The 113,905-nt window shown below is 69.9% G+C and carries 109 protein-coding genes, 2 tRNA genes and 3 pseudogenes (2 of these 114 running past the window's edge); 57 read left to right on the top strand and 57 right to left on the bottom strand.

Annotated features, from left to right (window positions below; genetic code table 11):
- Both SALPAC6_RS0103415 and SALPAC6_RS0103420 read right to left on the bottom strand, forming a co-directional pair.
- On the bottom strand, positions 1-609 hold the 5' portion of the coding sequence (locus SALPAC6_RS0103415) for a DUF1015 family protein (RefSeq protein ID WP_018252041.1). Its footprint begins 606 nt before the window's first position; 609 of the gene's 1,215 nt are visible here — the first part of the coding sequence; the start codon lies at positions 607-609; its stop codon lies off the left edge, out of view.
- Between the two features lie 134 nt (positions 610-743).
- Positions 744-1,367 (bottom strand): mycothiol-dependent nitroreductase Rv2466c family protein, encoded by a 624-nt coding sequence (locus SALPAC6_RS0103420; RefSeq protein ID WP_018252042.1) that lies wholly within the window; start codon positions 1,365-1,367, stop codon positions 744-746.
- A gap of 217 nt (positions 1,368-1,584) precedes the next feature.
- Between SALPAC6_RS0103420 and pepN the strand changes: the two genes are divergently transcribed.
- Complete coding sequence (pepN, locus tag SALPAC6_RS0103425) at positions 1,585-4,131, top strand: aminopeptidase N (RefSeq protein WP_018252043.1); 2,547 nt, start codon at positions 1,585-1,587, stop codon at positions 4,129-4,131.
- Positions 4,132-4,201: 70 nt separating this feature from the next.
- Here the strand turns inward: pepN and SALPAC6_RS0103430 are convergent, their stop codons facing one another.
- The 8 genes and pseudogenes from SALPAC6_RS0103430 to SALPAC6_RS0103460 form a co-directional block, all read right to left on the bottom strand.
- A complete protein-coding gene (locus SALPAC6_RS0103430) occupies positions 4,202-4,615 on the bottom strand; it encodes a DUF5130 family protein (protein WP_018252044.1) in 414 nt (137 codons plus the stop codon).
- Positions 4,602-4,889, bottom strand: a complete 288-nt coding sequence (ctaJ, locus tag SALPAC6_RS0103435) for an aa3-type cytochrome oxidase subunit CtaJ (protein WP_018252045.1) — start codon at positions 4,887-4,889, stop codon at positions 4,602-4,604. Before ctaJ (SALPAC6_RS0103435) ends, SALPAC6_RS0103430 begins: the two co-directional genes overlap by 14 nt.
- A 70-nt stretch (positions 4,890-4,959) precedes the next feature.
- A pseudogene (locus tag SALPAC6_RS27155) lies at positions 4,960-5,337 on the bottom strand (amidase family protein); the annotation flags it as partial.
- 184 nt (positions 5,338-5,521) lie between these two features.
- A complete protein-coding gene (locus SALPAC6_RS0103440) occupies positions 5,522-6,412 on the bottom strand; it encodes an alpha/beta fold hydrolase (RefSeq protein ID WP_018252046.1) in 891 nt (296 codons plus the stop codon).
- A 9-nt stretch (positions 6,413-6,421) separates the two neighbouring features.
- A complete protein-coding gene (locus tag SALPAC6_RS0103445) occupies positions 6,422-7,636 on the bottom strand; it encodes a cytochrome P450 (RefSeq protein ID WP_018252047.1) in 1,215 nt (404 codons plus the stop codon).
- Positions 7,637-7,775: 139 nt separating this feature from the next.
- Positions 7,776-8,459, bottom strand: a complete 684-nt coding sequence (locus SALPAC6_RS0103450) for a TetR/AcrR family transcriptional regulator (protein WP_018252048.1) — start codon at positions 8,457-8,459, stop codon at positions 7,776-7,778.
- A gap of 14 nt (positions 8,460-8,473) precedes the next feature.
- A complete protein-coding gene (locus SALPAC6_RS0103455; RefSeq protein WP_223874261.1) occupies positions 8,474-9,931 on the bottom strand; it encodes a DHA2 family efflux MFS transporter permease subunit in 1,458 nt (485 codons plus the stop codon).
- A 255-nt stretch (positions 9,932-10,186) separates the two neighbouring features.
- Positions 10,187-10,915: a TetR-like C-terminal domain-containing protein gene (locus tag SALPAC6_RS0103460; RefSeq protein ID WP_018252050.1), complete on the bottom strand. Its 729-nt coding sequence runs from the start codon at positions 10,913-10,915 to the stop codon at positions 10,187-10,189.
- A 644-nt stretch (positions 10,916-11,559) separates the two neighbouring features.
- Between SALPAC6_RS0103460 and SALPAC6_RS0103465 the strand changes: the two genes are divergently transcribed.
- Positions 11,560-12,357 (top strand): AfsR/SARP family transcriptional regulator, encoded by a 798-nt coding sequence (locus tag SALPAC6_RS0103465; protein ID WP_018252051.1) that lies wholly within the window; start codon positions 11,560-11,562, stop codon positions 12,355-12,357.
- A 97-nt stretch (positions 12,358-12,454) separates the two neighbouring features.
- On the opposite strand, the gene SALPAC6_RS29620 is transcribed toward SALPAC6_RS0103465, so the two are convergent.
- Positions 12,455-12,628: a hypothetical protein gene (locus SALPAC6_RS29620; RefSeq protein WP_018252052.1), complete on the bottom strand. Its 174-nt coding sequence runs from the start codon at positions 12,626-12,628 to the stop codon at positions 12,455-12,457.
- A gap of 85 nt (positions 12,629-12,713) precedes the next feature.
- Positions 12,714-13,712: a bifunctional lysylphosphatidylglycerol flippase/synthetase MprF gene (locus SALPAC6_RS0103475; protein ID WP_018252053.1), complete on the bottom strand. Its 999-nt coding sequence runs from the start codon at positions 13,710-13,712 to the stop codon at positions 12,714-12,716.
- Between the two features lie 215 nt (positions 13,713-13,927).
- Between SALPAC6_RS0103475 and SALPAC6_RS0103480 the strand changes: the two genes are divergently transcribed.
- From SALPAC6_RS0103480 to SALPAC6_RS0103580, 21 genes are all read left to right on the top strand, one after another.
- Positions 13,928-14,018, top strand: a tRNA-Phe gene (locus SALPAC6_RS0103480).
- 37 nt (positions 14,019-14,055) lie between these two features.
- A complete protein-coding gene (locus SALPAC6_RS0103485) occupies positions 14,056-15,033 on the top strand; it encodes a diacylglycerol/lipid kinase family protein (protein ID WP_026189284.1) in 978 nt (325 codons plus the stop codon).
- Positions 15,030-16,586 carry an MmgE/PrpD family protein gene (locus tag SALPAC6_RS0103490; protein ID WP_018252055.1) on the top strand — a complete coding sequence of 519 codons (1,557 nt, stop codon included), beginning with the start codon at positions 15,030-15,032 and terminating at the stop codon, positions 16,584-16,586. The genes SALPAC6_RS0103485 and SALPAC6_RS0103490 overlap by 4 nt, the downstream gene beginning before the upstream one ends.
- A 205-nt stretch (positions 16,587-16,791) precedes the next feature.
- On the top strand, positions 16,792-18,456 hold the full coding sequence (locus SALPAC6_RS0103495; RefSeq protein WP_223874260.1) for an aldehyde dehydrogenase family protein: 1,665 nt from the start codon (positions 16,792-16,794) through the stop codon (positions 18,454-18,456).
- A gap of 88 nt (positions 18,457-18,544) precedes the next feature.
- Positions 18,545-19,687, top strand: a complete 1,143-nt coding sequence (locus SALPAC6_RS0103500; protein WP_018252057.1) for an acyl-CoA dehydrogenase family protein — start codon at positions 18,545-18,547, stop codon at positions 19,685-19,687.
- A gap of 27 nt (positions 19,688-19,714) precedes the next feature.
- Complete coding sequence (locus tag SALPAC6_RS0103505; RefSeq protein WP_018252058.1) at positions 19,715-21,022, top strand: aspartate aminotransferase family protein; 1,308 nt, start codon at positions 19,715-19,717, stop codon at positions 21,020-21,022.
- Position 21,023: 1 nt separating this feature from the next.
- Complete coding sequence (locus tag SALPAC6_RS0103510) at positions 21,024-21,524, top strand: type II toxin-antitoxin system RatA family toxin (protein ID WP_018252059.1); 501 nt, start codon at positions 21,024-21,026, stop codon at positions 21,522-21,524.
- An 11-nt stretch (positions 21,525-21,535) separates the two neighbouring features.
- Entirely contained in the window at positions 21,536-22,042 is a 507-nt protein-coding gene (locus SALPAC6_RS0103515; RefSeq protein WP_018252060.1) for a hypothetical protein, read from the top strand.
- Complete coding sequence (locus SALPAC6_RS0103520) at positions 22,039-22,569, top strand: flavin reductase family protein (RefSeq protein WP_018252061.1); 531 nt, start codon at positions 22,039-22,041, stop codon at positions 22,567-22,569. The genes SALPAC6_RS0103515 and SALPAC6_RS0103520 overlap by 4 nt, the downstream gene beginning before the upstream one ends.
- A 92-nt stretch (positions 22,570-22,661) precedes the next feature.
- On the top strand, positions 22,662-23,642 hold the full coding sequence (locus tag SALPAC6_RS0103525; protein WP_026189285.1) for a ferritin family protein: 981 nt from the start codon (positions 22,662-22,664) through the stop codon (positions 23,640-23,642).
- On the top strand, positions 23,639-24,688 hold the full coding sequence (locus SALPAC6_RS25305; protein ID WP_018252063.1) for a beta-ketoacyl-ACP synthase III: 1,050 nt from the start codon (positions 23,639-23,641) through the stop codon (positions 24,686-24,688). Before SALPAC6_RS0103525 ends, SALPAC6_RS25305 begins: the two co-directional genes overlap by 4 nt.
- A gap of 33 nt (positions 24,689-24,721) precedes the next feature.
- Positions 24,722-24,970 (top strand): acyl carrier protein, encoded by a 249-nt coding sequence (locus SALPAC6_RS0103535; RefSeq protein ID WP_223874418.1) that lies wholly within the window; start codon positions 24,722-24,724, stop codon positions 24,968-24,970.
- Positions 24,970-26,190 (top strand): beta-ketoacyl-[acyl-carrier-protein] synthase family protein, encoded by a 1,221-nt coding sequence (locus SALPAC6_RS0103540; protein WP_018252065.1) that lies wholly within the window; start codon positions 24,970-24,972, stop codon positions 26,188-26,190. Before SALPAC6_RS0103535 ends, SALPAC6_RS0103540 begins: the two co-directional genes overlap by 1 nt.
- Positions 26,190-27,755, top strand: coding sequence for an acyl-CoA carboxylase subunit beta (locus SALPAC6_RS0103545; protein ID WP_018252066.1), 1,566 nt, complete (start codon positions 26,190-26,192; stop codon positions 27,753-27,755). The genes SALPAC6_RS0103540 and SALPAC6_RS0103545 overlap by 1 nt, the downstream gene beginning before the upstream one ends.
- A 126-nt stretch (positions 27,756-27,881) precedes the next feature.
- Positions 27,882-28,988 carry a fatty acid desaturase family protein gene (locus SALPAC6_RS0103550; RefSeq protein ID WP_018252067.1) on the top strand — a complete coding sequence of 369 codons (1,107 nt, stop codon included), beginning with the start codon at positions 27,882-27,884 and terminating at the stop codon, positions 28,986-28,988.
- Between the two features lie 112 nt (positions 28,989-29,100).
- A complete protein-coding gene (locus tag SALPAC6_RS0103555; protein WP_018252068.1) occupies positions 29,101-29,421 on the top strand; it encodes an acyl carrier protein in 321 nt (106 codons plus the stop codon).
- On the top strand, positions 29,418-35,189 hold the full coding sequence (locus tag SALPAC6_RS30680) for a type I polyketide synthase (protein ID WP_018252069.1): 5,772 nt from the start codon (positions 29,418-29,420) through the stop codon (positions 35,187-35,189). The genes SALPAC6_RS0103555 and SALPAC6_RS30680 overlap by 4 nt, the downstream gene beginning before the upstream one ends.
- 31 nt (positions 35,190-35,220) lie before the next feature.
- Positions 35,221-36,849, top strand: a complete 1,629-nt coding sequence (locus tag SALPAC6_RS0103565) for a long-chain-fatty-acid--CoA ligase (RefSeq protein WP_018252070.1) — start codon at positions 35,221-35,223, stop codon at positions 36,847-36,849.
- Positions 36,846-37,844: an LLM class flavin-dependent oxidoreductase gene (locus SALPAC6_RS0103570; RefSeq protein ID WP_018252071.1), complete on the top strand. Its 999-nt coding sequence runs from the start codon at positions 36,846-36,848 to the stop codon at positions 37,842-37,844. Before SALPAC6_RS0103565 ends, SALPAC6_RS0103570 begins: the two co-directional genes overlap by 4 nt.
- 65 nt (positions 37,845-37,909) lie before the next feature.
- On the top strand, positions 37,910-38,698 hold the full coding sequence (locus tag SALPAC6_RS0103575; protein ID WP_018252072.1) for a thioesterase II family protein: 789 nt from the start codon (positions 37,910-37,912) through the stop codon (positions 38,696-38,698).
- On the top strand, positions 38,695-39,144 hold the full coding sequence (locus SALPAC6_RS0103580; RefSeq protein WP_223874258.1) for a PaaI family thioesterase: 450 nt from the start codon (positions 38,695-38,697) through the stop codon (positions 39,142-39,144). Before SALPAC6_RS0103575 ends, SALPAC6_RS0103580 begins: the two co-directional genes overlap by 4 nt.
- 215 nt (positions 39,145-39,359) lie before the next feature.
- Here SALPAC6_RS0103580 and SALPAC6_RS0103585 read toward each other — a convergent pair whose 3' ends face one another.
- Both SALPAC6_RS0103585 and SALPAC6_RS0103590 read right to left on the bottom strand, forming a co-directional pair.
- The gene (locus SALPAC6_RS0103585; RefSeq protein WP_018252074.1) at positions 39,360-40,775 is read right to left on the bottom strand and encodes an MFS transporter; all 1,416 of its coding nucleotides are present in this window, start codon (positions 40,773-40,775) and stop codon (positions 39,360-39,362) included.
- A gap of 181 nt (positions 40,776-40,956) precedes the next feature.
- On the bottom strand, positions 40,957-41,325 hold the full coding sequence (locus tag SALPAC6_RS0103590; protein ID WP_018252075.1) for a nuclear transport factor 2 family protein: 369 nt from the start codon (positions 41,323-41,325) through the stop codon (positions 40,957-40,959).
- A gap of 213 nt (positions 41,326-41,538) precedes the next feature.
- Between SALPAC6_RS0103590 and fabI the strand changes: the two genes are divergently transcribed.
- The 4 genes from fabI to SALPAC6_RS0103610 all read left to right on the top strand — a co-directional run bounded on the left by fabI (position 41,539) and on the right by SALPAC6_RS0103610 (position 44,359).
- Positions 41,539-42,414 (top strand): enoyl-ACP reductase FabI, encoded by an 876-nt coding sequence (fabI, locus tag SALPAC6_RS25310; RefSeq protein ID WP_018252076.1) that lies wholly within the window; start codon positions 41,539-41,541, stop codon positions 42,412-42,414.
- Positions 42,411-42,893 (top strand): MaoC family dehydratase, encoded by a 483-nt coding sequence (locus tag SALPAC6_RS0103600; RefSeq protein ID WP_018252077.1) that lies wholly within the window; start codon positions 42,411-42,413, stop codon positions 42,891-42,893. Before fabI ends, SALPAC6_RS0103600 begins: the two co-directional genes overlap by 4 nt.
- 112 nt (positions 42,894-43,005) lie before the next feature.
- A complete protein-coding gene (locus SALPAC6_RS25315; protein WP_050563425.1) occupies positions 43,006-43,836 on the top strand; it encodes a helix-turn-helix transcriptional regulator in 831 nt (276 codons plus the stop codon).
- 97 nt (positions 43,837-43,933) lie between these two features.
- Positions 43,934-44,359, top strand: coding sequence for a hypothetical protein (locus tag SALPAC6_RS0103610; protein ID WP_018252079.1), 426 nt, complete (start codon positions 43,934-43,936; stop codon positions 44,357-44,359).
- A 319-nt stretch (positions 44,360-44,678) separates the two neighbouring features.
- Here the strand turns inward: SALPAC6_RS0103610 and SALPAC6_RS0103615 are convergent, their stop codons facing one another.
- The 14 genes from SALPAC6_RS0103615 to SALPAC6_RS0103680 form a co-directional block, all read right to left on the bottom strand.
- Positions 44,679-45,092, bottom strand: a complete 414-nt coding sequence (locus tag SALPAC6_RS0103615; protein ID WP_018252044.1) for a DUF5130 family protein — start codon at positions 45,090-45,092, stop codon at positions 44,679-44,681.
- Positions 45,079-45,366 (bottom strand): aa3-type cytochrome oxidase subunit CtaJ, encoded by a 288-nt coding sequence (ctaJ, locus tag SALPAC6_RS27165; protein ID WP_026189287.1) that lies wholly within the window; start codon positions 45,364-45,366, stop codon positions 45,079-45,081. Before ctaJ (SALPAC6_RS27165) ends, SALPAC6_RS0103615 begins: the two co-directional genes overlap by 14 nt.
- Before the next feature lie 70 nt (positions 45,367-45,436).
- Positions 45,437-46,903, bottom strand: a complete 1,467-nt coding sequence (locus SALPAC6_RS0103625; protein WP_018252080.1) for an amidase — start codon at positions 46,901-46,903, stop codon at positions 45,437-45,439.
- On the bottom strand, positions 46,900-47,985 hold the full coding sequence (locus tag SALPAC6_RS0103630) for an amidohydrolase family protein (protein WP_026189288.1): 1,086 nt from the start codon (positions 47,983-47,985) through the stop codon (positions 46,900-46,902). The genes SALPAC6_RS0103625 and SALPAC6_RS0103630 overlap by 4 nt, the downstream gene beginning before the upstream one ends.
- Positions 47,985-48,509 (bottom strand): 3-hydroxyanthranilate 3,4-dioxygenase, encoded by a 525-nt coding sequence (locus SALPAC6_RS0103635; RefSeq protein ID WP_018252082.1) that lies wholly within the window; start codon positions 48,507-48,509, stop codon positions 47,985-47,987. The genes SALPAC6_RS0103630 and SALPAC6_RS0103635 overlap by 1 nt, the downstream gene beginning before the upstream one ends.
- Positions 48,506-48,964 carry a RidA family protein gene (locus SALPAC6_RS0103640; RefSeq protein WP_018252083.1) on the bottom strand — a complete coding sequence of 153 codons (459 nt, stop codon included), beginning with the start codon at positions 48,962-48,964 and terminating at the stop codon, positions 48,506-48,508. The genes SALPAC6_RS0103635 and SALPAC6_RS0103640 overlap by 4 nt, the downstream gene beginning before the upstream one ends.
- The gene (locus SALPAC6_RS0103645) at positions 48,961-49,734 is read right to left on the bottom strand and encodes a 2-keto-4-pentenoate hydratase (RefSeq protein WP_018252084.1); all 774 of its coding nucleotides are present in this window, start codon (positions 49,732-49,734) and stop codon (positions 48,961-48,963) included. Before SALPAC6_RS0103645 ends, SALPAC6_RS0103640 begins: the two co-directional genes overlap by 4 nt.
- Positions 49,731-50,786 (bottom strand): 4-hydroxy-2-oxovalerate aldolase, encoded by a 1,056-nt coding sequence (gene dmpG, locus SALPAC6_RS0103650; RefSeq protein WP_018252085.1) that lies wholly within the window; start codon positions 50,784-50,786, stop codon positions 49,731-49,733. Before dmpG ends, SALPAC6_RS0103645 begins: the two co-directional genes overlap by 4 nt.
- Positions 50,783-51,709, bottom strand: a complete 927-nt coding sequence (locus SALPAC6_RS0103655; RefSeq protein WP_018252086.1) for an acetaldehyde dehydrogenase (acetylating) — start codon at positions 51,707-51,709, stop codon at positions 50,783-50,785. The genes dmpG and SALPAC6_RS0103655 overlap by 4 nt, the downstream gene beginning before the upstream one ends.
- The gene (locus tag SALPAC6_RS0103660) at positions 51,706-52,503 is read right to left on the bottom strand and encodes a 2-keto-4-pentenoate hydratase (protein ID WP_018252087.1); all 798 of its coding nucleotides are present in this window, start codon (positions 52,501-52,503) and stop codon (positions 51,706-51,708) included. Before SALPAC6_RS0103660 ends, SALPAC6_RS0103655 begins: the two co-directional genes overlap by 4 nt.
- The gene (locus SALPAC6_RS0103665) at positions 52,500-53,981 is read right to left on the bottom strand and encodes a 2-hydroxymuconic semialdehyde dehydrogenase (protein ID WP_026189289.1); all 1,482 of its coding nucleotides are present in this window, start codon (positions 53,979-53,981) and stop codon (positions 52,500-52,502) included. Before SALPAC6_RS0103665 ends, SALPAC6_RS0103660 begins: the two co-directional genes overlap by 4 nt.
- A 20-nt stretch (positions 53,982-54,001) precedes the next feature.
- Positions 54,002-55,339 (bottom strand): FAD-dependent oxidoreductase, encoded by a 1,338-nt coding sequence (locus tag SALPAC6_RS0103670; protein WP_018252089.1) that lies wholly within the window; start codon positions 55,337-55,339, stop codon positions 54,002-54,004.
- The gene (gene kynU, locus SALPAC6_RS0103675) at positions 55,339-56,628 is read right to left on the bottom strand and encodes a kynureninase (RefSeq protein ID WP_026189290.1); all 1,290 of its coding nucleotides are present in this window, start codon (positions 56,626-56,628) and stop codon (positions 55,339-55,341) included. The genes SALPAC6_RS0103670 and kynU overlap by 1 nt, the downstream gene beginning before the upstream one ends.
- Before the next feature lie 20 nt (positions 56,629-56,648).
- Positions 56,649-57,545, bottom strand: a complete 897-nt coding sequence (locus SALPAC6_RS0103680; protein WP_018252091.1) for a tryptophan 2,3-dioxygenase — start codon at positions 57,543-57,545, stop codon at positions 56,649-56,651.
- 169 nt (positions 57,546-57,714) lie between these two features.
- On the opposite strand from SALPAC6_RS0103680, the gene SALPAC6_RS0103685 reads away from it, so the two are divergent.
- The 3 genes from SALPAC6_RS0103685 to SALPAC6_RS0103695 all read left to right on the top strand — a co-directional run bounded on the left by SALPAC6_RS0103685 (position 57,715) and on the right by SALPAC6_RS0103695 (position 59,693).
- Complete coding sequence (locus tag SALPAC6_RS0103685) at positions 57,715-58,191, top strand: Lrp/AsnC family transcriptional regulator (protein ID WP_026189291.1); 477 nt, start codon at positions 57,715-57,717, stop codon at positions 58,189-58,191.
- Between the two features lie 178 nt (positions 58,192-58,369).
- Positions 58,370-58,840: a hypothetical protein gene (locus tag SALPAC6_RS0103690; protein ID WP_018252093.1), complete on the top strand. Its 471-nt coding sequence runs from the start codon at positions 58,370-58,372 to the stop codon at positions 58,838-58,840.
- Positions 58,841-58,853: 13 nt separating this feature from the next.
- On the top strand, positions 58,854-59,693 hold the full coding sequence (locus tag SALPAC6_RS0103695; protein ID WP_026189292.1) for a class F sortase: 840 nt from the start codon (positions 58,854-58,856) through the stop codon (positions 59,691-59,693).
- A 19-nt stretch (positions 59,694-59,712) separates the two neighbouring features.
- On the opposite strand, the gene SALPAC6_RS0103700 is transcribed toward SALPAC6_RS0103695, so the two are convergent.
- The gene (locus SALPAC6_RS0103700; protein ID WP_026189293.1) at positions 59,713-60,246 is read right to left on the bottom strand and encodes an HNH endonuclease; all 534 of its coding nucleotides are present in this window, start codon (positions 60,244-60,246) and stop codon (positions 59,713-59,715) included.
- A 262-nt stretch (positions 60,247-60,508) separates the two neighbouring features.
- Between SALPAC6_RS0103700 and SALPAC6_RS0103705 the strand changes: the two genes are divergently transcribed.
- The 3 genes and pseudogenes from SALPAC6_RS0103705 (at position 60,509) to SALPAC6_RS0103715 (ending at position 63,681) form a co-directional block, all read left to right on the top strand.
- Positions 60,509-61,552, top strand: a complete 1,044-nt coding sequence (locus SALPAC6_RS0103705; RefSeq protein ID WP_018252096.1) for a mechanosensitive ion channel family protein — start codon at positions 60,509-60,511, stop codon at positions 61,550-61,552.
- 220 nt (positions 61,553-61,772) lie between these two features.
- A pseudogene (locus SALPAC6_RS25320) lies at positions 61,773-63,168 on the top strand (MFS transporter).
- A gap of 24 nt (positions 63,169-63,192) precedes the next feature.
- Positions 63,193-63,681: a globin gene (locus SALPAC6_RS0103715; protein ID WP_018252098.1), complete on the top strand. Its 489-nt coding sequence runs from the start codon at positions 63,193-63,195 to the stop codon at positions 63,679-63,681.
- Between the two features lie 19 nt (positions 63,682-63,700).
- Here the strand turns inward: SALPAC6_RS0103715 and SALPAC6_RS0103720 are convergent, their stop codons facing one another.
- The 4 genes from SALPAC6_RS0103720 to ettA all read right to left on the bottom strand — a co-directional run bounded on the left by SALPAC6_RS0103720 (position 63,701) and on the right by ettA (position 67,265).
- A complete protein-coding gene (locus SALPAC6_RS0103720) occupies positions 63,701-64,285 on the bottom strand; it encodes a type III secretion system chaperone family protein (protein ID WP_026189294.1) in 585 nt (194 codons plus the stop codon).
- Positions 64,286-64,416: 131 nt separating this feature from the next.
- Entirely contained in the window at positions 64,417-65,142 is a 726-nt protein-coding gene (locus SALPAC6_RS0103725; protein ID WP_018252100.1) for a hypothetical protein, read from the bottom strand.
- Positions 65,139-65,585 carry an acyl-CoA thioesterase gene (locus tag SALPAC6_RS0103730; RefSeq protein WP_018252101.1) on the bottom strand — a complete coding sequence of 149 codons (447 nt, stop codon included), beginning with the start codon at positions 65,583-65,585 and terminating at the stop codon, positions 65,139-65,141. Before SALPAC6_RS0103730 ends, SALPAC6_RS0103725 begins: the two co-directional genes overlap by 4 nt.
- Positions 65,586-65,588: 3 nt before the next feature.
- Positions 65,589-67,265, bottom strand: coding sequence for an energy-dependent translational throttle protein EttA (ettA, locus tag SALPAC6_RS0103735; RefSeq protein WP_018252102.1), 1,677 nt, complete (start codon positions 67,263-67,265; stop codon positions 65,589-65,591).
- Positions 67,266-67,590: 325 nt separating this feature from the next.
- Between ettA and SALPAC6_RS0103740 the strand changes: the two genes are divergently transcribed.
- Complete coding sequence (locus SALPAC6_RS0103740) at positions 67,591-68,991, top strand: alpha,alpha-trehalose-phosphate synthase (UDP-forming) (RefSeq protein ID WP_026189295.1); 1,401 nt, start codon at positions 67,591-67,593, stop codon at positions 68,989-68,991.
- Positions 68,988-71,591 (top strand): trehalose-phosphatase, encoded by a 2,604-nt coding sequence (gene otsB / locus SALPAC6_RS0103745; RefSeq protein WP_018252104.1) that lies wholly within the window; start codon positions 68,988-68,990, stop codon positions 71,589-71,591. Before SALPAC6_RS0103740 ends, otsB begins: the two co-directional genes overlap by 4 nt.
- 110 nt (positions 71,592-71,701) lie before the next feature.
- Here otsB and cobA read toward each other — a convergent pair whose 3' ends face one another.
- The 3 genes from cobA to cobC are packed head-to-tail and all read right to left on the bottom strand — an operon-like array spanning position 71,702 to position 75,193.
- Entirely contained in the window at positions 71,702-72,955 is a 1,254-nt protein-coding gene (cobA, locus tag SALPAC6_RS0103750) for a uroporphyrinogen-III C-methyltransferase (protein WP_018252105.1), read from the bottom strand.
- Positions 72,956-72,989: 34 nt separating this feature from the next.
- Positions 72,990-74,081, bottom strand: coding sequence for a nicotinate-nucleotide--dimethylbenzimidazole phosphoribosyltransferase (cobT, locus tag SALPAC6_RS0103755; protein WP_018252106.1), 1,092 nt, complete (start codon positions 74,079-74,081; stop codon positions 72,990-72,992).
- On the bottom strand, positions 74,081-75,193 hold the full coding sequence (gene cobC / locus SALPAC6_RS0103760; RefSeq protein ID WP_018252107.1) for an Rv2231c family pyridoxal phosphate-dependent protein CobC: 1,113 nt from the start codon (positions 75,191-75,193) through the stop codon (positions 74,081-74,083). The genes cobT and cobC overlap by 1 nt, the downstream gene beginning before the upstream one ends.
- A 121-nt stretch (positions 75,194-75,314) precedes the next feature.
- Here cobC and SALPAC6_RS0103765 point away from each other — a divergent pair, with 121 nt between their 5' ends.
- Complete coding sequence (locus SALPAC6_RS0103765; RefSeq protein ID WP_018252108.1) at positions 75,315-77,447, top strand: transglycosylase domain-containing protein; 2,133 nt, start codon at positions 75,315-75,317, stop codon at positions 77,445-77,447.
- A gap of 78 nt (positions 77,448-77,525) precedes the next feature.
- The gene (locus tag SALPAC6_RS0103770; protein WP_018252109.1) at positions 77,526-78,344 is read left to right on the top strand and encodes an SURF1 family cytochrome oxidase biogenesis protein; all 819 of its coding nucleotides are present in this window, start codon (positions 77,526-77,528) and stop codon (positions 78,342-78,344) included.
- A 61-nt stretch (positions 78,345-78,405) separates the two neighbouring features.
- Here SALPAC6_RS0103770 and SALPAC6_RS0103775 read toward each other — a convergent pair whose 3' ends face one another.
- The 3 genes from SALPAC6_RS0103775 to SALPAC6_RS0103785 form a co-directional block, all read right to left on the bottom strand.
- Complete coding sequence (locus SALPAC6_RS0103775) at positions 78,406-78,612, bottom strand: hypothetical protein (RefSeq protein WP_018252110.1); 207 nt, start codon at positions 78,610-78,612, stop codon at positions 78,406-78,408.
- Positions 78,613-78,853: 241 nt separating this feature from the next.
- Positions 78,854-80,200 carry a dipeptidase gene (locus SALPAC6_RS0103780; protein ID WP_018252111.1) on the bottom strand — a complete coding sequence of 449 codons (1,347 nt, stop codon included), beginning with the start codon at positions 80,198-80,200 and terminating at the stop codon, positions 78,854-78,856.
- A complete protein-coding gene (locus SALPAC6_RS0103785) occupies positions 80,187-80,867 on the bottom strand; it encodes a uridine kinase family protein (RefSeq protein ID WP_026189298.1) in 681 nt (226 codons plus the stop codon). Before SALPAC6_RS0103785 ends, SALPAC6_RS0103780 begins: the two co-directional genes overlap by 14 nt.
- 136 nt (positions 80,868-81,003) lie before the next feature.
- On the opposite strand from SALPAC6_RS0103785, the gene SALPAC6_RS0103790 reads away from it, so the two are divergent.
- The gene (locus SALPAC6_RS0103790; RefSeq protein ID WP_018252113.1) at positions 81,004-81,405 is read left to right on the top strand and encodes a rhodanese-like domain-containing protein; all 402 of its coding nucleotides are present in this window, start codon (positions 81,004-81,006) and stop codon (positions 81,403-81,405) included.
- Positions 81,406-81,481: 76 nt separating this feature from the next.
- Here SALPAC6_RS0103790 and SALPAC6_RS0103795 read toward each other — a convergent pair whose 3' ends face one another.
- The 3 genes from SALPAC6_RS0103795 to SALPAC6_RS0103805 all read right to left on the bottom strand — a co-directional run bounded on the left by SALPAC6_RS0103795 (position 81,482) and on the right by SALPAC6_RS0103805 (position 85,049).
- Complete coding sequence (locus tag SALPAC6_RS0103795; protein WP_018252114.1) at positions 81,482-83,056, bottom strand: cobyric acid synthase; 1,575 nt, start codon at positions 83,054-83,056, stop codon at positions 81,482-81,484.
- On the bottom strand, positions 83,053-84,054 hold the full coding sequence (locus SALPAC6_RS0103800; protein WP_018252115.1) for a cobalamin biosynthesis protein: 1,002 nt from the start codon (positions 84,052-84,054) through the stop codon (positions 83,053-83,055). Before SALPAC6_RS0103800 ends, SALPAC6_RS0103795 begins: the two co-directional genes overlap by 4 nt.
- A gap of 269 nt (positions 84,055-84,323) precedes the next feature.
- Positions 84,324-85,049: a single-stranded DNA-binding protein gene (locus SALPAC6_RS0103805; RefSeq protein ID WP_018252116.1), complete on the bottom strand. Its 726-nt coding sequence runs from the start codon at positions 85,047-85,049 to the stop codon at positions 84,324-84,326.
- A gap of 300 nt (positions 85,050-85,349) precedes the next feature.
- On the opposite strand from SALPAC6_RS0103805, the gene SALPAC6_RS0103810 reads away from it, so the two are divergent.
- The 3 genes from SALPAC6_RS0103810 to SALPAC6_RS0103820 all read left to right on the top strand — a co-directional run bounded on the left by SALPAC6_RS0103810 (position 85,350) and on the right by SALPAC6_RS0103820 (position 87,025).
- A complete protein-coding gene (locus SALPAC6_RS0103810) occupies positions 85,350-85,739 on the top strand; it encodes an HPF/RaiA family ribosome-associated protein (RefSeq protein ID WP_018252117.1) in 390 nt (129 codons plus the stop codon).
- A gap of 90 nt (positions 85,740-85,829) precedes the next feature.
- Positions 85,830-86,867, top strand: a complete 1,038-nt coding sequence (locus tag SALPAC6_RS0103815; protein ID WP_020493534.1) for an alpha/beta hydrolase — start codon at positions 85,830-85,832, stop codon at positions 86,865-86,867.
- Between the two features lie 85 nt (positions 86,868-86,952).
- Positions 86,953-87,025 (top strand) — tRNA-Arg (locus tag SALPAC6_RS0103820).
- A gap of 1,052 nt (positions 87,026-88,077) precedes the next feature.
- On the opposite strand, the gene SALPAC6_RS0103825 is transcribed toward SALPAC6_RS0103820, so the two are convergent.
- On the bottom strand, positions 88,078-89,745 hold the full coding sequence (locus SALPAC6_RS0103825; RefSeq protein WP_018252119.1) for a hypothetical protein: 1,668 nt from the start codon (positions 89,743-89,745) through the stop codon (positions 88,078-88,080).
- Positions 89,746-89,980: 235 nt separating this feature from the next.
- Here SALPAC6_RS0103825 and SALPAC6_RS27175 point away from each other — a divergent pair.
- Both SALPAC6_RS27175 and SALPAC6_RS0103835 read left to right on the top strand, forming a co-directional pair.
- A pseudogene (locus SALPAC6_RS27175) lies at positions 89,981-90,121 on the top strand (SRPBCC domain-containing protein); the annotation flags it as partial.
- A gap of 111 nt (positions 90,122-90,232) precedes the next feature.
- Complete coding sequence (locus SALPAC6_RS0103835) at positions 90,233-91,204, top strand: YHYH protein (protein WP_018252121.1); 972 nt, start codon at positions 90,233-90,235, stop codon at positions 91,202-91,204.
- 66 nt (positions 91,205-91,270) lie between these two features.
- Here SALPAC6_RS0103835 and SALPAC6_RS0103840 read toward each other — a convergent pair whose 3' ends face one another.
- From SALPAC6_RS0103840 to SALPAC6_RS0103880, 9 genes are all read right to left on the bottom strand, one after another.
- The gene (locus tag SALPAC6_RS0103840; RefSeq protein WP_018252122.1) at positions 91,271-91,999 is read right to left on the bottom strand and encodes a lysophospholipid acyltransferase family protein; all 729 of its coding nucleotides are present in this window, start codon (positions 91,997-91,999) and stop codon (positions 91,271-91,273) included.
- Between the two features lie 140 nt (positions 92,000-92,139).
- Complete coding sequence (locus SALPAC6_RS0103845) at positions 92,140-94,197, bottom strand: amylo-alpha-1,6-glucosidase (protein WP_018252123.1); 2,058 nt, start codon at positions 94,195-94,197, stop codon at positions 92,140-92,142.
- Complete coding sequence (locus tag SALPAC6_RS0103850) at positions 94,197-94,568, bottom strand: SCP2 sterol-binding domain-containing protein (RefSeq protein WP_018252124.1); 372 nt, start codon at positions 94,566-94,568, stop codon at positions 94,197-94,199. The genes SALPAC6_RS0103845 and SALPAC6_RS0103850 overlap by 1 nt, the downstream gene beginning before the upstream one ends.
- A 147-nt stretch (positions 94,569-94,715) precedes the next feature.
- Positions 94,716-95,132, bottom strand: coding sequence for a CBS domain-containing protein (locus SALPAC6_RS0103855; RefSeq protein WP_026189300.1), 417 nt, complete (start codon positions 95,130-95,132; stop codon positions 94,716-94,718).
- A gap of 82 nt (positions 95,133-95,214) precedes the next feature.
- Positions 95,215-95,652 carry a PPOX class F420-dependent oxidoreductase gene (locus SALPAC6_RS0103860; RefSeq protein ID WP_018252126.1) on the bottom strand — a complete coding sequence of 146 codons (438 nt, stop codon included), beginning with the start codon at positions 95,650-95,652 and terminating at the stop codon, positions 95,215-95,217.
- 82 nt (positions 95,653-95,734) lie between these two features.
- Positions 95,735-96,760 carry an aspartate-semialdehyde dehydrogenase gene (locus tag SALPAC6_RS0103865; RefSeq protein ID WP_026189301.1) on the bottom strand — a complete coding sequence of 342 codons (1,026 nt, stop codon included), beginning with the start codon at positions 96,758-96,760 and terminating at the stop codon, positions 95,735-95,737.
- 81 nt (positions 96,761-96,841) lie between these two features.
- Positions 96,842-98,188, bottom strand: coding sequence for a M16 family metallopeptidase (locus SALPAC6_RS0103870; RefSeq protein WP_018252128.1), 1,347 nt, complete (start codon positions 98,186-98,188; stop codon positions 96,842-96,844).
- Positions 98,185-99,477 (bottom strand): M16 family metallopeptidase, encoded by a 1,293-nt coding sequence (locus SALPAC6_RS0103875; protein WP_018252129.1) that lies wholly within the window; start codon positions 99,475-99,477, stop codon positions 98,185-98,187. The genes SALPAC6_RS0103870 and SALPAC6_RS0103875 overlap by 4 nt, the downstream gene beginning before the upstream one ends.
- Before the next feature lie 93 nt (positions 99,478-99,570).
- On the bottom strand, positions 99,571-100,722 hold the full coding sequence (locus tag SALPAC6_RS0103880) for an alkaline phosphatase PhoX (RefSeq protein ID WP_018252130.1): 1,152 nt from the start codon (positions 100,720-100,722) through the stop codon (positions 99,571-99,573).
- 308 nt (positions 100,723-101,030) lie between these two features.
- On the opposite strand from SALPAC6_RS0103880, the gene SALPAC6_RS0103885 reads away from it, so the two are divergent.
- The 3 genes from SALPAC6_RS0103885 to SALPAC6_RS0103895 all read left to right on the top strand — a co-directional run bounded on the left by SALPAC6_RS0103885 (position 101,031) and on the right by SALPAC6_RS0103895 (position 102,714).
- Complete coding sequence (locus SALPAC6_RS0103885; protein ID WP_018252131.1) at positions 101,031-102,128, top strand: 3-deoxy-7-phosphoheptulonate synthase; 1,098 nt, start codon at positions 101,031-101,033, stop codon at positions 102,126-102,128.
- Between the two features lie 40 nt (positions 102,129-102,168).
- The gene (locus SALPAC6_RS0103890; protein WP_188115243.1) at positions 102,169-102,414 is read left to right on the top strand and encodes a hypothetical protein; all 246 of its coding nucleotides are present in this window, start codon (positions 102,169-102,171) and stop codon (positions 102,412-102,414) included.
- A gap of 93 nt (positions 102,415-102,507) precedes the next feature.
- A complete protein-coding gene (locus SALPAC6_RS0103895; protein WP_018252133.1) occupies positions 102,508-102,714 on the top strand; it encodes a hypothetical protein in 207 nt (68 codons plus the stop codon).
- Positions 102,715-102,812: 98 nt separating this feature from the next.
- Here the strand turns inward: SALPAC6_RS0103895 and SALPAC6_RS0103900 are convergent, their stop codons facing one another.
- Genes SALPAC6_RS0103900 through SALPAC6_RS0103910 form a run of 3 tightly spaced genes read right to left on the bottom strand, consistent with a single transcriptional unit; the run spans position 102,813 to position 104,034 of the window.
- Positions 102,813-103,340 (bottom strand): DUF1360 domain-containing protein, encoded by a 528-nt coding sequence (locus SALPAC6_RS0103900; protein ID WP_018252134.1) that lies wholly within the window; start codon positions 103,338-103,340, stop codon positions 102,813-102,815.
- 53 nt (positions 103,341-103,393) lie between these two features.
- The gene (locus tag SALPAC6_RS0103905) at positions 103,394-103,711 is read right to left on the bottom strand and encodes a hypothetical protein (RefSeq protein ID WP_018252135.1); all 318 of its coding nucleotides are present in this window, start codon (positions 103,709-103,711) and stop codon (positions 103,394-103,396) included.
- Entirely contained in the window at positions 103,711-104,034 is a 324-nt protein-coding gene (locus tag SALPAC6_RS0103910) for a DUF6158 family protein (protein WP_018252136.1), read from the bottom strand. Before SALPAC6_RS0103910 ends, SALPAC6_RS0103905 begins: the two co-directional genes overlap by 1 nt.
- Before the next feature lie 121 nt (positions 104,035-104,155).
- On the opposite strand from SALPAC6_RS0103910, the gene SALPAC6_RS0103915 reads away from it, so the two are divergent.
- The 3 genes from SALPAC6_RS0103915 to SALPAC6_RS0103925 all read left to right on the top strand — a co-directional run bounded on the left by SALPAC6_RS0103915 (position 104,156) and on the right by SALPAC6_RS0103925 (position 106,082).
- Entirely contained in the window at positions 104,156-104,569 is a 414-nt protein-coding gene (locus SALPAC6_RS0103915; protein ID WP_026189302.1) for a hypothetical protein, read from the top strand.
- Between the two features lie 24 nt (positions 104,570-104,593).
- Positions 104,594-104,929, top strand: coding sequence for a DUF3817 domain-containing protein (locus SALPAC6_RS0103920; protein ID WP_018252138.1), 336 nt, complete (start codon positions 104,594-104,596; stop codon positions 104,927-104,929).
- A gap of 181 nt (positions 104,930-105,110) precedes the next feature.
- Complete coding sequence (locus SALPAC6_RS0103925) at positions 105,111-106,082, top strand: C40 family peptidase (RefSeq protein ID WP_018252139.1); 972 nt, start codon at positions 105,111-105,113, stop codon at positions 106,080-106,082.
- A gap of 60 nt (positions 106,083-106,142) precedes the next feature.
- Here the strand turns inward: SALPAC6_RS0103925 and SALPAC6_RS0103930 are convergent, their stop codons facing one another.
- Both SALPAC6_RS0103930 and SALPAC6_RS0103935 read right to left on the bottom strand, forming a co-directional pair.
- Positions 106,143-107,135, bottom strand: coding sequence for a sigma-70 family RNA polymerase sigma factor (locus SALPAC6_RS0103930; RefSeq protein WP_026189303.1), 993 nt, complete (start codon positions 107,133-107,135; stop codon positions 106,143-106,145).
- A gap of 426 nt (positions 107,136-107,561) precedes the next feature.
- On the bottom strand, positions 107,562-108,263 hold the full coding sequence (locus SALPAC6_RS0103935; RefSeq protein WP_018252141.1) for a dTMP kinase: 702 nt from the start codon (positions 108,261-108,263) through the stop codon (positions 107,562-107,564).
- Between the two features lie 159 nt (positions 108,264-108,422).
- On the opposite strand from SALPAC6_RS0103935, the gene SALPAC6_RS0103940 reads away from it, so the two are divergent.
- The 8 genes from SALPAC6_RS0103940 to SALPAC6_RS0103975 all read left to right on the top strand — a co-directional run.
- The gene (locus SALPAC6_RS0103940) at positions 108,423-109,007 is read left to right on the top strand and encodes a nucleotidyltransferase family protein (RefSeq protein ID WP_018252142.1); all 585 of its coding nucleotides are present in this window, start codon (positions 108,423-108,425) and stop codon (positions 109,005-109,007) included.
- Positions 109,004-109,282, top strand: coding sequence for a hypothetical protein (locus SALPAC6_RS0103945; RefSeq protein ID WP_018252143.1), 279 nt, complete (start codon positions 109,004-109,006; stop codon positions 109,280-109,282). The genes SALPAC6_RS0103940 and SALPAC6_RS0103945 overlap by 4 nt, the downstream gene beginning before the upstream one ends.
- 9 nt (positions 109,283-109,291) lie before the next feature.
- A complete protein-coding gene (locus SALPAC6_RS0103950) occupies positions 109,292-110,068 on the top strand; it encodes a metallophosphoesterase family protein (RefSeq protein ID WP_018252144.1) in 777 nt (258 codons plus the stop codon).
- Complete coding sequence (locus SALPAC6_RS29625) at positions 110,059-110,202, top strand: GPGG-motif small membrane protein (protein ID WP_018252145.1); 144 nt, start codon at positions 110,059-110,061, stop codon at positions 110,200-110,202. The genes SALPAC6_RS0103950 and SALPAC6_RS29625 overlap by 10 nt, the downstream gene beginning before the upstream one ends.
- 3 nt (positions 110,203-110,205) lie before the next feature.
- On the top strand, positions 110,206-110,724 hold the full coding sequence (locus tag SALPAC6_RS0103960) for a TspO/MBR family protein (protein WP_026189304.1): 519 nt from the start codon (positions 110,206-110,208) through the stop codon (positions 110,722-110,724).
- Between the two features lie 158 nt (positions 110,725-110,882).
- On the top strand, positions 110,883-112,226 hold the full coding sequence (locus SALPAC6_RS0103965; RefSeq protein ID WP_018252147.1) for an ABC transporter substrate-binding protein: 1,344 nt from the start codon (positions 110,883-110,885) through the stop codon (positions 112,224-112,226).
- 67 nt (positions 112,227-112,293) lie between these two features.
- On the top strand, positions 112,294-113,346 hold the full coding sequence (locus tag SALPAC6_RS0103970; RefSeq protein WP_018252148.1) for a carbohydrate ABC transporter permease: 1,053 nt from the start codon (positions 112,294-112,296) through the stop codon (positions 113,344-113,346).
- A 4-nt stretch (positions 113,347-113,350) separates the two neighbouring features.
- Positions 113,351-113,905 carry the 5' portion of a carbohydrate ABC transporter permease gene (locus SALPAC6_RS0103975; RefSeq protein WP_018252149.1) on the top strand. The gene runs 399 nt beyond the window's last position, so the window shows 555 of its 954 coding nt (coding positions 1-555); the start codon lies at positions 113,351-113,353; its stop codon lies off the right edge, out of view.

Below are 113,905 nucleotides of genomic sequence, written 5' to 3' on the forward strand. Positions count from 1 at the left end.
CAGGGCGGTCAGCTCGTCCTGCTGCTCGCCCGGACCAACCAGCCAGATGGCGTGCGTCCGCCCGGCCTGGTCGGTGTCGGTCGCGGCTGGCGCCCCGGCCCGGTCTGCCGCCGCCGCGAGGGCGGTGTGCAGCTCGTCGCCGCGGCCGGTCTGCAGCAGGAGCACCGGCGAGAGCAGATGCCCCAGCGCCTCGGCCAAGGCCACCCGCTCGCGCACCTTGGCGATGAAGACATCCTCGTTGCGGATGACCAGACCCGGCTCGGCGGCGCTGGTGGAGATCTGGTCGGTATCGACCATGACGAACAGCCCATAGCCGGACTCTTCCTGTGGGGCGCTGATCCGGTAGAGGACCACCACCTGCTCGGCGGGGGTGTAGCTCCCCGCCGCCTTCGCCTCGGCGAGCCGGGCTACCGCCTCCGGGAGCGCTTCGAGAAACGTCTTCCCCCGACTCTCCGGGGCGCGGTGCGGCATCTCGATGCCGAGGGCGCTGTGCGGATTCACCTCAATGATCGAGGTGATCTCCGCGTCGTCGGCGAACTCGTCGTAGTTCTGCGCGCCGGTGCCGCCAGTGGTGATCCAGGCCCGGGCGATTGGGTGGGCGACTGTCATGCCCGCTGACGCTACCGGTATCACTCACCTCCGGTGCCCGGGCCCACCCGCCGTGCACCGGAGCAACCCGCCGGCATCGACGGTGCTGCGGGCCCCTGCCATCCACCCGGCGATGCTCGGGGCCCGCCTCGCACTCAGTCGAAGATGGGGCCGAGCTCGCGGGAGCGCTTGAGTTCGAAGAACCCGGGCGTGCCGGCGACCAGCAGGACGCCGTCCCACAGCCGGCCGGCGGCCTCGCCCCGGGGAGCCGGAGTGACGACCGGGCCGAAGAAGGCGACCGGGTTCCCGTCCGGGCCCGGGGCGTGGATGACGGGGGTGCCGACGTCGGTGCCGACCGGCCGCATACCCGCCTCGTGGCTGGCGCGCAGCGCGCCGTCGTACTCGGTGCTGTCGGCGGCTCCGGCCAACTCCGGATCCAGTCCGGCGTCGGTCAGGGCAGCGGTGAACAGCTCCCCGGTGAGCTGCTCGGACTGGAGATGGATCCGGTTACCGAGCGCGGTGTACAGATCCCGCAGCACCCCGGTGCCGTACCGCTGCCCGGCGGCGACACAGACCCGAACCGGACCCCACCCGGACTTCATCAGCGCCTGGTACTCCGCGGGCAGGTCCCGGCCCTCGTTGAGCACAGACAGGCTCATCACGTGGAAGCGGATGTCCACCGCCCGGACCCGCTCGACCTCCAGCAGCCAACGAGAGGTGATCCACGCCCACGGGCAGATCGGGTCGAACCACATGTTGACAGTGACACGCTCACTCACAGTCAAGTCCCTTCACGACCGGTGCGCCGATTCTCGGCGCCTGCACCGATCCTCGCCGCAAGTTCCCAGGTACAACACGAAATGAGACCGTAACCTGGCCCACCCACCGGCCCGGGTGCGTGTAAGACTCGACTCGCGCGACCGCTACGAGCGGTTGCCCGACGACGCCGCGGTCGGCGTGCGGCGAGACGAGAGATGGAGACGAACAGTGCCGGGAGTGCGCAACCTGACGCAGGCGGAGGCCGCCGAGCGAAGCCGGCTACTCGAGGTGACCGGATACGACATCAACCTGGACTTGTCAAACGCAGTGCAGGCCGAAGGCCACACGTTCCGGTCCCGGACCGAGGTCCGGTTCCGGTGCAGTGAGCCGGGTGCGAGTACCTTCATCGAGGTCGCCGCGCATTCGGTCCGGTCGGCCACCCTGAACGGCTCCCCGCTGGAGCTGGGTGGCTGGTCGGCGGAGGAGGGGCTCACCCTGCCCGACCTGGCCGCCGAGAACACGCTCGTGGTGGATGCGGACTTCGCGTACTCCAACAGTGGTCAGGGGCTACACCGGACGGTGGATCCGGTCGACGGCGAGACCTACCTCTACAGCCAGTTCGAGACGGCGGACGCGCAACGGGTCTACGCGGCCTTCGACCAACCCGACCTGAAGAGTGTCTACACCTGGCATGCCACCGTGCCGGAGCACTGGAAGGTCGTCTCCAACATGCCGGTGGAGCGGGAGGAGCCGGCCGGCGAGGGCCGCAAGACGGTCCACTTCGTGGAGTCGGTGCGGATGAGCACCTACATCACCGCGCTCTGCGCCGGGCCCTACCACGAGGTGCGGGACAGCCACGACGGCATCGACCTGGGCGTCTTCGTTCGCGCGTCGATGGCACAGTACCTGGACGCCGACGATCTCTTCCTGATCACGAAGCAGGGCTTCGACTTCTTCCACGCCCAGTTCGACATTCGGTACCCGCTGCCCAAGTACGACCAGCTCTGGGTGCCGGACTTCAACGCGGGCGCGATGGAAAACTTCGGCTGCGTCACGCACGCCGAGTCGGCGTACATCTTCCGGTCCCAGGTCACCGACTTCGAGTACGAGCAGCGCGCCAACACTATCCTGCACGAGCTGGCGCACATGTGGTTCGGCGACCTGGTCACCATGCGCTGGTGGAACGACCTCTGGCTGAACGAGTCGTTCGCCGAGTGGGCCAGCCACTGGTGCAACACCCACGCGACCCGTTTCTCCGAGGCGTGGACCACCTTCCTCTCCGTCCGGAAGAACTGGGGTTACCGACAGGACCAGCTCTCCTCCACCCACCCGGTCTACTGCGAGATGCCGGACCTGGAGGCGGTCGAGGTCAACTTCGACGGGATCACGTACGCCAAGGGCGCGAGCGTGCTCAAGCAGCTCGTCGCGTACGTGGGCGAGGAGCCGTTCGTGGCCGGGCTCCGGTCGTACTTCCGCAAGCACGCCTGGGGTAACGCCACCTTCGACGACCTGCTCTCCGAGCTGGAGGCGGCCTCCGGGCGAGAGCTGCGCAAGTTCGCCACCCAGTGGCTGGAGACCGCCCAGGTGAACACGCTGCGCCCGGAGGTGACGATCGGCGCCGACGGCAGCTATCAGCGGGTTGTGGTCCGCCAGGAGGCGCCGGCCGACCACCCGACCCTGCGTACCCACCGGATCGGGGTCGGCCTCTACGACCGCACCGACGGCCGGCTGGTCCGCCGCGAGCGGTTGGAGGTTGACGTCGTCGGCGAGACGACCGAGCTGACCGAGCTGGCCGGGGTTCCCGCCGCAGACGTGCTGCTGCTCAACGACGACGATCTGACCTACACCAAGCTGCGGCTCGACGAGCGGTCGATGGCCACCGTGGTGCAGCACATCACCGGCTTCGAGTCGTCGCTGGCGCGGGCGCTGTGCTGGACTGCCGCGTGGGACATGATCCGCGACGCCGAGCTGGCCGCCCGGGACTACGTGGCGCTGGTACTCGCCGGCCTCCCCGCCGAGACCGACATCAACCTGGTCACCGCCACCCTACGGCAGGTCACCACGGCGCTCACCTTCTACGCCGACCCGACGTGGGCACCGAGCGGCTGGGCCGACCTGGCCCGGACCGCGAAGACCGCCCTCGCTGCCGCCGAGCCGGGCAGCGGCTTCCAGCTCGCCTGGGCTCGGGCGTACGCCGCCGCCGTTCGGTCGGGTGAGGACCTGGCGACGTTGCGCGGCTGGCTGGAGGGGAACGGCGTGCCATCCGGCCTGCGCATGGACACCGAGCTGCGGTGGACTGTGCTGACCGCGCTGGTGACCAACGGCGCGGCCGGCCCCGATGACATCGAGGCGGAGCTGGCCACCGACCGCACTGCCAGCGGCGAGCGGGAAGCCGCGCACGCCCACGCGCTCGTGCCGACGCCGGAGAACAAGGCAGCCGTCTGGGCCCGGTTGACCGGTCCGGAGCCGCTGCCGAACTGGCGGCACCGTGCGCTGTTGCAGGGCTTCGCTCACCCGACGCAGGTCGAGCTGGTCCGCCCCTACCGGGAGCGGTACTTCGCCACCATCGCGCAGGTCTGGGCCAGCCGAGACAGTGAGCCGGCACAGGAATTCGCCCTGCTGGCGTACCCGGCATACCTGGTCGAGGAGGAAACCGTGACAGCAACCGACGGGTGGCTAGCCGGCGAGGGACAACCAGCACCACTGCGGCGGCTGGTCGCCGAGGGCCGCGACGGCGTCGTCCGGGCCCTGAAAGCCCGGAACCGAGACGCCCGAAGCGGCTGACACGCAACGGCCCGGGGCCGCTGCGCAGCGTTCGCTGCGCAGCGGCCCCGGGCCGAGCACGTGCCAGGTTTCAGCAGCCCCTACCAGCGTGGCTGGCCAACTGGTCAAGGCCGGTGACGATCCCACCGGCCAGATCACCGCCACCAAAAGCCGCCACCATCGACAACGCAGCCAACCGCACATACGTATCCGGCACACGCCTACGCGCATGCCGGCCAGTAACGATCTCCAGCCGCCGCTGGTTCGGCGACACCGCGACCAAGACCGACCGGTCAGGATCAGCCAACTGACGATGCAACCGCTCAGCGTCCTCCCGGACCGGCTCCTCAAGACCACCGACGAAAATCGAGAAGGTCAACCCCGTACTCTGATCCGCCACACGCATAGCCTCATCCACCCGAAGCAACTGACGGGTCGAGAACGGGCCATCCAACCCCGGCGCCGCCGCCACCTCAGACGACGACGGCAACTCACCAACGGTCACTTGCGCCTCCGGTCTCACCAACCGACACCCTCTGGCCGGCCTGCTCCTGCCCACGACCCGACAACGCAGACACCTGCACACCAACAGCCAGCGCCGTACCCGCCGAATCAGCCAACTCCTCCGGACCACTCACAAACCACACCGGAGTGAAATCAAAGGGCCGGCCAGGCCGGTAGCGCTTACCACCACCACCAACACCACGACCGCTGGCAGCGTACGCCACCCCAGCGATGACCAACACAGCCACCACCGGAACCCCGACGAAGACCAACACCGTATCCGTTACAGACAATCCCAACGCCCCCAGGCGAAAAAGAGACCAGGAATCCGGGTCGGGTGGACAGTCATGCGAACAATTCCCCGACTCCGCTCGGAGTATTCACGTTAGCGGAGTCAACCGCCCGCCAGATTGCGGGGTGGCGACCCCACCCCCCACCAAGCCGCTCCAGCTGAGCAGCAACAGCAAGCAACCGCCCATCATCACCCAGCCGACCACTCAGAAGGACCCCAACCGGCAACCCACCAGCAGTACCACCCACCGGAAGCGACACCGACGGACCACCCGTAACATTAAACACAGCACAATACGGCGAAAACCGCCGCTGACGGTCAAAATCATCCGCCGGATCACAACCATCAGCAAACCAACCCACCGACGCCTGCGGCACAGCAAGAGTAGGACAAAGCAGCAGATCACACCCCGCAGTCCGACGCATCCCGAGCGCGGCCCGCCCGCCGCACTCGGCCCAGGGTGTGCATTTCGGTCGACCCGGTGTCACTTGACAGCGTGATCGCGGGGTGGTTGGTCGCCGTCGAGGTCGGGGTGACCGGCCACGCCGTCTGGACGGGCGCAGCGCCGCGAGCCGTCCGGGCCGGGCAACGGCTTCGGCCCGGACGGCGGGTGGGTCAGCCGGCGACCGGCCGTGCCGGCGTCGCCGCGAAGCGGAGTATCAGGTCGTTGAGCCGCTGCGGGGCGGTCAACGCCAGCCCGTGCGAGGCACCGGGCACGACGACGAGTTCGCTGCCGGGAATCGCGCGGGCGGTCCGCTCGCCGCAGAGCGCCAGTGGAGCGAACGGGTCCTGGTCGCCGTGCACAATCAGCGCCGGCACGTCGACCGCGGCGAGGTCCGCGCGCAGGTCGGCGGTGAACAGCAACTCGTACACGGCCCGGCTGACAGTGGGCGAGCATTGTAGGGACAGGTCGCAGAACCATCTGACGAACTCGGCGGAGACGGTACCGGCACCGTCGGCCGACCCGGCACCGTTACCCACCGCGGCCACGGGCGGCGCGAGTGCCGGACCGAAGAACGCCGGCGCGATCTGCGCGACGAAGTGGGGCCGGTCCTGCAGGAGCCCGGTCACCATCTCGTCGAGCACGGCCCGGTCCAGCCCGTCCGGATTGTCGGGGCCACGCAGCAGCATCGGGGTGACTGTGGCGACCATGACCACCCCACCCACCCGCGCCGACCCGTGCCGGCTGAGGTAGCGGACAATTTCCCCGCACCCCATCGCACCGCCGACCAGGATCGCGTCGCGCAGGTCGAGATGTCGGATCAATTCGTCGAGATCGTCGGCGAGGTGGTCGTAGTCGTAGCCGTGCGCCGGCCAGTCCGACCGGCCGTGTCCCCTGCGGTCGTAGGCGACACACCGCAGGCCGCGGTCGGTCAGGTAGGGCAGTTGAAGCTCCCACATCTGCGAGTTCGCGGTGGCGTTGGCCAGGAAGACCAGGGGACGGCCGGTCTCGGCGCTGTCCAGGTGGTAGAGACTCGTCCCGTCCCGAAGGGTGAGATACGGCATTCTGACCCCCTACCAGGCGACCGGAAGGTTCTCGACGCCGTGGAACACCGTGCCGCGGCGGAACAGACTGGGCACGTCGTCGGTGGCCAGCCGGAGCCCCGGCAGGCGGGCGAACAGCGTGCGCAGGGCGATGACCATTTCCAGCCGCGCCAACGGCGCACCCTGGCAGTAGTGCGGCCCGTTGCCCCACTGGAGGTGATCGCGGGGTGAGCGGGTCACGTCGATCCGGTTCGGCTCCGGAAAGACCGTCGGGTCGTGATTGGCGGCCGGGATCGAGATCACCACCGCGTCACCGGCCCGCATCTGCACCTCGCCGAGAACCAGATCCTCGGTCACCAGGCGTACGATCCCGTCCTGCGAGATCGACCAGTATCGCATCGCCTCTTCGATATACTCAGGTAGCAGCCTGCCGTCGTCAGCGAGCACCTGGGCACGCAGCCCCGGGTCGAGCAGCAGACTGAGGATGTTCAGAGCGATCTGGTTGGTGGTGGTCTCGTGACCGGCGACGAGGACCAGCCGGGCGATGCCCACCAGTTCGTCCATGGTGATATCGCCGACGGCCAGGTTGTTGACGGCCAGCTGGCTCATCAGGTCATCCTGCGGCTCCTTGGCCTTGCGCGCGGCGAGTTGACCAAGGTAGTCGGTCATCTCCCGATAGGCGGCGAAGGATACTTCCGGGTCATCCTGCGATAGGGTCACCCGGGTCTTCTCCACGAAGAATGCCGAGTCCTCGTCAGGCACCCCGAGGAGGCTCGCGATGACCAGAGTGGGCAGCTTGCGGGAGAAGGCGTCGTGCAGGTCGGCCGGGCACGGCCCGGCCACGAAGGCGTCGAGGAGGTCGTCCGTGCGCCGCTGTACGGCCGGTACCAGCTGCCGTACCCGTCGTGCGGTGAACTGGCTGGCGATCATTCCCCGCAGCCGACCGTGCTCGGGGTCGTCCATCCGGAGGAACGACGAGGGTCGTTCCTCCTGCGGCACCTGGATCCGGACCGGCGCGCCGGGCAGCAGTTCGTCGGCGCTCAGCCGGGGGTCCATCAGCGCCTGGCGCACATCGGGATAGCGGGTGACCAGCCAGGCCCGGCGCTCTGACGCCGCTCCGGCTGGGATGATCACCGCGCACGGCGGCGCCTGGCGCAGCTGCGCCAGGATCGGCGGGGGTGTGCCCCACTCGGTGCGCGCGAATGGCCAGGTGAGCACTTTCTCTTCGGCTTGCAGCAGGGTCATCGGGCCTTCCAATCGTCAGAGGGCATGGGGGTGGCATGCTTGGCGAAACGAATTTCCGTATCGGTTCTGCCGTCGTAGGGCGTACGGGCGCCACCGGCCGGTCGGGCCGATGACGCCCCAGGGACCAGGGACTCGCCAGCTAGCGCGGCAGGCCGACGTAGTGGCCCATCGCCGCAGCGGCGTGGTCGAAGAAGGCGTCCGGATCGGCGGCGAAACCCTGCACGTGCCCGTAGGCGGCGAAGCTCACCATGCCGAGCAACTGCGTCCAGGCGACGAGCATCCGGGCGATGACCGCTGGCGGCAGGCCCGAGAGCATTCCCTCGCCGAGCGCCGCGACGTTGCGCGACATTCCTTCGGACATCGGCGGGTCCTGCGGGTGGTCGCGCAACTGGCCACTCTCGGCGGCCTCACGCAGCAACCCGATCAGCACCTGGGCGGCACGGGCACCCGCGACCATCGTCTCCGGCGGAGCGCTGTACCCGGCGATCGGTGGCCCCCAGATCAGGGCGTACCGCTCGGCGTCGGCCTGGGCCCAGATCCGGATGGCCCGGCAGGCTGCGACCCACCTGTCCAGCGGCGACCCCCCCGACTGCCGCGCACCGTTCTCCGCGCCGTCGCCCATGGCGTTGTACGCGTCGAGCACCATCGCGGTCAACAGGTCCGCGCGGTCTGGAAAGTGCGTCCGCAGTTGTTCGACGGTCAGACCGGCGGCGAGGGCCAACGTGCCCGCTTCGAGGCCGGCCGGTCCCTGCTCGACGAGGTGCCGATGGGCCGTCTGCTTGATCCGCTCCACCGTCTCGGTCGAGGCTATGTCTGGTTCCATGATGGTCTCCCTGTTCAGGGCGTTTGTCGATGCCGTGGCATGAACTGAATGAGCACCGCGATCACGACCGCGAACGCGATGAGTCCGATAAGCCCCGCGAGGAAGGCGTCGGCGTAGGCCAGTGGAGCGGCAGTCAGGTCGAGGACGCCGTAGAAGATCACACCGATGGCCGCCACGCCCACCGCACCCCCGACCTGCTGGGAGGTGGCCAACACGCCGGATGCCGCGCCGGCGTAGCGGGGATCTATTCCCGCCAGCACGGTGTTGGTCAGCGGTGCCAGGACGAAGCCCATTCCGGCCCCGGACAACGCGAAGGCCGGAACGAGGACCGCCAAGTCGGGCGTGATGCCGATCCGGTCGACCGTGAGGTAGGTGAGGGTCAGACCGACCGTCATCACCACTGCGCCGATGGTGAGAACGTGCCGGCCCAGTCGACGGGCGAGCGGCTCGGCGGCCAGGGAGGCGAGGAAGTAGCCGACCGCGATCGGCGTGAACAGGATGCCCGACGCCAGTGGTGCGACTCCCTGACCCTCCTGCAGGTAGATCGCCAGGAACAGGAAGAACGACCCCATCAGCATGTTGAACAGGACGGTGACCACCAATCCGATGCTGAAGGCGCGGGCTCGGAACAACTGCATGTCGATCAGAGGGTCGGCGCTACGGGCCCCGAGCCGGTTCTGGTGCACGGCGAAGAGCGCCAGCAGTGCCACCGAGCCGACCATCATCAGCCAGGTCCACAGAGGCCAGTCCCGGGCCTGCCCTTCGACCAGCGGCAGCACGAGAGCGACCAGGCCGACGGTGACCAGCAGAGTCCCGACAAAGTCGAGCCGACCACGACCCTCTGCCCGCGACTCGGGCACGTAGCGCAACGTGAGCGCGAACGTGAGCAACCCGACCGGGACGTTGACCAGGTAGCAACTCCGCCAGCCCAGCCCGGCCACGTCGGCTTCGATCAGCAGTCCACCGATCAACTGGCCACAGACGGAGGCGAGGCCCAGGGTCATCGCGTACGCGGTGAAGGCCCGGGCGCGGTGCGCTCCGGTGTAGACGACGCCCAGGATGGCCAGGCCCTGGGGCATCATCAGTGAGGCGGACAGCCCTTGCGCGATCCGCGCGCCTACCAGGAACTCGGCGGTGGGAGCGAGTCCACAGGCCGCGGAGGCGAGCGTGAAGGCCGCCAGCCCGAGGAGGAACATCCGGCGACGGCCGAACAGGTCGCCGAGCCGGCCGCAGATGATCAGACCGGCGGCGAGCGCCAGCCAGTAGCCCGCGATGATGAACTGAATCGCGGCCGGGCTCGCACCGAGTTCACGCTGGGTGGACGGAATCGCCACGTTGACGATGAAGAAGTCGAGGGCGACCATGAAGGTCGCGGCGAGGATGACGGGCATGGTCGCCCAGTAGCGGAGGCCGTGCGCCGGCCGACCCGAACCGGGCGGCTCCACCACCGTTGAGGTCGTCGATTCAGACAAGATTTTCTCCCAGTTCAGGTCACCTCAGATAGTGCAGGGACGGTGCGGTTGGTGTCGATTACGTGACAGGTAAGTCCCTGCGTGGGGCCGCAGCGCGACTCGGGCCTGGGTACGGCCTGGACACACGGAACCGTCACCCGTGGTGCGGGGTGCCAGCTGCGCGGGGACCGTGCGCGGGTGACCGCACACCCACCACGGGCACGGTGAGTTCCCGCGCCGGATCTCCCGCGCGAGGCACCGCCGACCGGGTGCCGCTCAGTCGGTGACCGACGGCCGGCCGCCGAGCAGCCCCACATACCGGCCCATGGAGTTCGCCGCGTGATCGAAGAACGCACCCGGCTCCGGTACGTAGCCCCGCCCCTGCCCGTAGACGGCCAGGCTGACCATGCCCAGTAACTGCGTCCAGGCGACCAGCATGCGGGCGATGACCCCCGGCGACAGGCCGGCGAGCATGCCCGCCGCGAGAGCGTCGATGTTGTGTCGCATCCCGTCGGACAGCGGCGGGTCCCCGACTGGGAGGGGGCCGCATCCGTCGCGTATGCCCGATCGCTCATTCGCCTTCTGGACGATCCCGGCGAGCGCCAAGGGTGCCCGGGCTCCGGCGACGACGGCCTCGTCGGGTGGATCGTAGCCGGTGATGGGCGGCCCCCAGATCAGGGCGAAACGGTCTGGGTTCGCCTGGGCCCACATGCGAACGCTTCGACACGCGGTCACCCATTGCCGCATGGGATCGGCACCGGCCCGGGCGGCTCGCAGCGCGCCCACCTCCGCGCTCTCGCCAATTCCGTTGTGAGCGTCCACCAGCAGCGCGGTGAGCAGGTCCTCGGGCTTCGGGTAGTCCCGGCGGATATCATCGGGAGGTACCCCCGTGGCGGCGGCGAGGCCGGAGGGGGCGAGGCCAATCAGGCCTTGCGCGATGACACGACGCAACGCCTCACCCGTGGCCCGACCGTTGAGCCGGCACCTCTCGGGCTGGTCTTGCATAGGTGTTCCTCCCTACCATGGCGCATAGGCGTCGCACGGGGCAGATCCTGCCCCGTGCACACCGATACCAAACAGACACCGCTCATAATCGATTGACGAGAGCGTTCCGACCCACCGCTCCCGGCGTATGCCATCGCACGTCACGGCCACCTCACCGCCCCTCGTTTCCGCTCCGGTTGCAGCGTTCTCGAGGGGGTTCACCAGCCGGCGGCCACCGGCAGATCATTGCCGGACCGAGCGCCGGTTGTTCCCGGCCAGCCAGCAACGATCACTGTCACTGTGCCAGCTTGCCGGCCAGCTATCGGCCTGTCGATTACGTGTCAGGTAAAAGCCAAACCGAAGGGGCACGACATCTGGACCTGCGCGCCAGACCGACCACACTCCGGACCGAACTTCTTTGATTGACGGGTGCAACTTCCATGAGTAGCCTCGGCTCCAGTGCCGGTGACAGCACTCCACCGCCGTTACAGTGTCGCTTAGTGGCGCGTTCAGCCTGTTGCCGTCGCACGCAGTCGGAGCATGCCCACACGGGTGCTCCGTGGCACCGGCAAGGTCAACGTCTATTTAGCAAATTGCGTTGAACAAATGGACCACACAGTCGCAATGTTGGTTCTCCAGGCAGACTTCTTGCCGAAGGGTTGACCATGGATTTCTGGATCCTGGGCCAGGTTGCCGCCGGCTGCGGCAACCGGCGCGTGCAGTTCCGCTACGGCATGCAGTGCGCGCTCCTCGCCGCGCTCATCGCCGCAGAGGGACGGATACTGTCCGTAACATGCCTGATCGATGAACTGTGGGGCGAGGAGCCACCGGACTCGGTCGACAACGCGTTGCAGGCACACGCGAGTCGGCTACGTCGCAAGCTCCAGGCGCTTGAGCCCGAGCGAGCGCGGCCCCGGCTCGTCTCCCAGACCGGCGGATACCGGCTGGACCTGGACGGGGCCAGGGTGGACGCGGTCGCCTTCACCCAGGCGCTCGCCGAGGTGCGCGCCAGGCCAGACCTGTCGCCGGCTGAGGTCGCCAACCGGCTGCGGCCGGCGCTGGCGCTCTGGCGAGGTCCGGTCTTCGGCGGCGCGGCCGTCGGCCTGGCCGCACAGGCTGCACTGGCCCGCCTGGAGGCGGCCCAGATGACCGCACTCGAACTGCTGTATGACAGCGAGCTACAGCAGGGGCAGCACCAGCACATCGTGCCCGAACTATCGGCCCTGGTGCGTTCGGAGTCGCTCAACGAGCGGCTGTGCGAGCAGCTCATGGTGGCGCTCTACCGGTGCGGTCGGCAGGCCGACGCGCTCACCATCTACCAGCGGATGCGCAACCGGATGGCGGAGGAATTAGGAATCGACCCGTCCCCGATGTTACGCAGCCGCGAGCGGGCGATCCTGTCTCACGACCCCGCTCTGCGGTTGCGTCCGGACGAACTCAGCCTGCCCGGTCCCAAAGGCTGACGACGATCGTCCGGACCGCGAACCACCCGTCAACGAAGGGGACCGACGGCGAAGTTGTGCCGGCGGCACGTCGTGCCGCCGGCACTCGTTCGATCGTTTAGGCGACCGCGCCCTCTGCGCCGCCCGCCCGTAGCAACCGGCTCAGTTCGGCCAGTGCCGCGTCGGCGGTCCCGGCCAGCTCACGGTTGTCGGGATCGGCGCAGACCGCGGCGAACATCTCGAGCGTACGGTTCAGGGCTGCGCCGATCGCCTCTTCGTGGGTTCCGGACATTACGTTCCTCCTTCGGATCGTGTCCGCGTACGGGACGGACGTGCTCGCTGGGTGGACTCCTCCACCGGGTGCCGGGGGACTGGCGTCAGAACGCGTTGCAGGCGCGGAAGATATGGGCGAACCCGGCGACGCTGGCACCACCGAGGAAGCCGACATACTCGGGGATCACCAGGTCCGGCGCCCACTTCTCCTTGTAGGCGAGCTGTGACCGCGCCGGGTAGACCGCTTCGCCGTGCGTCCACAGCACGCGCATGAACTGGTGGAAACCGGGATCATGGTCGGGCAGCTCGTTCTCCGGCTGTATACCGGTGAACGGTGTGAACCCGAAGTGCAGCCACGCCACGTCCTCGGCCCGAAACTTCTCGATGGCCGTGACGTTGATCGCCTCCATGATTCCTGGGACGCGACTCGGCTCCCGCCGGCTCAGGTCGTGCATCCAGCCGGCTCTAGACCCGTACACCGGGCTGTAGGAGATGTAGCCGACCGGACGCTCGTCGATCAGGCCCACGAACATCCGCCGGTACGGCTGCATGGCGTCCCCGTACTGACCGATGAGGAACTCCATCGGCCGGGCATGTTCACCCTTGCCGCGCAACCACACCTGGTCGATCTCGCGAAGCCACGGGTAGTACCGGTCGTCCGTGGTCTCGACGACCGTGAGGCCCGCCCGGAACGACCGGGACACCTTGTTGCGCAACTGCATGAAGCGGGTTCCCCGCAACGAGAAATCCGCCAGGCCGACTGCCCACGAGGCACCGATCTGGTTGACGGTGAAGCCGGCGGTGGCGTACGCCCGCGCATCCGCCCGCTGCAACTGCACCGCCACCACCTCCAGTCCCTCCTCGCGCGCCATCGCCACGAAGGCCGTCAGCAGGTCACGGTAGGACTCCGGCGGCGCGAACGGGCCACCGAACTGCACCAGGAACCGGCCTGAACGGCGATAGACGATCACGCCGGGCCGACTGGGCAGGGTGAAGTAGGAGTTGCCGCCGCTGACCGCGAGGAAAGCACTTGGGTTGTCCGCCTGCGTGAATTCTTGGATCGCGGCGAGCACCGGCTCCGCCGCGATAACCGTACTGGCCACGTCGTCCTCCTCGTCTCGTTCCCGCGCCTTTCAGTCACGCCATCGCGGGCACTGTTTTTTGGCTACCGATCGTAGGCCGGCACGCCGGAAAAGGACACCCCAAAATTGTTGTCAGCGATGTGTCAGGAGCCCGTCAGCAGGTGGGTCCAACATTTGATGTGTCGAGAACGAAAGCTACCGGACGAAAGCGGTACGGCAGCCAGAGGTCCCGACAGGGAGAGGTACCCGAAGTGGCCTATTGGGGACCGGACGGAAGTTCGGTCGGGCTTGCGCCCACGCAGCGTTCGAATCCTGCCCTCTCCGCCAGAACTCCTGCGGCACATCGTAGGAAGAAGAGGACGATATGCCTGTGGAAATTGATCGGCGACGGTCAGCGCTCATTATCGCCAATCCCACCGCCGGTACCGTCGACCGCCAGGTCGTCGACGACCTGGCGCGGCTGTGCCGTCGTTGGCTGCCCTCGGTCGAGGTGGCCTGGACCGGCGGCCGAGGAGACGCGACAACACTGGCCGCCGCCGCTACCGACCGGGACCCCCGCGGCGACCGACCCGGCGTGGTGTTGGCCGTCGGCGGCGACGGCACGGTCCGCGAGGTGGTGGAGGGGCTGGTCGGCAGCGGCACGGCGCGGGGGACGCCGCCCACGCTACTGATCGTTCCGGCCGGCACCGGCAACTCGAACTATCTCGCCCAGTGGGGCGACCTACCGTGGCGGCAGGCCGTCGCAGGCGCACTGGACCCGGGCGGCACCGCCGGCACCCGTGGCGAGGTCCGGCTCCTTGACCTGTTTCGGTTACGGGAGTCGGGTGAGCTGGTACTGCTCGGAGCCTGTTCCGGCCTGATCGCGCAGGCGTTGCGCTTCGCGGCGGACGTACCACTGACCGGACGCCCCCGTTACCGGGAAGCCATGGCGCGGGCGGCGGCGGCGTTCACCCCATATCCGGGGCGCGTCGAGGTGGACGGTCGGGTTGTCCACGAGGGCGGCACCGTGCTGGCCAACGTCGGCGGCGGTCGCCACCGAGGCGGGCAGTACCGGGTGTTGCCGCACTCGGTGCTGGACGACGGCCTGCTCGACGTCTGCGTTATCGGCGACGACGTGGCCGCCACCCAGGTGCCGGAATTGACTCGCGAGGCGGCGCACCTGGACCATCCCGCTGTGGTGTACGCGCGGGGCACCTCGGTCACGGTGGCGCGTACCGACGGTGAGCCGCTGTGGTTCGAGCACGACGGTGAGCTCATGCCCATGCGGTATCCGACGCTCACCCTCGACGTGCTGCCGCGCGCGCTACCCGTCGCCTGTCGCGCCGATCGCCGACCGGGATGACCGGGCGACAGGAGGGCGGGACCAGCCCGCCCGCCCCGGCCGGGACACCCGCCCTACTGACCACGTTGGCGCGCTGGGCCGCGCAACTCGATCTGACGCAGGTGCCGCCGCGGGTCGTCGACCTGGCGACGAGTCAGGTGCTGGCGCAACTCGCCGCCATCCGGGCCGGTCTGGCGCACAGTCGCGCAGCCGCGCTGGTGAACGCCTTCGGCACGCCCTGGCAGGCCGACCCCCGGCAGTCCGCCGCGGTGCTCGCGACCCTCGGCTGCTGGCTCAACCTGGACGACACCGCGTACGCCGGTCACCTCGCCCCGAGCACCGTGGCGGTCCCGCTGGCATACGCCGAGGCGGACGGGCTGTCCGGTGCCGCCCTGCTGACCTCGGTGATCGCGGCCAACGAGTGCGCCGCCCGGATCACGGCGGCGGCCACCCTGGGTCCGCTACGCGGCCAGAGCGCCCTGCACACCCACCTCGGCGGCGCGGTGGCCGGTAGGCTCGCCAGCCGACGCGCACCAGCCCGCGAGTGGGTCGACGCCCTCGGCCTGGCATTCGCCGCCCCGCCCTGGCCCGTCATGCACGCCTTCCTGAGCGGCGACGCGAAACTGCTGCACGTATTACCGTCGATCCGTACGGCGATGGACGCCTGCGACGCCGCGGCGGCGGGCATCCGGGGCGCGGCGGACGTGCTGGAGCACCCTCGCGGGTTCCTCGAACGCTTCGCTACCGTCCCGCTGCCCGAGACGGTCGTCGATGGGCTCGGTTCCCGCTGGCACACCGAGACCCTGTCGTTCAAGCTGCGCCCCGGGGGCCCCGGGATCGACGCCGCGGTCGACTGCGCGGTCGGCCTACACCGCGAGATCGGCGATGCCACCATCACCTCCGTGCTGGTGGATGCCTCTATCTACACGATCTATGCGGGTCGGCAGGCCGAGCGGTACCTGGCCGGTCCCGACAGCCCGATCAGCGCCCTGCTGCTGTCCACCGCATACCCGGTGGCGACCGCGCTGTTGACCGGGGATTTGACGGTCGCGGATTTCGACACCCCGGCGGTGCGGGAACCGGCCCGATGGGACCTGGCGGCACGGGTACGACTGCGGCACGACCCGGCAATGACACGGCGGCTGTTTGCGTCCGTCGCACCGTTCGGCGCGGCGCTACAGCAGGCGGGTGAACGGGCGAAGCCCTGGCTACGCCAGGTATTCGGCGACGCCGAACTGGCGGCCCTGGCCAGCTTGGCGGCCGACCCATCGAATGCCCACGGACCACGCCCGGCCGCGACGGGGTCCGGCCCGGACCCCGAAGAGTTCCGGCACGCCGACAAGGCGACCCCGGCCCGCGTGACGGTGGACCTGGCGGACGGTCGGACACTCAGCCGCGAGCAGGTCATCCCGCTTGGCGCGGCCGGTGCCCACACCCGTGGCCACCACCGTGAGCTGGTGCGGGCGAAGTTCCTGGCGCAGGGCGGCCGGGCCGGCGTGGCTGACGCACTGTCGGACCTGCCCGACCTGCCGCCCGAGCGACTGGCGCGGACGCTGCGGCTGGCGCTGGCCTGACCGGACCGGCACCGGCACCGGCACCGGCCCGGGACGGTACCGCGAAAATCGCTGGCTGGCATTGCGTGATTTTCCTTATTGCATATCGGATCGAGCGGTCAGATAGGTGTCAGCGCACCGTCAGCGACGGCCGTCACGCTCCTCGTGTCTTCCTATGCAGAGCGCTCATTCCTGCTCTGGCCGACCGAACGAGGAGCTGATCAGCGTGACTGTAATCGGTGATGTTGACATTCGCGGTCGCGGCGCTTCGGTGAGCGAGTCCACCGGGCCCGACCGGCCATTCCCCGTACGCAGCTACGAGTCCTACATCGGGGACCGCGACGTGCCGGGTAGCGGCTGGGTCTACACGGTCAGCGCCCGTTCCTTGCTGGAGGACGTCTTCACCAGCGTGAGTCTCAAGCGGACGCTGGAACAGGACCCGGACTCACCGGCAGCGAACCACCCGTACGTGGTCGGCCGGTGTGCCGTGGCCTCGCCCGCCGACCTGGACGCGGCGGTGGACGCGGCCGCCGCCGCCGCGCCTCGGTGGGCGCTCGTCCCGCTCGCCGAGCGGATGCGGTTGGGCGAGCTGTTCCGGGCCCAGCTACGCGAACACCGCGAGACCTTTCTCGGGATGCTCATGGCCGAGGCACATCCCCGAATGCTGGCCGAATGGGAATTGACCTGCCTCGAACAGGTATACAGTGCCGAGAGTTGTGGCTGGTACGAGCAGCAGATGCACGCCGAGTTCGAGCACGGTCCCCGGCAACTCACTGTCCGGCGCAGCCCGGACGGCGTCGTCTGTATCAACCCGCCGCAGAACGCGCCGGCGCCCAGCGCCGCGCTGGCGGTGCTGGCCCTGATGGCGGGCAACGCGGTGGTGGTGCGCGCGCCGCGCAGCATCGCCCTGAGCACGATGTACACCCTGCGGGAGCTGGTCGCCCCGGTGTTACGCGAGGTCGGCGCCCCACCCGGAACCCTCAATGTCGTGTGTAGCAAGCCGCAGCAGACGATCGACCGCTGGCTGGCTCACGCGGACGTCGACGACATCATGTACTTCGGCGGCAGTGAGGAGGGGCTGCACTTCGAGCGTGAGTGCGTGGCCCGCGGAAAGAAGCCAATTCTGGAGTTGGCCGGCAACGACGGCCTCGTGGTGTGGCGCGACGCCGACTTGGACATGGCAGCCGAGGCGATCACCGAATGCTTCTACGGGTCCGGACAGATCTGCATGGTGCCCAACTACGTGCTGGTCCACCCCGCGGTCGCCGACGAGCTGCTGGATCGGGTTCGCGAGCAGGCCCTAGAGGTCCGGCCCGGCTACCCGGAGGACGACGGCGTACTGCTGTCCCCGGTGCGGCGCAGCGAGAAGTTCTTCGCCCTGCTCAACCAGGCTCTCGGCCTGGGTGCCGAGTTGGTCTGCGGCGGGCAGCGCACCGAGTTGGACGGCACCCCGTCGGACACCGGCGTCTTCCTCCAGCCCACCGTGGTCCGGGTGGATGGTCTCACCGACGCCCGCCGGATGGACGTCGTCAAGCACGAGACATTCTTCCCACTCATCCCGGTCGTGGTCGCCGAGCGGGCACCAGACGACGAGCTGCTTGACCGATTCGTCTCCTTTGTCAACAGCAACGTCTACGGCCTGCGTAACTCGCTGTGGACCCGGTCGTCGGCCGTCATCGACCACGTCGTCAGCCGGCTACACAACGGCGGTCTGCTCAAGGTCAACGACTCGCACATCGGCTTCCTGCCGTACCTGCCCAGCCACGGCGGCACTGGTCTGACCGGCGGCGCGTTCGGCGAGGCCAACTACCCGATCCTCAAGACCTCCCATCTACAGGGGGTCAGCATCAGCGCCGGCGTCCGACCTCGCACGGCGGTGTTCGGCGGCTAACCGCCGGCGCAGGCACCACCCGAACCCATCCCCCAACTGTCTCTCACCCGTCCGGCGCGACCGGCCTTCCCAACGGAGGTAACTGACCATGCGCTCGCTCGACGTCGCCCGCGCGACCTGTGAACAGTTCCACCCCGGCCTGCATGCCGCACTCGCGGAGGTGCCGCTGTCCGTGCACGAGACGGCCGGCAACCCGGGTCTCAAGTCGTTCCGCACGCTCAACGGTCCCGGGCTGCTCGTACCCACCACGAGCGGCGGTGCGGGTGCCGACCCGCTGGCCGCCGTACGGGTGATGCGGGCCGTATCGGCCTGCTCACCCTCGCTCGGTGCCGCGGTCGCCATGCACCACTTCACCGCCGCGATGCTCTTCGCCCTGGCCGGTTCCGCCGATCGGCTGACCGCCGAGCAGACGTCACTGCTCGACCGGGTCGCCCCGGAGGGTCTGCTGATGGCCTCGGGCTGGGCCGAGGGCAAGCCCGACGCCAACATCCTCGTCCCGAGCGTGACCGCAAAGCCGGCGGAGTCCGGCGGCTACCTGGTCAACGGGGGAAAGAAGCCGTGCAGCCTGTCCACCTCCATGGACCTGCTCACGGCGAGCGTGGCACTGCCCGACGGGGCCGGCGGCAGCCGCCTGGCGGTGCTGCTCATCCCGGCGAACTCCCCCGGCATCTCGGTCCACCCGTTCTGGAAGACGTTCGTCCTGGCCGGCGCGGAGAGCGAGGAGGTCCGCCTCGAGGACGTCCACGTGCCGGAGGAGCTGATCATCCGTACGGTGCCGGACGATCCGCAGCGGCTCGACGACCTGCAGACGGCGGGCTTCGTCTGGTTCGAGATGTTGATTACCTCCGTCTACCTGGGAGCGGCCAGCGCCCTCGTGGAGCGGGCGCTGCACAAGGGTCGGGGCAGCGCCACGGACCGAGCCCAGGCGGCGGTGGACCTCGAATCGGCCGTGGCGGGCGTGGAGGGCGTGGCCCGCGCCGTACGCGACGGCCTGGGCGACGACGACGCGGTCGCCGCGGTGCTGGTCGCCCGGTACGCCGCCCAGCGGTCCGCCTGCGCGGCGGTGGACCTCGCGGTCGAGTTGCTCGGCGGGATCTCGTACATCCACGACCCCGACGTGGCCTACCTCGCCGCCGCCGTCCGGCCACTCGCCTTCCACCCGCCGTCGCGCTCCAGTGCCGCGCAGGCCCTCGTCGACTACTTCATCGGCCAGCCGCTCGTGCTGTCCTGACCCCATCCTGACCGAAAGGAGCCGGGCATGACCCTCGTCGCACTGCCCGTCCGCGAAGCCGGCCCGGACGCCGCGCCGGAGACCGAGGCGGACATCCTGCGCCTCTACCGCAAGCATCTGAGCAAGGGCCGCGCCACTCTGGCAGAGCTATTCGGCAGCCACATGGAGGTCGAGTCGACTGGCGCGTGGCTGACCACCAGCGACGGTGAGCGGTTCCTCAACTGCGGCGGGTACGGCGTCTTCCTCATGGGTGCCCGCCACCCAGCCGTGATGGCGGCAGTGACCGAGCAGTTGAACCGGCACCCCATCGCCACCCGCATCCTGCTGGAGCCGACGGTGGCTCGGGCCGCGGAGGCGATCACCTCGGTCGCCCCAGAAGGTCTGGACCGGGTGCACTTCGCGCTCTCCGGCGCGGAGGCCGTCGAGACAGCGCTCAAGCTCGCGCGGGCCCACGGCAAGCGGCGGATCATCGCCACCCACAACGGCTATCACGGCAAGACCTTCGGCGCGCTCTCGGCCAGCGGCAAGCAGGTCTACCGGTCTCCGTTCCAGCCGCTGCTGCCGGACGTGACCCACGTGCCGTACGGCGACGCGGACGCGCTGGAGCGGGAACTGGCCGCCGCGCCCGGTGAGACGTGCTTCATCGTCGAGCCGGTGCAGGGCGAGGGCGGGGTAATCATCCCGCCCGCCGGCTACCTGACCCGGGTGGCCGCGCTGTGCCGCAGGTACGACTCCTTCCTGGTCATGGACGAGGTGCAGACCGGCATGGGTCGGCTCGGCCACTGGTGGGGTGCCGACCTGGCCGGTGTGGTGCCCGACGTGCTGTTGGTCGGTAAGGCGCTCGGCGGTGGCGTGCTGCCCGTGTCGGCGGCGCTGGCCAGCCGCGCGGTGTTCGCGCCGTTCGACAAGGACCCCTATCTGCACACCGGAACCTTCTCCGGCGCACCCGTGCTGATGGCCGCCGTCCAGGGCTCGGTCCGCGCGATCAAGGAGGATCGCCTGACCACCCGCGCGATGGAGCTGGGCAACGCGCTGTTGCCCGAGATCGCCGGCATCGCCCGGCGCAACTGCCCGGAGCTGGTGGTGGACGTCCGCGGTGAGGGTCTGTTGATCGGCGTCGAGCTGATCGAGGGCGGACTGGCCGGGGAACTGCTGATCGAGCTGTTCAACCACGGCGTCGTCGGCAACCACTCGATGAATGGCACCTCGGTGGTGCGGTTCACCCCGCCGGCGGTCCTCACCGACTCCGACGTGAACTACCTACTCGAATCCTTCGACGGCGCGACCCGCGACCTGGTGGACAAACGCGCCCGGATGCCGGAAGGCGGTCGTTGACATGCGACACGTACACCTCAGCGCCCACATTCCCGCGACCACGCCGCAGGACGTCTTCGACGGGGTCGTGCGCTTCGACCGCTACCCAGACCTGGCACCACACGTGCAGTCCACGGTCGTGCACCAAAGTGTCCCCCATCCCACCGGGCAGTCGAGCTGGGAGCTGCACTTCCGCAGCGGCCTGCTGCGGTGGACCGAGCAGGAACGCTTCCTCCGTGACGAGCTACGGATCGAATTCACGCAGACCGATGGCGACTTCGACAGCTTCACCGGTGCCTGGCAGCTCACCGGCGGGCCTGACGGGACCGACCTGGGCTTCGACGCCGACTTTGACTTCGGCATCCCGAGCCTCGAAGGCATCCTCGACCCGATCGCCGAGCGGGTTATCAGGGAGACGGTCGCCTGGGTCGTGATCAAGATGTTCGAGGGTGCCCGTCTGGCCGATGACGTCATCCCGGCCACCGCCCGCCCCGCGCCGGTCGTTCCCGGCACGCCCTCCTGAAGGAGTAGACCGTGGACCAGAAGAACCCCTTCGAGACCCCCGTGACGTTCCGCCTACACCGGGCCGAGTACCTCGTGGGCTTCGTGGTCAGTAGCGCGCTGATGGTCGCGCACTGGGACGAGATCCGCTGGCTGCCCGCGATCGGGCTGTTCTTCTACATCGATGTGATCGGCTACTTTCCCGGCGCGATCGCCTTCCACCGCAGCAAGACCAAACAGATCTCGAAGGCCTACTACGTCCTCTACAACATCATGCACAGCCTGGTGACCCAGGCCGCGGTGGTCGGGCTGTGGATCTGGCTGATCGGCCCCGAGTGGGCACTGCTGGCCATCCCCTTCCACCTGTTCGGCGACCGGGGATTGTTCGGCAACTTCCTCAAGCCGTTCGGGTTGCCCTTCGAGCCGGTCGCGCATCCGATGTACAGGCCGCTCATCGAGGCCATCCAGGGGTCGCGCCGGGCCTCGCCGGAGCAGCCGGCCCAACCGGTCGCGGTCGCGCCCTCCGGGACGCCCCGGTGAGCAGCTCCGACCCGCCGGACGCCGCTCACCGTGCCGCCGTACGGCGGGTCGCCACCGGGGTGGCCGTGCTCACCGTGGAGTTGGCGTCCACCCCCCACGGTGTGACGGTCAGTTCACTGACGGCCGTCTCCCGTGACCCGCTGCTGGTCGGCTTCTGCCTGCACCGCAGCTCGTCCTGCCTGGAGATCGTGAAGAGCTGTCGGGGCTTCGCCGTCAGCGTCCTGAACGCAACCCAGACGACGACAGCGCGCTGGTTCGCCGACCCCTGCCGGCCACGCGGCCGGGCCCAGTTCGACGGGTTCGGCTGGCAGCCGGACCCGGTCAGCGGCGCGCCGGTCCTCGCCGACTCGCTGGCCTGGATCAGCTGCCGACCGGTTGCCAACATCGACGCCGGAGACCACGAACTCCTGCTCGCCGAGGTCGTCGGCGGCTCGACGCGCGACGACGGGCAGCCACTGCTCAGCTTCGCCGGGCAGATCCACGAGGCGAACCTGCGGGCGGTACCGGCGCGCGCCACCACCCGATGACCACACCGCGGGTCCGCCGGTCGTACCGACCGGTGGCGACGCGGGCGACCCGACGGCGGCACCAGCCGCCGGAACACGAAGGAGACGACTCGATGACCCAGGTCGTACCCCGCGAGGCGGACTGGGATACCGCTCCAGGGCTGCTCGACGGTGCCATGAACCTCGAACTCACGGCGCAGCAGTGCAACCTCGGCTACTGGCTCAGCGCGGTCGCGCAGGGCACCCTGCGCGACCGGGCCGAGACGGGGCACGCCCGCACGGCCGGCACGCCTGAGCACATGCGTCAGCCGGGGCCGCTGCGCGACGCGCTGGTGATGGAACTCGGCTACCGGTCGGTGGCCGAGGAGAAGGCAACCCGCATCCTGGCGCACTACGTCGCCCAGGCACCCACGATCCCCGAGATGGAGTTCTACGCGACCCAGCTCATCGACGAGGCCCGGCACTCGATGGTCTTCCGCAACCACCTCGTCGAGCTGGGCGAGCCCGCGGACGGGCTGGTCGCCGCCATCGCCGATATGTCGGCCGAATACACCCGGGAGATCCTGGAGCCGGTCGAGGAGCTGGCCACCCGCACCGTACGGGACGAGGGCGACTTCGTCGGCGGCGTGGCGATCTTCACGATCGTCATCGAGGGCGTCCTCGCTCCGGCCGCCGAGCTGAGCGAGCGCAAGTGGCAGGTGCTCGACCCGGCGGCGAGTGAGATCGCCCGGGGCGCCTCCATCGACGAGATCCGGCATCTAACCGTCGGCAGTTCGATCCTGCGCGACCACCTCGCGGCGAACCCGGACTACCGCCCCCGGCTGCTGGACATCCTGGCCCGGGGCCGCAAGCTGTGGGAGGAGCTGCCGGAAGAGAAGTACGTCCTGCACCGTGAGGAGCTGTTCCAGGAGGGAATGCGGCAGCACGCCGACCTGGTCGGGGACTACGAGATCTGGCCGGGCCGGCGGATGATCGACACGACCCCGGCGGAGCGGTACGCCAGGGCGGAGCGGTGGACCGACGAGATGGCGATCGTGCGGCTGCGCTACATGGGTCTGCCCGACGCCCTGCCCGTCCTTGGGCTCGAGCCGTGAATGGCCGGGCCAGTCCGCCGGCCGCCGTCCTCACCGGACTCGGCGGGTGGCTGCCGCCCCGGGTGGTCACCAACGACGACCTCGTACGGCGACTGGACACCTCGGACGAGTGGATTCGCAGCCGTACCGGGATCAGCCGGCGGCACGTTATCGATCCGGGCATGTCGACCGCGGCCCTGGCGGTCGAGGCGGGCGCCCTGGCGCTCAAGTCGTCTGGCGGCGGTGACGTCGACTCGGTCATCGTCGCGACCACCACGCCGGAACGGCTCTGCCCGGCCACGGCACCGCTGGTGGCCGCCCGGTTGGGGCTGACCGGCGTGGCCGCGCACGACGTGTCGGCGGTCTGCACCGGCTTCCTGTACGCGCTGGCCAGCGCCGTCGGCCAGATCGCCGCCGGGCTCGCCCGACGGGTGCTGGTCATCGGTGCCGAGGCGTACTCGACGATCATCAACCCGCTGGACCGGCAGACGGCGGTCATCTTCGCCGACGGAGCCGGTGCGGTTGTGGTGGAGGCCGGCTCGCCGGACGAGCCCGGTGCCATCGGTCCGATGGTGCTGGGCAGCGACGGCGAACTGAGTGACCTGATCACCATTCCGGCCGGCGGCTCCCAGCAGCGTTCGTCGGGCCAGCCGGCCCGGCCGGAGGACCACTATTTCCAGATGCGCGGCCGGGACGTCTACCGGCACGCGGTGGAGCGGACCACGGCGGCGGCCCAGGCCGCGTTAGAACGGGCCGGCTGGCAGGCCGGTGACGTCGACCGGTTCCTACCGCACCAGGCGAACGCCCGGATCTGCTCTGCAATCGGGGATGAACTGGGCATCCCGGCCGAACGCCGGGCCGGCAACATCGACCGGGTCGGCAACACGGCGGCGGCCTCGATCCCGCTGTTGATGGCCGACACCGTCGCCAGCGGTCTGCTGGGACCGGGCGACCGGGTGCTGCTGGCCGCCTTCGGCGGTGGCCTGACGTGGGCCGCCACCACCCTCACCTGGCCGGCGTCGGCCGGCCTACGGCAGCCGACCCACCCCGGCTCCAGTACGGCATAGACAGCCGCAAGCACCGCCGGTGACGGCGGCACCGTGAGAAGGGAAGGCGAGATGTTCGACCAACTACGACAGATCATGGCCACGAAGTTCCAGCTCGACCTGGCCGAGATCACCCCTGAGTCGACGCTGAAGGACCTGGAGCTGGACTCCCTCGACATCGTCGAACTGGGTCTGGTGATGAACAAGGAGCTGGGCGTGTCGCTCTCCGACGACGAACTGCTCGAGGCACAGAGCCTCAACGCCATCGTGGAGCTCGCGCAGGCCCGTAGCGCGAGGGTCTGATGGCGCGCCACGATGTCGCGGTGACCGGCCTCGGGCTGGTCAGCCCGGCGGGCATCGGCGTCGAGGCGAGCTGGGCCAGGGTGTGCGCGGGAGAACCGACGGCCGCATACGATCCGGCCCTCGCCGGCGGCCCGGTCGACTTCTGTTGCCGGGTGCCCGGCTTCGCCGCCACGGCGTTGCTGGGCCCCCGGCGGGCTCGTCGGCTCGACCCGTTCGTGCAGTTCGCCGTGGTGGCCGCCCAGGAGGCGGTCGCCGACGCCGGACTCGATCCCGGGCGATGGGACGGCACGCGGGTTGGCGTCGTGCTGGGCTGCGCCGACGGCGGGCCGACCACGGTGGAGCAGCAACACCAGCTGATGCTGGCGGAGGGCACCGGCCAGGTGTCCCCGCTGCTGCTGCCCATGCAGCTACCCAACATGTCGGCCGGACAGGTCGCCATCGAACTGGCCGCCACCGGCCCCAACCTCGTGGTGGCCACCGCCTGCGCCTCGGGCGGTACGGCAATCGGTCTGGCCCGGGATCTGCTTCTGCTCGACCGCTGCGACATCGTGCTGGCCGGCGGAAGCGAGGCCATGATCACGCCCTTGGTGATGGCGGGGTTCGCCCAGATGGGCGCGTTGTCCCGCAGGTCGGCGGAGCCGGCCGCCGCCTCCCGGCCGTTCGACGCGCAGCGAAGCGGGTTCGTCGCGGGCGAGGGGGCGGGCGTACTCGTCCTGGAACGGGTGGCCGACGCGCGGGCCAGGTCCGCGCGGGTCCGAGCACGGATCACAGGCTTCGGTGCCACTGCCGACAGCCACCACGTCACCGCGCCGGACCCGCAGGGCCAGGGGTTCGAGCGGGCGATCCGCGCGGCGCTGTCCGACGCTGACGTCGATCCGGGCGAGATCGACCACGTCAATGCCCACGGTACGGCCACACCCCTCAACGATCTGGTGGAGGCACAGGTGCTGCATCGAGTTCTGGCCGACTCGGCCCTGGTCACGTCGACCAAGGGCGTCACCGGCCATCTGTTCGGCGCGGCCGGGGCGGTGGAGGCGGCGTTCACCGTACTGGCCATCGAGGATGGTCTCGTGCCGCCGACGGCAAACCTCGACGACCCAGACCCGCAGATCGCCATTCAGGTCGCGGCGAAGCCGACCCCCCGGCGGATCGACCTGGCACTGAGCACGTCGCTGGGCTTCGGCGGGCAGAACGCCGCACTGGTGGTGGCCGCACCATGATGACGCCCATCGATGGCACCAGTACCGTCGAGCTGACACCGCCCCAGGTGCCCGGCACCCGGTCGGCGGGGGCCACCGCGCCGATCGACGCGGCATCGGCGGCCGCCCCGACGGGTGGGTCCGCCCCGGCCGGCGCGGACCGACCGGTCGGCCTGGCCCGCAGACACCTGCTCACACTCACCGACCCCGACTCGTTCGTCGAACTCGCCAGCATGGCGCGGCACCGGGTGACCGCGTTCGACATGCAGCGTCGCCGGCCGGCCGGCGACGGCGTGATCACCGGGATCGGTCGCATCGACCGGCGGCCGGTGGCGCTGTTCGCACAGGACTCCGCCGTACTCGGTGGATCACTCGGCGAGACGCACGCCGACAAGATCGTACGGGTCATGCGCTGGGCGGAACGGGCACGTACACCCGTCGTCGGGCTGATCGACTCCGGCGGTGCCCGGATCCAGGAGGGGGTCTCAGCACTCGACGGGTACGGCCGGATCTTCCAGGCCAACGTCCGGCAGTCCGGCCGGATACCCCAGATCAGCGTGATCCTCGGCCCCTGCGCCGGCGGTGCGACCTACTCGCCGGCGTTGACCGACATCGTCATCATGCAGCGGCAGCGGGCCCACATGTTCCTCACCGGGCCGGCCGTGGTCAAGGCGGTCACCCGTGAGGACGTCACCGCGGAGACGCTGGGCGGCAGCGATGTCCACATGCGGCAGTCCGGCGTCGCCCATCTCGTCGCGGCCGACGCCGACGAGGCGTTGCGGCTGGCGAGCCGGGTGCTGTCGTACCTGCCCAGCTCGTGCTGGGACCAGCCACCCAGGTCGACCCCGGCACCGCCGGAACCGATGCCCGACGTGCCCATCAACCACCGCATCCCGTACGACGTGCGCCGGGTCGTGCGTGCCGTGGTGGACCGGGACAGCTTCCTGGAACTACAACCAGGGTTCGCCCGCAACCTGGTGACCGGCTTCGCCAGGCTGGAGGGCAGCCCGGTCGGGGTGGTCGCCAATCAGCCCAACGCGATGGCCGGAACGCTGGACATCAACGCCGCCGAGAAGGGTGCTCGGTTCGTCCGTCTCTGCGACGCCTTCGGGCTGCCCCTCATCACGCTGGTGGACACGCCGGGCTTCCTGCCGGGGGCCAGGCAGGAGTCCGGCGGTGTGATCCGCCGGGGGGCCAAACTGCTGTTCGCCTACGCCGAGGCGACCGTACCTCGGCTGACGGTGGTGCTACGCAAGGCTTTCGGCGGGGCGTACATCGTCATGAACTCCAAGGCCCTGGGGGCGGACGCCGTGCTGGCCTGGCGCGGCGCGCAGATGGCCGTCATGGGTGCCGAGGGAGCGGTGGACATCATCTACCGCCGGGACCTCGCGGCCGATCCCGGCCGCCGCGACGAGCTGATCGCCCGTTACCAGGACGAGGCGATGCGCGCCGAGCTGTCAGCCGACCGCATGTCGGTTGACGAAATCATCGAACCGGTCAGCACCCGGCCGATGCTCGCCGCCCTGCTGGCGGCCAGCGGCGACGCCCGGCGACCCCGCTTCCGGCACGACAACCTGCCGCAGTGAGACTCCGCGATCACCGACCGCGATGGCCGCCGGGCACCGCCCGGTGGGATGTCAGCGGGCGGTCAGGACGGTATCAGGGGGCGTGCCCACCCTGGGCAGAACAGGAACTCTCCAAGGAGATCGCGCATGCATGCCAAACCGAACACGACGGCGGGTGCCCCGACGGCACCCCGCAGTGGCCTGGTCGGCGTCGATCCGGCGCAGGCCTCGTCCGGCGAGGTCGGGGCCCACTTCGCGGCCCTCGCCCGGGAGGTCCGGGCGGCCGGCCTGCTCGACCTGGCGCCGGGCCGGTACTACCCCAGGCTGGCGTTCAACGCCGCTCTCTTCGGTGCCGGATTGGTGGCCTTCTTCCTCATCGGCGACTCGTGGTGGCAGGTGGCGGTCGCCGCGTGGATGGGCATGTCCGCCGCACAGAGTGCCTTCATGTGGCACGACGCGGGTCACAAGGCGATGTTCCGCGGGTCCGCGGCGACCTGGATGGGCCGGGTGCACGCCAACCTCGCCAACGGGGTGAGCTACGGCTGGTGGGTAAACCACCACAACCGGCACCACAGTTTTCCCAACAACATCGATCTGGACCCGGACATCGGACGGCGTACGGCGATCTTCGACATGTCGCAGTACGACACCCGTGGCCCCTGGCAACGCTGGGTCGTACGGCACCAGGGGATCATGTTCTTCGTCCTGCTCACGCTGGAGGCGTACAAGATGCACCGCACGTCGGTGCTGGCGCTGCTGCGCCGCGACGTGCGTCAGCCGTGGGTGGAGGCTGCCCTACTGCTCGCGCACGCCGCCATCTACCTGGGTGCGGTGTTCATCGTGCTGTCGCCGGCGATCGCGATCGTCTTCGTCCTGGTGCAGCAGATGGTGCTCGGAGTCTACTTCGGGCTCATCTTCGCCCCCAACCACAAGGGGATGGAGGTGCGCCGGGGCGAGGAGTCGCTCGACTGGCTGGAGCGGCAGGTGCTCACCTCCCGCAACATCAAGCCGTCCCCGCTGGTGGACTTCCTCTACGGCGGGCTCAACTACCAGATCGAACATCACCTCTTCCCGACCATGCCGCGGATGAACCTCGGCCGTTGCCGGCCCATGGTCCGTGACTACTGCGAGCGTCACGGCATTCCGTACCGCGAGGTCGGTCTGTTCACGTCGTACCGGGAGGTCGCCACCTTCCTGCACGAGGTGAGCGAGCCGGCCCGGCGGGGCGGCAAGCCGGCGGTGGACACCGCCTGAACCCACCCACCCTGCCCGGGTGGGCCCAGCCCTCCGCTCCGGCTGCCAGGCGCCGTGTCCCGGCGGCCGCCCCTCCTCCTGCCCTGTGACGCGCCGATCGCGAGGTGCCGACATGACCGAAGCCCTGCCCACCCCCTACGAGCTGGCCGCGCTGCCCCCGTCCGAGCGCCGCGAGACGCTGGAGAACCTGATCCTCGCGCAGTTCCGGCGGGCACTGCTGATGGAGCCCGACGAGGACCTGCCGCTGGACAGCGGCTTCTTCGACCTCGGCCTGACCTCGCTACGCCTGATCGAGATCAGAAGCTCACTAGAGGACCAGCTGGGCATCGGAATCGACGCGGCGGTCGTGTTCAGCCAGCCCACCATCGAACAGCTCGTGGACCATCTGACCCGCGCGATGGCCGGGTCAACCACCGAGGAGGCGTCCCGGTGACCGATCTTCGTGACCGGCCGGTCGAGACGCTGGACAGCCTGCTGGCCGAGAAGTACGAGCCGATCGCCATCGTCGGTGTCGGGCTGCGCTTCCCCGGTGGCTGCGATTGCCTGGACGACTTCGAGGCCTTTCTGCGCGAGGGACGGTCGGGCATCCGGCCACTGCCCGACGACCGGTGGGACGTCGCGGCCTTCACTCCCACCGAGCCCGGCGAACGGGGCAAAATCCACACCACTGGCGGCGGCTTCCTCGACCGGATCGACGAGTTCGACGCGGCTTTCTTCAACATCTCGCCCAAGGAGGCCCAGTACATCGATCCCCAGCAGCGCATCCTGCTGGAGACGGCGTGGCAGGCGCTGGAGAACGCCAACATCGACCCCACCGGCCTGCGCCGCGGCAACGGCGGCGTCTACGTGGGTGCCAGCTCCATCGACTACGCCCTGGAGATCGACGCGCTGCCATACCCGGAGCTGGACGGACACCTGGCCTCCGGCATCACCATGTTCCCGCTGTCCGGCCGGCTGTCCTACTTCCTCGGGTGGCGCGGCCCCAGCATCAGCGTGGACACCGCCTGCTCGTCGTCGCTCGCCGCGATGCACATGGCCGTGCAGGGGTTGCGCCGCCGGGAAAGCGATATCGCGCTGTGCGCCGGGGTCAACGCGCTGCACCACCCCCGGATTCCGGTGATCTTCTCGCACGGGCAGATGCTGGCCCCCGACGGACAGTGCAAAACCTTCGACGAGTCGGCCGACGGCTACGTGCGGGCCGAGGGTTGCGGGGTCGTGGTCCTGATGCGGCTGAGCGACGCGCTGCGCGACGGCCGGGACGTGCTGGCCACGATCCGCGGCACCGCCGTCGGCCAGGACGGTGACAGCGCCGGTCTCACCGTCCCCAACGGTGCCGCGCAGGAACAGGTGATCCGCCAGTCCCTTGCCGCGGCCCGGCTGGCCCCGCAGGACATCGGGTACGTCGAGGCGCACGGCACCGGTACCCCGCTGGGTGATCCGATCGAGATGAGCGCGATCAACGACGTGTTCGCCCAGTCGCACTCCAAGCAGCGGCCGCTGATCGTCGGCTCGGTGAAGACCAACCTGGGGCACATGGAGCCCGCCTCCGGCATCGTTGGGGTGATCAAGGCGGCGTTGCAGGTCCGTACGGCCACCATCTATCCACACCTGAACCTGGTGAACCCGTCCGGCCGTATTCCCTGGACGACGTACCCGGTGGAGGTGCCCACCACCTGCCGCGAGTGGACCGACCCAGTGCGCCGCGCGGTCGTCAACAGCTTCGGCTTCGCCGGCACCATCGCCGCCGTCGTGCTGGAGCAGCCGCCCCGGCCGGAACCGACGCAGCCGGCGGCACCGCGACCGCCGTCCGCCGAGCCGGTGCTGTTCACCCTGTCGGCCAAGGGTGCCTCCGCCCTCGGTCGGCAGGTCGACAGCTATCACCGCTATCTCACCGACCACCCTGACGTGGACATCGACCGGATCTGCCACACCAGCAACGTCGGCCGAGCCCACCACAGCCATCGGCTGTCCGGTGTGGTCGCCGACCGGGCGCAGCTCATGGCGCTACTCGACCGCGCCGCGGCGAACCCGGACCTGCCGGGGCCGAGCGGCGTGCGCAAGGTCGCCTTCATGTTCAGCGGGCAGGGGGCCCAGTACGCGGGGATGGGTGAGCCGCTGTACCGGCGGTTCCCGGTCTTCCGCCAGCACGTGGACGAATGCGATGACCTGTTCGCCGCGCACCTGGGCCGCTCGGTGCGGGCGTTGCTGCTGGGCGAGGTCGACGACCCCGTCGAGATCGACCAGACCTGGTTGACCCAACCCGCGCTGTTCACCGTCGAATACGCCCTCGCCCGGCTCTGGATGTCCTGGGGGATCAAGCCCAACGTCCTCATCGGCCACAGCATCGGTGAGGTAGTCGCGGCCACGGTGGCGGGCCTGTTCAGCCTGCCGGACGCCGTGCTGCTGGTCGCGCACCGGGGAAAGCTGATGCAGGCGGAGCCGCGGCCCGGTTCGATGGCCGCCGTGCAGGCCCCGGCCGACGAGGTGGAGCCGCTCCTGGCCGGCCATCCCGACCTCGCGTTGGCCGCCGTGAACGCCCCCGACCAGTGCGTCGTCTCCGGCGACCGGGCCGACCTCAACGAGGTTGTCGCCCAGCTGCGCGAGCGCGGCCTCCGGGTGGAGGAGCTCACCGTCTCGCACGCGTTCCACTCACCGCTGATGGCCGGTGTGTCCGAGGAATTCAGGGCGGCGATCGCCGGGATCACCTTCCACGAGCCGCGAATCACGATGGTGTCGAACGTGACCGGTGCGGTGGCCCGGTTCGCCGAAGTCGGTACGCCCGACTACTGGGTCCGCCACATTCGGCAGCCCGTACAGTTCCTGGCCGGCATGCGCACGATCACCAAGCGCGGCAAGCACGCGATGATCGAGATCGGGCCGTCGACGACACTGACCGCGCTGGCCCAGCGCTGCGTCCCGGCCGGCGACCATCAATGGGTCGCGAGCGTCAGCCGCCGACGGCCCGGCTCTGAGGTCATCCTCCGCTCGCTCGGCGCGCTCTACACCGCCGGGCTCAGCGTCGCCTTCGCGGGCGTGCACCAGGGCCGGCCAACGCGACCGATCAAGCTGCCGAGCTACGACTTCCAGCGCAAGCGGTACTGGCTGCCGCTGGACCGGTCCGGATCGACCGGTACGGCGAGCGCGAGCACGCTCGGCCACCACCCGCTGCTGGGCATGCGCGTCACCGACACCACGACCGGCGACGTCTCCGACGACCGCTGGGAGTTCAGCGCGGACTGGCCCGCCGGCGGTCCAAGTCAGATCGACGGGCACACCGTGGACGGCCGGGTGGTGATGCCGCTGGCCGGCTTCGTGGAGCACGCGCTCGCGGCCATGGAGGCGGTCTTCGGCCACACTGGCGGATCGATTCGGGACCTGCAGATCCACGCACCACTGACGGCCGACGAGGAGGACCAGACCACGGTCCGCACCCGACTGCGGCGCACCTCGGCCATGGCCGAGCTGGTAATCAGCACCGGCCAGGGGGACACGGAGACCGTCCACGCCACCGCTGTGCTGGCCGACGACACCGAGGCGGTGGTGCCGCCCGACAGTGTCCCGCGCGACGGCGAACCCGACGAGGTACGCGACGGCACCGAGGTCTACACCGACCTCGCCTCCGTCGGCCGCGCGTACGGACCCCGCGTGCGGCTGCTGCGCCGCGTCGCCCGCCACGGCGATGTGCGCACCGGCGAGTTGGTCAACCGGCTGGCCACACCCGGGGAGCTGCTGCCCGTCGAGGTGCTCGACGCGGCGCTGCAGGTCGCCACCGCACTGGACGAGACCGGACTGGAGCTCATGCCGGTGTCCGTGGGGCACCTGCGGTTGTTCCGCCGGCCGAGGGGCGAACGCGTATCGGTTCGGGCGGTGGTGCGCTACCCGGACCCGGCGCGATCGGATGATCGCGGGGACCCCGCCGGTCCACGGGCCGAGGCCGAGGTCGACCTCCTGCTGTTCGACGGCGACAAGCCGGTGGCCCGGTTGCGCCGGGTCGGCTTCGCGGCGGCGGCGGACGCCGACCGGCGCAGCCCGTTCGTACACCGGCTGCGCTGGCTGCGCGACTCCAATCCGGTCGTCGCGCGACCGGGAGCCCGCCACGTGCTCCTGGCCAACGCCGGCCCCGTGACGGCCGCCGAGCTGACGCGCACCGCCGGGTCCGACCTGACCGTGACATCGGCACCGGACCCGGACGCGCTCAGCCAGGCGCTGCGCGGCGCGGCCGTCACCGATGTCGCCTGGTTCTGGCGCGGCGACGACGCGCCGGTCAGTTCGGCGGGGCTGCGGGCCGAGTGTGAACGCAACTACCGCAGCCTGCTGGCGACCGTCGGTGCGGTGGACAGTGCCGGACTGGACCGGCCGCCGCGACTGTGGCTGGTGACCGAGCGGGCGCAGTGGCTGCCCGGCGACCGGCCGCAGACCGGTGAACGACTGGCCGCCGCCTCGCTGTGGGGCTTCGGTACGGTGCTGCTCACCGAGTACCCCCAGTACCGGGCGACCCTGGTCGACCTGGGCTGCACGGCCGATCTCGCGGCACTGAGCCGGGAGTTGCTGGCGGCTCGGCCGGACGGGTTCCAGGTGGCGCTACGCTCCGGTGACCGGCACGTCCGTCGGTTGCTGGCCGGCGAGCAGACGCCGCACTGGTCGGGCGACTTCGAGGTGCGGACGGCTGACGGCGAGCGGACCGAAGCGGTTCCGGTGCAACCGGTCACCCCGGCCGACGACGAGATCCAGGTGCGGATGGCCATCGCGGTGCCCCGGTCGGCCGAGGACACTCCGGTCGCCTGCGCCGGCACCGTGACCCAGGCCGGTGGCGCCAGCGGTTTCGCGGTCGGCGACAGCGTCGTGGTGCCGGTCGCCCGGGCCGTACGCGGGCTGCTCACCGTCGCGGCGGCCAGGGCGCTACCCGTACCCCAGGGGGTTGATCCGATGCTCGCCGCTGCGGCGGTGGCCGGGGACGAACCGGCGGCGGCCGCGCTGGCCCGCCTCGCGGCCGGGGTCGGAGGACCGCTACCCCAGCAGTACGAGTTGGACGAGTTCGACGAGGCGCTGCGGGTGGTGCGCGGCGGCGCGCCTCCCGGTGCGGTGGCCGTCACGCTGCCGACCGGGGCTAGCGCCGAACCCTCGGCGGCGCGGGTGCGACCCGACCGGACCTACGTCATCACCGGCGGCCTGGGCGGCCTCGGTGTGGTCACCGCGCGCAAGCTGGTCGACCTCGGTGCCCGCCGGCTGGTCCTGGTGAGCCGCAGCGGGCGGGCGACGCCGGAGGCCCAGCAGGCGCTCGACGAGCTACGTGGTCGGGCAGAGGTGACGCTGCTGCGCGCCGACATCGCCCGGCCCGAGGACGTCACCGAGATGGTCGAGCAACTACGCGCGAGCGGGCAGCCGGTGGGCGGCTTCGTGCACGCGGCCGGCGCGATCGGCAAGGAGCTGATAGCGAAGTTGACCTGGGAGGCGATCGACGAGCAACTCGGCCCCAAGGTGTACGGCGGTTGGCTGCTCCACGAGGCGAGCCGGCATTTCCCGGAACACGAGCTGTTCGTGGCGTACTCCTCGATCGCCGCCGTGATCGGTGGCGCGACCCAGGCGCACTACGCGGCGGCCAGCGCCTTCCTCGACGGGCTGGCGCAGTGGCGGTCGCGGCAGGGCCTGCCGGGCCTGTCGGTGAACTGGGGTGCCTGGGCACACGTCGGCATGTCCGCCCGGCTGGACGAACAGTTCAGCCGGGAGATTGATCGCAGCGGCATCCGGTTCTTCTCCCCGGGACGGGCGCTGACCGCGTTGGCGGGGCTGTGGGGCCGGGGAGCGGACCACCGGGTGCTCGGCCAGTACGACTGGGATCGCATCGCCGCCGGCAGCCCGCTGGACAACACGCTGTACGCCCGCCTGATCGACCCGACCGCCGTCGAAGATCCGGGGGCGGACCTGCGGCAGCGGCTGCGGGCACCGGACGTGGACCGGCGAGCCCTGCTCGACGGCTTGGTGCGCGAGAAGATCGCCGCGGCGCTGCACCTGGACGATCCGCGGGACCTGGACACCAGCGTCGAATTCGTCTCGCTGGGACTGGACTCGCTGATGGCCGTCGAGTTGAAGAACAGCCTGGAGACCTTGCTGCGGATTCCGTTGCCCGCCTCGCTGGTCTTCGACCATCCCTCGCCACGGCAGCTCGCCGAGTTCCTCGACCGGCAGCTCGCCGTCACCTGACCACCACCGTGACCTGCCTGTTGGAGGAGCCGTGACACTGCACCTGGATTGGACCCTGCCGGCCTCCTCGGCCGCCCACGCCCGGCACCGGCCGGCCCACGTGGCGATCCGCTGCCAGGACCGGACGATGACCTACGCCGAGCTGCAACAGTGCAGCGACCGGACGGCCCGCGCGCTGGTGGCCACCGGCATCCGTCCCGGCAGCCGGGTGGCCTACCTCGGCCGGGAGTCGGAGTACTACTACTCGACGGTGCTGGCCTGCGCGAAGGCCGGGATCGTCCTCGTGCCGGTGAACTGGCGGCTGACCGTGGGCGAGGTAGACCACATCGTACGGGACTCCGGCGCGCGGTTGATCTTTGTCGAACGGGAGTTCCGCCCGTTGGTCGACCGGGTCCACCGTGACCTGCCGGAGGCCTGCGCGGTGGTGGAGTTGGACGCCGACGATCCAACAGACCCGGGTGCCGGCCTCAGGCGGTGGCGGTCAGCCGCGGCCGACCCCGATGCCGCGCCGGACCCCCGGGCAGACGCCGCGTCGGCCCACCGGGCCGGGCCGGACGACCCGGTGGTGCAGATCTACACGAGCGGCACCACCGGCCGGCCGAAGGGTGTGGTCCTGGCACATCGCAGCTTCTTCACGCTGCCGGCGGCGATGCGCGCGGCCGGGGTGGACTGGATCGACTGGCGTCCGGACGATGTCAGCCTGATCTCGCTGCCCGGTCTGGGAATCGCCGGCATCGGCTGGTTCATGCACGGCTTCAACGCCGGGGCGACCAACGTGGTGATGCGGATGTTCGTGCCACAGGAGGCGGTCCGACTGATCCGCGAGCACGGGGTCACCACGACCTTCGCGGCACCAGCGATGCTGGCGATGATGCTGGCCGAGCGGGAGGCCGAGCCGGCGGCGTTCGCGTCGATGCGCAAGGTGGCATACGGTGCCGCGCCGATCTCCGAAGGGCTGCTGCGCCAGTGCCTTGAGGTGTTCGGCTGCGAGTTCGCCCAGATCTACGCGAGTACGGAGACCGGCACGGTCGCGGTCTGCCTACCGCCGCAGGCACACGTGCCGGGCAGCCCCCTGCTGCGGTCGGCCGGCCGGGCCTGCCCCGGCACCGAGGTAAAGGTCATCGACCGGGACGGCACCGTACTGCCGCCAGGGCAGATCGGGCAGGTGTGCATCCGCACCCCGGCCCGGATGCTCGGCTACTGGAACCTGCCGGAGGCCACGGCAGGCACGCTCGTGGGCGAGTGGCTGCACATGGGGGACGCTGGCTATCTGGACGAGGACGGCTACCTGTTCCTGCGGGACCGGATCAACGACACGATCATCGTGGCCGGCCAGAACATCTATCCCGCCGAGGTCGAGACGGCGCTGGCTGACCACGCCGCCGTGGCCGATGTCGCCGTCGTCGGAGTCGCCCATCCACAGTGGGGTGAGGCGGTGCACGCCTGCGTCGTACTGCGTCCGGGCCGGGCGGCGACCCCACGCGAGCTGCTCACCTTCCTGCGCGGGCGGCTCGCCGACTACAAGATTCCGGTCGAGTACCACGTCGTGACCGACCTGCCCCGCAACCCGTCCGGAAAGATCCTGCGCCGCCTCGTACGGGAGCGCCTGCAATCCGCGACGACGCCCGACGCGTCCCACCTCGAAGGGAGTTTGACGTGACCGTCCCCAACGGAATACGGATCGGCATCCTGCTACCAACCCGAGAGCAGGCCATCACCGGCGACGTGGGCATGCCGGCACTGCTCGACTTCGCCCGCGAGGTCGAGGATCTGGGCTTCGACTCGCTGTGGACCGGCGACTCGCTGGTCGCCCGACCCCGGCTGGATCCCATGATCGTCCTCGCGGCGGCGTCGGCGGTGACGTCCCGGATCACCCTGGGCACGGCAGCGCTGACGGCGGCGCTGCGACATCCGCTGATCGGCAGCAACATGGCGGCCGGTCTCGACCACGCCAGCGGAGGTCGGCTCGTCCTCGGGCTGGGATCGGGCTTTCCCATCCCAGAGACCGAGGAGGAATTCGGACTGGTCGGGGCCGCCTTCGAGGGCCGGGCGGGCCGCCTCGACGAGATCGTGGCGCTGTGGCGGCGGGCCTGGGCCAGCACCGGCGACGGCGCGCCGACGGAGTTCACCGGCCGCCACTGGCGGGCCGCCGGCCTGGACCGGCTGGTGCGCCCGGTACGAGCGGGCGGCCCGCCGCTCTGGCTGGCCAGCAGCGACACCCCGAAGGTGCTGCGCCGGGTGGCCCGGCACTACGACGGCTGGCTGCCGTTCCTACCGTCACCCCGGGCGTACCAGGCCGCCCGCCAGACGATCGCCGAGCACTGCGTGGCGGCGGGACGGGACGCAGACGCCGTCGTTCCCGCCCTGTACGCCACGCTCACCGTCAACGACGACGAGTCGGCGGCGCAGGCGGAGATGGAGCACTACGTCGAGCGCTACTACGGGCGTTCGCTGGAGATGATGTCGCAGATCCAGGCGTACGGCTGGGGTAGCGCCGCCCAGTGCGCGGCCTGGCTGATCGAGTACGTCCGGGCGGGCGCCCGGCACATCGTCATCCGGATCGGTTCACTCGACCCCGAGCCCCAGCTCAAGCAGCTCGGCCAGACGCTGCTTCCGTTGGTCCGCGCGGCGGTCGCCGACGACCCGGTCGCCTGACGCACCGTCGCGGTGGGCCCGTCCCCGACGCACCGCCGCCCGACTTACCGACAGGAGAGCCTTCCATGATCTACCACCTCGACCAGACGTCCACGGCGGGACACTGGTTCCACCCGGTGGAGCCGGACCCCGACGCGCGTATCCGACTGTTTCTCTTTCCCCACGCGGGCAGCGGAGCGATCATCTACTGCGACTGGGACAGCCTGCTTCCGCCGGACATCGCCCCGCAGGCGGTGACCCTGCCCGGACGGCACAACCGCCGGGAGGAGGCCGCCTACGACGACTGGGAGCCGCTGCTCGACGCGCTGCACGAGGCGTTCCAGGCCGAGGCGGACGACCGGCCGTACGCCTTCTTCGGGCACTGCATGGGCGCGCAGCTCGCGTACCAGCTGACCCAGCGGTTGCGGGCGGAGGGCGAGCGGGGGCCGCTGCTGCTGGGCACGTCCGGCTGGGCCCCGCAGGGCTTCTTCCAGCCGACCGCCGAGCAGAGCCAGATGCCCGAGTCGGAGATGGTCGAATGGATCAAGAAGCTGGGCTCGTTCCCCGCCGAGATCTACGACAACCCGGCGATGCTGGCGCTCGTCGTCCCCGCACTGCGGGCTGACCTCGCGGTGTGCGCGCAGTACGTGGACGACGGTGCCACGGTGGACTGCCCGATCGTCTCGTACGGCGGACGGGAGGATCCGCTGATGGAGCGCGCGGACGCGATGGACTCGTGGTGCGACCGGACCCCGCGCTACCTGGGCAACCGCGAGTTCCCGGGCGGGCACTTCTACATCGACGCGCACGCGCTCGCGGTGACCACCGACTTCGCCGCCCACCTGCACCGGATCGAAACCCTCGCCGACCGATGAGGAGCACCGGGGACGCGCTGGGCAGGGGCATGCCCGGCCAACCACTGACCGCGCAGAGCCTGCGCGAGCTGATGCCCTTCGCCGAGACCGTCGGCGTGCGGTTCGACCGGATCACCGCCGGGGAGGTGACCGCCCGGCTGTCCTGGGCACCGCAGCGCTGTACGGCCGGCGGGGTGCTGCACGGCGGCGCGCTGGTGACGCTGGCCGACGCGGTGGCCGGGGTCTGCGCGCACCTGAACCTGCCGCCGGGGGCGGTCACCTCGACGATCGAACTCAAGATCAATTTCCTGGCCGCCGTACGCGAGGGCGAGGTGCTTGCCCGCGCCACTGCCCTGCACGTGGGTCGCAGCAACATCGTCGTCCAGACGGACCTGACCGCCGTCCGCGAGCGCGGCGAGCCGCAGCGGGTCGGCCTGGTCGTCCAAACCCAGGCCGTGCTCGGCTGAGCACGGTCAGCGGCTCGCACACACGTCATGACCGATTGGGGCGGTCCCGGCTCGTTTCCGGGGCCGCCCCAGTCGCTACCCGGCACTCGCCTGTGGATCCGTCCCCTTCCGGGTCGCCCGAGTCAGCCGTGCCGAGATCTCCGAGGCGCGGTGGGGTCGAGGGTCGGCGACACACGCTGGCCCCGGGATCACCGGGATCACCGGGATCACCGGGGTCACCCGGGACGCCCGGCGAGCACCGGCTCGTCGTCGGAGGTCGGTAGGTCAACGGAGGTGCCGGTGGTGCGCTCACCGAGGGTCAACACGGTGGCGACCAGCACCGCCATGCACGCCGCTATGATCGCGAAGAGCCAGCCCGCCCCGGCGATCTGCAACACCGGCAGCAGCAGGAACGGAAGCAGCGCGGCACTCAGCCGGGACAACGAATACGCCGCGCCCGCCGCCGTGGTGCGGAAGGCCGTCGGGTACTGCTCGGCGAGGTAGACGTGCGAGGCGGTGGAGAAGACGTTGCTGAGCAGCGTGTAGGTGAAGCCGGACAGCACCACCATCCAGACCGTCGTGGACAGCCCGAAGCCGAGGCCACTGACCGCCATCAGCGTGGCCGACAGGCAGATCAGGGTTCGTCGCTCGATCCGGTCCATGATCGGCACGGACAGCAGCGACCCGATCGGGTAGCCGAGGAACGACAGGGCGGTGAAACCCAGGCCCTGCACGATGTCGAAGCCCTTGGCGGCCAGCACCTGCGGCGCGAGCGTACCGAAACCGTAGTAGGCGGTAACGGAGAGAAAGCAGAAGATCCAGAGCATGACGGTACGGCGTAGGTAGGGCGGCCGGAACAACGCGGCGTACCCGGGTCGACGGGGGGACGGCCTGGCTGGCGCGGCCGCTCCGGTCGGGGCGGCGGGCGGGGTGATACCGGCGGACAGCTCCATCTGACGGACGATCGCGTCCGCCTCGGCCGTGCGCCCCCGGGCCTCCAGCCAGCGTGGCGACTCGACCAGCCTGCGCCGCAGCACCCAGACCAGCGCTGTACCGACCGCACCGAGGATGAAGACCCATCGCCATCCGGCCAGCCCCAGGATCTCCTGCGGTGCCAGCCACAGCGCGGCGAAGCCGACGGCCGGCACCCCGCAGAAGGCGATCGTGTAGGCCCAGGCGATGAAGCGACCGCGGCGCCGCGCCGGGACCACCTCGGCCAGGTAGCAGTCGGCGAGGGTCTGCTCGGCACCGATCCCCACACCGGCGAGGAACCGGGTCACGATCAGCCAGGCGGCGCTCGGGGCGAACGCACCGAGCAGGGTGAAGAAGGAGTACGTGGCCAAATTGATCATGAAGGCGTTTCGCCGACCGACCACGTCGGACATCCGACCCAGCAGGATGGAGCCGAAGAACTGGCCGATGAATCCGGAGGCGAGAAACAGCATGAGCATTGTTCCGGCGATTCCGAACTCGACCTGGAGCACCTTGGAGACCGTGCCCGACAGGTTGCTGTCGAAATAATCGAAGAAGAGACCGACACCGATCAACAGGGTGATGGTGCGGTGGGCGCCGACGACCGGCAGGCGGTCGAGCCGTTCGCCGATCGGCGTCGTGCCGTCCGGCGCGGTCCGGACAGGGCTCACTTGGGTCATGAAACCGGTTCTCCGATCCTGTGCCGGTCAGCTCGCAGTCGGCCACGGCTGCCGGAAGCGTCTGTGCGGGCGAGACGACAATCCGGCCAAGGTTTTCGGGCGGGGGAGCCCGAAAACCTTGGCCGGATCTGAGGAGTTGTTCGCGTGTGCTGACGTCGCGGCCGTCACCGGCCCCGACCGGTCAGGCGGACGGCACCTTGTCGAGGAAGCCGTAGACGGCCACGATCCGGCCGTCCGGCCCCGTCTTGACGACATCGAACCCGACCACCACCGGCTCGGTGGCACCGGCCGGCGCGAGGTTCCAGGTGAACCGGGCGATGTCGTGGTGCGCGTCGGCCGGCGCCGCGAGTGTGAACACGAGGCCCGGGAACTGCTTCCGCACGGCCCCGATCAGACCGTTGACCCCCTCGCCGCCGGACACGCTCGCCATGGGGTCGGTGAAGGTGACGTCCTCGGTACACACCTCGCTGATCTTCTTGGCGCGGGTGTCGGCGTCAGGCTCGTTCCAGATCTCCAGGTACCGCTCGACGGTAGCCTTAAGGTCGCTCATGCTCATCACTCCGTTCTTGGGCCAGCCGAGACGGCCGCATGCCTCTCTCGAATGGCAGAAATATCCCACGGCGCAATCGCCCGGTCGATTACCTGATAGGTAATGCATTCGGCCGATCTGTCAGCCAGTCATCATCGAACTGTCAGTACGCCATGTCGACAATGACACGGCGTCGATGGACGATCCCGACGCCGGGACCTCCGGGGAGGAAACGTGCTGCTGAGCGGGAAGAAGATCCTCGTCACGGGCGTGCTCAACGAGCGGTCCATCGCCTTCGGCGCCGCCCGGCTCGCCCAGGAGGAGGGCGCCGAGGTGGTGCTCACCAGCTTCGGCCGGGCCCTGCCGATCACCCGGGCGATGGCGCACCGACTGCCACGGGCCTGCGACGTACTGGAACTGGACCTGACCCGACCGGAGCACCTGACCGCCGTACAGGACGACCTGCGCGACCGGTGGGGACAGCTCGATGGAATTCTGCACGCCGCCGCCTTCGCCCCGCAGGCCGCCCTCGACGGCGGATTCCTGCACACCGACTGGGAGGACGTGGCGCAGGCGATACAGGTCTCGACATACTCCTTCGTCTCCCTCACCCGCGAGTGCGCGGAACTGCTCCGCGCGGCCGGTGGCGGCTCGGTCGTCGGTCTGGACTTTGACTCGACGTTGGCCTGGCCCGGCTACGACTGGATGGGAGTGGCCAAGGCCGGGTTGGAGAGCTGCTGCCGTTACCTGGCGCACACCCTCGGCCCGCAGGGCACCCGGGTGAACCTCGTCGCCGCCGGACCGCTGCGCACGGTCGCGGCGTCGGCCATCGGGGCATTCGAAACGCTGCACCAGGCATGGCTGGACCGGGCACCACTGGCGTGGGATGTCACCGACACCACGCCGGTCGCCCGGGCGATCTGCGCGCTCTGGTCGGACTGGTTGCCCGCCGTCACCGGGGAGGTGCTGCACGTCGACGGCGGCGTGCACGCCCTCGGTGCCGGCATCACCCCGCGGGAGCCGGCGACGGGCACGGCAACCGCAAACGGTACGACCGGCCAACCGGGCCGGTCCACCGGTCCGCTGTCGCCGACGGGACTGCCGGCGTGAGCCCGCGCACCGTCGACCTGGCCGACCTCGCCTCGCTCGCCGGGCAGGAACTCGGCACGAGCCGATGGCACCGGATCGACCAGGACACCGTCGACCGCTTCGCCACACTTACCAACGACCACCAGTGGATTCACGTCGACCCGGTGCGGGCGGCCAGCGGACCGTTCGGCGCGCCGGTCGCGCACGGCTTCCTGGTGTTAGCGTTGATACCGGGGATGGTCAACGAGGCCGTGACGGTCTCAGGGGTCCGGTACACCATCAACAAGGGCATGGACCGGGTACGGCTCAACGCGCCGGTCCGGGTGGGCGACCAGGTACGGGCCAGGGTCACCGTGGCATCGGCCCGGCCGCGACCGCGCGACCACCAGGAGTGTGTCTTCGCCGTACGGGTGGAGGGGTCTGACCCGCGGACTCCCGTCCTGCGGGTCGAGCTGACCTATCTGTTCCTCCCCGAATCCAGTGCGGCTCACCTGTCGTAGTCCGTCAGCACATCTCCCGCGATGCCATGTGTGTCACCCACCAACTACCTGGCGCACTCTCATTACCTCCAAGGTAGTTGACCGCGAACAGTACATCAGGGATCTTTGTAACGTGACCACTACCGTGACCCAGCCTGCCGTGGGGGACCTTCTCCGCGACTGGCGCCGCCGGCGGCGCCTCAGCCAGCTGGAGCTGTCGATCAAGGCCGACATCTCCTCCCGCCACCTGAGCTTCCTGGAGACCGGTCGGTCGGCACCCAGCCGGGACATGGTCCTCCAACTCGCCGACCGACTCGACCTGTCCCTGCGTGACCGCAACCGGCTGCTACTGGCCGCGGGTTACGCCCCCGCCTACCCGGAGACCCCGTTGGAGGCACCGCACATGGGGGCCGTCCGGGCTGCCGTGCGCCAGCTCCTGACCGGACACGAGCCCAACCCGGCGGTCGTCATCGACCGTAACTGGAACATGATCGACGCAAACGCCAGCCTGGCGATGCTGGTCGAGCCGGTGGCCCCGTGGCTGCTGGCACCGCCGGCCAACGTCCTGCGGGTGAGCCTGCACCCCGAGGGCCTGGCACCGCACATCGTCAACCTGGGCGAGTGGCGCGCGCATCTGCTGCACCGGCTGCGCCGACAGGTGGACCTCGGCGGCGATGCCGACCTCCGCCGACTTGAGGAAGAACTCTCCGAATATCCGTGCGACCAACATGAACCGGGCATCGAGTTACCCGGTCCAGGGGAGATCGCGGTGCCGCTGCGGCTGCGGCGCGGCGGCATGGAGTTAAGCATGTTCAGCATGGTCGCGACGTTTGGAACACCCCTGGATGTCACCGTCGCGGAGCTGTCGATCGAGTCATTCTATCCCGCCAACGAAAACACCTCGAGGCTTCTGCGGAAATGGCACGACGCGCATATGAAAGATTCGGTCAACGCCACGGGTTGACCTTTGTCGCGTCGGTTAGTCTCGCCGAGAATAGCGGCCACGTTTACCTACCTGGCAGGTAATCGACACGGCCCGCATCGCCGGAGAAACTAGAGACATGACTGTTCCAGCCGCCGCGGCCGGCCGCGGCTCCGCCGTCAAGAACTCGTCCAACCCGTTCCTACGATTCGCACTCAAGCTCGATGCGGTAGTGACCAGTCTGAATGGACTGGCCTACCTGGTGGCAGCTACCCTGCTCGATGACGTATTCGACCTGTCCGCGGGCCTCCTGCGCGGAGTCGGCATATTTCTGCTCGTTTTCGGAATTCTCGTCTGGGTGGCCGGCAGCCAGTCGGCCATCAGTCGCGGCGCGGTCGGTGTCATCATCGCCGTCAACCTGATCTGGACCTTGGACAGCCTGGTCATCGCAGCCACCGGTTTCGGTGACCCGTCCACGGTGGCGCGGGTCTGGATCGCGATGCAGGCAGTCGTCGTCGGCCTGTTCGCCGTGCTACAGATCGTCGGTCTGCGTCGGCGGTCCTGACCCGCCCCGCACGACCCCGGCGTTGTTCCGGCTCGAGCTGTTCTGTCCGTGTTGAAAACCGACACCGATCCACGAGACGAGTTGCGGGACGAGCGCGGCTCCTAGTGATCTTTCGGGGTTCTAGCCTCAGGTCGCAGGAGCCGCGCTCGTGACGTCCTCTCGCCGATCGACCCGGTTTCCACCGCGCCATCGTGGGTGTGCTTGTCGCGGCCCCGGTTTCCTCGTGCTCTCGATATCCGGCTCGGGTAAGGCAACTGAGCAGCTTGACGTCGAACGATGGGTGAACCCCGGTCACCCAGACGGTGATCGCGACCTTGTATCAGCAGCCCCTACCAGCGTGGCTGGCCAACTGGTCAAGGCCGGTGACGATCCCACCGGCCAGATCACCGCCACCAAAAGCCGCCACCATCGACAACGCAGCCAACCGCACATACGTATCCGGCACACGCCTACGCGCATGCCGGCCAGTAACGATCTCCAGCCGCCGCTGGTTCGGCGACACCGCGACCAAGACCGACCGGTCAGGATCAGCCAACTGACGATGCAACCGCTCAGCGTCCTCCCGGACCGGCTCCTCAAGACCACCGACGAAAATCGAGAAGGTCAACCCCGTACTCTGATCCGCCACACGCATAGCCTCATCCACCCGAAGCAACTGACGGGTCGAGAACGGGCCATCCAACCCCGGCGCCGCCGCCACCTCAGACGACGACGGCAACTCACCAACGGTCACTTGCGCCTCCGGTCCCACCAACCGACACCCTCTGGCCGGCCTGCTCCTGCCCACGACCCGACAACGCAGACACCTGCACACCAACAGCCAGCGCCGTACCCGCCGAATCAGCCAACTCCTCCGGACCACTCACAAACCACACCGGAGTGAAATCAAAGGGCCGGCCAGGCCGGTAGCGCTTACCACCACCACCAACACCACGACCGCTGGCAGCGTACGCCACCCCAGCGATGACCAACACAGCCACCACCGGAACCCCGACGAAGACCAACACCGTATCCGTTACAGACAATCCCAACGCCCCCAGGCGAAAAAGAGACCAGGAATCCGGGNCGGGTGGACAGTCATGCGAACAATTCCCCGACTCCGCTCGGAGTATTCACGTTAGCGGAGTCAACCGCCCGCCAGATTGCGGGGTGGCGACCCCACCCCCCACCAAGCCGCTCCAGCTGAGCAGCAACAGCAAGCAACCGCCCATCATCACCCAGCCGACCACTCAGAAGGACCCCAACCGGCAACCCACCAGCAGTACCACCCACCGGAAGCGACACCGACGGACCACCCGTAACATTAAACACAGCACAATACGGCGAAAACCGCCGCTGACGGTCAAAATCATCCGCCGGATCACAACCATCAGCAAACCAACCCACCGACGCCTGCGGCACAGCAAGAGTAGGACAAAGCAGCAGATCACACCCCGCAGTCCGACGCATCCCGAGCCGGACCTGCGCCTGGAGCTCACCGAGTGCGGCGGTGAGACTGGCAGCGGAGATCGCCGCCCCGCGCTCCCGCAACAACCGGGTCAACGGCAGCAGCTGGCTCTCACGCTCGGGCGGCACCGGGGCGAGCGCGAGCACGTACCAGACGATCTCGAACAGCGGCCATGCCGTCGGCGTCAACGGCGGTGGCACCTCGACCACCTCATGACCAGCGGCGGTGAGCAGCGCGGCAGCCTGGTCCACGGCGGTAACGCAGTCCGGGTGTACCGACTCGTCGGCGAGCATCGGGGCGGTGAAGCGGCCAATCCGCAGCCGGCCCGGCGTGGCGGCCCGGGCCGCCGCGAGCCAGCCACCGGCCGGCGGTGGCGGCGCCAGGTAGGGCTCACCGGGAACCGGCTGAGCCAACACGTCGAGCAACGCGGCCACGTCGGCCACAGTCCGCCCGATCGGGCCGCTGGTCGGCAGGCCGTACGCACCGAAGCCGACCGGACCACCCGAGACCACCCCGCGGCTGGGCTTGTAGCCGACCAACCCGCACATCGAGGCCGGGATACGCAGCGAGCCGCCACCGTCGGAGCCCTGGGCCACCGGAAGGAGACCGGCCGCCACCGCGGCCGCCGCACCACCGCTGGAGCCACCGGCGGTATAGGCAAGATCCCACGGGTTACGTGCCGGCGGGGCGACCCGCCCTTCGGAGTAGAGCGAGCAGCCCAGCTCGGAGGTGGTGGTCTTGCCGAGGCTGACCAGGCCGGCGGCCCGGATGAATCGGACCACGTCCGCGTCGACCGGCGGGACGAAGTCGGCGAAGGCAGCGGAGCCGAAGGTCGTGCGCACGCCGGCGGTGAGGGTCAGATCCTTGATCGCCGTGGGCACACCGTGCAACAGCCCCCGCGCCGGGATCGGAACGGCGTCAGCCGCGTCGGCGGCAGCCAGGGCCGCCTCCGGGGTCACGGTGACGAACGCGCCGACGGTGTCACCGAGCGCCGCCACCCGGGTCAGGTGGTGTTCGACCAGTTCTCGGCTGGTCCGCTCGCCGCTGGCGATCGCGGCGGCCTGCTCCAGTGCGGTCAGATCGTGCGGCTCGGTCATGCCGTTATCCTGCCCGCTGCCCGATCGGGCCACTGCCCCGACAGGCCGTACGGGCCCGCCGCGGTGGGTTCGCCCTGCCCCCGAGGGGAGAGAAAGCGCAGCGCGTTACCGCCGAGCAGGCCGGCGCTTTGGTCCGGGGTGAGGAAGTCGGAGCGGTGCACGACCGCACCGACCGGACGTTCCCCCAGTGGATAGGGATAGTCGCTGCCCAGCAGCACCTGGTCAACTCCGATCGTGTCGACCAACAGCCGCAGCGCCGCCGGTTCGAACACCACCGAGTCGACGAAGAACCGGTCCACGTACGAGCTGGGGGGCCGGGCGGAGGCACCGCGGACCAGATTGCCGCGACGGTGCCAGGCGTTGTCCGCGCGGCCCAGCCAGAACGGGAAGCTGCCACCGCCGTGCGCGAAGCAGATCCGCAACGCCTCCGGCACCCGATCGAAGACCCCGCCGAGGATCATCGCCAGCACCGACAGGTGGGTCTCGGCCGGCATCCCGGTAAGCCACCGCGCCATCCACCGATCCAGCCGGGGCCCGCCGGGCATGTCCCACGGGTGGACGAAGACCGGCGCGCCGACCTCGGCGCAGTGGGTCAGGAACTCGACGATGCCGCTGTCGTCCAGGTCGAGGTCGCCGACGTGGTTGCCAATCTCCACCCCGGCATGCCCGGCGGCGAGACAGCGGTCCAGCTCGGCGCTGGCGACCTCCGGGTCCTGCAGCGGCACCTGGCAGAACGGAACCAGCCGACCGTCCCCGGCAGCCGTGATCTCCAGCATCCGGTCGTTGAAGATCCGAGCCACCTTGACCGCCTGGGCGGCAGGGCGGTCATAGCAGAAGAAGACAGGCGTCGGCGAGACCACCTGCACGTCGACACCGTCGGCAGCCATGTCCGCCAAGCGGATCGCCGGGTCCCAGCACTCCGGGCCGATCGGGCGGAACTCCGTCTCGCCGACCATGATCATCGCAGCGCGCTCGGAGTCGACCCGCAGCCAGGGCCAGCCAAAGCCACCGCAGGCCGCAGCGAGGTCCGGCCAACCCCGCGGTACGGCGTGCGAGTGCACATCGATAACCGGGGTAGCCATCAGCTCTTGCCCGGATGCAGCGTGCCGCACTGGTCGCAGGTCCGCGCCGCCTCGTCGGCGTAGAAGGCGGCGAAGACCGGAGGCAGGTCGGCGGCGATGTCCCGGACCTGCAACTCCACCTCGTGCACCTTGTTGGTGCACTCGGGGCAGTACCACTGGAACCGTTCCAGGGTGCCCTCCTCGCGGACCCGCTCGATCACCACACCGATCGAGCCGGCCTCCGGTCGCTGCGGCGAGTGCGGAACTCCGCGCGGCAGCATCCACATCTGCCCCTCGCGGATGTGCACCGTCTGCGGCCCGTCCGGAAGCATCAGGTTGACCTGCATGTCCCCTTTGACCTGGTAGAAAAACTCCTCATACGGTTCGACGTGATAATCGGTGCGCTGGTTCGGCCCGCCGACGACCATGACGATGAAGTCGGAGCTGCCGGGGAGCAGTTCCTTGTTGCCCACCGGCGGCTTCAGCAGGTGCTGGTTGTCCACGATCCAACCGGGGAAGCTGAACGGCGCAGCGATCTCGCTCACAACGGACCTCCTTCGGGGCGCAGGGCGACGGCCTGCATTTCGATCAACAGGTGCGGGTGCGGGAGCTGGTGGACCGCCACGGTGGTCCGGGTCGGCCCGCTCGCGTCGAAGAACTCCGCCCACACCTCGTTGTAGCCGCCGAAGTCGTTCATGTTGACCAGGTAGCTGGTCACCTGCACCAGGTCGGCCAACCCGGCGCCGACTGGGTGGAGCAGATCCCGGATGTTCGCGATCACCGCCCGGGTCTGGGCCCGGATATCGAGGTCGGTGGTGCCGAACTCGTCAACGGCGACACCCGCAAAGGTGTTGTCCGGGCGGCGGGAGGAGGTGCCGGAGACGAAGATGACGCCACCGGCGACCTTGACGTGCGGGAACGCCCCACGCGGCACGGCCTTCCCGGCCACGACCCGGGCGGCTGCCCGCCCGCCGGGCTCCGGCGCTGCCCCGCCGGTCACGCCGCCGCCCGCAGCGACGCGGTGCTGAGCTTCTCCACCACCGCGCGGACGTGCGCGCCGGGTCGCAGCGCGACGGCGGCCGTTGCGGCGCCGGCCAGAAAGACCCAGCCCGGGTGGAGCCGAACCCCGCGCTGGCCGGCGAGCCGGACCCCCTCGTCGAAGGCGCGGCGCGGGTCGCCGAGAATCGCCGCGGTCGACCCCACCTGGGCGACCTGGCCATCGATCTCCAGCAGCACGCCAAGGTTATCCAGGCCATCCGGCACCGGGCACCACGGCCCCACCACGAAGGCCCCCGCCGACGTGTTGTCGGCGATCACGTCCGGCAGCGAGAAGGTGAAGTTCGCGTACCGGGAGTCGATCAGCTCGATGGCCGGGGCGACCGCCCGGACCGCGGTGGCGAACTCCGCGACCGGCTCACCCGGCTCGGGCTGCCGGTCCAGCAGGAAGGCCACCTCCGGCTCGACCCGGGGGTGGATGAAGTCTCCGACGGAGACGGTCCCGCCGTCGGCGACCCGCATCCGGTCGGTGAGCCGGCCCCAGATCACCTCGTCCACCCCGACCTGGGCCATCTTCGCCTTACTGGTCAGCCCCATCTTGACGCCCACCAGCCGCTCACCCCGATCCAGCCGGCGGCGCACCAACTCGGCCTGCACCGCGTACGCGGCATCGACGTCGAGCCCGGTCTCGGCGGCGAGCTGGCCGATCGCCGTACCCCGGTCGGCCGCCGCGACCAATTGTCCGGCGATCCCGGCGATATCTGCTCCGATCACGTCTCCTCCTTGCCGGCCAGGTCCAGCGCCACATCCACGATCATGTCCTCCTGGCCACCGACCATCTGACGCCGGCCCAGCTCGACCAGGATCGAGCGGACGTCCACGCCGTAGCGTTCGGAAGCCCGCTCGGCGTGCCGCAGGAAACTGGAGTAGACGCCGGCGTAGCCCAGCGCGAGCGTCTCCCGGTCCACCCGCACCGGCCGGTCCTGCAACGGCCGGACCACGTCCTCGGCCGCGTCCATCAACGCGAAGACGTCGCAGCCGTGCTCCCAACCGTGCAGCTCGGCGACCGCGGCAAAGACCTCCAGCGGCGCGTTGCCCGCGCCCGCTCCCTGCCCGGCGAGGGAGGCGTCAACCCGGACGGTTCGGCCGGCCGGCGCATCCAACGGCCCATCCCCAAGGATCCGGCCGTGCTCCACCGCGACCACGCTGTTCGCCACCCCGAGCGAAAGGTTGTGATGGGCGTGGATGCCAATCTGCGTCTCCGGATCGAGCACCTGACGATAGGCGTCGACTCGTTCGGCCACGTCAGACATCAGCAGCCGGCCACCGGAGTCGGTGACATAGACACAGTGCGCGCCGTACGACTCCATGAGCTTGGCCTGTGCCGCCAGCGCGGCCGGGTCGTTCATGTGGGCCATCATCAGGAACCCGGAGACGTCCATCCCGTTCTCCCGGGCCCAGCCGATGTGCTGGGCGGAGATGTCGGCCTCGGTGCAGTGGGTGGCGATCCGAACGCTGGTCACGCCGAGGGCCCGCGCCGCCTTCAGGTCGGCGATGGTGCCGATTCCGGGGACCAGCAGCGTCGTCAGCCGCGCCGAGGTCAGCACCTCGGCCGCCGCCGCGATCCACTCCGCGTCGCTCGCCGCACCGTGCCCGTAGTTGACACTCGACCCGGCCAGCCCGTCACCGTGCGCCACCTCGATCGCCGCGATTCCGGCGGCGTCGAGGGCGGCGGCGATCGTCCGTACCTGGTCGACGGTGTAGCGGTGGGCGATGGCGTGCATCCCGTCCCGCAGCGTCACATCCTGGAGGTAGAGCTGGGTCATGCCGGCACCGCCCGTCGGGCGATCAGCCGCTCCGCGGTGCGCAGCGCGGCCGAGGTCATGATGTCCAGGTTGCCCGCGTACGTCGGCAGGTAGTGCCCGGCACCGGAGACCTCCAGGAACGCCGAGACCTGCAGGCCGGTGAGGCGCCGACCGAGCGCCGGTAGGTAGCTGTCCACCCGGTCGAACTGCACATCCTGTTTCAGGCGGTAACCGGGGACGTACTCCTGTACGGCATGGACCATGTCGGCGATGGCGGCGGCGATCGCGGCTTGGTCCGCGTCGGTGTCCGGGCAGAGGCAGTACACGGTGTCCCGCATCAGCAGCGGCGGATCAGCCGGGTTGAGCACGATGATGGCCTTACCCAGCTCGGCGCCGCCGACCACCTCGATCGCCCGGGCAGTGGTCTCGGTGAACTCGTCGATGTTGGCCCGGGTCCCCGGCCCGGCCGACTTCGCGGCGATCGAGGCGACGATCTCCCCGTACGCGACCGGGGTGACCTGGCCAACGGCGGCGACGATCGGCACGGTCGCCTGCCCGCCGCAGGTGACCATGTTGACGTTGGCTTCCTGTAGGTGTTCGTCCAGATTGACCGGCGGCACCACGTACGGCCCGACCGCGGCAGGGGTCAGGTCGACCACGGTCCGACCGTGGGCGCGCAGCACGGCGTCGTGGTGTCGGTGCGCCCCGGCCGAGGTGGCGTCGAAGACCACCGCCACGTCGGCGAACTCGGGCAGCGCCACGAGCCCCGCCACCCCCTCGGCGGTGGTGGTGACGCCGAGTCGCCGGGCCCGAGCCAGTCCGTCGGAGTCCGGGTCGATGCCCGCCATGGCGACCATCCGCAGGCTGTCGCTTAGCCGCAAGACTTTGATCATCAAGTCGGTCCCGATATTCCCGGAACCGAGCACTGCCACCCCGACGCTCATTCTTCGACCTCCTTCGCAAAGCAGGTACGTACCGATCCGAGGCCGGAGATCCGCGCCTCATATGCCGCGCCGGGCGTCACCGGCACCAACGGGCCAAGCGCCCCGGAGAGCACCACGTCGCCCGCCCGCAGCGGATCACCGGAGCGGGCGAGGGTCCGCGCCAGCCAGGCCAACGCGTGCAGCGGGTTGCCGAGGCAGGCCGCCGCGGCACCGACCGAGACCAGCTCCCCGGCCTGCTCCAGCACCATGCCGGCGAGACGCAGGTCCACATCGGCGAGCCGGCGGGGCGTGGTGCCCAGCACGAACAGCCCGCTGGAGGCGTTGTCCGCGATCGTGTCCACGATGGCGATGTCCCAGCCGGCGATCCGGGAGTCGACAATCTCTATCGCCGGTAGCAGGTGATCGACCGCCCGGATCAGGTCGGCGGTGGTGATCCGCTCGTCCGGCAGGTCCGCGCCGAGCACGAACGCGATCTCGGCCTCCACCCGGGGCTGGAGCAGCAGGCCAGGCGGCACCTCCACCCCGTCGGGCACCGCCGTGGCCTCGGTCAGCACCCCGAAGTCCGGCTGGTAGACGCCGAGGCTCTCCTGCACGGCTGCGGAGGTCAGACCAATCTTGGCGCCGACTCGCCGGTGCCCCTGCCGCAGCCACTGGCGCACCTGCGCCTGTTGCACAAGGTACGCCGAGTCAATGTCCCCGTCGGGGATGAGCCGCCCGCGCAGCGGAGGGCAGGGTCTACCGCTCTCCCGAGCCTCGGTGAGCTCCCGGGCGGCGGTCTCGTAGTCGACGGTCATGTCAAGTCCACACAGACGTTGGTGAGCTCGGAATAGAAGCCCAGCGAATGAATACCGCCCTCCCGGCCGACGCCGGAGGACTTCACCCCGCCGAACGGGGTACGCAGGTCACGCAGATACCAGGTGTTGACCCAGACGATCCCCGCGTCCAGCCGGGCACCGGCCCGGTGGGCCCGACCCACGTCCCGGGTCCACACCGCCGCCGCCAAGCCGTACTCGGTGCCGTTGGCCAGCGCGTACGCCTCCTCCTCGTCGTCGAAGGGCGCCACGTGCACGACCGGACCGAAGATCTCCTCCCGGTTGGTCCGCGCATCGGGACCGAGCCCGGCGAGCACCGTCGGCTGGATGTACGCGCCGCCGTCGCGGGCGTCGCCGAAGCGGGGCGTACTCCCGCCGGCGAGGACCTCCGCCCCGTCGGCGCGGGCCAGCTCGTAGTGGCCGAGCACCTTCTCCCGGTGGGTGGACGAGATCAGTGGCATGTTTGCCGTGGCCTCGTCAACGGGCCACCCGTACGGCAGCTCGGCGGCGCGCTCGGCCAGCCGGGCGGTGAACTCCGCGAAGACCGGACGCTGCACGTAGATACGTTCGGTGCAGAGGCAGACCTGGCCGCCGTTGGTGAAGCTGGACCGTACCGAGCCGGCCACCGCCGCCGACAGATCGGCATCGGCAAAGACCAGCCCGGCGTTCTTGCCGCCCAGCTCGAAGGAGACCGCCTTCACCCCGTCGGCGGCGGCCCGCATGATGGCTCCGCCGGTGGTCGACTCGCCGGTGAAGGTGATCGCATCAACGTCGGGGTGCCGGGTGAGGAACTCCCCCGCCGAGCCGGGTCCGAAGCCGTGCACGACGTTGAAGACGCCCTCGGGCACACCGGCGGCGGCCATCACCTCGGCGAGCAGGGTCGCCGAGGCGGGTGTCTCCTCACTGGGCTTGACCACCACCGCGTTGCCGCACGCCAACGCGGGCGCGACCTTCCAGGTGAGCAGGAGCAGCGGCAGGTTCCACGGGACGATCACGGCGACCACGCCGACCGGCTTGCGCAGCGCATAGTTCAGCGCCTGGCCACCGGAGGGGGTGCGGGTGCTGAACGACTCGGTCGGTGTGGTCGCGGCGATCTCGGCGAAGGCACGGAAGTTGGCCGCGCCGCGCGGGATGTCCAGCGTGCGGGCCTGCGAAATCGGCTTGCCGGTGTCGGCCACCTCGGCGGTGACCAGGTCATCGAAGCGGTGCTCCAGCTCGTCGGCGACTCGGAGCAGCACCTCGGCGCGCTCTCGTTCGCCGAGCCGGCCCCACGGGCCGCGCAGCGCGGCGCGGGCGGCGGCTACCGCGTCGTCCACTCTGGCCTGATTCGCCGCAACGACCTCGAAGATCGGCTCCCCGGTGACCGGGCTGTGCTTGGTGAAACGGCGACCAGCGTCAACGAACTCGCCGGCGATGAAGTTGGGCAGCAGGGCCGGCCCATCCGGTGCCCGGCCCGTCATCTGGCGCGAATCCCACCGGGTCATCCGCGCCTCCCTCGGCGGAGCACAGCCCCGACCACGCCGGCCAGCAGGGCCGCTGCGCCCCCGGCCGCCGCGCCCAGCAGTTGGTGCTGGCGACGGACTCGACGGCGCACCTGCGCATACGGGGTGGTCGAGAAGGAGACCAGCTCGTACCGGGACACGTACCGGCCGGGCAGCGCCCGCTCCAGCGTCTGCTCCACCCGCCGGCTGAGCTGGAACAGCGGCGAGGCGACCCGGTCGCGCATCTCGACGAAGTTGGCCAGCGCCATCTGGGCGATCGCCTCGGTGTTGGCCTGCCGGCGGCGATGAAACAGCGGTAGCGCGGCGGACCAGTCGTCGGCACACTCGTCGAGGCAGCGGTCCAGCTCCACCACGTCCTCGAAGGCACAGTTGGCGCCCTGGCCATAGAACGGCACGATGGCGTGCGCCGCGTCGCCGAGCAACCCGACTCTCCCGTTCACCTGCCAGGGGTCACAGCGGACGGTGCCGAGCACACCGACCGGATTGTGTAGATAGTCGTCAACCAGGTTCGGCGCGAGTGGGAGCAGGTCCGGGTAGTGCTGCGCGAAGAATCGCTCGATCGCCGCCGGGCTGCCCAGTGAGGCGAAGCTCGCGGTGCCGTGGGTGGGCCAGAAGAGCGTACAGGTGAAGGAGCGGTCCGGGTTCGGCAACGCGATCATCATCGACGTGCCCCGCGGCCAGATGTGCAGTGCCTCCGGGTCGAGTGCGAAGGCCCCGCCCAGCGGTGGAATGGTCAGCTCCTTGTAGCCGTAGTCGAGAAAGTCCAGGCTCTCCCGCACCAGGCCGTGGCCGAGGAGCTGGCCACGGACCGCCGAGCCGGCCCCGTCGGCGCCCAGGACCACCGATGCGGTGGCGGTGACCTTCCCCGGTGGGGTTTCGAAGGTCATCTCCCCGGCGCCCGGGTCGAGGTCAACCAACCGGTGGTCGAAGGCGACCCGCACGCCGGGCAACGCGGCAGCCGCGGTCAGCAGGGCGTTGTTCAGCGCCCCCCGACTGATCGAGTTGATCGCGCGGTCCCCGGCCGCGCTGTACGCCTGAAACTGCGGCTCGCCGGCCACCGGGTGAATCATCCGGCCGCGCATCGGCAACGCGTCGGCCATCACCCGGGCGTCCAGACCGATCCGGCGCAGCGCGTCCAACCCTCGTTCGGAGAGCGCCAGGTTGATGGAGCGACCCCGCTCAACCCGACCGATCCGGGGGTCGGGGCGGCGTTCGTAGAGGGCGACCGGATAGCCCCGCCGGGCCAGGAAGGCGGCGAGCAGGCAGCCGGAGAGTCCGGCACCGACGACGGCGACCTCGGCGTGCTCTGTGCTCATCAGTGCACCTCCACCGTAGCGGCCAACGCGTTGGCCACCCGCCAGCAGTCGTGGTACGTCGAGTAAAGCGGCACCGGTGCGAACCGGACAACATCTGGCTCCCGAGCGTCTGCGACCACCCCGTGCTCCAACCGCAGCCGCTTCGCCAACTCGGCGGCGCTCCCGGTGCCGATCCGCACCGACAGCTGAGCGCCCCGGCGGGCCGGGTCGCGCGGAGTGACCACTGCCAGCGGCCGCCCCGGGGTGACCTGGTCCAGCAGCCACTCCAGGTAGCCGGTGAGCCGGACACTGCGCTCCCGCAACGCCGTCATGCCGACCGAGTCGAAGAGCTCCAGTGACGTGCGCACCGGCCCCATCGCGAGGATCGGCGGGTTGGAGACCTGCCAGGCCTCCGCCGTCGCCGGTGGTCGGGCCACCGGCGACATCTCGAACCGGGTAGCCGCCTCGGTACTCCACCAGCCCTCAAACCGGGGCAGCGTCGGATCGGCGAGGTGGCGCTCGTGGACGAACACGCCGGAGAGCCCGCCCGGCCCGGAGTTCAGGTACTTGTAGGAGCACCACGCCGCGAAGTCGACATCCCAGTCGTGCAGGGCCAGCGGCACGTTTCCCGCAGCATGCGCCAGATCCCAGCCGACCACCGCGCCCGCCGCCCGGCCGGCGGCGGTGATCTCGGGAATCTCCATCAGCTCGCCGGTCAGGTAGTTGACGCCGCCGAGCAGCACCAACGCGATCGTGTCCCCCTCCGCCGCGAGCAGGTCACGCACATCGGCCGTACGCAGGGTGTCCTCGCCGGGACGGGGGGTCAGGCGGAGCACGGTGGTATCCGGATCGAGGCCGTGGAACCGGGCCTGGCTACGGACGGCGTAGCTGTCCGAGGGAAAGGCGCTGTCCTCGATGACGATCCGGGTACGGGTGCCGGTCGGCCGGTAGAAGCTCACCATCAGCAGGTGCAGGTTGACGGTGAGGGAGTTCATCACCACCACCTCCGTCGACCGGGCACCGACCAGCCGGGCGGTCGGCCCGGTCAGCAACTCGTGGTAGGGCAGCCACGGTCGCATGGCCGCCAGATGTCCTTCCACCCCGAGGCAGCGCCAGGCCTCCAGATCGGCGAACAACTCGTCCCTGGTTGCCCGGGGTTGTAGGCCCAGCGAGTTCCCGGCCAGGTATGCGGCCTGCTGGTAACGACCGCCGTCGGCGGGCGGGACATGGAACAGGTGCCGGTGGCCGGGGTCAGCGGTGTCCAGACGGTTGGCCGCCTTCTCCTCCTGGCTCAGCTCTTCCTTGTGCATGCGTTCGCTCAGCTCCCCGCTCACATCTCGGTCCGGGCCGACCACAGCTCCGGGAAGACCACCCGGGCCATGCTCCGTTGCAACCAGGCCAGCCCGGCGGAGCCACCACTGCCGACTTTGGCGCCCATCGCCCGCTGCACCGCCTTGACGTGGTGCCAGCGCCAGTCGCCGAACCCCTCGGCCACCTCGGTCAACGCCTCGCCCAGCAGCCGAAGCTGGTCATCCGCGCTGGCGGCGTAGATGCGCACCCAGGCCGCCTCCACCGCCGGATGCGGCTGGTGCTCCTCGGCGACGTCGCGGCCGAGCAGCTCCCAGGGAAGGTCGTGGCCCTGCCGGGCGAGCAGAGCGAGCACGTCGTCCCAGAGGCTGGGGGCGTTCAGTGCGGCGGTCAATTCGGCGTGCACCTCGACCTGCCGACGGAACGGACGGATCAGGGCGGGATCGCGGAGACCGAGCAGAAACTCCAGGTGGCGATACATCGCCGACTGGAAGCCGGAGCCCTCGCCGAGGAGATTGCGGAACCGGTTGAAGTCGGCGGGGGTCATCCAGCGCAGGCTCCGCCAGGCCGCGTTCAACCCGTCCAGGTGCAGGGCGGCGCGACGCAGCGGGGCCAGGGCGTCCCGAATCCGATCCGCCCGCAGCAGCCGCTGGGCCTCGCGCAGTTCGTGGCAGGTCAGATTGAAATACAGCTCCATGATCTGGCTGGTCATGAGGAAGGACATCTCGCCCGGATCACTGCTCAGCGGTGTCTGCAACCGGTGCAGAGTGCTGGCCTGGAGGTAGGTGTCGTAGGGAACCCGCCCAGTGAACTCCAGGGTCGGCTCACCACCGTTGCGGTCGGCTCGGGTGGCGCGTTGCCGCGGAGTTACCGGCGGCAACGCCGCCGCGGTGGCCGCCCGTGGTTCTGTTCGTTCCACCAGTCCGCTCCCTCCGCTCGAGCCGGCCATCCGGCCGTACTGCGGTAGCGGTCATGATGCCGCTACGGGCCGCGCCAGTGGAATGCCGAGACAACGGCTATCACGGCAGTTCACCTACCAATCACAAGGCGATACCCAGTCATGGTTGGAGAACGTAAGGTTCCCCAGTGTGGACGAAATGGACTGGGCCCTGCTGCGCGAACTACAGGCCGACGCCCGGCTGTCATACAGCGAGCTGTCCCGACGGGTACACCTCTCCCCACCGGCGGTAGCCGAGCGGGTGCGCCGGCTCGAGGAGGCCGGTGTCATCACCGGCTATCACGCACACGTCGACCCGGCCCGAGCCGGGCGAACGGTGGTCGCGCTGATCCGTATGTCCTGCTACGGGGCCCGCTGCATCCTCAACAGCCCGGAGACCACGGCGTGGCCGGAGATCATGCAGATCCATCGGATCACCGGCGACGCGTGCAGCATGCTGACCGTCACCGCCGGCTCGATCGAGGAGTTCGAGGCGGTTATTGATCGGCTCGCTCCGTATGGCCAACCGTCCAGCACGATGGTGCTCTCCACCCCGCTCGGCTGGCGTCCGATCACTCCGCCCGGCTCCGCTGACAGCGAACCGGCCCCGTCCCGCCGCCGCCGCTGACCGCACGTGAGGGTTTGCCCGGAAGGCCGCTAAGCACCCGCGAGGCGTTACCCGCAGGCCGCTGACCGCACGCGAGGGTTTGCCCGGAAGCCAGCGGGAAAGCAGGCCGCGGTACCCGGGGAGGATCCGGTGGTGGGCACCGGGAGGGGGAATCATGCGGGGTCATCGCGTACTCGCCATGCTGGCCTTGGTAACGGCGTTCGTCCTGTTCGGGGGCGCACCTGCCAGCGCCGGGGAGCACACCTTCATCGAAGTCACGCCGAACCCGGCGCAGGCCGGCACCCGGGTCGATCTCCGGGCCAGCTGCGACAAGGACAACAACCGTCAGGCGACGGTGCACTCGGACGCCTTCGATGGTCAGGTCTTCCTCCGACCCGACAACGGCTTCCTCACCGGCCACGCCAGCATCCCGAGAAACAAGGAGGCCGGCGACTACCGGGTCGACCTACGCTGCGAAAACAACAAGACCGCCAGCACGACACTGACCGTACTCAACATGTCCCAGCCGACGAAGGGACCGGCGACCGGTGGCGGTGGCACCGCCGTCGGTCGCACCGGCTCCTACCTACTGGTCGGGGGCGTGGTGGCGATGGCACTGGCCGTCGGCTTCGGCTTCTTCGGTAACCGCCGCACCGGGAACGGTTCCTGACCCAACCGCCACCATGGCCCGAGCAGACAGACGTACTCGACAGCGTGCGGTCCGGGCCGGCACCCGGCGCGCGGTGTCGTCGGCTGCCCGGCTGGCTGCCGGGACCGCCCGCCGGCTACGCCGAGCCGCCGGGCAGGCGTCCGCGGCCAGCGTCGTCACCACCGACCCGGCCACCGAGCCGCTGCCCCCGCGCCCGCGCCGACGGTGGGTACCGGCCCGGCGGCGGTTGGGTATCTCCCGCAGCCCCGGGATACCCGTACTGGTCATCGGGACCCTGATGATGCTGATCATCGCCATGCTCGGGGTGGAACAGGTGACCGGCGTCAGCATCCTCCCGGAGCGGTTCACCGCCGGGCTGCGCCCGCCGCCGAAGAAGTTTCCGGTGCTACCAGCGAGCGATCCGGTCGCCGTGGAGATCGGTGCCATCGATGTCACAGCCCCGGTGCACAGCGTCGGGCTGGCACCGGACGGCACCATCGCGGCGCCGGAGGCGGCCCGTGCCCAGGAGGCGGGCTGGTACGACCAGGGCCCCACACCCGGGCAGTACGGTCCGGCGGTCCTCGTCGGGCACGTGGACACCGACACGGGGCCCGCGGTCTTCCAGGGGCTGCGTAACCTCCGCGCTGGCGACCGGGTCGAGGTGGACCGGTCCGATGGGCAGGTCGCGATCTTTGAGGTCAACTCGGTGGAGCGGTTCGACAAAGAACGATTCCCGACCGACCAGGTGTTCGGGGATTTCGACCGACCGAACCTGCGGCTGGTGACCTGTGGTGGCGAATGGGTTGGCGGCCAGACCGGCTACGCCGACAACGTGGTGGTCTTCGCCTCTTTGGTCGAGGCGCGGAGCGGCTGAGCCGCCGGGGCCAGGCCGCTCAGGCGGCTTCGGGCTCGCGCAGGTCGAGCCAGTCGACCCAGCGCGGGTCGGGAGGTCGGTGGCCGAGCACCCGCCACGCGATACCTTTCGGTGCCGTCGGCGGGGCGGGGAGCCGCCAGCCCAGCTCAGCCGGGGTCTTGTCGCCCTTGGTGTGGTTGCACCGGGCGCACGCCGCCACCACGTTCTCCCAGGAGTGCCGACCACCACGGCTCCGCGGGAGGACGTGATCGATGGTCTCCGCCGGGCCCCGGCAGTAGGCGCACCGCCACCCGTCCCGCGCGAAGATCGCCCGCCGGGACAGCCCGACGTGGGCCCGGAACGGCACCCGGACGAAGTGGGTGAGCCGCACGACCGAGGGCACCGGCAGCGCGTCGCGGGCGCTGTGTAGGACACCGTCGCCATCGGCGACGCAGACAGCCTTGGCGGTGAGCACCAGGATGGCAGCACGCCGGACAGACACGACACACAGGGGCTCGTAGGTGGCGTTGAGGACCAGCGCGCCGGAGCCCACCGTGGGTCGTATGTCAGGCATCGCGCTCACCCCTCCGGTTCAGCGCCCCTCACTCGCACCACCGGACGGAAACGGGCGCAGCGACCCACCGGCCGGACGTCGACCCCAGATGATCGTCGTCCGTGCGCCAATCGTCCCTGATAAGGCTCGGGATTGCACGTGTTAATCGGGGGTACCCCGCCGGGGCTGTCGGGAGGTGTCCGGCCCGGGCCCGTCGGACGCGTCTCGCCGTCGTCGGCGGGCCGCACGCGGCAACCGGAGCCGGCTACGGTACGAAAGCAGGGTGGATGTCTCCATCGTTCCGGCCGCGACCGCCGACTCCCTCGCCGCCGATGAGCCCAGCACGACGTGTCTTGAGGAGCCGCTCTGCGCCGTTCTCCACGACCTGACCGGCGCCGTGTGGTTCGCCGAGGGCAGCTACTGGATCTTGATCAAGCCACTCCGAATCGCACTGATTCTGGTGCTGGCCCTGGTGGCCCGGTGGCTGATCAGCCGGACCATCAAGCGCCTCGTCCGCAGCACCAGCAGTGCGGGCATGCCGATGATGCTGCGACCGTTGCGGGAGCGAATCCCCACCACGGCCGCCGAGCCGGGTGAGTTCGTGCCGGAGCGACGCCGACAGCGCGCCGAGGCGATCGGCTCGGTGCTGCGCAGCCTCTCCACGGCCTTCATCTTCGGCATCGCGTTGCTGATGGTGCTCAAGGAGTTCAGCTTCGAACTGGCACCGCTGCTCGCCAGCGCCGGCATCGTCGGGGTGGCCTTGGGCTTCGGCGCGCAGAGTCTGGTGAAGGACCTGATCGCCGGGCTCTTCATGCTGATCGAGGATCAGTACGGCGTCGGGGACACGGTCGACTTCGGTGAGGCGACCGGGACTGTGGAGTCGGTCGGCCTACGGGTGACGACGGTACGCGACGCGCGCGGAGTTCTCTGGTACATCCGCAACGGAGAGATCATCCGGGTCGGCAACAAGAGTCAGGGCTGGGCGCTGGTCGTGGTGGACCTGCCGATCGGCTTCGCCAGCACCGAGGAGGCGACCGCGGTGCTGCGGGACGCCGCCGCATCGGTCGCGGTGGACCCGGAGCTGGCGGCGGAGGTGATCGAGCCGCCCGAGGTGCTGGGTGTCGAGCAGATGACGATGGACGGCGCGGTGATCCGCACCGTGGTGAAGACAACGGCGGACGGCCAGTTCGCCGTCGGCCGGGAACTGCGTCGCCGACTGGCCGGCGCCCTGGAAAACTCCGGCTTCACCGATAAGATCGCGGCGGCCCGGTTCCCGGGCCTGCCGGCACAGGCGTCCCGGGTGGGCGGCGCCAGCGGCACGCCGTGACCGCAGCGGCGATGTCGGCCGACCGTCCCTTCGACTATCCTCCTTTCGTTCAGTCGGCGATCCGACGATCAACCATTTCACCCTGGCCGGTTGTCGGTGATTCCGGCAGAATCCGATACAGCTCCCCGACAGCGGAGGATTTTCCTCGCTGATCGACGAATCGGACGATGCCTCCCGGCTCGGCCACTCAGGAGTGCCTGGTCCGGGAACGATGGAGGCGATGGTGCCCAACGGCCAACCTTCTCCAGCCCGTCCGGCCACCTTCAGTGAGGTATTCGCCCAGCGCGAGTACCGATTCATCCTGACGGCCGGAGTCCTCTCCTGGGTTGGTGACTACCTCGCGAAGGCTGCGGTGACCCTCCTGGTCTACCGGGAGACCGAGTCGGTAGCGCTCTCCGCGGCGGCCTTCGCCATCAGCTACCTGCCCTGGTTGATCGGCGGTCCACTGCTCGCGACCGTCGCCGAACGGCACCCCCACCGAGCCGTGATGGTCACCTGCGACCTGATCCGGATGGTGCTGCTGCTGGTCATCGCGGTGCCTGGGATGCCGACTCCGCTGATCCTGGCGCTCCTCTTCACCGCCACCCTCGCCAACCCCCCAAGTCAGGCCGCCCGGTCGGCGCTGATGCCAAAGATCCTGACCGGTGACCGCCTCGTGGTCGGGTTGTCGATCAACGCCAGCGTCGGCCAGGCCGCGCAGGTCGTCGGCTACCTGTCCGGCGCGGCGATCGCGGCGGCCAGCCCCGCCCTCGCCCTGCTGGTCACCTCGGTGACCTACGCCGTATCCGCCACGCTGATCCGCCTCGGGGTGGTCGCCCGACCAACGGCGATGAAGGCTGAGCACCGCAGCCACCTGCTGCGGGAGACCGGCGAGGGATTCCGCGTGGTCTTCGGTCAACCCGTGCTACGCGCCATCGCTATCCTCGTGTTAAGTGCCATGCTCTTCTCCATCGTCCCGGAAGGGCTGGCGGCGGCGTGGGCTGGCCGGCACGCCGACGACCTGGACCAGGGCCTCGCCCAGGCGGTCATCATGGCCGCCGTCCCGGTCGGGTACATCCTCGGCGGCCTGATCGTCGGCCGCCTGGTCGCGCCGGCGCGGCGGATCGCCCTGATGCGTCCGCTGGCAGTGCTCGCTCCGCTGCTTCTGGTTCCCACCCTGCTCGACCCGTCGCCACTGGTGGTGGCGCTGCTGGCCGCCGGGTGCGGATTCGCCGTCGCCGGACTGCTGCCCACAGCCAACGGCCTGTTCGTACAGGCTCTGCCGGACGGCTACCGGGCTCGCGCCTTCGGTGTCATGGCCTCCGGCATGCAGGTGGTCCAGGGTCTGGCGGTTCTGGTCACCGGGCTGCTTGCCGAGCGGTTCTCCATCCCGCTCGTGGTTGGCCTCTGGAGCAGCGCCGGAGTGCTACTGATGACCGCTGCGGCGCTGTCGTGGCCGAGTCAGGCGAAGGTTGACGCCGCGATCAAGACGGCTTCGCAAGCTGAGGCACCCGATCCAGCGCCGGTACCGCCCGCCCCCCGGCCGGGACCAGACCGCTCCGGGGGCCAGCCGGCCGACAACCCGGGCGAGGGCCAGCAGGACGCCCGGGGAGTGGCATCGCAACACGGTGTCCTGACCGGGTCCGAGGCAGGCCCGGGAGGTGATCCGGCCCACGTCCGGCCAGCGGCGGACGGCCGCTGAAACCTGGCAGGATGGAGCGGTGCATCCCGCAGGCGAATCGGGCAGCCCCGCCCCCTCGACGAGTTTCTTTGATGCGGTTGGCGGCGAGCCCACCTTCCGTAAGCTGGTGGACGCGTTCTATGCCGGCATCGCCGACGACCCGCTACTGCGTCCGATGTACCCAGAGGAGGATCTGGGGCCCGCCGCGGAGCGGCTCACCCTGTTCCTGATGCAGTACTGGGGCGGGCCGAACACCTACTCCGCCCAGCGGGGGCACCCGCGACTTCGGATGCGGCACGCACCGTTTCGGATCGGAGTGGCCGAACGGGACGCCTGGCTGCGACACATGCGGCAGGCGGTGGACCGGCTGGACCTGCCACCGGAGCTCACCACCGCTCTCTGGGACTACCTGGAGCGGGCTGCGTACTTCATGGTGAACGCGCTGGAGGACCCGGCCACGCCAGCGTGACCCGGCAGACCCGGGCGGGTCAGAGCAGGGCACCTTCGTCGTGCAGCCAGTCAACGAAGCTGGTGGCCACCGCCGCCCCACAGTCGATCATCTCGACCAGGAGCGCGTCGTGCACACCAGCGGCGAATGGCACCTGCAGCTCGGCATAGATCGGGAGCTGGCCGCGCTCGGACGGGTCTCCGATGTACGCCTTACAGAAGCGACGAGTGTGGTTCCACTCGTTGACCACCCGGTAGGCGCGATCCTCCCAATCCGACGGGACTGTCGCATGCGGCCGGACGCGCAGCACCAGGATCTCGTCATCCGGACCCTCGAGCGCGACCAGGACCGCGTGCCGCTCCCACATCGCCAGCAGGTTTCCGTCGCCGTCGGCCAGGTGGCGCACGTCGAGCCGGTCGAGCGCGGCGCTGATCCGGCCGAGCGTGACCGGTGCGACCATGGCGGCTGCGTCCGCGGTCGAAGAATGATCGGCCCCGATGTAACTGTCGCCCGGTTTCCGGGGAACCGGCGGGCTGACCCGGACCGTGTCCTCCACTGTGACCCTGCTCCGGCTGTCCGGCTCACCGCCGTCAACAGAACCGGGGCGCCACGACCACCACGGCATCGCTCACCCACCTCACTCCCCAGCGGATCCAGCCCCTAACGCTGCGTTGGATCCGAGGATGGACGGTACCCGGACAGCCGGGAAGAAGCACCCCCCTAATGAGCTCCCCAGGACAGAAGGACGAGGGTGGATCACCCGGACTGCTGACCAAGGATAGGTCGAACGGTTAGATCTGTCACCCTCTGCAACCATACTGCCCCGTAAGGACCAACCAGGCCAACCCACTGACCGACCGCCCGGACCTGCACTCCACCGGGCGCCTCCGGCGCACCGAGAAAGCCCATCCGCACCAGGCCCTGGACCAGCCGCTGGGGCACCTCGACCGGCGCGGCGGGAGAGTCGTCCGGAGTGACGACCACCGGCACATGATCCAGGAGCGCATCGCGCAACACCCGCTCCCCGAGCGCCCTACCCCCCACTCCATGCCCGGCGGCATCCCGAAGGGCCACCGCCGCGGCTTCGGCGACCCGCCGCAGCTCGGCTGCGGGGAGCGTCTCCACCCGCCGACTGGCGGACGGCGGCAGCGGCCAGCGCCACTGCGCGTCCCGGCGGGCCGGCAGCGCCGAGCCACCCGCAGTCAGCTCCGCCAACAGTTCACTGGCGGCAACGGTGGCGTCACCAGGGCCACCGCCGGCCACCGTGTGAGCTACCAGCACCCCCCAGGGCAACCGCGCCCAGAGGGCGGTCCGCTCCGACCGGCTGGCGGGCCGCATCCGCACCAACGCCCCCCGGTCCAGCCGGACCAACCGGGCCAGGAACGTGCCTGCGTCAACGACATCGGTCAGCCCATGGCCCACCCCACGGGGTACCGGGGGTGGGCTACCACCCCCGGTACCCACGGTGTCCGGGCCGGTCACGCTGTCCCCTCCTGGATGAGGTAGCTGCCCAGGAAGCCACGCTCCTCGGCGGAGAGGCGACGCGGCAGCTGCCGGCTCAGATCAAACGGCACCAGCACCGACCGGGCCCGACTGACCAGCAGGTCACCGTCGTACATCTCGTAGTCGACGGTGACGGAGGCGGCCCGAATCTCCGACACCCAGAGCTCGATCCGGACGGTTGGGGCCGACTCCGCGGTGGCCCGCCCGAGCGCGTAGTCGACCGGCCTCAGGTAGTCGACCTCGTGCCGTCGAATGACCACACCGTCAGCGAACGAGCCGACGCCCCAAGCCCGGCCCCCGGCGAACATCAGGGCCACCCGCGCCTCCTCGTAGAGGGTGAGGAAGCGCGAGTTGTTGACATGCCCGTACGCGTCCAGGTCGGACCAGCGGAGCGTGCAGTGGTAGACGAACCGGTCCGCCATGTGTCAGTCGCGGGTGAGCTTGCGGTAGGTGACCCGGTGCGGCCGGGCTGCCTCGGCACCGAGACGCTCAATCTTGTTCTTCTCGTACGCTTCGAAGTTGCCCTCGAACCAGAACCATTTCGCCGGGTTCTGATCGTCCCCCTCCCAGGCCAGGATGTGGGTGGCGACCCGGTCCAGGAACATCCGGTCGTGGGAGATGACCACGGCACAGCCGGGGAAGTCCAGCAACGCGTTCTCCAGGCTGGAGAGGGTCTCCACGTCCAGGTCATTGGTCGGCTCGTCCAGCAGGATCACGTTGCCGCCGATCTTGAGCGTCAACGCCAGGTTAAGTCGGTTGCGCTCGCCCCCGGAGAGGACCTTGGTCGGCTTCTGCTGGTCCGGCCCCTTGAAACCGAAGGCTGCTATGTACGCCCGCGACGGCATCTCGACCTTGCCCACCATCAGGTGGTCCAAGCCGTCGGAGACGACCTCCCAGACGGTCTTGTCCCCGGTCAGACCCGCCCGGGTCTGGTCCACGTACGACAGGGAGACGGTGTCACCGACCTTCACGCTGCCCGCCGTCGGCTGCTCCAGCCCGACGATGGTCTTGAAGAGGGTCGTCTTACCGACACCGTTCGGGCCGATGATGCCGACAATGCCGTTGCGCGGCAGGGAGAAGCTCAGGTCGTCGATCAGCACCCGGTCGCCGAAGGCCTTGGTGAGGTTCTGCACCTCGATCACTGAGCTACCCAGACGCGGGCCCGGCGGGATCTGGATCTCCTCGAAGTCCAGCTTCCGGGTCTTGTCCGCCTCGGCGGCCATCTCGTCGTACCGGTCGAGACGGGCCTTGGACTTGGTCTGGCGCGCCTTGGCGTTCGAACGAACCCACTCCAACTCGTCAGCGAGCCGCTTCTTCATCTTGGCGTCCCGCCGGCCCTCGACCGCCAACCGGGCCGCCTTCTTCTCCAGGTAGGTGGAGTAGTTGCCCTCATAGCCGACGGCCCGGCCCCGGTCCAGCTCCAGGATCCAGCCGGCCACATTGTCCAGGAAGTAGCGGTCGTGCGTGATCGCGATGACGGTACCGGCGTACTTGGCCAGATGCTGCTCCAGCCACTGCACGCTCTCCGCATCGAGGTGGTTGGTGGGCTCGTCGAGCAGGAGCAGGTCGGGCGTCTCCAGCAGCAGCTTGCAGAGCGCGACCCGACGCCGCTCACCACCGGAGAGCTGGGTCACGTCGGCCTCCGGCGGCGGGCAGCGCAACGCGTCCATGGCCAGTTCGAGCTTAGAGTCGATATCCCACGCGTCGGCGTGATCCAACTCCTCCTGGAGGCGGCCCATCTCGGCCATCAACTCGTCGGAGTAGTCGGTGGCCAGCTGCTCCGCGATCTTGTTGAACCGCTCCAGCTTGGCCTTGGTCTCCGCGACCGCCTCCTCGACGTTGCCGAGGACCGTCTTCGCGTCGTTGAGCGGCGGCTCCTGGGCCAGCATGCCGACGGTGTAGCCGGGCATCAGCCGGGCCTCACCGTTACTCGGGCGGTCCAGCCCCGCCATGATCTTCAGCAGGCTGGACTTACCGGCCCCGTTCGGGCCGACCACACCGATCTTGGCGCCCGGCAGGAAGCTCAGCGTCACGTTGTCGAGCACGACCTTGTCGCCATGCGCCTTGCGCGCCTTATCCAGGACGTAGATGTACTGGGCCACGGTGCGGGCTACCCTCCATCGATCAACGGGTGTGGTCTAACGCGGGCGGGGGCCGCGGATGCGGAGCCGAGGTCGCCCGTCGCGGGCCGATCACGCCGGCCCGCCGTCAATCCTGACAGGTCACCCCGCCTGCGCCCACATCACCCCGCCGGGCCGGCGCCCGGCCGGGCCATCCGGCAGACCAACAGAAATTGTCAACAAGATCACTTTTGGGGTTCAGTGCCGCCAGGCGGGTGAGCTAAGTCCGGCACGGTACACCAGACGCCGCAGCTACGCTCAGTACGCTCGTCGCGGTGGATTCGTCAACACCCGGAGGTGGCCCAACGTGACCGTCCGCAGCTCCTTTGTCGTAGTGGCCAATCGACTGCCCGTTGACGAGGTGAGCACACCCGAGGGACGGCAGTGGCGACGTAGCCCGGGAGGGCTCGTGACCGCACTGCACCCTGTCCTCGCCGAGCACCACGGGACCTGGGTGGGCTGGGCCGGCGGTACGGGGGCCGCCCCGGAGCCGTTGGATCTGGAGGGCATCCGGCTGCATCCGGTGCCGTTGAGCGCGGAGGAGTTGGAGCGCTACTACGAGGGGCAGTCCAACGCCATGATCTGGCCGCTGTATCACGACGCGGTCGAGACCCCGGTGTACAAGCGCCGCTGGCGGGAGACGTACCGGCTGGTGAACGCCCGCTTCGCGGAGGCGGCGTCGGATGTCGCGGCGGAGGGTGCCACGGTCTGGGTGCAGGACTACCAACTCCAGCTGGTGCCGGCGATGCTCCGCGAGCGCCGCCCCGACCTACGGATCGGCTTCTTCCTGCACATCCCGTTCCCACCGATCGAACTGTTCATGCAGATGCCGTTCCGCACCGAGATCCTCCGCGGGCTACTCGGCTCCGATCTGGTGGGCTTCCAGCAGCGGCTGGCGGCGCAGAACTTCGTCCGACTGGCCCGGCACCTGCTCGGGCTGCGCTACGAGGGGCAGATGATCCAGGTCGACGGCCGCCGGGTGAAGGCGGGCGCGTTCCCCATCTCCATCGACACGCAGGAGATGGAGCGGCTCGCGGTGGATCCGGCGATCCGGGCGCGGGCGGAGGAGATCCGCGAGGAGCTGGGGAACCCGCGCACGATCATCCTGGGGGTCGACCGGCTCGACTACACCAAGGGCATCGAGCTACGCCTCAAGGCCTTCCGCGAGCTGCTCTCTGACGGAAAGCTGACAGTTCCGGATGCGGTTATGGTGCAGGTGGCGACGCCGAGCCGGGAACGGGTGGAGCACTACCAGGCACTTCGCGTCAAGGTAGAGCGCGAGGTTGGTCGGATAAATGGCGAATTTGGCCGGGTTGGGGTACCGGCGGTGCATTATCTGCATCAGTCGTACAGTCGCACCGAACTGGCCGCGATGTACGTCGCCGCCGACGTGATGATGGTGACCCCGCTGCGAGACGGAATGAATCTGGTGGCCAAGGAGTACGTAGCGGCGCGCGCCGATCGGGGTGGCGCGCTCGTGCTGAGTGAATTCGCCGGCGCGGCCACTGAGCTGCGCCAGTCGTTCCTGTGTAACCCGCACGACCCGGACGCGGTCAAGGAGGCCCTACTGCGGGCCGTGCACGTGGAGAAGCCGGAGGCCCGTCGCCGCATGCGGACAATGCAACGTCATCTGCGCACCCATGACGTGGGGCACTGGGCGAAGTCCTTCCTCACCGAACTCGGCGTACCGGGACCGGATGCCTCGTGAACGCCGGCACCACACTCAGCAACCCGGTCGGTGGCGGCCTGGAGCAGGAGCTGCGCACCGCGATCGGCCGCATCGCCCGCGTCCCCCAGCTACTGATCGCCTGTGACTACGACGGCACCCTCGCCCCGATCGTCGAGGACCCGAGTCGGGCCGTACCGCTGCCGGAGGCCGCGGCGGCGGTGCGTGCACTCGCCTCGCTACCGCAGACCAATGTGGCCGTCGTCTCCGGGCGGGCGCTGCGCGACCTGGCCGCCCTGTCCCGGCTGCCCAGCGAGGTCCATCTCGTCGGCAGCCACGGCTCCGAGTTCGACATCGGCTTCGTCGAACGGCTCTCCCCCGAGCTGGTTGCCGTCCGCACCCGGCTCCGCGACGCGCTCCGCGAGATCGTCGCCACCCACCCCGGGGTTCGGCTGGAGCGCAAGCCGGCCAGTGTCGCCGTACACACCCGCGGGGTTGACCCGCAGGTCGCCGCCGCAGCCGTCGAGGCGGTCCGCAACGGCCCCGCAACCTGGGACGACGTCACCGTCACCCAGGGCAAGGAGGTCATCGAGCTGTCGGTGGTCGCCACCCACAAAGGCACCGCCGTTGACCAGCTACGCACCCAGCTTTCGGCCAGCGCGGTGCTGTTCATCGGCGATGACGTCACCGACGAGAACGCCTTCGGCAACCTGCACGGGCCAGATGTCGGCATCAAGATCGGGCCCGGCGAGACCAGGGCGCAGTATCGGGTGACCGAGCCGATCGAGGCCGCCCGCGCTCTCGGCCTGCTGCTGGAGACCCGACGAAACTGGCTCTTCGGCGAGCGGGCGGTGCCGATCGAGCGGCACTCGATGCTGGCCAACGGCCGGACGGTCGCGCTGCTCACGCCCGAAGCCAAGGTCACCTGGCTGTGCAACCCCAAGCCCGACTCGGCCGCCATCTTCGCCGACCTGGTCGGCGGCAGCCCCGCCGGTTACTTCAGCGTCGTGCCGGAGCGCGGTGGCATCCCGCTCGGCCAGCGCTACCGCTCCAACACGATGACCGTGGAGACCCGGTGGTCCGGCCTGACCGTGACCGACTGGCTGGACACCCCGGATACCGAGACCACACCGGACGGGCCGGCGATAGTCAGCGCCGACTCGACCCTGGTCCGGGTGCTCACCGGACACGGCCGGGCGCAGCTGGAGTTCGCCCCGCGGCCCGAGTTCGGCCAGGTCGCCGTCCAGCTCCAACCGCTCGATGACGGGCTGCTGGTGCTCGGCTCCAACCACCCGGTCGCGCTCTACTCCCCCGGCGTCACGTGGGAGGTGGTCAGCGACGGTGTGTACGAGACGGCGAAGGCCGTCGTTGACCTCTCCGCCGCGGGCGGGCCGGTCGTGCTGGAGATGCGCTTCGGCACCCCCAGCCTGGAACACCACCGGCAGCCGATTCACGAACGGCAGGCCGCTGCGGAGCAGCCCTGGAAGGACTGGGTGGCCACGCTGCGGCTGCCGACCACCGGCCGAGACCTGGTCGCCCGCAGCGCGCTCACCCTCCGCGGGCTGTGCCACCAGCCGAGCGGTTCGATCCTGGCCGCCGCGACCACCTCCCTACCCGAGGAGCTGGGCGGCGTCCGCAACTGGGACTACCGCTACTGCTGGCTCCGCGACGCGGCGCTGACCGCCCGTGCTCTGGTCGACCTCGGTTCCACCGAGGAGGCCGAGGCGCTGCTGCGCTGGATCGACGGAGTCGTTGACCGCACCGGTGGGCACCCCGAACGGCTACACCCGCTCTACACGGTTGACGGTTACGAGTTGGGCGCCGAGGCCGTCATCGACACCTTGCCCGGCTACGCCGGCTCCCGGCCCGTCCGGGTCGGTAACCTCGCCAACCACCAGCTCCAACTCGACGTCTTCGGTCCGATCGCCGACCTGATCGCGGCCGTGGCCGACGCTCGCGGCTCCGTCCGGGACGACGAGTGGCGGGTCCTGGAGAACATGGTGGAGGCGGTCCGCCGCCGCTGGCACGAACCGGACCACGGCATCTGGGAGGCGCGCCTGGCGCCACGACACCACATCTTCTCGAAGGTGATGTGCTGGCTGACCGTCGACCGGGCGCTGCACGTGGTCCGCAAGCACGGCGGCGAGGAGCAGCCCGAGTGGGTGGAGCTACGCGACCGGATCGGGGCCAACGTACTCGAGTTCGGCTGGCACGAGCAGGCCGAGGCGTACAGCGTCGCGTACGGGCACGAGGACAGTGACGCCTCCTCGCTCTGGATCGGCCTCTCCGGCCTGCTCCCCGGGGACGACCCCCGCTTCGTCTCCACCGTCCTCAAGATCGAGGCAGATCTGCGCAGCGGCCCGGTGGTCTACCGCTACCACTGGGAGGACGGCCTACCCGGTCGGGAGGGCGGCTTCCATATCTGCACCTCGTGGCTGATCGAGGCGTACCTGCGTACGGGCCGCCGGGGCGACGCGGAGGAGTTGTTCAGCCAGATGATCGACACTGCCGGACCGACCGGGCTGCTGCCCGAGCAGTACGACCCGCTGACCGAGCGCGGGCTGGGCAACCACCCGCAGGCCTACAGCCACCTCGGCGTGATCCGCTGCGCCCTGCTGTTGGACAACATGCTCAAGCAGTGAGCCGCGGCCCGACAGCCGACCCGCGCCGCGTCGGCCGAGTCTCCTCGTGGTGGCGGCCCGCACCGGGCGGCCACCACGAGCACAGGGCCGCCACTGGCGGTAGGCCGCCCTCAGGAGTCCAGCGCCCCGACCACGTCGCCGACGACCACGACCGCCGGGGGGCGGAGGCCCGCCGCAGCCACGTCGGCAGCCACCACGCCGAGCGTTGAGCGGACCGTACGCTGGGCGCCGGTCGTGCCCTCCTGCACGACCACGGCCGGGGTCTGGGCCGGACGACCATTGACGACCAACGTCGCGGAGATCGCCGCCAGGTTCTTCAGTCCCATCAGAATCACCAACGTGCCACGCAGCCCGGCGAGGTGCTCCCAGCGCACCATGGAGGCGGACGAGTCCGGCGGAACGTGCCCGGAGACCACGGTGAACTCGTGCGCGACCGCCCGGTGGGTCACCGGGACACCGGCGCTGGCCGCGGCGGCGACGGCGCTGGTCACTCCGGGTACCACCGTCACCGGTACGCCCGCCCCGGCGCAGGCCAGCAGCTCCTCGCCACCGCGGCCGAAGACGTATGGATCGCCTCCCTTGAGCCGGACCACGGCCTTGCCGGCCAGGGCCCGGTCCACCAAGATCCGGTTGATCTCCTCCTGGGTACGGGCCGGGCCGTAGGGAATCTTGGCGGCGTCCACCAGCTCAACCTCGGAACCCAACTCGTCCAGGAGCAGCCCGGGCACGAGCCGGTCGGTGACCACCACCTCCGCCTCGATAAGCAACCGCCGCCCCTTGACAGTGATCAGCTCCGGGTCACCCGGTCCCGCGCCGACCAGGGCGACCTGGCCACCGCGGCGGGTTGGGCGCACCGGCGGTACGGCATCGCCGGACCCGGCATCGGCCGGCGGCGGGGCCAGGCGACCCGGCCCGGCGGCGAGCAGGTCCCGGACGGCATCCCGAACGGCCATCGCCCGGCGGGGGTCACCGCCGCCGAGAACCGCCACCGTCACCGGGCCCTGCCGGGTCACCGCCGGCGTCCACGCGGTGGCGGCGACGCGGTCATCGGCCCGTACACAGAAGATCCGCCGCTCCTCGGCCCCCTCGCTGATCGCGGCGGCGGCGCTCGGGTCATTCACCGCGACCTGCACCAGCCAGGCGCCGTCGAGGTCGTCCGCGACGAACCGCCGCCGCTGCCAGCGCAGCCGGCCGGCATCGGCGTGGGCGCGCAGCGCCGGGGTCAGCTCCGGCGCGACCAGGAGGACGTCCGCGCCAGCGTCGAGCAACGCCGGCACCCGTCGGGTGGCCACGACTCCGCCACCGACCACGACCACCCGCCGGCCGGCCAGCCGCAGACCAAGCGGGTACGGATTGCCGCTCACGCCGCCGTTCCGCCCGGTCGGATGGTCGGTGCACTCATTTCTGCGCCACCCCCGCCGAATCGAAGGTGGCGACCTCGTGCAGCACCCGGACGGCACCCGCGACCACCGGTAGGGCCAGCAGCGCCCCGGTGCCCTCGCCGAGGCGCAGCCCAAGGTCGACCAGGGGGGTCAGCCCCAGTCGGCGCAGTGCCACCGTGGCTCCCGGCTCGGCCGAACGGTGGCCGGCCACCATGGCGCCGGTGGCAGCCGGGGCGAAGGCCGCGGCGGCCAGCGCGGCCGAGTCGGCGATGACGCCGTCGAGCAGCACCGGCACCCGTCGGGCGGCGGCGCCCAGGACCAGCCCGGTGAGGGCCGCGTGTTCCAGGCCACCGACCGCGGCCAGCACGCCCAGCGGGTCTGTCGGGTCCGGCTCATGCCGGCGCAACGCCGCCCGGACCACCTCGATCTTGCGCTGGTGCGTCGGATCGTCCACTCCGGTGCCCCGGCCGGTCACCGTGGCGGGGTCAGCCTCGGCGAAGACCGCGATCAGCGCGGCGGCCGGCGTGGTGTTGCCGATACCCATATCCCCGGTGAGCAGGATGGCGGCTCCGGCATCGATGAGTTCGCCGGCGACCCGGATGCCCGTCTCCACCGCGGCCCGGGCCTCATCCCGGGTGAGGGCGGCGGTGACGGCCAGATCCCGGCTACCGCGCCGGACGTTCGCCTCGACCAGCCGGGGTCCGGCGCCGCTGATCGGGGCCGAGCCGGGCGGGGTGGCCGCAATGGGGGTTGGCGGCGTGGCAACCCCGATGTCCACGACGGTGACCGCGGCGCCGGCCTGCCGGGCGAACGCGTTGACCACCGCCCCGCCGGCAAGGAAGTTGCCGATCATCTGCCCGGTGACCTCCTGGGGCCAGGGCGTCACACCCTGGGCGTGCACCCCGTGGTCGCCGGCGAAGACGGCCACCGCGGCCGGCTCGGGCAACGGCGGCGGGCAGGTGCCGGCCAGGCCGGCGAGACGAATGGAGAGGTCTTCCAGCACCCCGAGGGAACCCGCGGGTTTGGTCAGCCGGCTCTGCAGGTCCGCGGCGGCGGTCATCGCCTGCTCGTCGAGCGGTCCGATCGCCGCCCTCGTCGTCTCCAGCATCATCCCTCCAGAATCTCTGCCAGCACGGTGGTGAAGGCGTCGGTCGTCGCCGGATCGCGGACCGCGATCCGCAGCCAGTCCGGGCCCAGCCCGGGGAAGGTGTCACCACGGCGCACTGCCCAGCCTCGCTCGCGCAGGACACGGCGAACCGCAGCGGCGCCCGGGTGGTGGACGAGGACGAAGGCGCTCGCCGGCTGGCCGACGACGCGTACCCCCGGTAGGGCCGCCAGGCGGGCGAGGAGATGGTCGCGGTCGGCGGCGAGGTCGGCCGCGATCTGACGTTCAGCTCGCACCGCCTCGGGGCCAGCGCAGGCTGTCGCGGCAGCGAGGGCCGGGGTGGAGACCGGCCACAGCGGCTGTACGGCGGCCAGGCGGTCCAGCAGAACCGCTGCCCCGAGCAGGTAGCCGACGCGCAGCCCGGCCAGCCCCCACGTCTTGGTGAGGCTCCGCACAACCAGCAGACCGGGCAGGTCGGAACGGGCCGCAAGCGACTCCGGCTCGCCGGCGACTCCGGGCGCGAGGGTGGTGTCGGCGAACGCCTCGTCCACCACGAGAACCCGGCCGGGCCGGGCGAGCGCCGCCAGGTCGACGGCCGGGTGCAGCACCGAGGTCGGGTTCGTGGGATTGCCGATCAGGACCAGATCGGCATCCGCCGGGACCCGGGCGGGGTCGAGCCGGAATCCGTCGCCGGGGGTGAGCAGCACCCGCTCGACCCGGTGCCCGGCCGCACGCAGGGCCGCCTCCGGCTCGGTGAACTGCGGGTGCACCACCACCGGGCGACGGATCCCGCGCAGCGCCTGGGCGATCAGCACGAAGCCCTCGGCAGCACCGGCGGTGAGCAGCACCTGCTCCGGTTGTCGACCGTGCCGGGCGGCGACGGCGGCCCGCGCCGCAGCGGAGTCCGGATACCGGGCCAGGTCACCGAGGGCAGTGGTGATCGGGTCGGCCAGCCAGTCTGGCATCGAGGCCTGGCGCACGTTCACCGCGAGGTCGACCAGGCCGGGTACGGCCTCGACATCTCCATGGTGGCCAAGGTCGAGCTCCGGTACCGCCGGGGCATCCGGCAGGTTGTCCGGCGGCGCGGCCCCTCCCCCGCTCGACTGCGTATGCATGACCGCGATCCTGCCGGGAAGGGGGCGCGTGGCACAGCGCATCGTGACGTGGGCCGCGTCACGGGCGACGGGTTAATGAATATTTCTCTAGCACGAATCGGAAATGTCATAACTTAGCCCTGTGAGCAACCGTCCCCTTGCTGCCGCCGGTCGTCTCGTCCCACTTCTCCGCGCCGGGCTGATCGCCGGCATCGTCATCGCCGCCCTGGCCTACCCGATCGCCGCCGCAGCCGGCCTCGGCACCAAGGTCACGGCGCACGCGATGGAACACAAAACCAAGATCCTCAAAACGGCCCTGCCGGCCGAGACCTCGTACCTGTACGCGCCGGATGGCAAGACCGTCCTGACGATGTTCTACGAGGAGTACCGGCAGTACACAAAGCTCGCCGACATGTCGCCGAACATCCAGCAGGCCATCGTCGCCGCCGAGGACGCCCGCTTCTACCAGCACAGCGGCGTCGACCCCAAGGGCATCGCCCGCGCCTTCGTGGCCAACGCCCGCTCCAGCGGCATCTCCCAGGGCGCCTCCACCCTGACCATGCAGTACGTCCGGATGGCCCTGCGCGACAGCGCCACGACCCCGAAGGAGGTGCAGGAGGCGACCCAGCAGACCAGCCTGCGCAAGGTCCGGGAGATGCGGCTGGCCATGGACCTGGAGAAGGAGCTGACCAAGGAACAAATCCTGGAGCGATACCTCAACTCCGCATACTTCGGGCATCGCGCCTACGGCATCTACGCCGCCAGCGAGATCTACTTCTCCAAGACCCCGAAGGACCTCTCCGTGGTCGAGGCCGCCACCCTCGCCGGACTGGTCAAGTCGCCATCCCGGTTCGACCCGGCCAGCTCCGACCAGAAGGAGGCGACCGCCCGCCGCAACTACATCCTGGACCGGATGACCGCACTCGGCTACCTCTCGCCGGACGCCGCCACCAGCGCCAAGTCCGAACCGATCCAGCTGACCCTGAGCTACCCGTCCAACGACTGCGCGTCGGTGCCACAGGAGTGGAACAGCTGGGGATTCATCTGTGACTACGTGAAGAACTGGTGGAGCGCACAGCCCGCGTTCGGCGAGAACCGCCTGGAGCGGATGGACAAGCTGCGCCGGGGCGGGTACCGGATCGTGCTCAGTGTGGACCCAAAGATCCAGGAGGCGGCCGAGGAGAACGTCGGCACGAAGGGGAACACCGGCAGTCCCTTCGCCAACGGCATCGTGCTCACCGAACCCGGTACCGGGCGACTCAAGGCGATGGCGGTGAACCGGACCTACTCCCTGAACCTGGGCGAAAATCCGCTCAGCGGAAACCCAGAGGCCGGCCCGAAGGTCAAGGCCAACTACCCGAACACGGTCACCCCCCTGCTCGGCGGCGGTGACCTGCCCGGCTACCAGGCGGGATCAACCTTCAAGATGTTCCCGATGCTCGCCGCCCTCGACGCGGGTATGACGCTGAACACCACCTTCAACGCGCCGCACCGGTACCGGTCGGAGATCTACAACGGCTGGGCCCCATCGAACGCGAGCGGCGCCATGTCCGGCATGCAGACCATGTGGTCTGGCTTCGGCAAATCGGTCAACACATACTTCGTCTGGCTTGAGGAGCAGGTCGGGGCAGACCGGGCGGTACGCCTCGCCGAACAGCTGGGGCTGCGCTGGCGCACCGATGTGGACCGGCACCACGCCGCTCCAGCGAACGCGAAGACCTGGGGCGCCTTCACCCTGGGGGTCTCCGACGCCACCCCGCTGGAGATGGCGAACGCCTACGGCGCCGTCGCCGCCGAGGGCCGGTACTGCGAGGCGATCCCGGTCCAGGCGATCTACAACCGGGACGGCACCCCGGCGATCTACCGGACGGCCGGCGGGATCGAGCGGGAGGTCGCCAAGCCCCGCTGTCGCCAGGTGGTCAGCGCCGACGCCGCCCGGGCCGCCACCGACGCCGCCCGGTGCCCCACCGGCGACACCCCAGCCCGAGGCGGCTGCGGCGGTTGGTCGACGGCGGACAGCGTCCGCGGCACCGTCGGCCGCCCGGTGGCCGGCAAGACCGGTACCACCGACAGCACCCGGTCGGCCTGGTTCGTCGGGTTCACTCCCGAACTCTCCGCGGCCAGCTTCATCTCCGATCCGGACAACCCCTTCAACGCCGTCGGTGACGGTCAGTCGCAGATTCCCATCCACGCGGTCGCGAACACCCTGCGCGACGCGCTGGAGGACAAACCGACCCGCGACTTCACACCCCCCTCGGACGCGATCGTCGGCTGACCTGGGCGCCTATCCGGGCAGGGGGCAGCGACCACCGGTGGTCGCACCGATCAACCCGCTACGCCTACGGGTAACCTCATGGCCGTGTACCGGTTCCTGCTGACGCCTCGCTGGCTGGGCGCGCTCGCGCTGACCCTGGTCGCGGCGGCGATCATGGTGTTGCTCGCCGACTGGCAACTGGCCCGCTACCACGACCGCACCGCGATCAACGAGCGGATCGATGCAGGCCAGCGGATGGATCCGGTACCACTGCCCGAGGCGGCCGCCGCCCCGACCGGGAACGCCGGCACCGTCGGGCCCGCCCCCACCACCGAACGGACCTGGACGAAGGTCACCGTCACCGGGCAGTACGACCCCGCCAACGTGATCCTGGCCCGGGGGCGCTCAGTGGACCGTACGGTCGGCTTCGAGGTGTTGACCCCGCTGATGCTGACCGATGGCACAGCCGTGCTGGTCAACCGGGGCTGGGTCCCGCCCGCGCCGGGTGGGGACGCCACCGTCCAGCCGACCGTGCCCGCGACCCCCGCCGGCCCGGTGACCGTGACCGGCCGGATTCGCCCCGGCGAGGGCGGTTCCCTCCCGGTCGCCCGCCGCGATGGCAAACTGGAGACCCGCCGCATCAGCCTGCCCCAGCTGGCCGGGGAGCTGCCGTACCCGATCTATGGCGGGTACGTGCTGCTCGACCAGCAGACCCCAACCGCTGATCCGACCTTCAAGACGGTCCCGGTTGGCTACACGAACAACTGGCAGAACTACGGGTACGTCGTACAGTGGTGGATCTTCGCCGGGATGACGCTGCTGGGCTTCGGCTACTTCGCCCGGCGGGAGGCCCAGCGACGGGCCGGAGTGGTGCGCGAACACCCCACCGACCGGACGAGCGAAGCAGCCTCCACCTGACTGTTGCGGGCGGCGTCCGCGCCGCCACACCGACACCACTGGCGGGCGGCGCAGCCGGGCGTCAGACCGAAACGGGCTCCTCGATGCGCAGGCCCCGGGCGCGCACCCCGTCAGCGACCCGGGCGAGCGTCGAATCGAGTGCGACCAGCGCAACAGAGAGCTGGCCGAGCCGCTCCTTGAGCGACTCATCGGACCATGCGGAGACGTCAACGTCCCCCAAAGCACTGACGGCGGCCTCCAGGCGGGCCATCACCTCGTTCGTACTCATGTACGAAGGCTATACCACCGGAGTGACCGACACGCCGGAAACGCCCAGCCAGAGCAGGACGTTATGGTTCCGACACCCGGAACAGCCGGGGACGCGCCCGCGGAGACAATCCGCCCAGCGCAGGCGCGTCCGCCCGCAGACCCGCTCCGGAACGCGGAGCTCGGCCTCGCAGGGGCTCAACCCTGCCGGGGCAACTCTGCGCCGGGCTCAACTCTGCGCTGGGACCCAGTCCCGCTGGAGCTCAGTCCCGCCCAGCGATGGCGACGTTGCGCAGCAACAGCGCCTCGGCCAGGCACACCCGGGCGAACTCCCCCAGGTGCAGGCTCTCGTTCGGGCCGTGCGCCTGGGCGTACGGATCTTCCACACCGGTCACCAGGATCGCGGCCTGCGGGAACATCTCCTGGAACGTGGCGATGAACGGGATCGAACCGCCGACCCCGATGTCCACCGGATCGGTGCCGTCCCAGGCGGTACGGAACGCGGCGCGCGCCGCGTCGAACATCGGGCCGGAGGCGTCGATGCGGCTCGGGTCGCCGTCGTGCTCCAGCGTGACCGACACCTGCGCGCCCCACGGAGCGTGCTTGCTCAGGTGCGCACCAAGCGCCGCGTACGCCCGCTTGGGGTCATCACCCGGCGCCAGCCGCAGACTCAGCTTGGCCTTCGTGGCCGGGACCAGGGCGTTCGGCGCCACCCCGGTGGCCGGCGCGTCGATGCCGAGTACCGCCAGGGCCGGCTTGGTCCAGAGCCGGTCAGTGATCCGCTCGGTGCCGATGAACTGCACGCCCTCCGCCAGCCCCGCCTCGGCGCGGAAGCGGTCCTCCGGATAGTCCACCGCCGCACCACCGCGGCTGACCAGCCCGTCCACGGCCACGTTCCCGGCGTCGTCGTGCAGGGTGGCGAGCAGCCGGGCCAGCGCGGTCAGCGCGTCCGGCACCGGGCCGCCGTACATGCCGCTGTGTACGGCGTGATCCAACGTGCGGACCTCGACGAAGCAGTTCACGATCCCGCGCAGCGACGTGGTGAGCGCCGGCACGCCGATGTCCCAGTTGGTGGAGTCGGCGATCACGATGACATCCGAGTTGATCTCGTCCCGGTGCTCGGCGAGCAGCCTCGCCAGCGAGTCGGAGCCGTACTCCTCCTCACCTTCGATGAACAGCACGACACCCACCGGCAGCGAGTCACCGAACGCCCGCAGCGCCGCGATGTGCGCCATGATGCCCGCCTTGTCATCGGCGGCGCCGCGGCCGTAGAGGCGGCCGTCCCGCTCCACCGGCTCGAACGGGTCCGACTCCCACCGCGACCGGTCACCGACTGGCTGCACGTCGTGGTGGGCGTAGAGCAGCACGGTCGGGGCGCCGGGCGGCGCCGCCTTCGTCCCGATCACGGTCGGCTGCCCCCCGGAGCGGGCCAGCCGCACCTCAAGACCGCAGTCCCGCAGTAGCTCCGCGACCGCTGCCGCGGAACGCTCCACCTGGACGTGGTCGAAGCCGTCGAACGCGATACCCGGGATCCGGACGAGGCGCTCGAGGTCCGCCCGGACGCCGGGCAGCTCCCGCTCGAGCGCAGCCCGCAGATCAGACTCGGACATGATCGGTGTTGTCATGTCCGGCATCGTATGCCGGCCCTACCCACCCGCCTCGCCGCAGGTAGTACCGGGCCCGGTCGTGGGGCAGTGTTGGCGCGCCGTCAACCACCAGGTCCGCTCGGCCGCAGGTGCCGTCGGCGGCGAAGTGGGCCCGCTCGCCCGCGTGCCAGCGACGCAGCTCCGGCAGGATCCCGGGGCCGTCCCGGGCCACCGCCCGGGTGAGCCGCAGCTGCGCCGGGGCGGTCACGAACACGGCAAGGCTCAACTCCCGCGCCACCGCGGCTCGCGCCGCGCTCACGCCATCCAGGAGCAGGACCGGTGACACCGGCACCGGCACCGGGCGAGGCAGGAACGACCGCCGGACCCAGCTGAACCGCCGGTACTCCCCCGCCCGCCCCGCCCGCGCCGGCGCCAGCACCCACTCCTCCAGCCGGGACCAGAAGGTGAGCTGGTCAGCCCAGCCGTCAAGCAGGTCGTCGGTGTGTATCACCACGGGCCGGACCCGGCCGGGACCGGCGACGAGCGCGTCGGCGAGCCGCGCCGTGAACCAGCTCTTGCCCGCGCCGCTCGGTCCGTCCACCGCCACCAGCCGGGTCTTCCCCAACCGCGCCGGCGCCGCACACACCCGCGCTGCCAGCCGGGCGTACGACTCCATCACCGCTACTGCCACGGCCTGACCGTATCCGGCGGTAGCGCCGCGCCACCTCGGTCCGTCGCCCGTTCGGGCGGTCGTACCGCTGGCCGACGCCGTTCGACCGCGCGCCGCCGGGCGCGGGCGGCATGATCGGCTGGTGTCCCACAGCGTGATGAGTCCAGGCGTTGATGCCCTGTTGGAGCAGGCCCGCGCCGGGGTGCGCCGGCTGACCCCGCACCAGGCCGTCGAGGCGATCCGCGCCGGGGCGTTGCTGATCGACACCCGCACCGAACTGCAGCGGGCGGAGCAGGGTGAGCTGCCCGGCGCGATCGTCATCGAGCGGGCGGTGCTGGAGTGGCGGCTGGACCCGGCCAGTACCTGGCGGATCCCGGAGGCCACCCGGTACGACCGGGAGGTCGTGGTGGTGTGCCGGGAGGGTTACAGCTCCAGCCTGGCCGTGGCGGGCCTACGCGCGCTGGGCCTACGTCGCGCCACCGACGTCATCGGAGGGGTGCAGGCCTGGCGGGAGGCGGAACTTCCGCTCTCCGACCGCCCCGCCGACGTCCGCCACTGACACCGGGACCGGATCCCCACCAGGCGGCCGGATCCCCGCCAGGCGGCCGGATCCCCGCCAGGCGGCCGGATCCCCGTCAGGTGGCGGGATCCCGGTCGGACCCGCCCGGTTCCCGGTCCGGTGCGCCCGGCGGGATGAACGGCAGACCCGACGGCGGTCCGGTGTCAATCAGCCGCCATAGTGCGGCGGTGTCCAGATGCTCCTCGACCAGATCCCCAAGCAGGTCCAGGGAACGTTCGCGGGCGCTGGCGAAGGAGGTGTCCGGGGCCGCCCGGAACCCGTGTCGGCCCGCCTGCCGGGCCACCTCGGTCAAGAAGCGGCGGCGGAACCCGTCCGACTCGAACGCACCATGCCAGTGGGTGCCGTACACCGCCCCGGCGACCGCGCCCTCACCGGTGCCGTCGGCGTACGTGAAGAGCGGCGCGAGGTCGGGGTCGGCGGCCGAGACGTACCCGTGGTGGATCTCGTAGCCGCGGACCGGGACGCCATCCCACCCGGTGCCGGCCGACTGTCGGACCGTCTTGCCCGGGTCGAAGGTGACCTCGACCGGCAGCAACCCCAGGCCGGGTACGCTGCCCTGCCCGCTCTCCACCGGATCGTGGATGCGGCGGCCGAGCAGCTGGAAGCCTCCGCAGATGCCGAGCAGGGGCCGCCCGGCGCCGGCGTGGGCAAGCACGGCATCCGCGAGGCCGGTCTGGCGCAGCCAGGCCAGGTCCGCCACCGTCGCCTTGGAACCAGGCAGCACGACCAGGTCGGCGGCGGCGAGCTCGGCGGGCTCGACGGTGAGGCGCACCCGCACGCCCGGCTCGGTGGCGAGCGCCTCGACATCGGTGGCGTTGCTGATCCGGGGCAGCCGGACCACGGCCACGTCCAGCCAGTCGCGGCCGCGGGGCGCGGCCGGACGGCCGAGTACCCGCCCGTACGCCAGCGAGTCCTCCGCGTCGAGCCAGAGGTCAAGCGACCAGGGCAGCACCCCGTAGGTGGGCCTTCCGGTGACCTGGCGCAGCATGTCCAGGCCCGGCGCCAGCAGGCCCGGGTCGCCGCGAAACTTGTTGATGACGAATCCGGCGACCAACGCCTGGTCGGCCGGCTCCAGCAGGGCCACCGTGCCGAACATGGAGGCGAACACCCCGCCACGATCGATGTCCCCGACCACGATCGCGGGCAGGTCGGCCTGCCGCGCCAGCCCCATGTTGACGTAGTCCCCGGCCCGTAGGTTGATCTCCGCCGGGCTACCCGCTCCCTCGCAGATCACCACGTCGTAGGCCGCCCGAAGCTGCGCCAGGGCCGCGTACGCGGTTTCGGCGAGACGGGGTCGCAGCTGCCGGAACGTACCGGTGGTGAGGGTGTCGACCGCTTCGCCGAGCAGCACCACCTGGCTGCTCCGGTCGCTGCCCGGCTTGAGCAGCACCGGGTTGAACCGCAGCTCCGGGGCCAGGCCGCAGGCCGCCGCCTGCATCGCCTGCGCCCGTCCGATCTCACCCCCGCGCCCGTCCGGGCCGACCACGACCGCCGAGTTGTTGGACATGTTCTGCGCCTTGAACGGCGCCACCCGCACGCCCTGCCGGTGTAGCCAGCGGCAGATCCCGGCGGTGAGGACGCTCTTGCCGGCGTCCGAGGTGGTTCCGGTGACGAGCAGCCCGCCACTCACCGCCGCCTCCCGCGTACGGCTCGTAGCCCTCCGCTCATCGCCCGGCGGCCCACGGCGGAGAGCAGACGCCCCACGGTCAACGGGTACGCCGTCGCGAGCCCGAGCGTGGCGAGCCCGACGGCGGCGGAGACCCGGGCCACCCGAGGAAGGTGGCTCGCATCTGGGCGCGGCCCATCGCCGAGGAATGGACGCACCTCGACCCGGCCGGCGTAGACGTTACGCCCGCCGAGCCGGACACCGAGCGCCCCGGCGACCGCCGCCTCGCACTGCCCGGCGTTGGGGCTGGGATGGTCGTTCCGGTCCCGGCGCCAGACCCGCCAGGCCCGCTCCCGGTCTCCTTGGGCCAGCGGCGCCACCGCGACCGTCAGCAGCCCGGTCAGCCGGGATGGAACGAGGTTGAGCAGGTCATCGAGGCGGGCTGCGGGAGTGCCGAAGCGCGCATATCGGAAGGAACGGTGGCCAACCATCGCGTCGAGTGTGTTCGCCGCCCGGTAGCCCAGCAGCCCGGGCAAGCCGGCGACCGCGCCCCAGAACAGCGGGGCGACAACGGCGTCGGAGGTGTTCTCGGCGACCGATTCGACAGCGGCGCGGGCCAACTCCGGCTCGTCCAGCGTTGACGGATCCCGCCCGCAGAGATGCCCCAGGCGTTGCCGGGCCGACGGCAGGTCACCATCGCCCAGCGCCGCACCGAGCACCGTCGCCTCACGGCGCAACGTGCGACCACCGAGCACGGCCCAGGTGCCAGCAGCCACGACCGCGCCCCGCGCCAAGGGACGCCCTCGGGTGGCGACCGTCACCGCGGCACCGAGCGCCACCGGAACTCCCACCGCCAGCGCGGTGTAGGCCGCGCCAGCCGCCCGGTCCGGCCGGTAGATCCGCCGCTCCAGGGCACTCGCCGCACGGCCGAACCCAGCCACCGGGTGCCCTCGGCGAGGGTCACCGACCAGCACGTCCATCGCGTACCCCGCGACGAGCCCCGCTACCGTCGCCTGCCGCACCGGCCATCACCTCCGGCCGGTCAGCGTAGCTGAGCCCCACGTCCGGCCGGCCCGGCCGTCTCGCTTGATCCGTTGACGGCGGACGGGGCCGGGCGGCAACCGGGACGAGGACTGTGCCCACCGGGTGACGGCCCGGTGGACAGGCGGGGTGACGGCCCGGTGGACGCGCGGGGTGACGGCCTTTGCCAGCCGGCACCCCGCCCCCGTCGCGCCCTTTCCCACCAGACCTTCGCCGGCCGGCACCAACCACCGCCCGAGACTGGTCGGCGTCAGACGGACACCCGCCCCCGGCCCCGTCGGCCTCGGCTACCGCTGGGTGCCGGCCCGGCGCTCATACCGGTCGGATCGGCTTGGCTGGCTTCGTCGGTCACCTCCGCGGGGCTGTGCGGGCTTTCAGCGGAGGCGGACCCGTCGGCCTGACCAGGGCCAGCGTCACCCCGGCCCGCGTCAACGATCGGGTCATCCAGGAGATCCCCATCGGCATCGGCAGCGGGCGGGTGGTGCAGCGCGGGCAGCTCGACCTCCTCGTCGGCTTGCTGGTCGGCGGGGGCAGCCGACGCCGGCTCAGCCTGCTCACCGGGCACTCGCGGCTGAGCCGTGGGATCCGCCGTTGTGCCGGTCGTGGCCACCGCTCGGTTGCGCAGAAACCGACCCCGGCCGCGGGACAGGTCGTGCCCGACCGCGACGGCCTCCAGTTCGTAGTGGGTTCGGTGGCTGCCGGCATCGTCGGTCCAGTCCCGGGTGTGGAGCCGCCCCGAGACGATCACCGGATCGCCGACCATCACCGAGGCCACGACCCCCTCGGCGAGTCGACGCCAGCAGCTGACCCGAAGGCGGAGGCTGTTGCCGTCAACCCAGCGACCGCTCTCGCGGTCCAGGCGGCGCGCGGTCGAGGCCACCTTGAAGTTGGCCACCAGGGTCTGGCTCTGGTTGGTGCGCCGCCACTCGGGCGCGGTCACGGCGGTGCCGATCACCGTGACGTGGGTGTCGAACATCATCCCTCCTGGGTCAGGTTGTCATCGCGAGTTGCTCGACCTGAGCCTGACCGGCCCCGTCGGGCGCTGCCATCTGGCTGCGGTGGGCTGTGGACAACGGGGCGGGGTGTGGACAACAACCTGTTCAAAGACCCGGTGTGCTAGGGGCATCTGGCCCTGGGACAGCAGCGGAGCAAGCAGCAGAATTGACCATGTTCCGGAACGGAAGAAAATGGGTACACCTGGATCAAAGGTCAGCAACCGGACGAAGGGGTCTGTGATCATGATGACGATCACCACCAGCACCGGCCAGGCGCAGTCATGAGCGGGGTCACGAACCCGGCCACCGTCAACGAGTGCCTCCGGGTGGGCGCCGGCTTTGCGCAGGGCGATCGGGCGTGGATCGCCGATCAGTTCGGCATGCTCGATGCCCGGCTCGCCAGCTTCCACGCCGACGCCACCGAGCTGGAGGTGTCGGTCAAGAACCGGGAGACTAAGGGTCAGAAGGTCACCCTGGAGTGCTGGATCGCCGGCCGGCAGAAGATCGTCACCACCTCGGCGGAGGAGGACCTACAGGCGGCGCTCAACGACGTCCGGGACGACCTGCGTCGCCGCCTCAACGACGCGAAGACCCGCCAGGAGCCCCGGCACAACAAGCACCTGCGCGACACCGGCCCGTCGGCCACGGCAGCGCAGGACGCCGACGACTGACGGTTCGCACCACCACACGGTAGCCCTCCTCCAGCACGACGGCTGGAGGAGGGCTACCGTCCAGTAGCTAGCCGGCGTACCGTCTCAGTCGTGGAACCCGACGTGCTGGGGCCGCCCTACGAGCGGCACACAATCGACCTGGGCACCGACGACGAGGGGCCGGTGGTGGCGACCCTGGTGCGCCGCCGCGCCGAGCGGCCCACCAACCGTGCGGTGCTCTACGTGCACGGCTATGTCGACTACTTCTTCCAGACCCACGTCGCCGACCACTTCGCCGCCCAGGGCTGGGACTTCTACGCCCTGGACCTGCGCAAGTACGGTCGCAGCCTGCTCCCGCACCAGACGGCGAACTTCTGCCTGGACCTCGGTGACTACTTCACGGAGTTGGACGCCGCCGCAAAGATCATCAGATCGGATGACGGGCACGACACCCTGCTCGGCATGGGCCACTCCACCGGCGGCCTGATCGTCTCACTCTGGGCGCACGCCCGGCGGGACGCCGGTGTGGTTGACGGGCTCTTCCTCAACAGCCCCTTCTTCGACCTGAACCTCCCCTGGGTGCTGCGGCGCCCCGGAGCGGCGGCCGTCGCCCGCCTGGCCCACCGGTCCCCCAAGCGCGCCATCGCCAACGGCCTCGGCACGGTCTACGGCGAGAGCCTGCACGCCAACCACCGCGGCGAGTGGAACTACGACCTCGCCTGGAAACCACTCGGCGGCTTCCCGATCCGGGCCGGCTGGCTGGCCGCGATCCGGCGGGGCCAGCAACAGCTCCACGCCGGGCTGAACATCCCGGCACCGATGCTCGTGGCCGCCTCGGCGCGCAGTTTCAAGGGGCTGAAGTGGCGGGAGGCGGCCGCCAGCGCTGACTCGGTGCTGGACGTGGAGCACATGGCGCGCTGGGCACCCCGGCTCGGCCGGCACGTCACCCTGCTCCGGGTTGACGGCGGGCTGCACGACCTCACGCTCTCCGCGCCCGCCGTCCGCGACAGGGTCCTGACAGAGGTCGGACGATGGACCGAAGGATTCCTCGGTGCCGGGAGAATCGACAGCCGTCGCCCAACAACGCAGGCGGCACCGTCGACGCCTCACCAGGCCACCGGGGCGACGTCGACGGCGCCGCAGGCCTGATTGCCGCCGGACGCGGCCACCGCCACCCGCTCCCCCGCAGGCCGGGCCCGCAGCGGTACCCTTCTCGGGCAACATTCCACGGCACGCGCCCGTAGCTCAGCGGATAGAGCAGGGGACTTCTAATCCCAAGGCCGCAGGTTCGAATCCTGCCGGGCGCACAAATAGTTCTTTCCTCCGATCGATCCCCATGGTAAGCCTCCTAGCTCCCGGCCGGTCAGCCGAGGCGGGGCCGACTCCAACGACGTGGGAGGAGGAGCCGGTGGTGGACATCGACAGGCTGCTGCCACGCACACGCACACCGCGGGACTATCTGGACCTCGTTACGGACCCTCGAATCGATCAGAACGGGCTGCAGGCTCTCGCCCATTGTTCCTACTCCTTCGTGGGTCGGTCGGGCGTGTCGCAGGGTGGGTCCGGTCGATGGAGTTCGCGGGAGACGGTCAGGGCGGCGAACACGACGGTCAGCCTTCGACGGTTGGGCCCCAGAATGACCGTCTATGAGTGCTGGGTTCTGCAGCTGGACTGCCTCGGGTCTAACGAACAGTTGCCGCTTTCGTACCGCCTCACCCACAGGGTCAAGCTCGTAGCCCTCCATCCACGCCCATCCGGGGTAGGTCGGCCAGTTTAATGCCTGGATCACCCGGACCGTGATCGGGCGAACGAACTGCGGAGAGGCCCGTCGGTCGAGGCGGATCGTGTCTCCCGCCCGTAGCTTGCAGGTACTCGCGCACTGGACGATCACCTAACTGCTCGATCGCCACGGCCGCGGCAACGATCACCACCACAAGCAGCGCAGTCAGCTTCTGCCGAGTCGTCGGCGGCTCTGTGGAAGTTGCCGGCACTACTGGGACCGCTCGCCGTCTGACAGCGGAGGTGTCCCGTGCGGATCCCGGTTGCGGTGCAGCTCCTGGTGGCTACTGTCGTCGGCCATCACAACCGCCGCAGACCAGCAAGCACAGACTGCAAAACCGCTAGGTCCGGAGGGCCAGCGAGTAAAGCTCGCGAAACCTCCTGTGAGTCCGGGTGGGAAGCGGCGTGGCGCATGCGCACTCGTCCGGCGCTGGTATTCGGGCCCACGGCGTGGCGTGCGTTCGTCGCGCAGTTCCCCGAGCAGTCCTGACCCCACCAGCCAAGCGCAGACTCCTGGCACACGAGAAACTGCCCAGCCCTGGTCTTCCAGGGCTGGGCATTCTCGTTCGCTACCCGTCGATCAGCCGAAACAGTTCTCGATCGGGTCCGGGCTGCCCTCGCAGTTGGTCGGCGCGTTGCCCTTGATCGCGGACTTGTTGTCCACCGTGACCTCGCCCCGCTCGTTGAACACGCCACCTGGCGCGAAGGTGGAGCGGTTGTGTGACACCTTCGAGTTCGACAGCTCGACCTCGCCGCGTACGTTGTAGACGCCGCCAGCACGGCTGCCTGCGTAGTTGTCGGAGATCATGCTGCCCCGGAAGGTGACCATGCTCCGGTGGTTGGATACACCACCACCACGGACAGACCGGTTCTTCTTGATCTCACTCTTCACCACGTTGGCGACGGCACCGTCCCGCAGGTCCAGGCCACCACCCACCACGTTAGCGATGTTGTCCAGCAATTCTGTTTCCTTGAGGTAGAGGTTGCTCCGGTCTACCGCCGAGATGCCTCCACCGGTTTCATTCGCCACGTTCCGCTTGATCTGTGACCGATCAATCATGGTGTCGCCGCCGACGTCCGACAGGCCTCCGCCGGGACCGAACGTTGCGTTGTCGAAGATCTCGGTCTTTTCGATCCGGACCGTGCCGCCGTTAATATCCCGGCGGTCGGCATCGAACTTCGCACCGTTGGCGATGCCACCGCCGGCGCTGATGGCGTTGTTGGTGGTCACCTTTGACTTGCTGATTTTTAGCACGCCGGCATTGAAGATTCCGCCACCATACCGCAAAGAGGTGTTTTGGTCTGCGGTGGTGTGGTAGAGGTCGGCCTTGCCGAAGTTGGCGATCCCGCCCCCGACTCCGCCAGCCTGGTTGTCAACGAGGATGGTCTTCTCGAATTCAGCCGTGCCCCCGTCCTGCACCAGGACACCACCGCCATCGTTCGAGCGCCATTCGAAGTGGTCGGTCTTGGCGGCTTTTGTTGCGTCCACGGGGCTGGCTGTCAGCAATGCTGCGGACTCCGCATATCTGGGCATAACGTCCGGGTTGCCGGACTGGGGCACCTCGGCAGAGATTGAGAAGGACGGCATCACCCCGGGAACCGTACCCCCATCAAGCGGAATATCGGTCACCAACGGACCGACTTTGCCGCCCTTGATGACCAGATCCCTGACCTTCAGGTGCCCGCTCCGGCCGACGTTGAGAATTCGGAAATTGTCGGCTTGGTCGTTCCGGACGATTTTGGTGTTGTCGCCGTGGAGCGCGATGCGTTCCTGGATGATCGGCAGGCCGTTGCCCTCGTTGTCGGAACGGGTCAACGTGTAGGTGCAGTCCTTTGCCAGCTCCAGTACGCCGCCCTGGTTATTGTTGGCGTAGATGATCGCCTGGATCAGCTTGTCAGTCTTGCAGGGCACCTCCTTCCCCCGCTCTTTCTTCCCCCGGTTCCCCTCGTCTCGCTTACCGTCCCAGCCGCCCTCGCGGTTACCGTCCCAGCCGCCCTCGCGGTTACCGTCCCAGCCGCCCTCGCGACCTTCGCGGCCCGCGTCGGCGCCCTGATCGCCACTCTTGGCAATCTGAGCGGCGCTCCGGGCCAGGTCCTGAGCGCCGGCTCCGACCCCGGTAAGACCAACCGCGGCGATGCTGACCACCCCGGTAAGGCCGGCGACGCCGCTGGTGAGCCAGAGCTTGCGCCGCCGCTTCGACGCAGCCCCCGGGTTGACGGCGTTGTTCTGAGCTTGGTAGTTGGACATTAAGCTTTCTGCCCTCTCCTCATACCATAAAGGGATATATCACCTGAAGTGGACACCCCTGCCACAAACTGGTTGCAGCCCCCAGAAGCACGATATGAGAACCTTTCTCGTTTTGTGGGCTTACCTTAAGTAAACCCACAAACGGCTTACCGTGGCTTTTTCAGGACGAGTACCGGCTCCGGTATCAGGTGGTATTTCCCAGCAAGGCCGGTAGAGCACTAGCTAGGCAGCGAATACCGATATGACCGTCGTGCAGAGCGGCTTCCCGGCTCCCGAGGTCCGTGACTTCTTCGCCAACGAGGTGTGGGACGGTGCGCTCGCCCGGGTCGAGGCATTCCTGGTCCGTCAGCGCGGAACCGAGCCTGCTGATGCCTAGGCACGGGCATCAACGAGCCGCGGTGAGCCGGCCAGGGCGGCACCAGGCGCTTCCAGCCGGTCCACAGATAGCGCACAGCCAACACCTGAGATCAGCGGCCACAGTGCTGGTATGACTTCTCCTCGATCCGGTTCTGGTCGACCCACCCGCCGCGTCTTCCTGCTCGGTGGGCTCGCCGCCGCCCTTGGGGTCTCGGCGTGTGGCCGTACGACGGTCACCGGGGTCAACGACCCCTCGTCGTCGGCGGCCTCGGTTGACGCACCGACCACCGCGGTGTCGACCGAGCTGACGGGCAGTTACTCGATCGCCGCCAGCGCCACCGGAACGCAGATCGACGTGACGGTCACCGGAAACAGCCGGATCATCCGCGCCAACGGACTGCCGAACCACCCGAGGGGCAGCTTCCCGAACGCGAACAACCCCCACACCGTCTCAGCCCAGGCGTACGAGTTTCAGCTTCCGCTGCACGGCACGCGGGCCAGTAGCGCCACCAACGTTGTCCTGCCGCAGCCCTTCGGCATCGCGGTCAACGGGGTCCTCTTCGATCCCCTCGCCGCCGAGTGGTACCAACGGGACCCGGCCTCCGGCTGGACGATCGAGGCGATCGGGCCCAGGGCGACCCTCGGCCTGGACGACAACAACGCCCACGTGCAGCCGACCGGGGCCTACCACTACCACGGCCTGCCCACGGCTCTCGCCGATCAGCGGGACCCGAACCGCCACTCCCCGCTGCTCGGCTGGGCCGGCGACGGCTTTCCCATCTACGCGGGACTGGGCTACCGCGACGCCTCGGACCCCACCTCCGGCATCGTTGAGTTGACCTCCTCGTACCGGCTGCGCTCCGGCCGACGTCCGGATGGCCCGGGCGGAGCATACGACGGCACGTACACCGAGGACTTCGAGTTTGTGGCCGGCCACGGTGGGCTGGATGTGGCCAACGGCCGGCACGGGGTCACGCCCGAGTACCCCGACGGCACCTACTACTACGTCCTCACCGACACGTTCCCGTTCATCCCACGACAGTTCGTCGGCACCCTCGCGGAGAGCTTCCGCCGCTCGGGACCCGGGGGTGGGCCCCGGTAGTCGGTGACTGGATCCGTTGCCGCTGCCGTCGACGGTCCCCTGCCCGTGGGCCCCGGAGCCGGCGCCTCAGGAGCGATCCAGGGCGGCGGCCTCGGCCGGGGTGGGTGCGCTCCCGCCCAGGTGCGCCGGGAGCCACCAGGTGTCGTCGGGGCCGGCCGGGCTCTCCGGGTACTCGCGTTGGTTCCGGTCAACCAAAGCGCTCAGCCGCTCGGCCAGGTCGGTGGTCATCGCGTTTCCGTCCGGGTAGGCAGCCGGGTTCATCGGCTCCCCGATCAGGATGGAGATCGGGGTGTGCCGCCGGCTGAGGGCGCGTGGCCGTCCCTTGGTCCACAGCCGCTGCGTTCCCCAGACCGCCACCGGCAGCACCGGCACCTCAGCTTCCCGGGCCATCCGGGTCGCACCGCTCTTGAGGTGCTTGACGGTGAACGACCGGCTGATCGTCGCCTCGGGGAAGACCCCGACCACCTCGCCTCGCCGCAGCGCGGCAACCGCCTCGACGTAGGAGCCGCTGCCGGCCCGGCGATCAACCGGGATGTGCCGCATCCCCCGCATCAGCGGCCCGGAGATCCGGTGCGTGAACACCGACTTCTTGGCCATGAACCGGACCAGCCGCTTCGACTCGCGCGCACCCAGGCCGCAGAAGATGAAGTCGAGGTAGCTGACGTGGTTGCTGGCCAGGACAGCGCCACCGGTACGGGGAACGTGGTGGGCACCCTCGATGGTGATTTTCAGGTCGAGTACCCGGAACATCGTCTGGGCGGCGGCGATCACGGGCGGATACACGAGTTCCGGCATCCGCTGACCTTACCCCGGGTAAGGTGACCGACCGGTAGGTGGAAGCCGTGTTTGTTCCCGGCTGCCGACCCCGACTGGCGGCCAGGATTGCGGGCCTGACTGCTGCCCCGGCTGCGGGACCGCGGGCGGGACCACACCCCTCAGTCGCCGCGTTGGCGCAGGTCGAGGCGGCCGCGGGCGAATGCGTCCAGACGACCCCACCGGCCCGGGATGTCCAGCACCTCGATCCGACCCATTCCCACGGGTAGCCGCGGCTCGACAGCCAGGTGGCCCTGGTGTGGCTCCAGCCCGAGCATCGTCCGCAGCAGCAACAGCGGGGCGCCGGTGGACCAGGCCTGAGGCGTACACGCGGTCGGGTACTCGACTGGGAACTTGGTCAGCTCCCGTGGGTAGCCGCCGAACGCCTCCGGCAGCCTACCGTCGAAATAGCGGGCGGCGTCGAGGATGCCGTTGGCGATCGTCGCCGCCTCCTCCGCGAAGCCGTACTTGCGCAGGCCCCAGGCGACGAACGAGTTGTCGAACGGCCAGATGGCGCCGTTGTGGTAGCCGATGGGGTTGTATCGAGCCTCCCCCTTGGCCAGCGTCCGAACCCCCCAGCCGGAGAAGAGCCGTGGTCCCACCAGGTGTTCGGCGATTCGCGGGGCTCGCTCGTCGGCAACGATTCCGCTCCACAGTAGATGTCCGATGTTGGAGCTGAGCACATCGCACTGCCGACCGTCCGGGTCCAGGGCGAGTGCGTAGTACCCGCCGTCCTCCACCCACCACTCCCGGTTGAACCGTTCCTTGAGGTCAGCCGCCTCCCGCTCCAACTGCTCGGCAAAGGCCGGGTCGTCCCAGAACTCGCGGGCCAGCCGAGCCGCTCGCACCTTCGCGTCGTACGCGTATCCCTGCACCTCGCAGGTGGCGCGGGGAAACGGTGGCAGGGTGCCGTCGCGGTAGGAGATGGAGTCCCAGGAGTCCTTCCAGCACTGGTTATCCAGCCCGGTGTCGGTGTTGCGTCGCTCGTACCAAACATAACCGTTGCCCACCAGGTCGGCGTAGTTGTCGATCCACTTCAGGGCGGCTCGGCACTCGACCTGCAACGCCCGCACCAGGTCTGCGTCTCCACTCCATCGCTCGTACTCGTCGAGGAGCACAATGAAGAGCGGGGTCGCATCCACCGAGCCGTAGTACGGCGAGTGTGGTTGCTCCTCGAAGGCCGCCGTCTCGCCGTACCGCATCTCGTGCAGAATCCGGCCCGGGTCCTCCTCCCGGAAGTCGTCGAACCGGGTGCCCTGGAGGGCAGCGAGGATCTGTAGCGTCGTCTTGGACAACTCCGGGGTGAACGGCAGTACCTGCAGGCAGGTCAGGATGCTGTCCCGGCCGAACATGGTCATGAACCACGGCAGTCCGGCAGCCGGTAGCGCCGCCCCACCCAGCGAGAACGGAACGAAGCGCAGCGCCGCCAGGTCAACCAGGCAGCGGCGGTACGTCGTGGTCAGATCCTCGCGTTCACTGTTGACCTTGGGAGCGTCCGCGATCCACTTCCTGAGATCCTGTTGCAGGGCGAGCCGCTCGGCGCCGTGCGCACGCAGGCCCATGCGCAGGTCCCGGCCGCCGGGGCCGAGGGTCAGGGTCCGGACGTCGATCTCCGCCACCCACTGCTCATTCGCCGCCAGGTGCAGGGTGTACGCGAAGCCCCCCTGGTCGAACCGCGCCGGCACCGATGAGGTGATCACGGTCTCGCGCCGGAAGTTGCCGCGCCGATAGCCCAGCCGTAGCCGGTCCGACTCGACCTCGGTGTATATCTCACCCTTCTTACTGAGCTGGTCGTCCTTGACCTCGAACAGGTCGGCGAAATCGGCTGCCGCTGCCATCCGGACCTCCAGCTCGACCGAATTCTCGTCGTGATTGAGAATGGTGAGCGTCTCCCGGAAGCTTCCCCCCACCGCCCGTTCCCGGACGACCGAGAGCTTGGCGTCCACGTAGTGCGTCGCCGCCCCTGGCACCAGGAAGAACCGTGCCTCGTAGTACTGCAGGTCGTCATAGGAGAGCGGGTTGAGTCGCTCGCCGTTGATCGTCAGCACCCAGGTGGACAGGAAGCGGGTGTCGAGCGAGAAGAGACCCGTCGGCTCGGTCGCCGTCGCCTCAATGTCCCCGCTCTCCTCGGACACCACGAAGGTGTTGCCGTCGAGGATGCGCACCGTGTTACCCGGCATCAACGAACCTCCCGCTCGAAGGCTCGGCGCGGCCCGCGTGAGCGTGGGTCGCCCGGGAAGAGCCGCTCCACCTGGACGAAGAGCCGTGGGTCCCCGCTGACCGTCAGGTCTCCCCGCAGGCTGGCCGCGATGCCGTGTTCCCGACCGGCGGCCAGCTCCTCGAAGAGCGCCGGGCTGAGCCCGATGGTCGCGTCGGCCTCGAGGTCCTCCCGGCTCACCCGCAGTTGCCCCCGGTCGATCCGGACGAGCCAGTGCGTCGTGTGCGCCCCCTCGTGCAGGTCGAACCGGACCGTCCCGGTGGTCCTCATCAACAGCGGCTCGTAGCCCCGCCGGTCGAGCTCCTTGAAGAAGGCCGTGGTCGCTTCCGACATGGGTCTCCCCTCCCGCCGGTCCCGTCCACACGCGCGACTGGGTTGCCCGTGGCACATCCCGACGTCATGCCGTTACCTCCACGCACAGGTGCCCGATCCGGACCCGGTCAACCTCGCCCGGATCGGGTGAACCCTGGCCGGGCCGCGCTAGTTGTTCGGGTCGTCCGCGCTGATGTCCGCGAGCACCGACTGCGGTTCGCGCTCCACCGCCAGGTCCCCCATCGACACCAGGCCGATCAGCTTCCCGTCCTCGACCACCGGCAGGCGACGCACCGCGTACGTCCGCATCAGGTCGGCGGCGGCCACGGCGTCGTCGTACTGGCTGACCGTGATCACATCCCGGGTGGTGATCTCATTCAACCGGGTCGAGGCCGGGTTTCTGTTCTCCGCCACCGCCCGAACAGTAATGTCACGATCTGTCACAATGCCAACGACATCGTCACCGTCCGTGACCACGACGTCTCCGATGGCGCAGTCCCGCATCTCCTGGGCGGCCGCGATGAGCGTGTCGTTGCCGTCCATCGTCACCAACCGGGTCGTCATGAACTCTCCGACCGTTGTCATGGTGCTCCCCTCTCGCTGTCGGCACCGCGGTCTACCCCCCACCCGGCGGCAGGTAACGAGCCCGGACCCGAGGGGTTGCCGCTCAGCCGCGCGGAGGCAGGCCGTAGACGTGCTCGACATGCAGCCGCAACACCAGCCGGCGCTGCGCCACCATCTCCCGGCGGAAGTCGTCCCAGTCCGGGTGTTCCCCCTGCATCGCACGGTAGAGGGCGACCAGTTCCTCGACCGTGGGGTCGTCCCCGCGCTCGGCGACCGGAGTCAGCTCGGCCCGCCCCTCGGCGACCGCGTACGCCCAGCCGTCGCCGCTGCTGACGTGGAAGCTGGCCCGCGGATCCCGGCGCAGGTTGGCGACCTTGGCCCGGTTGCCGGTGACCGAGATCCGGATCAGCCCGGCCGCCGGGTCGTACTGGTAGAGCACGGTGGAGAGCTGCGCCGGCCCGTCCCGTCGCAATGTCGCCAACACACCCATCCGGTGCTCCGCGAGGAGCTCGAGCAGCGGCGCCTGGCTCTGGTCGGTCACGGTTGCCTCCCTCGTCGGGTCACCAACAATCCAAGCACGTCGGCACCGCCGGGGGGGTGTGAGCGGTGCCGACGGGCCGGGTTCAGGCGCGCTCGGCGGCGACCAGTTCGGCGATCTGTACGGCGTTGAGCGCCGCCCCCTTACGCAGATTGTCGTTGGCGCAGAAGAGGGCGAGACCGTGTTCGACGGTCTGGTCGGCGCGGATTCGACCCACATAGGTCGGGTCCTGTCCGGCGGCCTGCAACGGCGTGGGCACCTCGGAGAGGGCGACGCCGGGTGCGTCAGCGAGCAACTCCCGGGCCCGCTGCGGGGTGATCGGCCGGGCGAAGCGCGCGTTGACCTGAAGTGAGTGACCGGTGAAGACGGGTACCCGGACGCAGGTGCCGGAGACCTTCAGCCCGGGGATCTCGAGGATCTTGCGACTCTCGTTCCGCAGCTTCTGCTCCTCGTCGGTCTCCTCGGACCCGTCGTCAACGATCGCACCAGCGAGCGGAAGCACGTTGAACGCGATCGACTGGGCGAACGACCGGGGCACCGGGAAGTCCACGGCCGCGCCGTCGAAGGTGAGGCCGCTCGCGTGCTCAGCCACCTTCCGGACCTGCTCGTCCAGCTCGGCCACGCCGGAGAGACCGGCCCCGGAGACCGCCTGGTATGTCGAGACGACGAGACTCACCAGCTCCGCCTCGACGTGCAGCGGACGCAGCACCGGCATCGCGGCCATCGTGGTGCAGTTCGGGTTGGCGATGATCCCTCGGGGCCGTTGCCGGGCAGCGTGTGGATTCACCTCGGCGACGACGAGCGGCACCGCCGGATCCATCCGAAAGGCCGACGAGTTGTCGATCACCACAGCTCCGGCTTCGGCGACCCGGGGGGCCAGGTCCCGGGCGGTTTCCTTGCCGGCCGAGAAGAGAACGATGTCCAGCCCCGAGTAGTCGGCGGCGGCGGCGTCCTCCACCGTCAGCTCACCGCCGCGCCACGGCACGGTCCGCCCCGCCGACCGCGCGGAGGCGAACAGCCGAACCTGTTCCGCGGGGAATTCCCGCTCCGCCAACACCTGCCGCATTACCCCACCGACCTGGCCGGTGGCCCCCACAATGCCGATCCTCATACCCGCGAGGCTACCCAGCCGAGCCCGCCAACCAAGAATCCTTTCCCGCTGCCCGGACCTGGAGATCCGGGCGGCGGCCGGTCAGCGAGTGCTGGTCACGACCTCCCCCAGGCCGGTCGCCGCCAGCTCGGCCCGGATCAGGGCGGCGTCTCCCTCGACCACCAGCGTCAAACCCTCCGGGTGCAGGTGCGCGGCGGCGGCCGCCGAGACCTCCTCGACCTCGGCGGCGAGCAGCGCCGCCCGCAGCCGGGCATGGTAGTCGTCTGGCAGGTCGTGGACGACCAGCGTGGTCAGCGCCGCGGCGATCGCCCGCGGCGTCTGCAACTCGACCGAGAGCTGGCCGGCCAGCCAGGAGCGGGCCACTGCCAGCTCCGGTTCGGTCACCCCGGTCTGCTGGGTACGGGTGATCTCGCCGACCGCCTCGACCAGGGCGGGCGCGGTCACCGCGGTCTGCACGCCGGAGCTGACCGCGAACCGCCCGAACCGGCGAGACGACACGAAGTCGCCGCGGATCCCGTACGTGTAGCCCCGCACCTCCCGGATCAGGTGGTTGAGCCGGGAGGTGAAGGCACCACCGAGTACGGTCCCGGCGAGCCGCATCGGCACATGATCGGGATGCGCACGGTGCGGCGACGGATGCCCGAGCCGCAGCGTCGACTGCACCGAACCCGGCCGGTCCACCAGGATAATCGTGCGGCCGTCGCGCGGGGTGACCTCGACCGGGCCGCCCCGGTCCACCGCGCCGCCACCGGTGCCGGCGAACGCCGTTGCCGCGAGCGCGTCCAGGTCGAGTCGCTCCAGGTCCCCGACGACGACCAGGGTGCCCGGCCGGAGGAACCACTCCGAGTGGAAGATGCGGACGTCCTCGACCTCCAGCGCGGCCACCGTCTCCGGATCGCCGTACAGCGGTCGGCCCCAGCGGTTCTCGGCGCCGAACAGGTCAGCCCGCAGCGCCGCATCGGCCCGCGGACCCGGATTCGCCCAATCCATGCGCTGGGCGGTCGCCTCGTCGTCGCGAACCCGACGAACATCGTCCGGTTCCAGCCGCGGCGTGCGCACCGCCTCGGCCAACAGCTCCACGGCGGCGGGCAGCCGGTCCACCGGTACCTGCACGCTCACCTGGAAGGAGTCCCAGTCCAGGCCGGCCACCAACTCGGTGCCGAGCGCCTCGATGGCCAGTGCGTACGCCGTCGCGTCCCGCTGCGCTGTCCCCTCTTCCAGCGCCTTGGCGAGCACCGCCCCCAGCCCCTCGCGCCCCTGTGGTTCGCGGCCGGCACCGGCATCGAGCAACAACAGCGCCACCGCCAGCGACTGCCCCGGCAGGTGCGCGGCGATCAGTTGCCCACCCGCGACACCGCGGCGAAGCACCTTCGGAAACCGGTACGGTCGGGCGGCCCCCGGACCGGGCCGGGTGCTGATCAGCGTCATGAGCTCTCCTCGGGCAGGTAGGTCAGGGTCACCCGGTCGGCGGGGGCGAGCACCTCGGCGGCCACCGCCGCGATCTGCTCGGCGGTTACCGCCAGCCACGCCGGCAGCCGCTCGGCCGCCCGGCGCGGGTCGCCGAACTGTGTCGCGTACCGGCCGAGGGTGTCGGCCCGGCCCTCCACCGTCGACATCTGCCGCCACCAGGCGGTGCTGAGCAACGCCTTGGCCCGGTCCAGCTCCGCGGCGGTGACCGGCACCGTGGCCAACTCGTCAACAACCTCGCCCAGCCCGGCGGCCAACCGCTCGGCCGGTACCCCGGGGCGGGCGGTGGCGGTGGCGATCAACGGCGCCGGGGCGTATGCCAGGTCCACCCCGTACGCCCCGACCAGGTCCGGCTGCGCGATCCGTTCCCCGTCGGCGAGCCGTTGGTAGAGCCGGCTGCCCCGCCCACTGCCGAGGACCGTGGCGAGCACGCTGGTCACGTCATAGCCGGCGGTGCCGAACGGGTGGGTACGGTGCGCGACGTACACCCGGGGCGCGGGAACCTCGGTGATGACCGTCTCCGTCGTCGCCACGCCGGTGCCGGAAACGTGCTGGCCCGCCGGCGCGGCCGGGATCTCCGGTCGGGATGGGATCGCGCCGAAGTACTTCTCCGCCAGGGCGAAGACCTCAACGGCGGAGGTGTCGCCGACGACCGTGAGAACAGCGTTGTTCGGCGCGTAGTACGCGGTGTGAAACGCCTGGAAGGTGGGGAGGTCGGCGGCGTTCAGGTCGGCCATCGAGCCGATCGTCGCGTGGTGGTACGGGTGGCCGGGCGGGTAGAGCAGCGGCAGCAGCCGCAGCCACGCGTCGCCGTACGGGACGTTCTCGTAGCGCTGCCGTCGCTCGTTCTTGACCACGTCCCGCTGGTTGTCCAGGGTCTCCTGGGTCAACGCCGGCACCAGCCCGCCCATCCGGTCGGCCTCGAGCCAGAGGGTCAGCTCAAGGTGCTCGGCGGGGACCGTCTCGAAGTAGTTGGTGCGGTCCGGGTTGGTGGTGGCGTTGAGGGACCCACCACACCCCTGGACCAGCTTCATGTGCTCGGTCTTCGCCACGTTGGTCGAGCCCTCGAACATCAGGTGCTCGAAGAGGTGGGCGAAGCCGGTCTGCCCCTCCGGCTCGTGCCGGGAGCCGATGTCGTACCAGAGGTTCACGGCCACGGCTGGGGCGGTGCGGTCCTCGCTCACCACCACGCGCAGGCCGTTGTCCAGTCGGGTCGTCTCGATGGGCCAGGGAAAACCGCTGTCGGGCATGGGAGGACGCTATCCGATCTCCGGGGCGCGTGGACGGTGCGGCGCGGGACGGGGACCGACACGCCGACTCAGCCGCGGGCCCCGCCGGCTCGCTCAGCGGAACGGGCCGCGTACCTCGTAGGTGATGCCGCCCGAGGACGATCCGGAGGTGCCGCGCTGAGACGAGAAGTAGAACCGGGTGCCGTCGGGGGAGAACGCCGGACCGCAGATCTCTGACCGGGACTGACCGGTGATCCGCAGGAACGGGGCGACGACCTCGTCCGGGGTAATGATGTTGATCTCCATGTTGCCGCCGTCCTCGGCGACGTAGAGGTCACCGCCGGGCGTACCGGTGATGTTGTCCACCCCGGTCAGCGGTGCGGTGCCGGAGACCAACGAGTCGTCGTACGCCAGGTCGATGCGCTCGTTGACCGCGTCGTAAGCCCAGACCCGGTTGTCCCCCTTCGTGGTGAACCAACAGGTCCCGCCGGCGTACCAGCAGCCCTCTCCGCCGTTGAACCGCTTCGCCCCGGAGACCTGATCTCGGGTGTACGTCGGCGAGCCGTCCGGGTCGGGCACCGGGGTCCAGGAGACCGGCCCGCTGGTGGCGGTGCCAGCCACCAGCACCTCCAGGGTGCCGGCCGAGAGGTCACCCCAGGTCGTCGGCCGGAACCGGTAGAGGCAGCCGTCGCTCTCGTCCTCGGTGAGGTAGACCACCTGCCGATCTGGATCGCAGGCGGCAGCCTCGTGCTTGAACCGACCCATCGCGTCCCGCCGAAAGGCGTTCGCGCCACCGGTAGGGTCGGTCTCGTAGACGTAGCCCCGGCTGACCTCCTCGCAGGAGAGCCACGTCTGCCACGGCGTCGCCCCGCCGGCGCAGTTCTGCCGGGTGCCCGACAGGATCTGGTAGGCCGAGGCGACGCTGCCGTCGGCGTGGAACCGGATCGCCGACGCGCCGCCACCCGGGGTGATCTCCGAGTTGGAGACGTAGATCCAGCCGGCACCGGCGACGAAGCAGGCGCCGCCGTCGGGCGCGTCGTGCCACGGGTACGCGGTACCGGTGACGGCCTGCCGGGAGCGGGCCACGATCCGACTGGTGAATCCCACGGGTAGCTGGATGCCCAGGGCGTCGGCCGACTGCAGGGGCCCGTAGGGGCTCTCCCCAGGCTGGGCGGGGTCGGCCAGTGCGGCGCCGGCCCAGAGGCTGCCGGAGAAGGCGGCGGCGCCACCGGCGACGCCGGCGCGGAGCAGAGTACGACGATCCATCGAAAACCTCCGGGAGAGGGAGTGGTCGGTCGGTGGAGCCATGAACCTATCGATATCGCCATCGAAGCTGGTAAAAATCAGATGAGCTTTTCCGAACGGGCCGGTGGCCATTGCCGTCGAGTCGGGTAGACTCACCGACGTGACACGCTCGTATCGATGGTTTAGGCAGCCGGCTCTCCCGCCGGTGACCTCATCGTGAGCTGACGTCACCCGCACGAGCCGGCAAGGCAGGAGCTTCCGCTCCTGCCTTTTTGCGTACGAGCAGCCGGCTCTCCCGGGCACCGGCCCCGGGCACGGTCGGCGAAGGGATGCCCACCGTGACCACCTCCGAGACGAACCGGATCAGCGACCAGCGGATCGACCGCGTGGTGCCGCTGACCACCCCGGCCCTGCTGCACCACGAGCTTCCCCTGGACAGTCCGCTCACCTCGGCCGTACTTGCTGGCAGACGGGCCGTCGGCCGAGTGTTGGACCGCACCGACGACCGCCTCCTGGTGGTGGTCGGCCCCTGCTCGGTGCATGACCCGGTCGCCGCCCTCGCCTACGCGCACCGCCTCCGCGAGCTCGCCGACCGGCTCGCCGACGACCTGCTCGTGGTGATGCGGGTCTACTTCGAGAAGCCGCGCTCGACCGTCGGTTGGAAGGGGCTCATCAACGACCCCGGGCTGGACGGTTCCGGTGATGTGAACACCGGCCTGCGACGGGCCCGGGCGCTCCTGATCGACGTGCTGCGCCTGGGTCTTCCGGTCGGCTGCGAGTTCCTGGACCCGATCACCCCGCAGTACATCGCCGACACGGTGGCCTGGGGCGCGATCGGCGCCCGGACGGTGGAGAGCCAGGTGCACCGTCAGCTCGCCTCCGGCCTGTCGATGCCGATCGGAATGAAGAACCGTCCCGACGGCAGCATCTCCACCGCGGTGGACGCCATCCGGGCGGCCGGCGTGCCGCACGTCTTCCCCGGCATCGACGCCTCCGGCACCCCGGCAATCATGCACACCCGCGGTAACACCGATGGCCACCTGGTGCTCCGCGGTGGTGGCAACCAGCCGAACTACGACGCCGAGTCGGTGAACGCCGCGCTGGCGCTGCTACGCGCCGCCGGGCTTCCCGAACGACTGGTCATCGACGCCAGCCACGCCAACAGCGGCAAGGATCACCGCAACCAGCCGCTTGTCGCCGCCGACGTGGCCGCCCAACTCGCCGGCGGCCAGCACGGCATCGTCGGCGTCATGCTGGAGAGCTTCCTCCTTCCGGGTCGGCAGGACCTGGACCCGACCCGGGAGCTGACGTACGGACAGTCGATCACCGACGCCTGCATCGGCTGGGACACCACTGAGGAGGTCCTGGCCGAGCTGGCGGCCGCCGTGCGCACCCGGCGTCGGGCTCCGGCCGTCACCCCTGCCTGAGGCGCCGGGCGGGTGGTTTACCGGGTACGGCCCCGGGTAGTTGGGCGCCGTGACCGACAACCCACCCGTAACCGCGGTGCCCGAGACCGAGTCGGACCTGCGCCGTCTCGACGACCTACTCGAGGATCTCTACCGAGGCCAGGAACGGATCAGCCAGGGCGATATCTACCGGCGGGCGGTCGCCGCCCAGATGCCGGCGGGGCTACTCACCCGCATCGGCGGACTACCCGAGGGCGAGTACTCCGTGGACGAGGCGGCCGACCTGCTGGGCGGGTCGGCCACCTGACCCTGGCCGCCGCCGAGGAGCCCGGTCCGCGGGGTCCGGCGATGCACGCGACCGGGCACACAGCGGCGATGATCCGACGTGAAGGAGAGTGACATGTCCCAGCCTGCCCATCGGCGCTCTGAGCAGCAGGAGCGGCTCGCGGCTCTCGGCCAGCCGCCGGAGGGCCGGGACACGCTGCCGGAGCCGGACTTCGCCGGGGAGCACGATGTCACGGCAGTTGATCGAGACATCATCACCGGCGCGGACGCCGACGAGCGGGAGGCGGAGTCTCCCCGAGGTTGGTCGGGCGAGGAGAGCTGAGCGCCGGCTCCGGGGCAGGCCGACAACCTGCACGAGCACGGGCGGGGCCGGTAGCCCGGCCCCGCCCGTGCTCGGACGACGGATGTCCTGCTGGCTGGCTAATCCTCGCTCTGTTCGGCAGCCTGCTGCGCTGTCGCGTACGCCAGCTGCAGGAAGTCCGACACCGTCACGGCGGTGAGAGCGGTGGCGACGAGACGGGTCAGACGCGGCGCCAGCACCAGCCCACCGGTGAGCCCGGTAGCTACCCAGACGGCCAGGCAGAACGGGCAACAAAGCAGCTCACCGACGGCGTGCCGAACGGGGCTGCCCGAGTCGCGTACCTCCTCCATCACCTCGCCGCCACCGATCGGCCGGGCGTAGCGGGTGAACGGGGCCCGCAGCGGACTGGTCACGGCGTCCTTGGAGAGCAATCGACTGAGCTTGTGGGTCGCGATGGCCAGCAGGACCACGTCGACCGTCGCGGGCCGCTCCGGCACCGACCGCCGCGTCAACCTCACCAGGCCGGCGATTGTGGCAGTCACCCCAGCGTAGGTGCCCATGGCCACGAGATAGCCGCCGAGCGGCCGGTACTCGTGTGGCGCGTAGGCCCGACGCAGACGAGTCACCTTTGCCCTCAACTCGGTCACCCAGTCTCCCTCGGTCTGGTCGCCGGACCGAACGGCCCAGCGATTGCGCCGGCTCAGCCCGCCTGCAGGTTGTCCTCCACCGCCTGGGCGAGGTCTGCCAACGCCTCGTCTACCAGCCGGTCGGCGGTGCCACCGGTCAGGTCGAGCCGGATCCACGCCCCACCGGCGTCGGCCGGGTCGACCCGGATCTGGGCGGTCCAGTCCCCGACGGCCTGCCAGTGGGCCGTCAGCTCCGCCGGGCGGATCTCAGTAGCCGGCCGGCCGCCGGCCCACAGTGGCTCGGGGAGCCACGCCGACATCCGGTTCGGATCAACTGCCGTGTTGAACACGACCTCCGGGGGCGCCGACATACCCCGCTCGGCCGACGCCATCAGGACTCCCGCAGTCGGCTCGGGTCGAGCTCCCGCCCCGGGTACCGGGCGAGGTACTCGGTCTCGAGCTCGGCGGTGCGGCGCAGGTGGGTGGCGAGCGCCGCGTCGGCGGCGTGCCGCAGGGTGTCCAGCCGCGTGCGGTGCAGGCTGTGCAACTCGCGGATGAGGTCGGCATCGCCGAGTTCGGCCGGATCGACGCCGAGCACCTCGCCGTCGGAGTCCGCCGGGTCGGAGGCCCGGTCGTGCAGGTGGTCTCCATCCCATTCGGGCATCCGCTGCTCCGGGCTCGGGTACTCATCCCGCCGCACAGATCCGGTCATCATCGCCCCCTTCGCTGTTCTGGGCTGGCGTCTGGCCGGATGCCCACCCGAGATGCCGGCAAACCAGCCCGCCACCAGGACACGGCTGTCGGAACGCGCTCCCGCCCCCGGTACCCTCGAGGCCATGAAGCGGCTCTGGACCCCGGCGTGGATCGTGCGCCACGTGGCCATGGTCGTGCTCGTTGTGGGCTTCCTCGGGCTTGGCTGGTGGCAGCTCAGCCGCGCGGCCGGCGGCAATCCGATCAGCTGGGGATACGCCGTGGAGTGGCCGGTTTTCGCCGGCTTCGTCGTCTTCGTCTGGTGGCGGGAGGTCCGCCAGGAGCTCCGCGGGCCCGAGGCGCCAGGCCCAGCGGCGGAGACCACCGAGTCGTCCGCGACCGTCGAGCCGACCCGGTTGGCGGTGCGCCGGCCGGTACGGGTCAGCCGTACGGCGGCCACCGTGCCGGACAGTAACGATCCGGAGCTCACCGCCTACAACCGCTACCTTCGGTGGTTGACCGACAATCCGGGTGCTCGGCCCGGCGACTACCCCGGCTAGGCCGGGTCGGAAGGACGGACGACGGTGGGCGCAGCCCTGACCCGGTACCGCGTGATCGCCTGGATCGTCGGCGTGGTGCTGATCCTGCTCATGGTGATCGGAATGCCGCTCAAGTACGGCTTCGACTACCCGCTCGTGGTGGAGACGGTGGGCCAGGCCCACGGCTTCCTCTACATGGTCTATCTGGTGGCCGCCTTCGACCTGTCCCGGCGGGCCGGCTGGCCGTTGTCACGCATGATCTTGGTGATGTTGGCGGGGACCGTTCCGTTCGTCTCCTTCTTCGCCGAGCGGCGGGTGAGTGGGTGGGTGACCGGGCAGGCCACAACCCCGGAGCCGGTGGCCAACACCCCCGTCCATTAGAAGCGCACGTCCTTCCGTTCGGCAACAATCGCCTCGACTTCCCCTGTGGTTCACTCCTGTCCCGGGTTACCCTGTCCGGGTTGGCCCGCGCAGCGCCGTCCGTCCGGAGGGCACGGGTCCGGCACCGCTGGGCCTCCGCCCCTACCCGGGTGGTGGGGAGAAGGAGAAGGAGCCGTCGCACTTGTCGTCCATCCGGAAACGACTTCCCGCCCTCGTCGTCGCGGCGATCACGGCCGTGCTGGTCGCACCGGTCACGCCCGCACAGGCCGAGCCCTCCCCCGCCGAGCTGACCCGGCAGATCGAGAAAGCCTCCGCCGAGCTGGAGCAGGTCGTGGAGGCACACAACACCCTTGCCGAAGACCTCAAGGCGAACAAAGCCGCCCTGACCGAGCTGACCGCCCGACTGGGCCCGCTGGAAGAGCAGGTCGCGCAGAGCCGGGCCGAGGTCAACCAGCTCGCGGTGGCCGCCTACAAGACCGGTGAACTCGGCACCGCCGCCGCACTACTGAACCCGGACGACGCCACGACCCTTGTCGACCGGCTCACCGCCGTCGACCGGCTCGCCCAGGAGCGGCAGAATCGCATCACCGCCTTCACCAACGACCAGCGCCAGCTCCTCGCGCAACGGACCCGGCTGGAGGCAGCCGTGGAGAAGGCGACCGCGCAGGCCGAAGGGCTGGCCAGCACGCGCAAGCGGATCGAGCGCGACCTGGCCGACCTGTACGAGCTACGCCGGCAGGCGTACGGCCGGGCAACCGAGCAATCCACCGCCGACCCGGACCGGGTCCGAGCGGCACCATCAGTCTCCGGCGCCGCCGGGGTGGCGGTGCGGTACGCGTACGGGGCGCTGGGCACGCCCTACCGATGGGGCGGGGACGGCCGCAACGGTTACGACTGCTCGGGCCTGACCTCGGCGGCGTGGCGAGCGGCCGGAAAGTCGCTACCGCACAGCACCCGCCGGCAGTGGGGGGTGGTGGCGCACATCAACCGCCGCGACCTGAGCCCCGGCGACCTGGTCTTCTACCGCGGGCTCGGGCATGTCGCCCTCTACGTAGGCAACGGTCAGATCATCGATGCCCCCAGCGCCGGGCGCAATGTGGTCAAACGCGACATGAACATCATGCCGATCGCGGGGTACGGCCGGGTCCGCTGACCAACCCCCGGTCCGAATAGGACCGGGCCGGCATCCCAGCGGACGCCGGCCCGGTACCGCTCAGGCTGCTGTCTGGAGCCCCTCGGCGCGGGCCAGCTCGCGCAGCCGGCCGAGTGCCTGAATCTCCAGCTGTCGGATCCGCTCCCGCGAGAGCGAAAAGCGGGAGGCCACCTCGGTCAGCGAGTGCTCCCGACCGTCCTCGAGGCCGTACCGGGCGCGCATGATGCCCGCCGACCGGTCATCCAGGTGGCTGAGGAGGCCCTCGATGCGCTGCCGCTCCAGACCAGTGAGGACGATCTCCTCAGGTGACGGCGCGTCACTGTCGGCGACCAGGTCACCGAGGTTGGTGTCGCCGTCGTCACCGACCGGAGTATCCAACGACACGGTGTCCTGCGACCAGCGAACCAGCTCGTTGACCCGCTCGACGGTGACGCCGAGCGCCGTCGCGATCTGCTCCGGCTCCGGGTCGCTGCCGAGCTCACGGGTGAGCTGCCGGGCCACATTCCGCATCCGGTTGACATCCTCCACCAGGTGCACCGGCAGCCGCACGGTGCGCTCCTGCTGGGCGATCGCCCGGCTGATCGCCTGGCGGATCCACCAGGTCGCATACGTAGAGAACTTGAAGCCACGCTCGTAGTCGAACTTCTCCACCGCCCGGACCAGACCGGTGTTGCCCTCCTGGATCAGATCCAACATAGGCATCCCAGAACGGACATACCGTCGGGCGATCGACACGACCAGTCGCAGGTTGGCCCGGATGAACAGGTCCTTGGCCCGCGACCCCTCAGCGACCAGCCGCTGGAGCTCCGATTTCTCGACGCCGACCGGGACGCGGTCCTCGTCGAGCAGGTGCTCCGCGTAGAGGCCGGCCTCGATCGCCTTGGAGAGATCGACCTCCGTGGCGGCGTCCAGCAACGGCGTCCGGGAAATCTCGTGAAGGTAGACGCCGACCAGATCGCGCTCCTCGGCGACCTCGTCGGTCCGCATGCCGATATTCTTGTCCACGTTACCCACGGTCCCCTCGCTCGCGCCGGTTGCCCGGTTCCTTGCCATCCCCACGTCCGCCAGCTCCCTCCCCGTACCTTCCGCTGCTGCTTGTCGGCGCTGACACCTGAACAACAGTTGAGACGCGTCAGGGATTCCATATCGTGAGTCGAACGTGTCACGAATGCCTGATAATTAGCTGAGAGCACCATCCATATTTGCTGTCAGCACCTCAGGTGGCCGCCCTGAAGTGAGCACGACCTCCGTCAGGTGGATCGACGCTTGCGACCTGGTCAATGGCAACACCACCCCGACCAAGGGCACAGCGACCGGGGTCACCACCGCACTGCGATCCTGGTCACGCCCCGGATACGCCACGGCGGGCCGGTGGGTTCATCCACACCCATGCTGATACCCGGCGCCAGGGTGAACAATCCGCGGGCAGGTCCCTGCCCATCCGCGACCAGCTGGCGACCGCCCCACCCTTCGTGCCGATCATTGATGCACCGGAACCCGGGCCGGCGCGTCCGCTGGCTCCGGCGCCGCGCCCCACCAGCTGAGCAGGTGCTCTCTGATCTGCCGGCTCACCTCGTCCGCCGGACAGTCCGCATCCACCAGCACGAAGGTGGAGTGCTCTGGCAGGCTCCGGTACGCGCGATCCGCCGCGATCAGGTATCGCATGCTCTCGTGGTCAGTGCCGCGCCGCTCGATCCGCCGGTACGCCTCAGCGGGGTCAACCGCCAGCAGAAACGTTACCTGTGGCCGGGGAAAGACCCGGTAGCCGAGGCGGGCCAGCCGCTCCCACCGGTGCCCGCCGTGTGCCCGAATGCTCGCATACTGGCAGGCGGAGTAGCGGTCCATCACCGCGACCCGGCCGGTCAGCCGGCGCCCCAGCAGGGCGGCGGCGATGGCGAGCCAGCGCAGAACGGACTCTGCGACCAGGAGGCCGGCCCGCCCGAGGAGCCGCTGCGCATCCCGCCGACCCAGCCGCCGCGCCACGCGGCCGAGGAAACGCCGGCCGCCGGCGTTGCGATGGTAGGTGGCGGGAAGCCCGACCGCGGTCAGCGCCGCAGCCAGCCGGTGGGCCTGCGTCGTCTTACCCGAACCGTCGATGCCGATCAGGGCGACGGCACGCAGTCGAGCCCTGCCGCGTCGCCGTCGGACCCTGCCGCGTCGCGCCCCCTTGAAATCGGCCACCCTGCACACGCTATCCGACCCACGCTCCCGCCCCACCGGCCGATCCGCCACCTTTGGTGGTGGTTGACGGTTTTCCGGCGCGCTGTGCCAGGTGTGGCGGACCACGATGCCGGGTACCGTCCTGACACTTCCGCCCGACCACCAGGAACGGAGAGCCAGATGGCCGAGCGCGGGACCGAGACCCTGGTGCACACGCTGAAGAAGGTCGCCGCCGTGCTCAAGCAGGAAGAAATCCCCTTCGCGCTCGGCGGCAGCTTCGCGGTGTACGCGCACGGCGGCCACTCCAGCGAACACGATGTCGACTTCCTGATCCGGGAGTCAGACATCGACCAGGCCCTGGGCGCCCTTGTCGCGGCCGGCTTCCTCGCCGAGCGCCCGCCCGAGGACTGGCTGGTCAAGGTCTTCGACGACAACCGCGTGGTGGACCTGATCCACCGACCTGTCGAAAGCCCGGTGACGGACAAGACCTTCGTCGAGACGATCATCCGGCCGGTGGACGCGATCCACATGCCGGTGCTCTCGGCAACCCAGCTGATGGTGCACAAACTGCTCAGCTTCTCGCAGCACTACTGCGACTTCGCCCGGGGCCTGCCCCTGGCTCGCTCGCTGCGCGAGCAGATCGACTGGGAACGGGTATGCCGGGACACGCGCCACTCGCCGTACGCCGAGGCGTTTCTGGTGCTGCTGGACCGGCTTGAGGTGGTGGCGTACGCCGGCACCCCGGAACGAGAGGGGACACCGTGACCGAGCACCGCGACGTTGACACACGACGAGCGACCGACGCGTACGTGTCAGCCGAGATTCATCGGCTCCTCGCCGAGGACCCCGACGTCGCCGAGCAGGGCATCACCGTGGTCCGCCGGGAACTCGGCCTGGTGCTGCACGGCGAGGTGGAGAGCGCGCAACGCCGAGACGAAATTCTCCGGCGGGTCGCCGAGCACTTCCCGGATCTGGCGGTAACCAGCGACATCGGAGTGATCCGCGCACAGCCGCCCACGGAAATCGAACAACTGCCCTGAGGAGGCCCGATGGTAGTCCGAATCGCCGCCGTGGGTGACGTACATCTGGACGAGGACGTGGTTGGTCGTTTCCGGCCGGCCCTCGAGGAGGTACCGAACCACGCCGATGTGCTGCTGCTGGCCGGTGATCTGACCCGGCACGGCACCGAGGCGGAGGCGCAGTGTGTGGCACGCGAGTTCGGTGGCCTGGGGGTGCCGGTGGTGACCGTACTCGGCAACCACGACTACCAGTGCGACGAGGTACCGCAGGTGGTGGGGGTGCTGGAGGCCGCGGGAATCACCGTGCTGGAGGGCAACGGGACGGTGTTGGACTGCGGGGGCAGCCGGCTCGGCATCGCCGGGGCGAAGGGGTTCGGTGGTGGCTTCGCCGGGCGGTGTGCCGCCGACTTCGGCGAACCGGAGATGAAGGCGTTCGTGGGGGCCAGCACCGCGAGCGCGGACGCGCTCAAGGCCGCCCTACACTCCCTCGACTGCGACCTGCTGGTGGCACTGACCCACTACTCCCCGGTGCCCGACACGCTGGCCGGCGAGCCGCCGGAGATCTACCCCTTCCTCGGCTGCTACCAGCTGGGCCAGGCGATCGACTCCGCCCCCACCACGCTCGCCCTACACGGGCATGCCCATCACGGGACCGAACGCGGCACCACACCCGGAGGAGTACGGGTGCGTAACGTGGCACACCCGGTGATCAAACAGGCGTACAGCGTCTTCCACCTGGGTGAGCACCTCGAACCGGGCGAGGTTTCCCGGATGGGCAGTCTGGGTACTCGGCCGGCGTGGAGCTGATTCTCTGGACGATCTCGGTCATCCTGGTGGCGGCCGGCATTCTCGCCCTGTTCCGGCACCGAATCCTGTGGGGAGTCGTCCTCATCGTCGGTGGCCTGCTGGTCGGACCGGGTGGGGTCAACGCCATCAGCTGACGGATGGAGCGAAGTCACTCCCAGGTGCGCCAGGGCGCGCGTAGCTCCGCGGGGGCCGGCGGCCGACGCGGGTGGTTGGCCCTGCTCGGCTTCGGCGCGGCCGTCTGCTGCGCTGCCGCGGTCGGCGGGCTGGGGGCCCGCGACAGCAGCGCCGACTACGCCGGCTTCGAGCAGCCGGCCTGGGCTCCCCCGGCGGGGGTGTTCGGACCGGTCTGGACGGTGCTCTACGCGATGATCGCGGTCTCCGGCTGGCTGATCTGGCGGCGCGCCGGTTTCAGCTCCGCGCTCTGGGCGTGGGGCGCGCAGCTGGTGCTCAACGCGGTGTGGAGCCCCCTCTTCTTCGGAGCCGGTCAGTATGGGCTGGCGTTCGCCGACACTGTTCTGTTGTGGGGGACGATCGGCGGGACTGTCCTGCTCTCCTCCCGGATCTCCCGGGCCGCTGCGACCCTGCTGCTGCCCTACTGGGCCTGGGTCTCCTACGCCACCCTGCTCAACCTGGCCATCTGGCGGCTCAACGCGTGATCGACCAGGAGAACGCATCGACGTTTTCATATCGTTACCCGCTCGTGTCGTCTTCGGGGTGGACCACGCCGGCTGCAAACGCTTTTGTGTGGAGCACGCCCATCGGATCGGCGCCAGGTCTGTCGCACTGACCCGCGCCGGCCAGGAAGGAGGACGGCATGGCGGTCTTCGCCAGACCACGCCACGCCTTCGCAATAGCTGGCGCGCTCGGCCTGGCTGTCGTCGCCACCGCCTGCGGTAGCGACGACGACGCCAGCGGCCGGGCCGATTCCCCAGAGTGCGCGGTATACGAGCAGTACCAGGGCAACGGCGGCAGCGAGGTCTCCATCTACGCGTCCATCCGCGATGCCGAGGCGGACCTGCTCGAGCAGTCCTGGGAGCAGTTCGCCGACTGCACCGGCATTGAGATCGACTACGAGGGCAGCGGCGAATTCGAGGCACAGCTCCAGGTCCGGGTTGACGGCGGCAACGCGCCAGACATCGCCTTCATCCCACAGCCGGGCCTCCTGAACCGCTTCGCGCGGGCCGGCAAGCTCACGCCGGCGTCGGCCGAGACCAAGGCGATGGCCGAGGAGAACTACACCGCCGACTGGCTCCAGTACAGCACTGTCAACGGCGAGTTCTACGGTGCTCCGCTGGGCTCGAACGTCAAGTCATTCGTCTGGTACTCGCCGAAGATGTTCCGGGAGCAGGGCTGGTCGGTGCCGAGCATCTGGGACGACCTGATCAAACTCAGTGACCGGGCCGCCGCCGACGGCATCACGCCGTGGTGCGTCGGCATCGAGTCCGGTGACGCCACCGGCTGGCCAGCCACCGACTGGATCGAGGACGTGCTGCTGCGGACGCAGACCCCCGAGGTCTACGACCAGTGGACCACCCACGCCATTCCCTTCGACGACCAGCGCGTCGTGGAGGCCGTCGATCGCGCCGGCACCATCCTACGAAACGAGAAGTACGTCAACGGCGGCTACGGCGGAGTGAAGAGCATCGCCACCACCTCGTTCCAGGAGGGCGGCCTGCCAATCCTCCAGGACGAGTGCGCCCTGCACCGACAGGCGTCGTTCTACGCCAACCAGTGGCCCGAGGAGAGCCGGGTAGCCGAGGACGGCGACATCTTCGCGTTCTACTTTCCGCCCATCGACCCGGCGAAGGGCAAACCGGTGTTGGGGGGCGGCGAGTTCACCGTCGCCTTCGACGACCGCCCGGAGGTCCAGGCGGTGCAGACGTACCTCGCCTCCGGTGAGTACGCCAACAGCCGGGCCAAGCTCGGCAACTGGGTGTCGGCGAACACGAAGCTCGACCTCTCGAACGTGACCAACCCGATCGACCGGCTCTCGGTCGAGCTCCTCCAGGACGAGCAGACGATCTTCCGCTTCGACGGTTCCGACCTGATGCCCGCCGCCGTCGGCGCCGGAACGTTCTGGAAGGAGATGGTGTCCTGGATCAGCGGCAAGGACACCGCGGCGGCCCTCGCCGCCATCGAGAGTTCCTGGCCCAGCTGATCAACCCGCCCCGGTGGCCCGGCCATGAGGCCGGGCCACCGCCAGCCCACGCATCCCCGGAGGGCGGATGAACTTCGACTTCGCCGACGAGGCACCGAAGCTCGCCATGTTGCTGTACGGGGTGGTCGCCTTCGTGGCGGTGGTCGGTGGCCTCCTGCTGCTACTCGACGTCGTCCCCACCTGGCTCGCCCGTCGCCGGCAGGCCCGGCTCGCCGCGGCCGTCGCCGCCGGGAGGCCGCTCGAGCCGGGCCGGCGCCGCTCCCGCGAGGGCCTGTTCGCCCTCTTCTTTCTGCTGCCCACGGTCCTGATGCTCGGCATCGGCCTGGTCATCCCCGCGATCCGCACCCTCGTGCTGTCGCTCAGGAACGGCGACAGCACGCAGTGGGTCGGGCTGCGCAACTACGGCTGGATGGTCGACCGGCCCGAGATCGTCGATATCCTGTGGAACACCGCTCTCTGGGTGCTGCTGGTGCCGCTGCTGGCCACCTCGGTCGGTTTGATCTACGCAGTGCTCGTTGACCGCGCCCGCCTCGAGGCCCTGGCCAAGTCCCTGATCTTCCTGCCGATGGCGATCTCGTTCGTCGGCGCCGGCATCATCTGGAAGTTCGTCTACGCGTTCCGGCCCGCGGAGGCAGACCAGATCGGCCTGCTCAACCAGATCTGGGTGTGGCTCGGCGGCGAGCCCCAGCAGTGGCTGGCGAACCCACCGCTGAACACCCTGCTGCTGATCGTGGTGATGATCTGGATCCAGGCCGGTTTCGCCATGGTGGTGCTCTCGGCCGCCATCAAGGCCATTCCCACCGACATGGTCGAGGCTGCTCGCATCGATGGCGTGAACGCCTGGCAGCAGTTCTGGCGGATCACCCTGCCGGGCATCCGGCCCGCCCTGGTCGTGGTGGTGGTGACCATCTCGATCGCCACGCTGAAGCTCTTCGACATCGTCCGCACGATGACGAACGGCAACTTCAACACCAACGTGATCGCGACCGAGATGTACAACCAGGCGTTCCGGTACGGGCAGACCGGCCAGGGCTCGGCCCTCGCTGTCGTCCTGTTCATCCTGGTCATTCCCATCGTCATCTACCAGGTACGCAGCCTGCGCCGGCAGCGGGAGGTATGACCCCGTGACCACCACCACCCCGACGCGGGCCGGAGCCGCGACGCCGCCGACCATCGCCGGCCGCGTGCGCAGTCGGCTGAACACCCGCTGGGCCACCGCCGTGTCGATCGTGATCGCGATCGTCTGGACACTCCCGACCTTCGGGCTGCTCGTCTCGTCCTTCCGACCCGAGGACCAGATCAAGACGACCGGCTGGTGGACGTTCTTCGCTGACCCACAGCTGACGCTGGAGAACTATGAGCAGGTGCTCTTCGGCCGCTCCTCGTCCGCCGGCCAGCTGGCCAGCTACTTCCTCAACTCAATCGTCATCACGCTGCCGTCGGTGTTGTTCCCGCTGGCCTTCGCGGCGCTGGCCGCGTACGCGCTGGCGTGGATCAACTTCCGGGGGCGGGACTGGATCTACATCGGCATATTTGCGTTGCAGATCGTCCCGCTACAGATGGCCCTGGTCCCACTGCTCAGTTTCTTCTCCCAGGGCATCAGTGTCGGCGGCATCGACCTCCTGCCCGCCTGGAACCTCAACGACGAGCAGCGCTTCGTCCAGGTCTGGTTCGCCCAC

Origin of the sequence: Salinispora mooreana (genome assembly GCF_000379065.1) — a bacterium.
Taxonomy (GTDB): Bacteria; Actinomycetota; Actinomycetes; order Mycobacteriales; family Micromonosporaceae; genus Micromonospora; species Micromonospora mooreana.

Bases quoted from the DNA above. Each gene is read 5' to 3' on its own strand.
- SALPAC6_RS0103440 (WP_018252046.1), bottom strand. From the start codon at position 6,412: ATGCCGTATCTCACCCTTCGGGACGGGACGAGTCTCTACCACCTGGAC.
- SALPAC6_RS0103445 (WP_018252047.1), bottom strand. From the start codon at position 7,636: ATGACCCTGCTGCAAGCCGAAGAGAAAGTGCTCACCTGGCCATTCGCG.
- SALPAC6_RS0103450 (WP_018252048.1), bottom strand. From the start codon at position 8,459: ATGGAACCAGACATAGCCTCGACCGAGACGGTGGAGCGGATCAAGCAG.
- SALPAC6_RS0103460 (WP_018252050.1), bottom strand. From the start codon at position 10,915: ATGCAAGACCAGCCCGAGAGGTGCCGGCTCAACGGTCGGGCCACGGGT.
- SALPAC6_RS0103465 (WP_018252051.1), top strand. From the start codon at position 11,560: ATGGATTTCTGGATCCTGGGCCAGGTTGCCGCCGGCTGCGGCAACCGG.
- SALPAC6_RS29620 (WP_018252052.1), bottom strand. From the start codon at position 12,628: ATGTCCGGAACCCACGAAGAGGCGATCGGCGCAGCCCTGAACCGTACG.
- SALPAC6_RS0103485 (WP_026189284.1), top strand. From the start codon at position 14,056: ATGCCTGTGGAAATTGATCGGCGACGGTCAGCGCTCATTATCGCCAAT.
- SALPAC6_RS0103490 (WP_018252055.1), top strand. From the start codon at position 15,030: ATGACCGGGCGACAGGAGGGCGGGACCAGCCCGCCCGCCCCGGCCGGG.
- SALPAC6_RS0103500 (WP_018252057.1), top strand. From the start codon at position 18,545: ATGCGCTCGCTCGACGTCGCCCGCGCGACCTGTGAACAGTTCCACCCC.
- SALPAC6_RS0103505 (WP_018252058.1), top strand. From the start codon at position 19,715: ATGACCCTCGTCGCACTGCCCGTCCGCGAAGCCGGCCCGGACGCCGCG.
- SALPAC6_RS0103510 (WP_018252059.1), top strand. From the start codon at position 21,024: ATGCGACACGTACACCTCAGCGCCCACATTCCCGCGACCACGCCGCAG.
- SALPAC6_RS0103525 (WP_026189285.1), top strand. From the start codon at position 22,662: ATGACCCAGGTCGTACCCCGCGAGGCGGACTGGGATACCGCTCCAGGG.
- SALPAC6_RS0103540 (WP_018252065.1), top strand. From the start codon at position 24,970: ATGGCGCGCCACGATGTCGCGGTGACCGGCCTCGGGCTGGTCAGCCCG.
- SALPAC6_RS0103545 (WP_018252066.1), top strand. From the start codon at position 26,190: ATGACGCCCATCGATGGCACCAGTACCGTCGAGCTGACACCGCCCCAG.
- SALPAC6_RS0103550 (WP_018252067.1), top strand. From the start codon at position 27,882: ATGCATGCCAAACCGAACACGACGGCGGGTGCCCCGACGGCACCCCGC.
- SALPAC6_RS0103555 (WP_018252068.1), top strand. From the start codon at position 29,101: ATGACCGAAGCCCTGCCCACCCCCTACGAGCTGGCCGCGCTGCCCCCG.
- SALPAC6_RS0103575 (WP_018252072.1), top strand. From the start codon at position 37,910: ATGATCTACCACCTCGACCAGACGTCCACGGCGGGACACTGGTTCCAC.
- SALPAC6_RS0103580 (WP_223874258.1), top strand. From the start codon at position 38,695: ATGAGGAGCACCGGGGACGCGCTGGGCAGGGGCATGCCCGGCCAACCA.
- SALPAC6_RS0103585 (WP_018252074.1), bottom strand. From the start codon at position 40,775: ATGACCCAAGTGAGCCCTGTCCGGACCGCGCCGGACGGCACGACGCCG.
- SALPAC6_RS0103590 (WP_018252075.1), bottom strand. From the start codon at position 41,325: ATGAGCGACCTTAAGGCTACCGTCGAGCGGTACCTGGAGATCTGGAAC.
- SALPAC6_RS0103610 (WP_018252079.1), top strand. From the start codon at position 43,934: ATGACTGTTCCAGCCGCCGCGGCCGGCCGCGGCTCCGCCGTCAAGAAC.
- SALPAC6_RS0103625 (WP_018252080.1), bottom strand. From the start codon at position 46,903: ATGACCGAGCCGCACGATCTGACCGCACTGGAGCAGGCCGCCGCGATC.
- SALPAC6_RS0103630 (WP_026189288.1), bottom strand. From the start codon at position 47,985: ATGGCTACCCCGGTTATCGATGTGCACTCGCACGCCGTACCGCGGGGT.
- dmpG (WP_018252085.1), bottom strand. From the start codon at position 50,786: ATGACCCAGCTCTACCTCCAGGATGTGACGCTGCGGGACGGGATGCAC.
- SALPAC6_RS0103655 (WP_018252086.1), bottom strand. From the start codon at position 51,709: ATGAGCGTCGGGGTGGCAGTGCTCGGTTCCGGGAATATCGGGACCGAC.
- SALPAC6_RS0103660 (WP_018252087.1), bottom strand. From the start codon at position 52,503: ATGACCGTCGACTACGAGACCGCCGCCCGGGAGCTCACCGAGGCTCGG.
- SALPAC6_RS0103665 (WP_026189289.1), bottom strand. From the start codon at position 53,981: ATGACGGGCCGGGCACCGGATGGGCCGGCCCTGCTGCCCAACTTCATC.
- SALPAC6_RS0103670 (WP_018252089.1), bottom strand. From the start codon at position 55,339: ATGAGCACAGAGCACGCCGAGGTCGCCGTCGTCGGTGCCGGACTCTCC.
- kynU (WP_026189290.1), bottom strand. From the start codon at position 56,628: ATGCACAAGGAAGAGCTGAGCCAGGAGGAGAAGGCGGCCAACCGTCTG.
- SALPAC6_RS0103690 (WP_018252093.1), top strand. From the start codon at position 58,370: ATGCTGGCCTTGGTAACGGCGTTCGTCCTGTTCGGGGGCGCACCTGCC.
- SALPAC6_RS0103695 (WP_026189292.1), top strand. From the start codon at position 58,854: ATGGCCCGAGCAGACAGACGTACTCGACAGCGTGCGGTCCGGGCCGGC.
- SALPAC6_RS0103700 (WP_026189293.1), bottom strand. From the start codon at position 60,246: ATGCCTGACATACGACCCACGGTGGGCTCCGGCGCGCTGGTCCTCAAC.
- SALPAC6_RS0103720 (WP_026189294.1), bottom strand. From the start codon at position 64,285: ATGCCGTGGTGGTCGTGGCGCCCCGGTTCTGTTGACGGCGGTGAGCCG.
- SALPAC6_RS0103730 (WP_018252101.1), bottom strand. From the start codon at position 65,585: ATGGCGGACCGGTTCGTCTACCACTGCACGCTCCGCTGGTCCGACCTG.
- cobT (WP_018252106.1), bottom strand. From the start codon at position 74,081: ATGCTGGAGACGACGAGGGCGGCGATCGGACCGCTCGACGAGCAGGCG.
- cobC (WP_018252107.1), bottom strand. From the start codon at position 75,193: ATGCATACGCAGTCGAGCGGGGGAGGGGCCGCGCCGCCGGACAACCTG.
- SALPAC6_RS0103770 (WP_018252109.1), top strand. From the start codon at position 77,526: ATGGCCGTGTACCGGTTCCTGCTGACGCCTCGCTGGCTGGGCGCGCTC.
- SALPAC6_RS0103775 (WP_018252110.1), bottom strand. From the start codon at position 78,612: ATGAGTACGAACGAGGTGATGGCCCGCCTGGAGGCCGCCGTCAGTGCT.
- SALPAC6_RS0103780 (WP_018252111.1), bottom strand. From the start codon at position 80,200: ATGTCCGAGTCTGATCTGCGGGCTGCGCTCGAGCGGGAGCTGCCCGGC.
- SALPAC6_RS0103790 (WP_018252113.1), top strand. From the start codon at position 81,004: ATGAGTCCAGGCGTTGATGCCCTGTTGGAGCAGGCCCGCGCCGGGGTG.
- SALPAC6_RS0103805 (WP_018252116.1), bottom strand. From the start codon at position 85,049: ATGTTCGACACCCACGTCACGGTGATCGGCACCGCCGTGACCGCGCCC.
- SALPAC6_RS0103810 (WP_018252117.1), top strand. From the start codon at position 85,350: ATGAGCGGGGTCACGAACCCGGCCACCGTCAACGAGTGCCTCCGGGTG.
- SALPAC6_RS0103825 (WP_018252119.1), bottom strand. From the start codon at position 89,745: ATGTCCAACTACCAAGCTCAGAACAACGCCGTCAACCCGGGGGCTGCG.
- SALPAC6_RS0103835 (WP_018252121.1), top strand. From the start codon at position 90,233: ATGACTTCTCCTCGATCCGGTTCTGGTCGACCCACCCGCCGCGTCTTC.
- SALPAC6_RS0103840 (WP_018252122.1), bottom strand. From the start codon at position 91,999: ATGCCGGAACTCGTGTATCCGCCCGTGATCGCCGCCGCCCAGACGATG.
- SALPAC6_RS0103845 (WP_018252123.1), bottom strand. From the start codon at position 94,197: ATGCCGGGTAACACGGTGCGCATCCTCGACGGCAACACCTTCGTGGTG.
- SALPAC6_RS0103850 (WP_018252124.1), bottom strand. From the start codon at position 94,568: ATGTCGGAAGCGACCACGGCCTTCTTCAAGGAGCTCGACCGGCGGGGC.
- SALPAC6_RS0103855 (WP_026189300.1), bottom strand. From the start codon at position 95,132: ATGACAACGGTCGGAGAGTTCATGACGACCCGGTTGGTGACGATGGAC.
- SALPAC6_RS0103865 (WP_026189301.1), bottom strand. From the start codon at position 96,760: ATGAGGATCGGCATTGTGGGGGCCACCGGCCAGGTCGGTGGGGTAATG.
- SALPAC6_RS0103870 (WP_018252128.1), bottom strand. From the start codon at position 98,188: ATGACGCTGATCAGCACCCGGCCCGGTCCGGGGGCCGCCCGACCGTAC.
- SALPAC6_RS0103875 (WP_018252129.1), bottom strand. From the start codon at position 99,477: ATGCCCGACAGCGGTTTTCCCTGGCCCATCGAGACGACCCGACTGGAC.
- SALPAC6_RS0103880 (WP_018252130.1), bottom strand. From the start codon at position 100,722: ATGGATCGTCGTACTCTGCTCCGCGCCGGCGTCGCCGGTGGCGCCGCC.
- SALPAC6_RS0103885 (WP_018252131.1), top strand. From the start codon at position 101,031: ATGCCCACCGTGACCACCTCCGAGACGAACCGGATCAGCGACCAGCGG.
- SALPAC6_RS0103895 (WP_018252133.1), top strand. From the start codon at position 102,508: ATGTCCCAGCCTGCCCATCGGCGCTCTGAGCAGCAGGAGCGGCTCGCG.
- SALPAC6_RS0103905 (WP_018252135.1), bottom strand. From the start codon at position 103,711: ATGGCGTCGGCCGAGCGGGGTATGTCGGCGCCCCCGGAGGTCGTGTTC.
- SALPAC6_RS0103910 (WP_018252136.1), bottom strand. From the start codon at position 104,034: ATGATGACCGGATCTGTGCGGCGGGATGAGTACCCGAGCCCGGAGCAG.
- SALPAC6_RS0103915 (WP_026189302.1), top strand. From the start codon at position 104,156: ATGAAGCGGCTCTGGACCCCGGCGTGGATCGTGCGCCACGTGGCCATG.
- SALPAC6_RS0103930 (WP_026189303.1), bottom strand. From the start codon at position 107,135: ATGGCAAGGAACCGGGCAACCGGCGCGAGCGAGGGGACCGTGGGTAAC.
- SALPAC6_RS0103940 (WP_018252142.1), top strand. From the start codon at position 108,423: ATGGCCGAGCGCGGGACCGAGACCCTGGTGCACACGCTGAAGAAGGTC.
- SALPAC6_RS0103950 (WP_018252144.1), top strand. From the start codon at position 109,292: ATGGTAGTCCGAATCGCCGCCGTGGGTGACGTACATCTGGACGAGGAC.
- SALPAC6_RS0103960 (WP_026189304.1), top strand. From the start codon at position 110,206: ATGGAGCGAAGTCACTCCCAGGTGCGCCAGGGCGCGCGTAGCTCCGCG.
- SALPAC6_RS0103965 (WP_018252147.1), top strand. From the start codon at position 110,883: ATGGCGGTCTTCGCCAGACCACGCCACGCCTTCGCAATAGCTGGCGCG.
- SALPAC6_RS0103970 (WP_018252148.1), top strand. From the start codon at position 112,294: ATGAACTTCGACTTCGCCGACGAGGCACCGAAGCTCGCCATGTTGCTG.